The organism is Methylocella sp. CPCC 101449, from assembly GCF_031921685.1.
In the GTDB taxonomy this organism is placed as follows: domain Bacteria; phylum Pseudomonadota; class Alphaproteobacteria; order Rhizobiales; family Beijerinckiaceae; genus Terripilifer.
On the sequence record NZ_JAPDHU010000001.1, the window covers coordinates 1,939,272 to 2,052,354 of the forward strand.

At 63.0% G+C, this 113,083-nt stretch carries 105 protein-coding genes, 1 tRNA gene and 1 other RNA gene (2 of these 107 only partly in view); 57 read left to right on the forward strand and 50 right to left on the reverse strand.

From position 1 onward, the window contains the following. Positions 1-1,317, forward strand: the 3' portion of a protein-coding gene (locus tag OIM99_RS08975; protein ID WP_311849992.1) for a thiamine pyrophosphate-dependent enzyme. The gene continues 873 nt to the left of window position 1, outside the view; 1,317 of the gene's 2,190 nt are visible here — the last part of the coding sequence; the start codon falls outside the window, past its left edge; the stop codon is at positions 1,315-1,317. Further along, complete coding sequence (locus tag OIM99_RS08980; protein WP_311849993.1) at positions 1,314-2,348, forward strand: ACP S-malonyltransferase; 1,035 nt, start codon at positions 1,314-1,316, stop codon at positions 2,346-2,348. Before OIM99_RS08975 ends, OIM99_RS08980 begins: the two co-directional genes overlap by 4 nt. A 2-nt stretch (positions 2,349-2,350) precedes the next feature. Here the strand turns inward: OIM99_RS08980 and OIM99_RS08985 are convergent, their stop codons facing one another. Together OIM99_RS08985 and OIM99_RS08990 are read right to left on the reverse strand one after the other, a co-directional pair. Then, entirely contained in the window at positions 2,351-2,620 is a 270-nt protein-coding gene (locus tag OIM99_RS08985; protein WP_409371489.1) for a hypothetical protein, read from the reverse strand. A gap of 121 nt (positions 2,621-2,741) precedes the next feature. Beyond that, on the reverse strand, positions 2,742-2,948 hold the full coding sequence (locus OIM99_RS08990; RefSeq protein ID WP_311849994.1) for a hypothetical protein: 207 nt from the start codon (positions 2,946-2,948) through the stop codon (positions 2,742-2,744). 381 nt (positions 2,949-3,329) lie between these two features. Between OIM99_RS08990 and OIM99_RS08995 the strand changes: the two genes are divergently transcribed. Further along, the gene (locus OIM99_RS08995; RefSeq protein ID WP_311849995.1) at positions 3,330-5,201 is read left to right on the forward strand and encodes a DEAD/DEAH box helicase; all 1,872 of its coding nucleotides are present in this window, start codon (positions 3,330-3,332) and stop codon (positions 5,199-5,201) included. Between the two features lie 30 nt (positions 5,202-5,231). Here the strand turns inward: OIM99_RS08995 and OIM99_RS09000 are convergent. The 4 genes from OIM99_RS09000 to OIM99_RS09015 all read right to left on the reverse strand — a co-directional run bounded on the left by OIM99_RS09000 (position 5,232) and on the right by OIM99_RS09015 (position 9,972). Further along, positions 5,232-5,307, reverse strand: a tRNA-Thr gene (locus tag OIM99_RS09000). 670 nt (positions 5,308-5,977) lie between these two features. Then, positions 5,978-7,582: a heme biosynthesis HemY N-terminal domain-containing protein gene (locus OIM99_RS09005; RefSeq protein WP_311849996.1), complete on the reverse strand. Its 1,605-nt coding sequence runs from the start codon at positions 7,580-7,582 to the stop codon at positions 5,978-5,980. A 16-nt stretch (positions 7,583-7,598) separates the two neighbouring features. Then, the gene (locus OIM99_RS09010) at positions 7,599-8,960 is read right to left on the reverse strand and encodes a hypothetical protein (RefSeq protein ID WP_311849997.1); all 1,362 of its coding nucleotides are present in this window, start codon (positions 8,958-8,960) and stop codon (positions 7,599-7,601) included. Between the two features lie 85 nt (positions 8,961-9,045). After that, complete coding sequence (locus OIM99_RS09015) at positions 9,046-9,972, reverse strand: CoA ester lyase (RefSeq protein ID WP_311849998.1); 927 nt, start codon at positions 9,970-9,972, stop codon at positions 9,046-9,048. A gap of 114 nt (positions 9,973-10,086) precedes the next feature. On the opposite strand from OIM99_RS09015, the gene OIM99_RS09020 reads away from it, so the two are divergent. The 3 genes from OIM99_RS09020 to OIM99_RS09030 are packed head-to-tail and all read left to right on the forward strand — an operon-like array spanning position 10,087 to position 12,816. Further along, positions 10,087-10,797: a carbonic anhydrase gene (locus OIM99_RS09020; protein ID WP_311849999.1), complete on the forward strand. Its 711-nt coding sequence runs from the start codon at positions 10,087-10,089 to the stop codon at positions 10,795-10,797. Between the two features lie 37 nt (positions 10,798-10,834). Continuing rightward, complete coding sequence (locus OIM99_RS09025) at positions 10,835-11,875, forward strand: LLM class flavin-dependent oxidoreductase (RefSeq protein ID WP_311850000.1); 1,041 nt, start codon at positions 10,835-10,837, stop codon at positions 11,873-11,875. A gap of 56 nt (positions 11,876-11,931) precedes the next feature. Further along, on the forward strand, positions 11,932-12,816 hold the full coding sequence (locus tag OIM99_RS09030; RefSeq protein ID WP_311850001.1) for an MBL fold metallo-hydrolase: 885 nt from the start codon (positions 11,932-11,934) through the stop codon (positions 12,814-12,816). Between the two features lie 287 nt (positions 12,817-13,103). Here OIM99_RS09030 and trmD read toward each other — a convergent pair whose 3' ends face one another. Continuing rightward, positions 13,104-13,790, reverse strand: coding sequence for a tRNA (guanosine(37)-N1)-methyltransferase TrmD (trmD, locus tag OIM99_RS09035; protein ID WP_311850002.1), 687 nt, complete (start codon positions 13,788-13,790; stop codon positions 13,104-13,106). Beyond that, on the reverse strand, positions 13,787-14,677 hold the full coding sequence (locus OIM99_RS09040) for a methyltransferase domain-containing protein (RefSeq protein WP_311850003.1): 891 nt from the start codon (positions 14,675-14,677) through the stop codon (positions 13,787-13,789). Before OIM99_RS09040 ends, trmD begins: the two co-directional genes overlap by 4 nt. A 177-nt stretch (positions 14,678-14,854) precedes the next feature. Between OIM99_RS09040 and OIM99_RS09045 the strand changes: the two genes are divergently transcribed. The 6 genes from OIM99_RS09045 (at position 14,855) to OIM99_RS09070 (ending at position 18,554) form a co-directional block, all read left to right on the forward strand. Next, positions 14,855-15,598: a ComF family protein gene (locus tag OIM99_RS09045; RefSeq protein WP_311850380.1), complete on the forward strand. Its 744-nt coding sequence runs from the start codon at positions 14,855-14,857 to the stop codon at positions 15,596-15,598. A 32-nt stretch (positions 15,599-15,630) separates the two neighbouring features. Continuing rightward, positions 15,631-15,888 carry a glutaredoxin 3 gene (grxC, locus tag OIM99_RS09050; RefSeq protein ID WP_311850004.1) on the forward strand — a complete coding sequence of 86 codons (258 nt, stop codon included), beginning with the start codon at positions 15,631-15,633 and terminating at the stop codon, positions 15,886-15,888. Between the two features lie 12 nt (positions 15,889-15,900). Continuing rightward, positions 15,901-16,395, forward strand: coding sequence for a DUF1178 family protein (locus tag OIM99_RS09055; protein ID WP_311850005.1), 495 nt, complete (start codon positions 15,901-15,903; stop codon positions 16,393-16,395). A 55-nt stretch (positions 16,396-16,450) separates the two neighbouring features. Then, the gene (locus OIM99_RS09060; RefSeq protein WP_311850006.1) at positions 16,451-17,011 is read left to right on the forward strand and encodes a GNAT family N-acetyltransferase; all 561 of its coding nucleotides are present in this window, start codon (positions 16,451-16,453) and stop codon (positions 17,009-17,011) included. 106 nt (positions 17,012-17,117) lie between these two features. Then, a complete protein-coding gene (locus OIM99_RS09065; protein WP_311850007.1) occupies positions 17,118-17,453 on the forward strand; it encodes an SMR family transporter in 336 nt (111 codons plus the stop codon). A 78-nt stretch (positions 17,454-17,531) separates the two neighbouring features. Next, positions 17,532-18,554 (forward strand): metallophosphoesterase, encoded by a 1,023-nt coding sequence (locus OIM99_RS09070; RefSeq protein ID WP_311850008.1) that lies wholly within the window; start codon positions 17,532-17,534, stop codon positions 18,552-18,554. A 16-nt stretch (positions 18,555-18,570) separates the two neighbouring features. On the opposite strand, the gene ubiG is transcribed toward OIM99_RS09070, so the two are convergent. After that, positions 18,571-19,350 carry a bifunctional 2-polyprenyl-6-hydroxyphenol methylase/3-demethylubiquinol 3-O-methyltransferase UbiG gene (gene ubiG / locus OIM99_RS09075; RefSeq protein ID WP_311850009.1) on the reverse strand — a complete coding sequence of 260 codons (780 nt, stop codon included), beginning with the start codon at positions 19,348-19,350 and terminating at the stop codon, positions 18,571-18,573. 247 nt (positions 19,351-19,597) lie between these two features. Here ubiG and OIM99_RS09080 point away from each other — a divergent pair, with 247 nt between their 5' ends. Further along, entirely contained in the window at positions 19,598-20,848 is a 1,251-nt protein-coding gene (locus tag OIM99_RS09080; RefSeq protein ID WP_311850010.1) for an aspartate kinase, read from the forward strand. Positions 20,849-21,055: 207 nt separating this feature from the next. Here the strand turns inward: OIM99_RS09080 and OIM99_RS09085 are convergent, their stop codons facing one another. Together OIM99_RS09085 and OIM99_RS09090 are read right to left on the reverse strand one after the other, a co-directional pair. After that, positions 21,056-21,991, reverse strand: a complete 936-nt coding sequence (locus OIM99_RS09085) for a DMT family transporter (RefSeq protein ID WP_311850011.1) — start codon at positions 21,989-21,991, stop codon at positions 21,056-21,058. Positions 21,992-22,002: 11 nt separating this feature from the next. Then, positions 22,003-22,911, reverse strand: a complete 909-nt coding sequence (locus OIM99_RS09090; protein ID WP_311850012.1) for a DMT family transporter — start codon at positions 22,909-22,911, stop codon at positions 22,003-22,005. Between the two features lie 145 nt (positions 22,912-23,056). Between OIM99_RS09090 and OIM99_RS09095 the strand changes: the two genes are divergently transcribed. Next, positions 23,057-24,049 carry a tripartite tricarboxylate transporter substrate binding protein gene (locus OIM99_RS09095; RefSeq protein ID WP_311850013.1) on the forward strand — a complete coding sequence of 331 codons (993 nt, stop codon included), beginning with the start codon at positions 23,057-23,059 and terminating at the stop codon, positions 24,047-24,049. Positions 24,050-24,240: 191 nt separating this feature from the next. On the opposite strand, the gene OIM99_RS09100 is transcribed toward OIM99_RS09095, so the two are convergent. From OIM99_RS09100 to OIM99_RS09195, 20 genes are all read right to left on the reverse strand, one after another. Further along, positions 24,241-25,464, reverse strand: a complete 1,224-nt coding sequence (locus tag OIM99_RS09100; RefSeq protein WP_311850014.1) for a threonine ammonia-lyase — start codon at positions 25,462-25,464, stop codon at positions 24,241-24,243. Between the two features lie 21 nt (positions 25,465-25,485). Further along, positions 25,486-26,601: a cyclopropane fatty acyl phospholipid synthase gene (gene cfa / locus OIM99_RS09105; RefSeq protein WP_311850015.1), complete on the reverse strand. Its 1,116-nt coding sequence runs from the start codon at positions 26,599-26,601 to the stop codon at positions 25,486-25,488. Positions 26,602-26,706: 105 nt separating this feature from the next. Further along, the gene (locus OIM99_RS09110; protein WP_311850016.1) at positions 26,707-28,446 is read right to left on the reverse strand and encodes a mucoidy inhibitor MuiA family protein; all 1,740 of its coding nucleotides are present in this window, start codon (positions 28,444-28,446) and stop codon (positions 26,707-26,709) included. Positions 28,447-28,613: 167 nt separating this feature from the next. Continuing rightward, complete coding sequence (gene ybgC / locus OIM99_RS09115) at positions 28,614-29,021, reverse strand: tol-pal system-associated acyl-CoA thioesterase (protein ID WP_311850017.1); 408 nt, start codon at positions 29,019-29,021, stop codon at positions 28,614-28,616. Then, positions 29,018-29,947: a metallophosphoesterase gene (locus OIM99_RS09120; RefSeq protein ID WP_311850018.1), complete on the reverse strand. Its 930-nt coding sequence runs from the start codon at positions 29,945-29,947 to the stop codon at positions 29,018-29,020. Before OIM99_RS09120 ends, ybgC begins: the two co-directional genes overlap by 4 nt. Positions 29,948-29,983: 36 nt before the next feature. Next, on the reverse strand, positions 29,984-31,027 hold the full coding sequence (gene ruvB, locus OIM99_RS09125) for a Holliday junction branch migration DNA helicase RuvB (RefSeq protein WP_311850381.1): 1,044 nt from the start codon (positions 31,025-31,027) through the stop codon (positions 29,984-29,986). A gap of 28 nt (positions 31,028-31,055) precedes the next feature. Next, positions 31,056-31,673 carry a Holliday junction branch migration protein RuvA gene (gene ruvA / locus OIM99_RS09130; protein ID WP_311850019.1) on the reverse strand — a complete coding sequence of 206 codons (618 nt, stop codon included), beginning with the start codon at positions 31,671-31,673 and terminating at the stop codon, positions 31,056-31,058. A 128-nt stretch (positions 31,674-31,801) separates the two neighbouring features. Then, complete coding sequence (gene serA, locus OIM99_RS09135; RefSeq protein WP_311850020.1) at positions 31,802-33,388, reverse strand: phosphoglycerate dehydrogenase; 1,587 nt, start codon at positions 33,386-33,388, stop codon at positions 31,802-31,804. Positions 33,389-33,479: 91 nt separating this feature from the next. Beyond that, positions 33,480-34,652 carry a phosphoserine transaminase gene (locus tag OIM99_RS09140; RefSeq protein ID WP_311850021.1) on the reverse strand — a complete coding sequence of 391 codons (1,173 nt, stop codon included), beginning with the start codon at positions 34,650-34,652 and terminating at the stop codon, positions 33,480-33,482. 151 nt (positions 34,653-34,803) lie between these two features. Next, positions 34,804-35,193 carry a VOC family protein gene (locus OIM99_RS09145; RefSeq protein WP_311850022.1) on the reverse strand — a complete coding sequence of 130 codons (390 nt, stop codon included), beginning with the start codon at positions 35,191-35,193 and terminating at the stop codon, positions 34,804-34,806. A gap of 69 nt (positions 35,194-35,262) precedes the next feature. After that, on the reverse strand, positions 35,263-35,721 hold the full coding sequence (locus OIM99_RS09150; RefSeq protein ID WP_311850023.1) for a DUF3237 domain-containing protein: 459 nt from the start codon (positions 35,719-35,721) through the stop codon (positions 35,263-35,265). 9 nt (positions 35,722-35,730) lie between these two features. Further along, positions 35,731-37,029, reverse strand: coding sequence for a TRAP transporter permease (locus OIM99_RS09155; RefSeq protein ID WP_311850025.1), 1,299 nt, complete (start codon positions 37,027-37,029; stop codon positions 35,731-35,733). A gap of 4 nt (positions 37,030-37,033) precedes the next feature. Continuing rightward, positions 37,034-37,531 carry a TRAP transporter small permease gene (locus OIM99_RS09160; RefSeq protein WP_311850382.1) on the reverse strand — a complete coding sequence of 166 codons (498 nt, stop codon included), beginning with the start codon at positions 37,529-37,531 and terminating at the stop codon, positions 37,034-37,036. 76 nt (positions 37,532-37,607) lie between these two features. Further along, entirely contained in the window at positions 37,608-38,621 is a 1,014-nt protein-coding gene (locus tag OIM99_RS09165) for a TRAP transporter substrate-binding protein (protein WP_311850026.1), read from the reverse strand. Between the two features lie 209 nt (positions 38,622-38,830). Further along, positions 38,831-40,450, reverse strand: a complete 1,620-nt coding sequence (locus OIM99_RS09170; RefSeq protein ID WP_311850027.1) for a choline dehydrogenase — start codon at positions 40,448-40,450, stop codon at positions 38,831-38,833. 97 nt (positions 40,451-40,547) lie between these two features. Further along, positions 40,548-41,618 (reverse strand): LacI family DNA-binding transcriptional regulator, encoded by a 1,071-nt coding sequence (locus OIM99_RS09175; protein ID WP_311850028.1) that lies wholly within the window; start codon positions 41,616-41,618, stop codon positions 40,548-40,550. A gap of 19 nt (positions 41,619-41,637) precedes the next feature. Beyond that, positions 41,638-42,615, reverse strand: coding sequence for a 2-oxoglutarate and iron-dependent oxygenase domain-containing protein (locus tag OIM99_RS09180; protein WP_311850029.1), 978 nt, complete (start codon positions 42,613-42,615; stop codon positions 41,638-41,640). Between the two features lie 29 nt (positions 42,616-42,644). Continuing rightward, complete coding sequence (locus OIM99_RS09185; RefSeq protein WP_311850030.1) at positions 42,645-43,445, reverse strand: ABC transporter permease; 801 nt, start codon at positions 43,443-43,445, stop codon at positions 42,645-42,647. Then, positions 43,445-44,305, reverse strand: a complete 861-nt coding sequence (locus OIM99_RS09190; RefSeq protein WP_311850032.1) for an ABC transporter ATP-binding protein — start codon at positions 44,303-44,305, stop codon at positions 43,445-43,447. The genes OIM99_RS09185 and OIM99_RS09190 overlap by 1 nt, the downstream gene beginning before the upstream one ends. 8 nt (positions 44,306-44,313) lie before the next feature. Further along, complete coding sequence (locus OIM99_RS09195; RefSeq protein WP_311850033.1) at positions 44,314-45,363, reverse strand: ABC transporter substrate-binding protein; 1,050 nt, start codon at positions 45,361-45,363, stop codon at positions 44,314-44,316. Between the two features lie 318 nt (positions 45,364-45,681). On the opposite strand from OIM99_RS09195, the gene OIM99_RS09200 reads away from it, so the two are divergent. Continuing rightward, the gene (locus OIM99_RS09200; RefSeq protein ID WP_311850034.1) at positions 45,682-46,707 is read left to right on the forward strand and encodes an adenosine deaminase; all 1,026 of its coding nucleotides are present in this window, start codon (positions 45,682-45,684) and stop codon (positions 46,705-46,707) included. 19 nt (positions 46,708-46,726) lie between these two features. Here OIM99_RS09200 and OIM99_RS09205 read toward each other — a convergent pair whose 3' ends face one another. The 3 genes from OIM99_RS09205 to OIM99_RS09215 all read right to left on the reverse strand — a co-directional run bounded on the left by OIM99_RS09205 (position 46,727) and on the right by OIM99_RS09215 (position 50,292). After that, positions 46,727-48,346 (reverse strand): choline dehydrogenase, encoded by a 1,620-nt coding sequence (locus OIM99_RS09205; protein ID WP_311850035.1) that lies wholly within the window; start codon positions 48,344-48,346, stop codon positions 46,727-46,729. Between the two features lie 62 nt (positions 48,347-48,408). Then, complete coding sequence (locus tag OIM99_RS09210; protein WP_311850036.1) at positions 48,409-49,389, reverse strand: D-2-hydroxyacid dehydrogenase; 981 nt, start codon at positions 49,387-49,389, stop codon at positions 48,409-48,411. A gap of 117 nt (positions 49,390-49,506) precedes the next feature. Beyond that, positions 49,507-50,292, reverse strand: a complete 786-nt coding sequence (locus OIM99_RS09215) for an FTR1 family protein (protein ID WP_311850037.1) — start codon at positions 50,290-50,292, stop codon at positions 49,507-49,509. A gap of 396 nt (positions 50,293-50,688) precedes the next feature. Here OIM99_RS09215 and pal point away from each other — a divergent pair, with 396 nt between their 5' ends. From pal to OIM99_RS09240, 5 genes are all read left to right on the forward strand, one after another. Next, positions 50,689-51,189 carry a peptidoglycan-associated lipoprotein Pal gene (gene pal / locus OIM99_RS09220; RefSeq protein ID WP_311850038.1) on the forward strand — a complete coding sequence of 167 codons (501 nt, stop codon included), beginning with the start codon at positions 50,689-50,691 and terminating at the stop codon, positions 51,187-51,189. Between the two features lie 265 nt (positions 51,190-51,454). After that, on the forward strand, positions 51,455-52,558 hold the full coding sequence (ybgF, locus tag OIM99_RS09225; protein WP_311850039.1) for a tol-pal system protein YbgF: 1,104 nt from the start codon (positions 51,455-51,457) through the stop codon (positions 52,556-52,558). Then, positions 52,545-53,573 (forward strand): tRNA lysidine(34) synthetase TilS, encoded by a 1,029-nt coding sequence (gene tilS / locus OIM99_RS09230; protein WP_311850040.1) that lies wholly within the window; start codon positions 52,545-52,547, stop codon positions 53,571-53,573. Before ybgF ends, tilS begins: the two co-directional genes overlap by 14 nt. A gap of 177 nt (positions 53,574-53,750) precedes the next feature. Beyond that, positions 53,751-55,670 (forward strand): ATP-dependent zinc metalloprotease FtsH, encoded by a 1,920-nt coding sequence (gene ftsH, locus OIM99_RS09235; protein WP_311850041.1) that lies wholly within the window; start codon positions 53,751-53,753, stop codon positions 55,668-55,670. A 124-nt stretch (positions 55,671-55,794) separates the two neighbouring features. Next, positions 55,795-56,772: a tripartite tricarboxylate transporter substrate binding protein gene (locus OIM99_RS09240; RefSeq protein ID WP_311850042.1), complete on the forward strand. Its 978-nt coding sequence runs from the start codon at positions 55,795-55,797 to the stop codon at positions 56,770-56,772. 3 nt (positions 56,773-56,775) lie between these two features. Here the strand turns inward: OIM99_RS09240 and OIM99_RS09245 are convergent, their stop codons facing one another. Genes OIM99_RS09245 through arsC form a run of 3 tightly spaced genes read right to left on the reverse strand, consistent with a single transcriptional unit; the run spans position 56,776 to position 59,401 of the window. Further along, positions 56,776-57,396, reverse strand: coding sequence for a 2-hydroxychromene-2-carboxylate isomerase (locus tag OIM99_RS09245; RefSeq protein WP_311850043.1), 621 nt, complete (start codon positions 57,394-57,396; stop codon positions 56,776-56,778). Between the two features lie 2 nt (positions 57,397-57,398). Beyond that, positions 57,399-58,991: an AMP-binding protein gene (locus OIM99_RS09250; RefSeq protein ID WP_311850044.1), complete on the reverse strand. Its 1,593-nt coding sequence runs from the start codon at positions 58,989-58,991 to the stop codon at positions 57,399-57,401. Between the two features lie 59 nt (positions 58,992-59,050). Beyond that, positions 59,051-59,401: an arsenate reductase (glutaredoxin) gene (arsC, locus tag OIM99_RS09255; RefSeq protein WP_311850045.1), complete on the reverse strand. Its 351-nt coding sequence runs from the start codon at positions 59,399-59,401 to the stop codon at positions 59,051-59,053. Positions 59,402-59,574: 173 nt separating this feature from the next. Between arsC and glmM the strand changes: the two genes are divergently transcribed. From glmM to OIM99_RS09280, 5 genes are all read left to right on the forward strand, one after another. After that, a complete protein-coding gene (gene glmM / locus OIM99_RS09260; protein WP_311850046.1) occupies positions 59,575-60,939 on the forward strand; it encodes a phosphoglucosamine mutase in 1,365 nt (454 codons plus the stop codon). 176 nt (positions 60,940-61,115) lie between these two features. Next, entirely contained in the window at positions 61,116-62,030 is a 915-nt protein-coding gene (locus OIM99_RS09265; protein WP_311850047.1) for an outer membrane beta-barrel protein, read from the forward strand. A gap of 191 nt (positions 62,031-62,221) precedes the next feature. Next, positions 62,222-63,154 (forward strand): outer membrane beta-barrel protein, encoded by a 933-nt coding sequence (locus OIM99_RS09270; protein WP_311850048.1) that lies wholly within the window; start codon positions 62,222-62,224, stop codon positions 63,152-63,154. 67 nt (positions 63,155-63,221) lie between these two features. Continuing rightward, positions 63,222-63,743, forward strand: a complete 522-nt coding sequence (locus OIM99_RS09275; RefSeq protein ID WP_311850049.1) for a carboxypeptidase regulatory-like domain-containing protein — start codon at positions 63,222-63,224, stop codon at positions 63,741-63,743. After that, positions 63,740-64,141 carry a (deoxy)nucleoside triphosphate pyrophosphohydrolase gene (locus OIM99_RS09280; protein WP_311850050.1) on the forward strand — a complete coding sequence of 134 codons (402 nt, stop codon included), beginning with the start codon at positions 63,740-63,742 and terminating at the stop codon, positions 64,139-64,141. The genes OIM99_RS09275 and OIM99_RS09280 overlap by 4 nt, the downstream gene beginning before the upstream one ends. Here the strand turns inward: OIM99_RS09280 and OIM99_RS09285 are convergent. The 4 genes from OIM99_RS09285 to tsaD form a co-directional block, all read right to left on the reverse strand. Beyond that, entirely contained in the window at positions 64,138-64,551 is a 414-nt protein-coding gene (locus OIM99_RS09285; RefSeq protein ID WP_311850052.1) for an EVE domain-containing protein, read from the reverse strand. The genes OIM99_RS09280 and OIM99_RS09285 overlap by 4 nt on opposite strands. A gap of 87 nt (positions 64,552-64,638) precedes the next feature. Continuing rightward, entirely contained in the window at positions 64,639-65,652 is a 1,014-nt protein-coding gene (locus tag OIM99_RS09290; RefSeq protein WP_311850053.1) for an NAD(P)H-dependent glycerol-3-phosphate dehydrogenase, read from the reverse strand. Next, entirely contained in the window at positions 65,649-66,272 is a 624-nt protein-coding gene (locus OIM99_RS09295; protein WP_311850054.1) for a phospholipase D-like domain-containing protein, read from the reverse strand. Before OIM99_RS09295 ends, OIM99_RS09290 begins: the two co-directional genes overlap by 4 nt. Position 66,273: 1 nt before the next feature. Beyond that, the gene (gene tsaD / locus OIM99_RS09300; protein WP_311850055.1) at positions 66,274-67,332 is read right to left on the reverse strand and encodes a tRNA (adenosine(37)-N6)-threonylcarbamoyltransferase complex transferase subunit TsaD; all 1,059 of its coding nucleotides are present in this window, start codon (positions 67,330-67,332) and stop codon (positions 66,274-66,276) included. Positions 67,333-67,412: 80 nt separating this feature from the next. Here tsaD and hemC point away from each other — a divergent pair, with 80 nt between their 5' ends. The 6 genes from hemC (at position 67,413) to OIM99_RS09330 (ending at position 75,132) form a co-directional block, all read left to right on the forward strand. Further along, positions 67,413-68,327, forward strand: coding sequence for a hydroxymethylbilane synthase (gene hemC, locus OIM99_RS09305; RefSeq protein ID WP_311850056.1), 915 nt, complete (start codon positions 67,413-67,415; stop codon positions 68,325-68,327). Between the two features lie 3 nt (positions 68,328-68,330). After that, the gene (locus OIM99_RS09310; RefSeq protein WP_311850057.1) at positions 68,331-69,041 is read left to right on the forward strand and encodes a uroporphyrinogen-III synthase; all 711 of its coding nucleotides are present in this window, start codon (positions 68,331-68,333) and stop codon (positions 69,039-69,041) included. A 513-nt stretch (positions 69,042-69,554) separates the two neighbouring features. Then, entirely contained in the window at positions 69,555-70,697 is a 1,143-nt protein-coding gene (locus OIM99_RS09315) for an ABC transporter substrate-binding protein (RefSeq protein ID WP_311850058.1), read from the forward strand. A 44-nt stretch (positions 70,698-70,741) separates the two neighbouring features. Continuing rightward, positions 70,742-71,836 carry an NAD/NADP octopine/nopaline dehydrogenase family protein gene (locus OIM99_RS09320; RefSeq protein ID WP_311850059.1) on the forward strand — a complete coding sequence of 365 codons (1,095 nt, stop codon included), beginning with the start codon at positions 70,742-70,744 and terminating at the stop codon, positions 71,834-71,836. Beyond that, positions 71,833-72,819: a 3-hydroxybutyryl-CoA dehydrogenase gene (locus OIM99_RS09325; RefSeq protein WP_311850060.1), complete on the forward strand. Its 987-nt coding sequence runs from the start codon at positions 71,833-71,835 to the stop codon at positions 72,817-72,819. The genes OIM99_RS09320 and OIM99_RS09325 overlap by 4 nt, the downstream gene beginning before the upstream one ends. Before the next feature lie 48 nt (positions 72,820-72,867). Then, complete coding sequence (locus OIM99_RS09330) at positions 72,868-75,132, forward strand: primosomal protein N' (protein ID WP_311850061.1); 2,265 nt, start codon at positions 72,868-72,870, stop codon at positions 75,130-75,132. A gap of 22 nt (positions 75,133-75,154) precedes the next feature. Here OIM99_RS09330 and OIM99_RS09335 read toward each other — a convergent pair whose 3' ends face one another. Next, positions 75,155-75,829 (reverse strand): hypothetical protein, encoded by a 675-nt coding sequence (locus OIM99_RS09335; protein WP_311850062.1) that lies wholly within the window; start codon positions 75,827-75,829, stop codon positions 75,155-75,157. A gap of 420 nt (positions 75,830-76,249) precedes the next feature. Continuing rightward, positions 76,250-77,713 (reverse strand): aldehyde dehydrogenase family protein, encoded by a 1,464-nt coding sequence (locus OIM99_RS09340; RefSeq protein WP_311850063.1) that lies wholly within the window; start codon positions 77,711-77,713, stop codon positions 76,250-76,252. A gap of 487 nt (positions 77,714-78,200) precedes the next feature. Between OIM99_RS09340 and OIM99_RS09345 the strand changes: the two genes are divergently transcribed. The 5 genes from OIM99_RS09345 (at position 78,201) to OIM99_RS09365 (ending at position 83,193) form a co-directional block, all read left to right on the forward strand. Beyond that, positions 78,201-78,764 carry a F0F1 ATP synthase subunit delta gene (locus OIM99_RS09345; RefSeq protein WP_311850064.1) on the forward strand — a complete coding sequence of 188 codons (564 nt, stop codon included), beginning with the start codon at positions 78,201-78,203 and terminating at the stop codon, positions 78,762-78,764. Continuing rightward, positions 78,764-80,293 (forward strand): F0F1 ATP synthase subunit alpha, encoded by a 1,530-nt coding sequence (gene atpA, locus OIM99_RS09350; protein WP_311850065.1) that lies wholly within the window; start codon positions 78,764-78,766, stop codon positions 80,291-80,293. The genes OIM99_RS09345 and atpA overlap by 1 nt, the downstream gene beginning before the upstream one ends. A 78-nt stretch (positions 80,294-80,371) precedes the next feature. Further along, entirely contained in the window at positions 80,372-81,256 is an 885-nt protein-coding gene (locus OIM99_RS09355) for a F0F1 ATP synthase subunit gamma (RefSeq protein ID WP_311850066.1), read from the forward strand. Between the two features lie 24 nt (positions 81,257-81,280). Next, a complete protein-coding gene (gene atpD, locus OIM99_RS09360) occupies positions 81,281-82,711 on the forward strand; it encodes a F0F1 ATP synthase subunit beta (RefSeq protein WP_311850067.1) in 1,431 nt (476 codons plus the stop codon). Between the two features lie 80 nt (positions 82,712-82,791). Then, positions 82,792-83,193 carry a F0F1 ATP synthase subunit epsilon gene (locus OIM99_RS09365; protein ID WP_311850068.1) on the forward strand — a complete coding sequence of 134 codons (402 nt, stop codon included), beginning with the start codon at positions 82,792-82,794 and terminating at the stop codon, positions 83,191-83,193. Between the two features lie 51 nt (positions 83,194-83,244). Here the strand turns inward: OIM99_RS09365 and OIM99_RS09370 are convergent, their stop codons facing one another. Continuing rightward, a complete protein-coding gene (locus tag OIM99_RS09370) occupies positions 83,245-83,649 on the reverse strand; it encodes a hypothetical protein (RefSeq protein WP_311850069.1) in 405 nt (134 codons plus the stop codon). Between the two features lie 226 nt (positions 83,650-83,875). Between OIM99_RS09370 and OIM99_RS09375 the strand changes: the two genes are divergently transcribed. Beyond that, on the forward strand, positions 83,876-85,171 hold the full coding sequence (locus tag OIM99_RS09375) for an adenylosuccinate synthase (RefSeq protein WP_311850070.1): 1,296 nt from the start codon (positions 83,876-83,878) through the stop codon (positions 85,169-85,171). A 101-nt stretch (positions 85,172-85,272) separates the two neighbouring features. Then, the gene (locus OIM99_RS09380; RefSeq protein ID WP_311850071.1) at positions 85,273-86,679 is read left to right on the forward strand and encodes a hypothetical protein; all 1,407 of its coding nucleotides are present in this window, start codon (positions 85,273-85,275) and stop codon (positions 86,677-86,679) included. Between the two features lie 150 nt (positions 86,680-86,829). On the opposite strand, the gene rpoH is transcribed toward OIM99_RS09380, so the two are convergent. Further along, on the reverse strand, positions 86,830-87,747 hold the full coding sequence (gene rpoH, locus OIM99_RS09385) for an RNA polymerase sigma factor RpoH (protein WP_311850072.1): 918 nt from the start codon (positions 87,745-87,747) through the stop codon (positions 86,830-86,832). Positions 87,748-88,103: 356 nt separating this feature from the next. Here rpoH and ssrS point away from each other — a divergent pair. The 7 genes from ssrS (at position 88,104) to OIM99_RS09420 (ending at position 94,709) form a co-directional block, all read left to right on the forward strand. After that, positions 88,104-88,258: non-coding RNA, 6S RNA (ssrS, locus tag OIM99_RS09390), on the forward strand. Positions 88,259-88,420: 162 nt separating this feature from the next. After that, positions 88,421-89,020, forward strand: coding sequence for a 5-formyltetrahydrofolate cyclo-ligase (locus OIM99_RS09395; protein ID WP_311850073.1), 600 nt, complete (start codon positions 88,421-88,423; stop codon positions 89,018-89,020). Between the two features lie 10 nt (positions 89,021-89,030). Next, positions 89,031-89,846, forward strand: coding sequence for a TIGR00282 family metallophosphoesterase (locus tag OIM99_RS09400; protein WP_311850075.1), 816 nt, complete (start codon positions 89,031-89,033; stop codon positions 89,844-89,846). A 78-nt stretch (positions 89,847-89,924) separates the two neighbouring features. Further along, complete coding sequence (locus OIM99_RS09405; RefSeq protein WP_311850076.1) at positions 89,925-90,908, forward strand: EamA family transporter; 984 nt, start codon at positions 89,925-89,927, stop codon at positions 90,906-90,908. 143 nt (positions 90,909-91,051) lie between these two features. After that, complete coding sequence (locus tag OIM99_RS09410) at positions 91,052-91,798, forward strand: YebC/PmpR family DNA-binding transcriptional regulator (protein WP_311850077.1); 747 nt, start codon at positions 91,052-91,054, stop codon at positions 91,796-91,798. A gap of 129 nt (positions 91,799-91,927) precedes the next feature. Continuing rightward, positions 91,928-93,808 carry an ABC transporter ATP-binding protein gene (locus OIM99_RS09415; protein ID WP_311850078.1) on the forward strand — a complete coding sequence of 627 codons (1,881 nt, stop codon included), beginning with the start codon at positions 91,928-91,930 and terminating at the stop codon, positions 93,806-93,808. Positions 93,809-94,019: 211 nt separating this feature from the next. Then, complete coding sequence (locus OIM99_RS09420) at positions 94,020-94,709, forward strand: DUF4336 domain-containing protein (protein ID WP_311850079.1); 690 nt, start codon at positions 94,020-94,022, stop codon at positions 94,707-94,709. A gap of 8 nt (positions 94,710-94,717) precedes the next feature. Here OIM99_RS09420 and OIM99_RS09425 read toward each other — a convergent pair whose 3' ends face one another. Then, on the reverse strand, positions 94,718-95,092 hold the full coding sequence (locus OIM99_RS09425) for a cell division protein ZapA (protein ID WP_311850080.1): 375 nt from the start codon (positions 95,090-95,092) through the stop codon (positions 94,718-94,720). 2 nt (positions 95,093-95,094) lie between these two features. Continuing rightward, positions 95,095-95,400, reverse strand: coding sequence for a DUF4164 domain-containing protein (locus OIM99_RS09430; RefSeq protein WP_311850081.1), 306 nt, complete (start codon positions 95,398-95,400; stop codon positions 95,095-95,097). A 265-nt stretch (positions 95,401-95,665) separates the two neighbouring features. On the opposite strand from OIM99_RS09430, the gene tkt reads away from it, so the two are divergent. The 11 genes from tkt (at position 95,666) to OIM99_RS09485 (ending at position 107,733) form a co-directional block, all read left to right on the forward strand. Then, on the forward strand, positions 95,666-97,645 hold the full coding sequence (gene tkt, locus OIM99_RS09435) for a transketolase (RefSeq protein WP_311850082.1): 1,980 nt from the start codon (positions 95,666-95,668) through the stop codon (positions 97,643-97,645). Positions 97,646-97,693: 48 nt separating this feature from the next. Further along, positions 97,694-98,701, forward strand: coding sequence for a type I glyceraldehyde-3-phosphate dehydrogenase (gene gap, locus OIM99_RS09440; RefSeq protein WP_311850083.1), 1,008 nt, complete (start codon positions 97,694-97,696; stop codon positions 98,699-98,701). 55 nt (positions 98,702-98,756) lie between these two features. Beyond that, entirely contained in the window at positions 98,757-99,956 is a 1,200-nt protein-coding gene (locus tag OIM99_RS09445; protein ID WP_311850084.1) for a phosphoglycerate kinase, read from the forward strand. A 55-nt stretch (positions 99,957-100,011) separates the two neighbouring features. After that, positions 100,012-101,076: a class II fructose-bisphosphate aldolase gene (fba, locus tag OIM99_RS09450; RefSeq protein ID WP_311850085.1), complete on the forward strand. Its 1,065-nt coding sequence runs from the start codon at positions 100,012-100,014 to the stop codon at positions 101,074-101,076. 126 nt (positions 101,077-101,202) lie between these two features. Next, positions 101,203-101,646, forward strand: a complete 444-nt coding sequence (locus tag OIM99_RS09455) for a MarR family transcriptional regulator (protein WP_311850086.1) — start codon at positions 101,203-101,205, stop codon at positions 101,644-101,646. A 231-nt stretch (positions 101,647-101,877) separates the two neighbouring features. After that, on the forward strand, positions 101,878-102,534 hold the full coding sequence (locus OIM99_RS09460) for a thiamine phosphate synthase (protein WP_311850087.1): 657 nt from the start codon (positions 101,878-101,880) through the stop codon (positions 102,532-102,534). Then, positions 102,531-103,550 (forward strand): tetratricopeptide repeat protein, encoded by a 1,020-nt coding sequence (locus OIM99_RS09465; RefSeq protein ID WP_311850088.1) that lies wholly within the window; start codon positions 102,531-102,533, stop codon positions 103,548-103,550. The genes OIM99_RS09460 and OIM99_RS09465 overlap by 4 nt, the downstream gene beginning before the upstream one ends. Positions 103,551-103,688: 138 nt before the next feature. Then, positions 103,689-104,480 (forward strand): inositol monophosphatase family protein, encoded by a 792-nt coding sequence (locus OIM99_RS09470; protein WP_311850089.1) that lies wholly within the window; start codon positions 103,689-103,691, stop codon positions 104,478-104,480. Between the two features lie 179 nt (positions 104,481-104,659). Next, on the forward strand, positions 104,660-105,604 hold the full coding sequence (locus OIM99_RS09475; protein ID WP_311850090.1) for a flagellar motor protein MotA: 945 nt from the start codon (positions 104,660-104,662) through the stop codon (positions 105,602-105,604). Then, positions 105,604-106,629, forward strand: coding sequence for a peptidoglycan -binding protein (locus OIM99_RS09480; RefSeq protein WP_311850091.1), 1,026 nt, complete (start codon positions 105,604-105,606; stop codon positions 106,627-106,629). The genes OIM99_RS09475 and OIM99_RS09480 overlap by 1 nt, the downstream gene beginning before the upstream one ends. A 93-nt stretch (positions 106,630-106,722) precedes the next feature. Next, the gene (locus OIM99_RS09485) at positions 106,723-107,733 is read left to right on the forward strand and encodes a tripartite tricarboxylate transporter substrate-binding protein (protein ID WP_311850092.1); all 1,011 of its coding nucleotides are present in this window, start codon (positions 106,723-106,725) and stop codon (positions 107,731-107,733) included. A 213-nt stretch (positions 107,734-107,946) separates the two neighbouring features. On the opposite strand, the gene OIM99_RS09490 is transcribed toward OIM99_RS09485, so the two are convergent. Together OIM99_RS09490 and OIM99_RS09495 are read right to left on the reverse strand one after the other, a co-directional pair. Next, complete coding sequence (locus tag OIM99_RS09490; RefSeq protein WP_311850093.1) at positions 107,947-109,875, reverse strand: L,D-transpeptidase family protein; 1,929 nt, start codon at positions 109,873-109,875, stop codon at positions 107,947-107,949. A 163-nt stretch (positions 109,876-110,038) separates the two neighbouring features. Then, positions 110,039-111,523: a sigma-54 dependent transcriptional regulator gene (locus OIM99_RS09495; protein ID WP_311850094.1), complete on the reverse strand. Its 1,485-nt coding sequence runs from the start codon at positions 111,521-111,523 to the stop codon at positions 110,039-110,041. Positions 111,524-111,723: 200 nt separating this feature from the next. On the opposite strand from OIM99_RS09495, the gene OIM99_RS09500 reads away from it, so the two are divergent. Further along, on the forward strand, positions 111,724-112,854 hold the full coding sequence (locus OIM99_RS09500) for a DUF2252 family protein (RefSeq protein WP_311850095.1): 1,131 nt from the start codon (positions 111,724-111,726) through the stop codon (positions 112,852-112,854). Here OIM99_RS09500 and OIM99_RS09505 read toward each other — a convergent pair. Next, positions 112,840-113,083, reverse strand: the 3' portion of a protein-coding gene (locus OIM99_RS09505) for an AarF/ABC1/UbiB kinase family protein (protein ID WP_311850096.1). It continues 1,130 nt past the right edge of the window; 244 of the gene's 1,374 nt are visible here — the last part of the coding sequence; its start codon lies beyond the right edge, outside the window — the gene reads right to left on this strand; the stop codon is at positions 112,840-112,842. The two genes, OIM99_RS09500 and OIM99_RS09505, sit on opposite strands and share 15 nt — an antisense overlap.

Genomic DNA, 113,083 nt, shown 5'->3' on the forward strand with positions numbered 1-113,083 from the left:
ACCACTTACATGAGCAAGGACGAAGTGGAGGCCGAAGAGGCGAACGATCCGTTGCTGCATTCGGTGCGGCTGCTGCATGAAGCGGGTGCTCTATCGCCGCCGGAAGCTCTGGCCATCTATCAGGAGACCTGCGCCCGCACCGATCGGGTGGCCGCCGAGGCGATCCAGCGGCCAAAGCTCACAGATGCCGCCGGCGTCATGGCGAGCCTCATTCCTGACTCACGGCCTTGCCGCCCGAGCAATGGCCCGACCGAGGACGAGCGCGGCGCCGTGTTCGGTTCGGACCTGAACGCGATGAATACGCCGCAGCCGATGAGCCGCATCATCAATTGGGCGCTCGCCGATCTGATGCTGGAACATCCGGAAATCCTGCTGGCGGGTGAGGATGTCGGCCGCAAGGGCGGCGTCTACGGCGTGACGCAGAAGTTGCAGGCGCGCTTCGGCGCCGACCGGGTGATCGACACTTTGCTCGACGAGCAATCGATCCTCGGGCTTGCCATCGGCGCCAGCCACAATGGCTTCGTGCCGATCCCGGAGATTCAATTTCTGGCTTATCTGCACAATGCGGAAGATCAATTGCGCGGCGAAGCGGCAACCCTGTCGTTCTTCTCCGATCGGCAATACACCAATCCGATGATCGTGCGCATCGCCGGGCTCGGCTATCAGAAGGGCTTCGGCGGTCATTTCCATAACGACAATTCCATCGCCGTTTTGCGCGACATTCCAGGATTGGTCATCGCCTGCCCGTCGAATGGCGCGGATGCGGCGCGCATGCTGCGCGAATGCGTCCGGCTGGCGCGCGAGGAACAGCGGGTGATCGTGTTTCTCGAACCGATCGCGCTCTATCCCATGCGCGACCTTCATGCCGACAAGGATGGCCAGTGGATGTCGCTTTATCCGCCGCGCCAGGAGCGTATCGCTTTGGGTGAGGTGGGCGTGCATGGCACCGGCAAGGATTTGGCCATCGTCACGTTTGCCAATGGTTTCTACCTGGCCCGGCAGGCCGAGAAGGCCTTGCGCGAACGTGGCATCAATCTGCGCATCATCGATCTGAGATGGCTGGCGCCTCTGCCGGAGGCTTCGCTTCTGTCGGCGGTCGAGGGCTGCCGCAATATTCTGGTGGTCGACGAGTGCCGCCGCACCGGCGGTCAATCGGAAGCGCTGATCACCTTGTTCAATGCGCGCAAGACAGCGCCGGTGACGCGGATCGCGGCGCATGATTCCTTCATCGCGACAGGGCCTGCCTATGCGGCGACCTTGCCGTCGGCCGACGACATCGTCGCGGCGGCGCTGCGCATGATGGAGGTTCATGCGTGAAGACGGCTGTTGTCATCTGCCCAGGGCGCGGCACCTATAACAAGGCCGAACTCGGTTATCTCTCTCAACATCACGCGGACAAGCGCGATGTGTTTGCAGGGTTCGATGCGGTTCGCCGCGCCGGCGGGCAGGAGACCTTGCAGGAGCTCGATGGCGCGGCCTCCTATTCTGCGTCGCGTCATACGCGCGGCGACAATGCTTCGGCTTTGATCTACACCTGCACCACGGCCGATTTCGTGGCGATCGATCGTAAAGCCATCGAGATCGTCGCCGTCACCGGCAATTCCATGGGCTGGTATTCGGCACTGGCCTGTGCCGGTGCTCTGTCGCCGCAGGAGGGTTTCGCTCTCGCCAATGTGATGGGCACATTGATGCAGCAGCATCTCATCGGCGGCCAGTTGATCTACCCGTTCGCCGACGAAGCCTGGCGGATGGATTTGGCGCGTCGGGCCGAACTGCTGGCGCTCGTCCGCTCGATCGCCGACAAGCCAGAACATGATCTGGTGCTGTCGATCGATCTCGGCGGCATGCTGGTGATTGCCGGCAATGATGCGGGGCTCAAAGCCTTCGAGCGTCTGGTGCCGCGCGTGCAGGACCGCTTTCCCTTGCGGCTCGCCAATCATGCGGCCTTTCATACGCATTTGCAGGCGCCGGTGGCCGCAGCCGGTCGCGAGAAATGGCCGCGCGGTTCCTTCCTCCAGCCGTCGCTGCCCTTGGTCGATGGCCGGGGCGCGATCTGGTGGCCGGGCGCGAGCGATCTATCGGCGCTTTATGATTATACGCTCGGTCATCAGGTGACTGAAACTTACGATTTCACGCAAGCGATCACGGCTGCCGCGCGAGAATTCGCGCCCGATCTTTTCATCATCACCGGGCCTGGCACGACGATGGGTGGTGCCGTGGCGCAGTCGCTGATCCGCGCGCAGTGGAAGGCCATGGCATCGAAAGCGGATTTCGAAGCGGCGCAAAAGGCGAGGCCGGTCATCGCCGCCATGGGCATGGCCGATCAGCGCGCCACGGTCGTTTCTTAGGATTAGCGCCGGCTGCGCAGGTGGCAGACTTTCACTTTACCGCCTCGCCCATCGGCCCGCCACACGCAGCCGGGATTGCGCGGCGTGCGGTCGTAGAGGTGGATGACGGCGCGGCGCTTGCGATTGAACGTCTGGTTGGAAAAATCATGGCCACCGATGCGCACGTTTTTGCCAAAACGCACTTCGGCGGAGGCGGGCGCGCTGGCCGAGGCTGAAAGCGTTGCGGCAGCCGCCAGCAGCGTGGCGACGAGGAGGCGGCGCAAAGAGGTCATCGGCTTGCAGTCTCCTCGCTCATCTTGTCGAGACAAAACCATGACGGGCCTCCGTTCGTCGAAGAGGCCCGTCGTGAAGCGTGAATATGAAGGCCGAGACCGGCCAGCTTAAATCGGCTGGTTAAATCGGTTTGGCGCCGGGCGTGCCGCACTTGGCGAATTTGCCCTTGGCGTCCTTGCAGCGGTTGGAGGTGGCCGCCGCCGGCGCCGGGCACTTCATGAACTTGCCCTTGTCGTCCCGGCACCGCTCGGGCGCCTGCGCATAGGACGATGTGGGAACGGCGAACATCGCGGCGACGGCGATGGTGAGCGCGAGGATATTCTTCATCGATAACTCCTCTCCATGCGACCCGGGCCGAGTCGTCGGCGCGATCGTACACGCGCGAGTTGGCGGGTGCCACTCGGGGTATACATTGATGTTAACAGTGAAGTGGCGCCGCAAGAGGGACGCGGTCTGTCGCCGTCCTGATCATTGATTCTATTGGTTTTTATTTCCTTGTCGAAGCTGATGTGTGCTCGTGGAGCCGCGAGGCCATCGGACAATATCGAAGCGCTTCATGTCCGACGCGCGCATGCGCTGTCAAAGCGCGCCTCGCGGCTGTGGCGTCCCGGCCTCCATCCTATTAGTAAGGCATTCCAGAAACCTTCCGATGGCTGCCCTTCGACGCCGGACGACAATGCGAGACAGGCGGAACCAGCCGTGACCTTCATGACGACAAATCCGGCGCTTGCCCGGTCCCTGGCAGAGCGCGACTACACCAATGCGACGCCGGTGCAGCTTGCCGTGCTGGCGCCGGAGGCGGCGACGCGCGACCTCCTGGTGTCCGCGCAGACCGGCTCCGGCAAGACCGTCGCCTATGGCCTTGCCATGGCCGAGACGCTGCTGGGCACCGAGGAGCGATTTGCGCCTGCAACCGTGCCGCAAGCTTTGGTTGTGGCGCCCACGCGGGAATTGGCGCTGCAGGTGCAGCGGGAATTCGCCTGGCTCTATGGGGCGACCGGCGCGCGCATCATTTCCTGCGTCGGCGGCATGGATCCGCGCATGGAGCAACGCCTGCTGAACCAGGGCGCCCATATTGTCGTCGGCACGCCGGGGCGCCTGCGTGATCATCTGGAGCGTGGCAGCCTCGACATTTCCGCGTTGCGTGTCGTCGTGCTCGACGAGGCCGACGAGATGCTGAATCTTGGGTTTCGCGAGGATCTCGAATTCATTCTCGATGCCACGCCGCCTGAGCGGCGCAGCCTCTTGTTCTCCGCCACCATGCCGCGCGGCATCGTCACCTTGGCCAAGCGGTATCAGCACGATGCCTTGCGCATCGAAGTGGCGAGCGGGCAAGGCGGTCATGCCGATATCGAATATCGCGCGATCCGCGTCGCGCCGACCGAGATCGACCACGTGGTCGTCAACGTGCTGCGCTACTATGATACGCCCGGTGCGCTCGTGTTCTGCAACACGCGCGAAGCCGTCGGGCGTCTGCTGGCCATGCTTCAGGAGCGGCAATTTTCCGCCGTGGCTTTATCGGGCGAATTGAGCCAGAGGGATCGCAATCACGCCCTGCAAGCTCTGCGGGACGGGCGCGCCAAAGTCTGCGTCGCCACCGATGTCGCGGCGCGCGGCATCGATCTGCCAAACCTCGGCCTGGTCATTCACGCCGATCTGCCGAACGATGTCGAAAGCCTGCAGCACCGCAGCGGCCGCACCGGGCGGGCGGGCCGCAAGGGCGTGAGCGTGCTGCTGGTGCCACCGTTCCGTCGTCGTCGGATCGACGACACGCTGCGGGGCCTCAGCATCAAGCCGGTATGGTCCGGTCCACCGACCTCGGAAGACATTCGCAAGCTCGATCATGAACGCATGCTGGGCGACGCGGCGATCACCGACGAACCGAGTGAAGAGGATGCCAGTGCCGGCTTGGCGCTGCTCGCCGCGCATGCGCCCGAGCATCTGGCCGCCGCATTGGTGCGCCTCTATCGGGCGGGCTTGCCGGCGCCCGAGGAGGTCACCGATCCGGGCGAGGAGCGCATCGCGCGCACCCAGCGCGACCGTGCAGCCGAACGGGACCTCGGTGGCGGTGGGTTTGATGTCGGAGGCACCTGGTTCCGTCTCAATGTCGGCCGCCGCAACAATGCCGATCCGAAATGGCTGCTGCCGATGATCTGCCGACGCGGAAACCTGACGCGAAAGGATATCGGCGTGATCCGCATCCTCGACGAGGAGACGCATTTCGAGGTCGCGCCGGTCGCGGTCGCCCGCTTCAGCAAAGCGCTCCGCAAGGCCGATCGCGGTGACCCGATCATCGAGCCGTTGCCCGGCGGCCGGCCGGCTGGCGATGCGGAACGTCCGCGCGGCAAGCCGCATCAGGGCAAGCCGCCGTATGAGAAACCCTTCCACGGCAAGAAATTCCATAAAGAGCCTGGGCAAGGGAAATCCGCCGACGGCAAAGCGAAAGGCGGCAAGGCCGCGTTCGAGAAGCCGCGCGAGGGCAAGCCGTTGGGGCCTGGCAAAGGCGAGCGTCCGTCGAAGGGCGAGCGTCCGGACGCGGGCAAGAGCGGGCCAAAAGGAAAGCGGTCGCGGCGCCCCTGATGGAGGGAACGGATCGAGCAAATTTGAAAGTGGTGCCGCAAGAGGGATTCGAACCCCCGACCCCATCATTACGAATGATGTGCTCTACCAGCTGAGCTATTGCGGCGATTGGCTGCGCGCGGCGCGCCGAGAAGTGGCGCTTCCATAGCTAACCGGACTTGGCATTGCAACCTGTTTGGCAGCCTGTTCGGCCTTTCTCAACGCCCTCCCGTATGCTCCTGGATGGGCTGCGCCTCTCGCACCGCAATGACGGTGTGGTGTTAGCGATTCCCGCGTGACAGCGTTTTTGAGCGACCTGAGTACCTGTTCGCGTGAAGAAAACGCGTCAAAGCGGGAGCCCATCTCGCCGCCGCCTCGCACAGAGTGTCGGAAAGAACAAATCAGGAACATAAATCCGCCCGCCTTTCTTCCTATTTTGAGCCGGATTCGGTGCGGCGCGCGCAGCGCACAGGGGGAGAGCGGCTTTTGAACGGCGGAACATGGCATCAGGGCGGAAGAATCACCGTCGAACTTTGCGATCAACACCTGGCTCAATTTGCTTATCGACAACCGTCGCGCCGTCGCGCGTGCCGCTGGGGAACGGATTCCGCCGGCACGTCGTTCATCTCTCCTTATGGGGGAGGAAGCGAATTCTGAGGAACAACCCCATGCAAGGGTCATTACAGGGCCCCATTCCCGCGATCACTTCCTTGGCTTTGGCGCGCGAATCGTGGGCCGTCCCGTGTCCGCCATGGAGTGCCACGCCAACCGTCAAAACGGTGCTAGCTTCTCCCGAATCAGGAAAACCAGCCCTTCTTTTTCGGCTTGTCGGCCTCGGGTTCCGGGCCTGGATCGTCGGGGGCGGCGATGAAGGAGAGCGGTTTGGTCTCCGCCTTGGTTTTTTCAGGCTCGGGGGTTTCGGGCTTGGTGTCCAGTTTGGTCGGTTCGACCAGCACGACGGGCGCGGCTGCTTCGGTCACGGGCGCCGGGGTGTCGCTCTCGGCCAGGACGGCCTCGGCGTCGGAGGCGGCGTGTTCGATCAGTTTCGCATCCGAACCCGGCAGGTCGAGCGGCGCGACGAGGGGTTCGAGCGGTTCTTCTTCGGGGGCATGCAGGCGCTCGGCCGGGGTTTCCCAGCGGAAGGCGTCGATGCGGCCGGTGACGGGCGAGGCGGGCGCCCAGGTGTCGCTGATGACGCCGTCGGCGACCCAGGCGGGATCGCGCGGCGCGCGGGCGGCGCGGGCGAGCCATTCGCGCATGCGGCCGGACTGGCCGTATTCGGTCTCTTCGAGATCGGCCATCAGCAGGCAGATGCGCGCGGTGGGGCGGCTGGCATTGCCATCGAGCAGCGGTGCCATGGTCTCGCGCGCCAGCGCGAAGTCACGCGCGTCGATGGCGGCGCGGGCGACGGTGAGGCGGCTTTCGCGATGATCGGGGGCGAGGCGGGCGAGCGCTTGCGCGCGCACCAGGCGATCGGTGGAGGAATCGCCGGGTCGCAGATCCAGATAAGCGGCGGCGATGTCGGGATGGGGCAGAACGCGCCAGCCCGATTCCAGGACTTTGGCGGCGCGGCGAATGTCGTTCTTGCGTGCCAGCATGCGGCCGGCGAGCACGTAAGCCGGCAACAGATCGGGTGCGAGCTTGATCGCCTCGCGCGCCATTTGCAGCGCTTCGTCGGGCGCGCGGTCGGTGAGCGTCATGCCGATGCCGGTTTTCAGCACGGCGCGTTGCCGTTCGGCGGTGCGCCGGTCGATGGTCTTGCGGGCGAAATTGCGTTCGACGATATCGAGCGCGCCGCGCCAGTCGTCGCTCATGGCGCGATGTTCGATAATGGCTTGGCCGGCCCACGGCAGAGCGGCATCGGCGTGCGCCTGTTCGGCGATGGCGAAAGCGGTGGCATCGTCGCCGCGTCGGCGCGCTTCCGCATAAAGGCCGCGCAGACCGAACAGGCGTGTCGCCGGCAGTTCGGCCATGCGCTTGAAGGTTTCTTCCGCCGTGGCGCTGTCGCCGCTGATCTGCGCGGTCTGCGCTTTCAACAGCAAGGCCAGCGGTTCGTTGCCGAGCGTCTTCTCGGCGATGCGCGCCGCTTTGTTGGCGGCGGTGACGTCGCCGGCACCGGCAGCGATCATGCCTTGCGAGAGCGCCGTATAGCCCTTGTCGCGCTTGCGCATGCGCATGGCGATGGAGGCCAGGGTCGGCACGCGCAGCGCGAAGCGCAGCAGGCTCCACAGCACCATCAAGATGAAGGTGGCGACAAGGATAATGCCGAGGCCGACGACGGGAGACATTTCATAGCGCAGGCCGCCCCACACGACCGAGACCGTGCCCGGCTGGTCGGCGAACCAGGCGAGCGCGAAGGCGATGAGGGCCAGCAGCGCGATATAGATCAGAGTGCGGATCATGCGGTCCCCGCGCCGGTCAGGATTTGCGGCCGAGCGCGGCGAGCGCATCGGCGACGAGAGCGCGGGCCGCCGTGTCGGCAGCGAGGCGAGCCTTGGCCTGCGTTGCCCAATCGGCGGAGACAGCCTTGGCGGCGGCGGGCAGCAAATCCCAGGCGGTCATCGCGCCTGAAATATTGCCGGCGGTGAGCGCGGCTTCGATGCGGGCGACGAGATCGGTCGGCGTCGAGCCGGTGTTGTCGCCGGCCGGGCGCACGCGCACGAGCCGTTGCGCGGCTTGCGACAGCCGATCCATCAGGCCGGCATCGGCGGCGGGCTTTTCCAAAGCGATGAGTTTGTCTTCGAGCGCGATGAACGAACTGGCGAGCGCCTTGGCCGAGGGCGCGCCCGTGGCGGCGAAGGCATTCAGCGCCGCAAGACGATCAGGCGCGACACCGAGGCGGGCCAAGGTATCGATTTCGCTTTTCAGCGGCGCGCCGCGTTCGAGCGCTTGCTGCAAGGACTGCGCGGCGATGGCTTGTGCGGTGGCGCGGCTGCGCGCAGCTTCCTCATCCACCTTCGCGGTGGCGGCTTTCGCCGCTTCGCTGCTGCCGGTGATGGAGGATTGCAGCGGTTGCAACCGTTGCTCGACGGCGGCGATGCGCGCTTCGAGCGGCTTGATGTCGACGGGTGGCGCGGCGGGCGCAGCCGGTGTTGGTTCGATGCGCGATTCCGTGGCGCGCTCCGAAGCCTTTGGCGCGGCAGCCGCCGCTTCCAAAGCGGCGAGACGCTTGGTGACATCGGCGGACAGGCTGTCGGTTGATACAGGCGCGGCTGGTTGTGGTTTTTCCAGAGCCGCGAGGCGCTGTTCGAGCGGCGCGAGGTTGAGCGGCGCGGGTGCGGCTGGCGTCGCCGTCGCGGTTTTGATCTGGGCCTCGGCGGCGGCGATGCGTTTATCCAATGTCGCGAGCGCATTGGTCGAGGGTGCGGCGGCCAGGCGCGTTTCCACCGTAGCGACCCGCTTTTCGAGTGCGGCGACGGCCGGGTTGGCGCTGGGCGGTGTCGCGGTGAACTGTTGCCAGCCGGCGGCGCCGATCAGCGCGACCACCGCGCCGACGAGGCCGGCGACGGCTGCGGGCACGTAGGAGGTCGAGGCCGGCGGTGGCGATGGCATGTGCGGGGCCGAATCGGCGGACGTTGCTGTCGTGTCCGTCGGCGTCTCGGTCGCAGGTTCGCTGATTGGTTCTTGGATCGGTTCTTGAGCCGTTTCTTGAACCGGCTCTTGAGCCGGTGGCGTCATGTCCTCGGCTCGGGCGTCGATGGTGGCGGGCTCGCGGCGGGAGCTGCGGCTGGCTCTATCGGAGGCCGGCGAAGCGCTTGCGTCGCGTTTGTCGTCACTCATGGTCAATTACCCACTCATACGCGAAATGATCAGCCTTCAAGGTATAGGCCATGGCGGCGGCTGGCGGAACCACCGATGCTCGTTGTTAAGGTCGCAACCGGTCGATCGCTGCGGCCAAAGCCAGGGTGCGGGCGGCGATTTCGGCATGCAAACGTTCCACCATCCGTCCCTTGATCGAGACGGCGCCCAAATTCGCCGCTTCGGGCGCGGCGAAAGCTTCGACGATGGTGCGGGCCTCAGCGATGTCGTCGGCGCTCGGCGCGAAAATTTCGTTGGCGAGTGCGATCTGATTGGGATGGATCAAGGTTTTGCCATCGTAGCCGAGTGTACGCGCGGCTTCGCATTCGCTGCGCAGACCATCCGTATCGGAGAAGTCGTTCATGACGCTGTCGAGAATCGCCAGGTCATAGGCGCGTGCGGCGAGCAGGCACCGCACGAGTACGGGCTGCCAATGGTCGCGGTTGCTGGTGAGGCGCGCGCCGGTGTCTTTGGCCAGATCATTGAGGCCGAGGACGAAAGCCGAGAGCCGTGCCGAGGGATCGACCGAGGTCGCCGCGATATTGCGGATGTCGAGCACGCCGAGCGGCGTCTCGATCATGATCCACAGCCGGGTGCTCTCGGGAAAACCCATTTGCGAAAGCGTGTGCCCGGCGCGGATCACCTGGCCGGGGGCGATGATTTTCGGCACCAGAATGGCGTCGGGCGGCCGGCTGGCGCGCGCCAGAGCGGCGAGGTCGTCCTGAGCGAGCGGCGTATCGAAGCTGTTGATGCGCACGATCAATTCGCGCCGGCCGTAGGTCCCGCTCGCCAGGGCGGTCAGGATGTTTTGGCGGGCCAGGTCCTTCTGATTGGGCGCGACCGCGTCCTCAAGGTCGAAAATCAGGGCATCTGCTTGTAAATCGCGGGCTTTTTCCAATGCCCGAGCATTGGAGCCGGGCATATAAAGGACGCTGCGGCGCGGGCGCGGCGGGGCAGGCGAAGCGGCCAAATCGGCGGTTTGGGCTGGCGTCATGGGCGGCTTATCGCACAAATCCTCGCACAATGCTGCCTTGCAAAAAGGGGGTTCGCGCCATCGCCTGGCGGGAGTATGAAGCCTCGCAAGTGGTTCTCGGAATTAGGAGGTTTTATGTCCTCGCGCCCTCCCGTCGCGCCCGGCTTTCCCGAGCAGCTCGAACAGGGGTATCGCTCCTTCCTATCCGGGCGTTTCCGAGCCGAGCAGGAGCGTTTCGCAGAACTCGCCAGCGGCCAGAGCCCGCGCGTTCTGTTGATCGGCTGTTGCGATTCGCGTGTTTCGCCGGAAACCATTTTCGATGCCCGGCCCGGCGAAATCTTCGTTCTGCGCAACGTTGCCAATCTGGTGCCGCCCTATGCGCCCAACGACGATTATCACGGTACGTCGGCGGCGCTGGAATTCGCGGTGATGGGCCTGCGGGTCGAGCATGTGGTCGTCATGGGCCACGCTCGCTGCGGCGGCATCAAGGCGTTTGTTGAAAACGAGGTCGATCCCTATTCGCGGCCGCTGTCGCCGGGCGATTTCATCGGCAAATGGATCCGGCTGGTGCAGCCGGCCTTCGAGGCGCTGGGCGCGCCGCCGGAGGACGGGCCGCTCGATGGCTTCATCGCCAAGCTGGAATTGGAGGCGATTCGCCAGTCGCTGGCCAATCTGCGGACTTTTCCGTGTATTTCGACCTTGGAACAGCGAGGTCTGCTGCAATTGCATGGCGCCTATTTCGGCGTGATGGACGGCAAGCTCCTTGCCTATGATGAGGCGAGTGGCCAATTCAATCCGGTTGCCGCCGAAGCCCATGCCCTGGCGTTACAGGAGCCGCGCTTTTAGCGAGGTTCCGGCGGGCCCGTTGAAGAGGTTTTTGCCGATGTCGTCACCGACGCCGCTGTCCGCGCTCGATCTGTCTTTCGTCACCACGCAGACGCCGCCCTCCAAGGCTCTGGCGCAGACGATCGAATTGGCGAAACATCTCGATGGTCTGGGCTACAAGCGGCTTTGGCTTGCCGAACATCATAGCCTCGCTTCGATTGCGTCGAGCGCGCCGGAAATCATGATCGGCCAGGTCGCGGCGGTGACGCAGAATATCCGCGTCGGTTCCGGCGGCGTGATGTTGACCAATCACGCGCCGTTGATGGTGGCGGAACGGTTCAAACTGTTGGAAGCTCTGTTCCCCGGCCGTATCGATCTTGGCCTCGGGCGTGCGCCGGGCACCGATCAGGTGACGGCTTTCGCGCTGCGCCGAAAGATGGAAGAGCGCCAGGGCGACGACTTTCTTGAGCGGCTGCAAGAGCTGATGCTGTGGGAGACGGGCGAATTTCCCGAAGGTCATCCGTTCAACAAAGTTTTCGCCATGCCGACCGACGCGCCGCTGCCGCCGATCTGGCTGCTCGGCTCCAGCGACTACAGCGCCCAGCTCGCGGCGCAGATCGGCGTCGGCTATTCCTTCGCCTCGCATTTCTCCGATTTCGATGCGGTGGCGCCGATGCGCGCTTATCGCGAACTCTTCCGGCCTTCCGAAGGGCTGGAGAAGCCCTATTCGATCATCGCACTCGCCGCCGTCGTCGCCGAGACGGATGAGGAAGCCGATCATCTGGCCAAGACCTATGATCTGAACTGGATCCGCCGGGCGCGCGGCGAGATGAAGCCGCTGGCGAGCCCGGAAGAGGCGGATGCGCATCCGTGGACCGAGGCGGAGCGCGCTTATGTGGCGCGCAAACGCGTCCGGCTGTTTGCCGGTTCGCCGCGCACCGTCGTCACGCGCCTGCGCCGTTTCGTCGAGGAGACGGAAGCCGATGAGGTCATGGTCACGTCATCGGTCTTCGATCATGGCAAGCGGATGCGGTCTTATGAACTGCTGATGCGCGAATGGGTTGCCTCAGTGGGCGCGCCTGCGACGTTAGAAGCCTGATTTTTACACAATCGTTGTGCTATATAGGTGTCGTCCAAAACCTAGAAGGATGACACGTGAGCGACGCAGCTTTGCAGATCGAGGCTTTCTTTGATGAGCCGACCAATACGGTCAGCTATCTCGTCTTCGATGGGTTGAGCCGGCATGGCGCGGTCATCGATCCTGTACTCGATTACGATCACAAGTCCGGCGAGGTCGACAATCGCTCGGTCGATACCGTTCTGGCGCGGGCGAAAACGCTCGGTCTGACCATCGACTGGGTGCTGGAAACTCATGCCCATGCCGATCATCTGTCGGGCGCGCCCTATATTCGCGCCAAGACGGGTGCCAAGGTCGGCATTGGCGAACATATCCGCGACGTGCAGCGCATCTTCCGGCCGATCTTCAACATGCCGGATTTGAAAACCGATGGCAGCGATTTCGATCGCCTGTTCGTTGATGGCGAGCGCTTTTCCATCGGCGGTCTCACCGTCGAAGTGATTCACACGCCGGGCCACACGCCGGCTTGCGTCGCCTACAGGATCGGCGATGCGGTGTTCGTCGGCGACACCTTGTTCATGCCCGATTACGGCACGGCGCGCGCCGATTTTCCCGGTGGCGATGCGCGCCAGCTCTATCGCTCAATCCACAAACTGCTGACCTTGCCGCCGCAGACGCGCCTGTTCATGTGCCACGACTACAAGGCGCCGGGTCGCGACGTCTATGCGTGGGAAACGACAGTGGCGGCCGAGCGCAACAACGTGCATGTGCGCGCTGGGATCAGCGAGGACGATTTCGCCGCGATGCGCGAGAAGCGCGACAGCACGCTCTCGGCGCCGACGCTGTTGCTGCCGTCGATCCAGGTCAACATCCGCGCCGGCAAGTTTCCGCCGGCGGAGAGCAACGGCGTGCGATATCTGCTGATCCCGGTGGTGGCGAAACATTCGGATGTGATTGCTTAAGACGCATGGAAGCGTTGCTCTGGATTCCCGCTCGCGGCTTCGCCACGTCGGGAATGACACCTAGGCTTCGGTCCATTCTTTCAGCAGCGATGTCATGGGCGAAGGCCCGCATCTTCGTGTCATCCCCGACAGCCGCGTAGCGGCTGAGCGGGGATCCAGGGGCGTGCGGTAGAGTGCTTGCTTCATAAGAGAACGTTGCGCTGAAAGACTGAAGCGTTTGCCCCTGGATACCGGATCACGCTGCGCGTGTCCGGTATGACACCGAGATGTCGCGCATTATTGAAGCTCTAAGGCTTCTTCAACAAATCCGGCCGCCGCTCCCGCGTAATCCGCTCCGCTTCCTCGCGCCGCCATTTGGCGATCTTGGCGTGATCGCCGTTGAGCAGCACGTCAGGAATGTCGCGGCCTTCCCAGGTGCGCGGGCGGGTGTAGTGGGGATATTCGAGCAGGTCGTTTTCGAAACTTTCCTCGCTGCCGGACGTGAGCTTGCCCATGACGCCGGGGATGAGGCGTACGCAGGCATCGATCAGCACCATCGCTGCGATCTCGCCGCCGGACAGCACGTAATCGCCGATCGACACTTCCTCGAGGCGGCGTGCTTCGATCACCCGTTCGTCGACGCCTTCGAACCGGCCGCAGACGATGATGGCGCCTTCGCCTTCGACAAGCGCGCGCACCCGTGTTTGCGTCAGCGGCCGGCCGCGTGGCGACATCAACAGGCGCGGGCGATGGTCGGTGCTGCCAAGCGTCGTATCGAGGGAGGCGGCCAGCACGTCGGTGCGGATCACCATGCCGGGGCCGCCGCCGGCTGGCGTGTCGTCGACAGCGCGATGGCGGCCGAGGCCCTGGTCGCGGATGTTGTGGATTTCGAGCGCCCACAGACCGCGCTTCAACGCTTCGCCCGACAGCGACAGGCCGAGGGGGCCGGGAAACATGTCGGGCATCAAAGTGAAAATGCTGGCGCGGAAGGTCATAGCTTGCCTTCCTTCACGCCGAGCGCATCGGCAAGGCGCATTTTTGCGCTGCCCGGCTGCAAGGGCTTCTGCTGGCTTTCATGCGGCACCCAGCCCGACAGCCAGATGAATTCGAACGTGGCGCGCAGGCGCCCGTCCGCGTCGGCATGGCGTTCCGCATAAATTTCGGCGGCGCGCAGGAAGAGGGCGCGGCGGGTCGGCCGGCGCAGTCGCTGGGTCAGCACATTGGTGGCGCCCATGGCGCGGAGGTCAGCCATCAGGCTGAAGAGATTGGCGTAGCGCACGGTGATGGTTTCGCTGTCGGTGACGGGCAGCGCGAAGCCCGCCCGTTGAAGCAAAGCGCCGAGGTCGCGGATATCGGCGAAGGGAGCAACGCGCGGGCTGGCGCCGCCCAGAATTTCCTCCTCGGCGGCGGCGAGCGCGCCGCGCAATTCGGTGAGCGTCTGGCCGCCGGCCATACAGGCCAGGAACAATCCGTCCGGGGCAAGGGCACGGCGGATCTGGATCAGGGTGCCCGGCAGGTCGTTGACCCATTGCAGGGCAAGCGCCGAGACCGCGAGATCGAAACTCGCTGGAGCGAAGGGCAGGGTTTCGGCGTCGCAGACCAGGGTTTCGATTGGGGGCACGGCCGGTTCGGGCCGCGGCGCGGCGCGGGTGACATGGCGGTCGGGCCTGACGGCGAGGGCCTGGGCCAGGAGCGGCGTTGGCGTGGCGAGATCGAGCACGCGCGGGAAGGGGCGCAGGATCGTCTCGAGCCGGCTGGTGAGGTCGTCGACGGCGCGTTCGAGCAGGAAAGTGGCCGGCGGTTTCTGGGCGGCGCGCGCCAGCCGCCGCGCCAGGAGGGCGCGGTCGAAAATCTGCGGCGGTGCGGCTGATGTCGTGGTCATGGCGGCATATTGCGCGGCGGGGCTTCAGCGTAAAGCGCTGTTTCAACGGTGCTGGCGCCGGTTCCGGCACCGCGATAGGCTCATCTCATGTGGGCTCAGGAGAACCTTCCGCAAGCGCCAGATCCATCGCCCGAGCCGCTTTTGCTGCAGCCGAAGCGCTCTTGGCGGTCGTTTGCTTTGCTGCAGGGCCTCTTTCGCCATGCTGCGCAGCAAGCCATTGATATTGTTTATCCGCCCTCTTGTATGGTCTGTCTTGCTGCAACGCAGCAAAGCGCAGCATTGTGCGCAACATGCTGGATCAAGATGCCCTTCGTCGAACGGCCGTTCTGCGAGCGCCTGGGCACGCCTTTTACCCACGATCTGGGCCAAGGCCTGATCTCGCCGGAAGCAATGGCCAATCCGCCGGTTTATGGCCGCGCCCGCGTGGTGGCGCGCTACGAAGAGGGGCCGGCGCGCCAGCTCGTCCACCGGCTGAAATATGGCGATCGGGTCGAATTGGCCGAGGCGATGGGCCGCTGGATGGCCCGATCCGGCGCCGATCTGCTTGAAGATGCCGATCTTCTGGTGCCGGTGCCGTTGCATCGCCGCCGGCTGTTCAGCCGGAGGTTCAATCAGGCGGCGGAACTGGCGCGGGTGGTGGGGGAGGTCGGCGGTGTTGCGGCCGATCCACTGGCTTTGCGGCGCATCAAGCCGACCAGGCCGCAGGTCGGGCTGACACGGGCGCAGCGCGCCGAGAACGTGCAGGGCGTTTTTCGGGTGGATGACGTGGCGAAAGCCAGAATTGCCGGGCGCAACATCGTTCTGGTCGATGATGTGATGACCTCGGGCGCTACGGCCAATGCGGCGGCGCGCGTGCTCCTGCGGGCGGGGGCCGCGCGTGTCGACGCGCTCGTCTTCGCCAGGGTTGTGACAACCCGATGAAGCGCCATATATAGGGGGTGAAAGGTACGCCAATGCCCGAGATTACGATCTATACGAAGTCGACCTGTGGTTACTGTCACGCGGCAAAGCACTTGCTGCGTTCGAAGAATGCCGCGTTCAACGAAATCTCGGTCGATGGCGACAGCGCCGCCCAGGAAAAGATGGCCGAGCGCGCCGGCGGCAGCTGGACTGTGCCGCAGATTTTCATCGGCGCGACTCATGTCGGCGGCTGCGACGATCTGCACGCGCTGGAGCGTGCCGGCAAGCTCGACGCATTGCTGGCGGGCTGATCAGGCACGATCATGATCAAGTATGCGCTGGTCTGCGATAAAGGGCACGACTTCGAGAGCTGGTTCCCCAATTCCGATGCTTACGACAAGCAGGTGAAACGGGGGCTGGTCGAGTGTCCGCAGTGCGGTTCGCTGAAGGTCTCGAAGGCACTGATGGCGCCTTCCGTTTCGACCTCGAAGCGCCGTGCCCGCAACAGCGTCGTCGAACATGCGCCGCAGGCCCAAGTGCCTGCTTCGGTGCCGGCGCCCGCCGCGCCGCAGCCGATGACCCTGCTCGACGAGCAGCAGCGGCAGGTGCGCGAAGCGATCCGCGAACTGCATCAGAAGATCGCCGAGAATACGGTCGATGTCGGCAAGGCCTTTTCGACCGAGGCGCGCAAGATGCATGACGGCGAGATTCCGCAGCAGGCGATCCGTGGCGAGGCGACCTTCGCCGAAGCGCAGGAATTGTGGGAGGAAGGCATTCCGGTTCTGCCGGTGCCGAGCCTGCCCGACGATCGTAATTGACGATCGCGCATAGCCTTTGATCTGATGGCGCTCGCCACACGACAGGCGAGCGACCATGCCAAAGCAGGCTATCCCGCATCCGATCCTCACGACCCCCCGGCTGCGGTTGCGGCAGTTTCGCGCCGACGATACGGAAGCGATGCACGACTGTTTCGCCCATCCCGAGGCGATGCGTTTCTGGAACACGCCGGTCCACACCAAAGCCATTGAAACCGAGCGCGTCGTGCAACGCTTGATCGACTGCACGCCATCTTATTATCGGTTTTGGGCGGTGGCCGATGCAGCAAGCGATCGTTCCCTGGGGCTGGTCAACTATCACGATGGCCATATCCGCAGTAAGCGCGTGGCGATCGGTTACATCATCGATCCGGCGCATCAGCGGCAGGGCCTTGCCACCGAAGCAGTGACGGCGATGCTCGACTTCTGCTTTGGCGAACTCAACCTGCATCGTGCGCAAGCCTTCATCCATCCCGACAACACGGCATCGCGCAAATTGATCGAAAAGCTCGGATTCCGTTGTGAAGGCCTGCTGCGTGACAATTTGCGGGTCGGCGAGGATTGGCGTGACGATCTGCTTTATGCACGCCTCGCCACCGACCGGCCCGGCGCGGCCTGACCTCAGATTGCCCCGTTTCGCTCGAAAATGCCGCGTTCCTGTCATGGCGCCGACATGGCACGCCCGTAAGCCCCTCATTTGAGGGATCGAATCGCGGCGGAGCCTGATGAGCTTCAGCTATGTCTATCTGGCGCTCGCCATTGTCAGCGAAGTGATGGCGACAACGTCCTTGGCGGCCTCGCAGGGGCTGACGCGGCCGTGGCCGGTCGTTGCCATGGCGTGCGGCTATGCGGTGGCCTTCATCTTCCTCGCCTTGAGCCTGAAATCCATTCCTGTCGGCATTGCCTATGCCATCTGGTCGGGCGCCGGCATCGTTCTCGTCGCCAGCATCGGCTGGGCGCTGTTTCGCCAGCCGCTCGATATGCCCGCCGTCGTCGGCCTCGGGCTGATCATCGCCGGCATTTCGATCATGCAGATTTTTTCACGCTCGGCGCTGCATTAGACGCTTCCAGGCGCATTCACATCGCTGTTGTAGAAGCCCCTTAATTTCCAACGGTATTCGTGCCGATGGAGAACAGCCGTGAAAATCACGCGAACGGAATTTCTGAATGGATTGTTCGCCAGCGCGGTTGTTTTGCCTTCGGCGGCTCAGGCGGCGGAAACAGATTCCAATGACGTTGCGCGGCAACTGACCGACGGCACGTTTCCTTGGACGATGAAGCCGGACCTGAGCAACCGTCCTCTCGGCTTTACCATCATCGGTGACAATACGGCCTTCGCGCGCCCGGGCGTCTTTGATCGCGCCATGGTTCAGGTGAGTTGGCTGAGGCCGGATTTCGTCATGTCGGTCGGCGACGTGATCGAGGGCTACCATGAGGACCAGGCGGTTATCGACCAGCAATGGAACGAGGCCGAACGTTCAATCGCGAAACTGGGGTGTCCCTTCGTCTGCTGCTGTGGAAACCATGATGTGAACAATGAGGCGACGGCGCGGGCGTGGCGCGATCGTCGCGGTCCGACCTACTTCAGCTTCACTCATAAGAAGGCCCTCTTCCTGGTGCTGAGCACGGAAGATCCTTTCATCCGGATTCCGCAAAACGTGATCGCTCCCTATTTCGCGATGGTCGATGTGATGAACAAGGATCCGGAAAAGGCGATGAAAGACATGGACGGCTTCATCGCTTTGCCGGAAATCGCCGCCGCCAAGGATTCGGGCAACCAGGTCAATATCAGTGATCGGCAGGTCGCGTGGGTCGAGGCCACATTGGCGCAGCATCCCAATCCGCAATGGATTTTCGTGGTGTTGCATAAGCCCGCCTGGAAGAGCGCGGACAAGCAGTTCGCCCGCATTCAGGGCATGCTGGCTGGGCGCAACCATACGGTGATCGCGGGGCACACCCATTATTTCAGTCACGAAGTCATCGATGGCCACGATTACATCAATATGGCGACCTGTGGCGGCATCCGCCAGCGTCCCGGACCCGGCAATATCGATCACGTCATCAACGTGACGATGACCGAACGCGGTCCGCTTTACGTCAATCTGCGGTTGAACGGATTGCTCGATCTCGATGGCACGAGCGGTCAAACATTGGCCTATTGAACGGGCGCGGGCTGGATCAGACCGGGCGTTCCGCCATCAGCATGTAATTGACGTCCATGTCGCGGCTTTCGCTCCAGGTGTCGCGCAGCGGATTGTAGACGACGCCGGTGCGGGCGGTGACGTCGAGGCCGGCGTCATAGAGCCAGTCTTCCAGCTCCACCGGCTTGATGAACTTTTCCCATTGATGGGTGCCGGGTTCGACCCAGCGCAGCACATATTCGGCACCGACGATGGCGAGCGCGAAGCTTTTCAGGGTGCGGTTGAGGGTGGCGGCGAAGAGCAGGCCGCCGGGGCGCACCAGTTTTGCGGCGACGCCGATGAAGGCGGCTGGGTCGACCACGTGTTCGATCACTTCCATGGCGCAGACCACGTCGAATTCGGCGCCGCTCGCCGCCAGGTCCTCGGCGGTGACGGCGCGGTAGTCGATCGCGATGCCGCCGCTTTCGGCATGATGGCGGGCGATGTCGACATTGCCGGGGGCGGGATCGATGCCGGTGACCTGAGCGCCGAGCCGGGCGAGGGGTTCGCTCAACAGGCCGCCGCCGCAGCCAATGTCGAGCAGGCGGATATTGGCCAGAACGCGGATCGGCTCGCCCTCGGGCTTGCCGAAATGCTCGGTCATGCGGTCGCGCAGCCAGCGGATGCGGGTCGGGTTGAATTTGTGCAGGGCGGCCATGGGGCCATCGGCCCGCCACCAATCGGCGCCCAAACGCTCGAATTGGTCAAGTTCACGCTGATCGATGGAAGCGGCGCGGGGCGCCACGCCTGAAGATCCGGCTTTTTGCCCGGAAACCATGGTTTTCCCTCAAAACTGGCCGGCGTTGACACGTCCGGACCGCGCGTTAGATATACGCGCCCTTTCAAACCCGGGCGAGCGGTCAATCTGCCGCGCGCCGGCATCCTGGGCGACATCTGGGCTCAACGCCCGCGTCCCAGAGCAAATAGCGTTTCGCCAGAAACGCAATTTGCTTTTGGAATATTTAGTTCGGCGCGTCTTTGTGCGTTTGACGAAGTCAAACTGCAAAACGCTAATGCAGGCAATCATGGCCCGTCTGGTAATGAAATTCGGCGGCACGTCCGTCGCTAATATCGAACGTATCCGCAACGTCGCAAAGCATGTGCAGCGTGAGGTGGAGGCCGGCTACCAGGTGGCCGTCGTCGTCTCGGCCATGTCCGGCAAGACCAACGAACTGGTGGGCTGGTGCCGCGAGGCGGCCGAATCGGTCTCCAACGACCCGGTCTACGATCAGGCCGAATATGACGCGGTGGTCGCTTCCGGCGAGCAGGTGACATCCGGCCTGCTGGCGCTGACGCTCAGCAAAATGGGCATCAAGGCGCGCTCCTGGCAGGGCTGGCAGATCCCGATCGAAACGTCGGATGCCCATGCCTCGGCCCGCATTACCAATGTTTCGTCAGTGGCGCTCGATGCCGGCTTCGCCAAGGGCGAGGTCGCCGTCATCGCCGGCTTCCAGGGCGTCAATCCGGACAGCGGCCGCATCACCACTTTGGGGCGCGGCGGTTCCGACACGTCGGCGGTGGCGATCGCCGCCGCGATCAAGGCGGAGCGCTGCGACATCTATACGGATGTCGATGGCGTCTACACCACCGACCCGCGCGTCGTGCCGAAGGCGCGCAAGCTCGACAAGGTGTCGTTCGAAGAAATGCTCGAAATGGCGTCCCTGGGATCGAAGGTCCTGCAGGTGCGCTCGGTTGAAATCGCCATGGTGCACGGCGTGCGCACCTTCGTGCGTTCGTCTTTCGATGATCCGGCCGCGCCGCGTCCGGGCACGCTGATTTGTGACGAGGAGGAAATCGTGGAACAGCAGGTTGTCACCGGCATCGCCTTCTCGCGGGACGAGGCCCAGATCACCCTGCGCCGCGTCGCCGACAAGCCCGGCGTGGCCGCAGCGATCTTCGGTCCGCTCGCCGATGCCAATATCAATGTCGACATGATCATCCAGGTCGTCTCGGAAGATTCGACGACAGACATGACGTTCACCGTGCCGGCGGCCGACTATGAGCGGGCGCAGACGGTGCTGGAACAGGCCAAGAGCACCATCGGTTTCGCCAGCGTTCAGGGCGCCACCGACGTGGTGAAGATTTCGGCCATCGGTGTCGGCATGCGCTCCCATGCCGGCGTCGCCGCCAAGGCGTTCCGGGCGCTCTCCGAGAAGGGCATCAACATCCGCGCCATCACCACCAGCGAGATCAAGTTCTCGGTGCTGATCGACAAGGATTATACGGAACTGGCGGTGCGCACCCTGCACTCGCTCTACGGCCTCGATCAAGCTTAGGACTTGCTAGTCACTTGGTGTCATCCCGGACACGCGAAGCGTGATCCGGGAACCAGGGGCGTGTGGTAGAAAGTTTCGTCTTCGCGACGCCAGTGTTCCCATCGAACGATTGAAGCGTTTGCCCCTGGCTCCCGGATCGCGCCGTTGGCGCGTCCGGGATGACACGGAGGCTGTGGGTTCGACAAAGGGTGGCGTCAGAGCGGTCGCTCATTCCCCAGCCGCAGCCTTCCTGCGGTTGGCGCGGATCGCCGAGGATTCGGCGATGTAAATGCCGGCGATGACCATCACCATCGCCAGCATGTGATAGGGCCGCAGCGCCTCGCCCAGCACCAGCACCGACAAGGTGGCGCCGATCACCGGCGTCAGATTGTGGAACATGGCGGCGCGGCTTGGCCCGAGCATTTCGGCGGCGCGCATGAAGAAGATATGACCGCCCATCGAGACGAAGATGGCGATGTAGAGCAGGGCCGCGAGACCGGTCCAGGTCATCGGATAGGAATTGCCGGTCAACACTTCGATCGTCATCAGCGGAATCGAGATGATGAAGGACACGACGGCGATGACGGTGAAGACGGCCAGCGCCGAGACTGCCGGTCGGTTGCGCAGGGCGACCACGTAAGCCGCATAGATCGCCGCCGACAGCAACTGATAGATGTCGCCGCGATTGAATTGCAATTCGAGAAGGGTCAGCGGCTCGCCCTTCGTCGCCACCAGGATCACGCCAAGAATGGTGATCAGCACGCCGGTGCCTTGGATGAGAGAGACACGGGCGCGATAGGCCAGAAAGGCGCCGGCGATGACCAGCGCCGGGGTGATGCCTTGCAGGATCGCCAGATTGATGCCGGTCGTATATTTCGCGCCGATGAAGACGAGCGAGTTGGAGGCCGTCATCGCCAGGCCCATCAGCATGAGAAAGCGCCAGCGCGAACGCAGCGAATAGACCTCGGCCCAGACCTTTTCCGGCGCGAAGATCCACAGCAGGGTGAGCGCGATGGCCCAGCGGGCGCAGACGATGGTCATCGGCGACACTTCGCCCACCGCCAGCCGCGACACCGGCACGCCGCCGCCCCAGAACAGCATGGTGAGCAGCAGCAGGATCCAGGCGGACTGACCGGCTTTGGTGAAGGGGCGCGTCGGCAGCACGGTGGTGGCTTTCAGGTTTTGGCGCGGAAGGTTTCGGCGATGGCGATGCCGCCGAGCACCAGCACCAGAGCCGCACCATGATAGGCGACGAAGGGCTCACCGAGCACGACCACCGACATCAGCGCGCCGAAGACCGGAACGAGATTGTAGAACAGGCCGGTGCGCTGCGGTCCTATCAATTCGACGCTGCGAATATAGAAAACCTGCGACAGAATGGTGGGAAAGGCGATGGAATAGATAAAGATCATCCAGCCTTTCGTGGTCGGCCAGAAGAAATGACCGAGATGCCATTCGGCATAGAGCAAGACGAGGCCGACCAAAGTGCCGGAGATGCAGAGCGCGATGAAAAAGGCCAGCGGGTGCATGGGCGGGCGTGCGCGCAAGGCCACCGTGAACGAGGCATAGATGAAACAGGCGGACAGCACGATCAGGTCGCCGCGATTGAACTGCAAGTCCTTGAGGCTGGCGAGATTGCCGTGGGTGGCGATGAGGAGCGCGCCGAGCAGGGTCATCGCCAGGCCGAGCAGGAAGATGAGCGGCATGCGCGCGCGATAGGCGATCCAGGCGATGGTGACGGTGAGGACCGGGTTGGTCGCCAGCAGGATGGAGAAATTGACGCCCGTGGTATAAGCGCCCGCCACATAGAAGAGCGCGCTAAAGACCGTAAAGCCCAGGCCGCCCATCAGCAGCAGATACAGCCAGCGCTGCCGCATAATCGGCAAAGCACTGGTGAAGGGACGCCAGACGAACGGCAGCACCAGAGCGGCGGCGATCGGCCAACGCATGCCGGCGAAGAACATGGGTGAGAGTTCGCCGACCGCCAGGCGTGAAAGGATGACATTGCTTGCCCACGCCAGGGTGGTGAGCACCATCAACAGCCAGGGATTGGACCAACAGCCGGCGAGCAGACCTTTCGACATGGGAGGGCGGGTTTCCTCGTCGGCGTTCTTGAACCTAGGCGAGGTTCTTGGCACAGTTTAGCTGCAAACCAAACTGCGTTTAGCGCACGTCTGCCCCGCTGAGACGGTGGACGGAGCGACGAGAACGCCAAAACGGGAGGGAAGAATGGACATCACGCGTCGGCATTTCGGCCAAGGTGCGGGCTTGGCCTTATTGGGATCAGCCGCTTCGTCCACCACTTGGCCAGCCATGGCGCAACAGGACTATCCCAACCGCGCCATTCGCTCCCTGTGTAATTTCGGGCCGGGCTCCGGCGCCGATATCGTCGTACGCTTTTACAGTGATCGTCTGTCGAAATTGTTGGGCCAGCCGGTGGTGGTCGACAACAAGCCCGGCGCGGCCGGCAATATCGCGACGCAGATCGCTGCCACCTCCAAGCCGGACGGCTATACGATCCTGATCACGCCGGGCAATGCCACCCTGGCTTCGGCACCGCATCTGTTCAAGGACGTGGCCTTCGATCCGATCAAGAGTTTCGAGCCGGTGGCGCGCCTCGCCCGCGTGCCCTTCGTCATGATCGTCAAGCCGGATTCGCCGATCAATAACATCGCCGATCTGACCGCTTTGCTGAAGTCGAAGGGGCCGAAGGCGCGCTATGGCGCCAGCACCAATACGGCCGTCATCACCGCCGAACTCTATGCGCAGATGGCCGGATTGCAGATCGAGCGGATCAATTACAACGCGGTGGCTGACGCGATGCGGGGGCTGTTGGCCGACGAATTCGACTTCGCTGCCTATGATGCCACCTGGGTGGCGGGCATGGCGCAGGCCGGGCGCGTGAAACCCATTGGCGTGACGTCGACGGAACGCTCCTCGGCGCTGCCCAAAGTACCGACTTTGGCCGAGTCGGGTTTCCCGTCGTTCAATCTGACGCCATGGTGGGGCGCGGTGGTGCCGGCTGGCACGCCCAAGCCCATCGTCGACAAACTGTCGGGCTGGTTCGCTGAGATCACCAACAGCCAGGACACGAAGGAGTTCATGGGCAAGCTCGCCACCGAGACCTGGGCCGGCGGCCCCGACGATCTGCGCCAGCTCATCGCTTCTGAACTCGAGGCCTGGGGCAAATATATCGCGCTGGCGAAGATCGAGAAGCAGTAGGGGCCTGTCTCTCGGTGTCATGCCCGACACGCCGAAGGCGTGAGCGGGCATCCAGGGGCGTGTGGTAGAATCTTTCAACTCGCATGCGAGTTGTTGAACGCTGTCGGAAAGACCGAAGCATTGGCTCTGGATTCCCGCTCGCGCTTCGCGCGTCGGGAATGACACAAAGACTTCGGCGCTATGTCCACGGCTCACGCCGGGTTGTGCCGCCAGACCACGCCCATGCCGTGGGCGCGCAGATCGGCTTCGATCAACTGGCGCGCCTGCGGGCTTTGCAGTTCGAACTCAATGTCGATCGCCGTGGTCTTGGCCAGCGGCGAGCCGAACGTGCGGTCGTGCCAGACTTCGACGATATTGCCGCCGTGGCGGGCGATGATCGCGGCGATGTCGGCGAGTTGCCCGGCCGCATCCAAGGTCGTCACGGTGAGGCGGACGAGGCGGCCGCGCCGCACGAGCGAGCGGTGCAGGATGATCGACAGCAATTGCAGGTCGATGTTGCCGCCGCATAGCACCGTGCCGACCTTCTTGCCCTTGAAGCGATCCGGATAGGCGCTGATCGCGGCGACACCGGCGGCACCGGCGCCTTCCGTCAAGGTCTTTTCCACTTCGAGCAGCATGACCACCGCGTCCTCGATCTTCGGCTCCGGCACGACGAGCATGTCGTCGACATGGCGGCGGACGATCTCGCGCGTCAGCAGGCCAGGTTCCTTCACCGCGATGCCCTCGGCCAAGGACGGGCCGCCGGCGCTGGCGGTCCGCGCCGCATCGAGCACCTGCGCCATGCCGGAATAGAGTTCGGTCTGAACACCGATGACCTTGATACCGGGTTGCAGGGCTTTCGCGGCGGTGGCGATGCCGCCGATGAGGCCGCCGCCGCCGACGGGGATGACGAGGAGATCGAGGGGCGGCGCCTGAGCCAACATCTCCAGGCCGACCGTCCCCTGACCGGCGATGACGGCGGCATCATCGAAAGGATGAACCAGCACAAGACCGCGCTCGGCGATCAAATCGGGCAGACGCTCGGCCGCATCGGCGAAGGTCTTGCCGGCAAGGATCACTTCGGCGCCGCAGTCGCGCACGCCCATCACTTTCACGGCCGGTGTCGTCTCGGGCATGACGATCACCGCTTTCACGCCGATGCGGCGCGCATGATAGGCAAGCCCCAGGGCATGATTGCCGGCTGAGACGGCGACGGCGCCGCGTGTGCGTTCCTGCGGCGTCAATTGCAGGAGTTTGTTCAAGGCGCCGCGTTCCTTGAACGATGCGGTGAAGTTGAGATTCTCGAACTTCAGCCACAGTTCGCAACCGAGAATTTCGGACAAAGTGCGCGAATGCAAAAACGGGGTCGGCGGCAGAGCCGGCCGAATACGCGCCTCTGCGGCACGTATGTCGTCTAAGCTTGGAACGTCATTCATCCATGAGGCCCTTAGCGCGTATCAGCGCACCGCCGTGTAACCCTCACGCACGCCGCGGGGCGACAGCACGAACTGGCCGACGCTGATCTCGCGCGAGCGGAAGCCGCCGGCGCAGCAGAGCAGGTAATATTCCCACATGCGGCAGAAACGTTCGCCATGCTTGCGTGCCATCTCGGCGCGGTTGCTCTGGAACTTCTCGTTCCAGGCCATCAAGGTCAAGTCGTAATAGGGGCCGAAATTGTGCACGTCCTCGACGACGAAGAGTTGGTGTACGGCGCTCGTCACCTGGCCGACGGTCGGCAGCACCCCGTTGGGGAAGATGTATTTGTCGATCCACGGATCGATCGCGGGCTCTGGTTCGTTGCCCCAGATCGTGTGCAGGCAGAACAGGCCGTCTTCCTTGATCAGGCGGCGCGCGGTCTCGAAATAGGTGCGATAGTTTTTCGAGCCGACATGTTCGAACATGCCCATCGAGACGAGATGGTCGTAAGGGCCGCCCGTCGCATTGCGATAATCCATTAGGGTCGATTTGACGGGCAGATTGGCATAGCGGTTCATCGCATAGGCCACCTGCTCCTTCGATACGGTGACGCCTTCGCACTGCGCGCCATATTTTTCTGCTGCGAAGCCCATGAAAGCGCCCCAGCCGCAGCCGATGTCGAAGACGCGTTGGCCTGGTTTGAGGCCGATCTTGCGGCAGATCAGATCGAGTTTGGCGTCCTGGCAGGCGTCGAGGTCCTTGGCGTCTTTCCAATAGCCGCAACTGCCGGTGAGGCGCCGGTCGAAGGTCGCCTCGAAAATGTCGACCGGCAGATCGTAGTGCACGTCGGCGGCGATGAAGGCGCGTTTCATGTTCTGCCGGTTCTGGATCTTGGAGATCAGAACCAGCCAGGCCGTTTTGAAATTAAAGGGGATCTTCTCGGACAGGCGGGAGCCGACGAGGCGATCGAACAGTTGGTCGAGCTTTTCGCAGTCCCACCAGCCGTCCATGTAGGATTCGCCGAAACCGAGCGATCCTTGCGCGACGGCCCGGGCATAGAGCCGGTCGTCCTTAACCTTGATGTCCCAGGGTTTGTTGCCATTGACGTCGATGCCGGCGATCGCGAGCAGATTCTTGACGGTGGTCTCGGCACTCATTCAGCAGTGTCCTCATCCCCACAATGAAACCGGCGGAAATCTACGGACAAAAAGCCGGGGCCTGCAAGGCCCCGGCTTTCATCGCTGTTCCTATGTGGAATGCGATTAACGCATGGATTTGGATGGGTCCGGCGTGTTGGGCACGGTGTCGAAGGCCACGGCGCGGTCGGCTGGCCATTTCATGCGATAGGCCAGTTTGATCTCCTTACTGGCGGCGGGCGCCAGATCGAAGGTCCAGCCCATCACGCCGCGCCGGTCCTCGACGATCTTGTCGGTGGGCGGTGTGGTCGCTGGCAGTTGGTCGATGACGATGGCCGAATTCTCCGAAATCGGGATCTGGTCGATGACGCTGACCTTGATGGGGAAGTCATGCAGGTTCTTCACCACGGTGCGGAATTCTAGGGTCTCCACCTTGGTCGAACCGAGCCAGGTCGGTTCGTTCTCGCGCCGGCGCACGGGCACGCGCGAGACCTTGACCCGGTCGTCGATGCCGAAGCCGAGGCGTGTCGTTTCCCCTTGAGCGATCAAACCGAACTGGCCGCGTCCGACGAAGGCGCCATCGCGTTGCAAGGCCACTTCGCCGGGCAGCAGCGGCGCTTCGTCCTCGTTGACGAAACTGACATCGAGATAGGCGCTTTGGTCGAGCGCCGGGGTCGTGCGGATCAGCACGTCGGCGGCGACGGACTTGCTGGCGATGCGCAGCGAACGCTGGCTGCCGTCGCCTTGAATATCGATACGTCCCGGCACGCGGAAGGCCGCTTCAAAAGCGCCCGTATCGAGATTGGACTCCACTTCCTCGGCCTTTTTTCTGAGGCGCGACTCGTCCGTCGACTGCTGCAAAGCCTCGGCCTGGAGTGGCGCATTGGCTCGTGGCGCCGGTGCGGGGCGCGACATGATCACCGGCGGCTCCCAAAAAGCGAGGCGCTGGGTCTGCATGTCGGGCGCGCGCGTGCCGCGGTTGACCCGCGCGGTCGAGACCGAGAGGGTAACGCCCTTCCAATCCTCGCCGGTGCGTTGCGAGATCAGCGCGCGGCGTACGAGATCGAGGCTCGCTTTGCCGCCCTTCGCATCGGTGGTGAGCTGGGCGTCATAGAGCGGGCGCCAGCTTGCGCCGTTGACGCGATAGCTGAGGATCATCTTGCCTTTCAACGCGCTGCCGGCTTCGAGTTCGACGGTGACTTCACGCAGCGGCCGGGTGCGGGCGTCAGGGGCGCGCGTCGAATTTTCGACCGCCTTGATCTTGTCGTCGAGGTCGCGCAGATCGTTGCGCGCAACGCGCAATTCCTCGTTGATCTTGCCCATGGCGCTGCCGACCGCATCCCAGGCGGCATTCCATTTGTCGATTTCCAACGGCGCGCTGTCGCCGCCCAGTTTCTCCGGCGAGGCCTGCGCATAGCGGCTGATCATGTCGCGCTTGGCGCCGAGCGTATCGATCATCGTCTGTTTGATGTCGCGATCATTACGCAGCTTGCGCAATTGCTCGGCGATGGCCGAATCGGCCTGCGCATTGTCGGCGGGGGCGACCCGCGATTCGACCGAGCCGATCGACAACTTGCCATCGGATTCACCCTCGATGCGCAGCGATGCGGGATCGAGATTCATCGGCAGGCCGCGAAACACCAGGGTGTGCGTGCCGGCCGGCAGTTCGATGCTGGCGTGGCGAATGATGCTGGCGGCGTCGGGATAAACAGTGACGGCGTCGATCTTAGATGTTGCGTCAAAAGAAGCCGCGAAGGCCGGTGCGGCGGCGAGCAAAGCGGGTAATGAAACAATTGAGAGAATGGTGCTTTTGCGAAAGGGCGTGGGGGCAGAGGCGAGGGCGATGATCTGCGGTCGCGACGGCATGGACGTCTCCCAATGGGGCGTGAAGGTGAGCGGCCGGCCCCGGCGGCGGTGGGATTTCTGCCAAGAATTACGTTGAATTCACGGCGGTAAAACGACGTGATTGGGCGGTCATCGCATTGCAGTGCGAAGGATAAGCCCGTTCGCGCCGTGCTGTGCGTCAACGCACGCTACGCGAGGCGTTCACGCACCCAGGCTGGCAGGCGTGCCGCACGGCCGTTGATCACGCAGGCGACGCGGACATCGGCGGTGGCGAGCACTTCGCCGCCGCGCAGCACCTGCTGGAAGAGATCGATCGCGGCGCCACGGATTTCGCGCGCCGTCGTCTCGATCGTCAAAAGGTCGTCCATGCGTGCCGGCCGGCGGAATTCGATGTTCATGCGATGGACGACGAAGCCGAAGGCTTCGCCATGCTGGCCGGCAAAGACTTCATGCTGATGAATGCCGGCCTGGCGCAGATATTCGGTGCGGCCGCGCTCCATGAACCGCAGATAGTTGGCGTGATAGACGGCACCGGAAAAATCGGTGTCTTCATAATAGACGCGCACCGGGAGAAGATGGGGCGAACGTTCGCTCATGCTTTCGACGCGGTGAGAGGTTGCTTGGGCTGACCGAGATCGACGACGACGATTTCAGGCGGCGCGCCGATGCGCACGGGAAAGACCGAACAGCCCAGGCCGCCGGAAATGATGAGGTCGCGGCCGCCTTCGTTGACGTGACCGTAGACGAAGCGCCGGCCATAATGCGACGGGACGACCGGCGCATAACCGAAGATGCGCACCTGGCCGCCGTGAGTATGACCCGAGAGTGTCAGGGATACGCGGTCCGGCACGTCTGGGAATATATCCGGTTCATGCGCCATCAGGATGATCGGTGCGTCGTCGGTGACTTGAGCCAAAGTGGCAGGCAGATTGTCGATGCCGTGATGGGGATCGCGCCAGCCGCGCTGCGGCACGAAGGCGATTTGATCGCCGAGGCCGGCGAGCCAGAACGGCTTGCCGTCTTTCTCGAAGCGAGCGACTTCGTTTTCGAAGATCTTGATGCCGACATCTTCGAGACCTTTGCCGGCGATCGTCGGTCCCTTGCCGCGGCGCATCGCCTGCCGGTCCTGCCACCAGTCATGATTGCCGAGCACCGCATGCACGCCTAAGGGCGCCGACAAAGCTTGCAGGGCCTGCGCCCATTCCTGTGTCGGAATCGCCATCTGGTATTTGTGGCCGGCGATATAGTCGCCAAGCAGCAGGATCATATCGGCATTCATCGCATTGGTGCGCGCGACGATGCTGGCGATGCGTTCGCCGGTCATCCAGGGCGAGCAGGCATGGATGTCGGCGATGATGGCGAGACGCAGATTGAGATCGGCCGGCCAATTCCTCGGCTTCAGCGCATAGCGCGTCACCTGCAGCCGATACAGCGGTTCGATGACGATGCCGTAAGCGGATGTCGCGGCACCGGCCGCGACGAGGCCGGACAGGAGACGAAGAAAGGCGCGGCGAGTGACCATCAAGCTCCGAAGCCGGCGGCAGGGTGGAAAAGCGGTTCAGTCTTCTTCATCGTCAAACAGGCCAAATTGCGGCACCTCCCGCTTCGGCTCGGCAAGTCCCAAATGTTTGAAGGCATTAGCGGTGAGCAGGCGGCCGCGCGGCGTGCGTTGCAGGAAGCCCTGCTGCAGCAAATAGGGCTCGATAATGTCTTCGATGGCATCGCGCGGCTCCGACAAGGCGGCCGCTATTGTTTCGACCCCCACCGGCCCGCCGCCGAAATTTTCGGCAATGAGCGTCAGATAGCGCCGGTCCATCTGGTCGAGGCCAATGGCATCGACATCGAGCAGGCTGAGAGCCCGGTCGGCGACGGCACGGTTAACCACGGCTTCATTGTCGACGATGGCGAAGTCGCGCACCCGGCGCAGCAGGCGCCCGGCGATGCGTGGCGTGCCCCGCGCGCGTCGCGCAATCTCATTGGCGCCGTCCTCGCTCATATTCATGCCGAGTACGCGGGCGCCGCGCCGCACGATGCTTTCAAGCTCCGGCACCGTGTAGAAATTGAGCCGCACCGGAATGCCGAAGCGATCGCGCAGCGGCGTGGTTAATAGGCCGGCGCGGGTGGTGGCGCCGACAAGGGTGAATTTCGACAGGTCGATTTTGACCGAACGCGCCGCCGGCCCCTCGCCGATGATGAGATCGAGCTGAAAATCCTCCATCGCCGGATAAAGAATTTCCTCGACCGCCGGATTGAGCCGATGAATCTCGTCGATAAACAGCACGTCGCGTTCTTCGAGATTGGTGAGCTGCGCGGCGAGGTCGCCGGCCTTGGCGATCACCGGGCCGGAGGTCGAGCGGAAGTTGACGCCGAGTTCGCGGGCAACGATCTGCGCGAGTGTCGTCTTGCCGAGGCCGGGGGGGCCCACGAACAGCACATGGTCGAGCGCTTCGCCGCGCGCCTTGGCCGCTTCGATGAAAACGCGCAGATTCTTGCGGGCCGCTTCCTGGCCGGTGAAGTCGTCAAGCGACAGGGGCCGGATCGAGGCATCCGTGTCGTCGTCGCGCTTTTCCGGCGAGATGAGGCGGCGGGGCGGGGTGGTCAGCGTGCTGTTCCTTCAAAACAATAGAGCGTTACTGCGCCAGTTCCTTCAAGCCCCGGCGGATCAGGGCGCTGGTTTCAGCCCCTTCGCCCAAGGCCTTGACGCTGGCGGCGACAGCGACGGCCGCCTGGGGGCGGCCATAGCCGAGATTGACGAGAGCGGAAATGGCATCCTGGATCGGTTTGGGCGTGTTCGCTGCCTCGTCGGTGCCTGAGAGCCTGGCCACCGCCGGGTCGACATGGCCGAAGACCGGGGCTTTGTCCTTCAATTCGGCGACGATGCGGGCGGCGAGTTTCGGGCCGACGCCGGGGGCGCGGGCGACCATGGCTTTGTCCTGGGTGCCGAGCGCGGTCGCCAGTTCGCCGGGGCTTAGAATGCCGAGGATGGCGAGTGCCACCTTGGCGCCGACGCCCTGGACGGTTTGCAGGAGGCGAAACCAGTCGCGCTCGCCGTCGGAGGTGAAGCCAAACAGGCGGATCGCGTCCTCGCGCACCTGGGTTTCGATGGCGAGCGCGGCCGCCTCGCCGACCCGGGGCAAGTTTTGCAGGGTCCGGCTCGAACACTGCACCACATAGCCGACGCCATTGACGTCGAGGATGACGAAATCCTCGCCGTAACTGTCGATGAGACCCTTGAGCTTGCCGATCATGCCCGTTGCCCGATTCGTTCGGGCCTTAGCCTATAGGGTTTTGGGGCGAAAAACGCCTCGTCTCCAAATCAAAAGGCCCCGGCTCTGCTAAGAGCCGGGGCCTGAAAGCCTTGGATATGCCCTGCAGATCAGAACCGGATGGTCTTGGCCTGCTTCACGCCCGGCAGGGCCTGGATCTTGTCGAGGGTCGCCGGCGGCACGTCGCCGTCCACCTCGACCAAAGCGATGGCCGACCCGCCCGGCTTGTCGCGGCCGAGCGCGAAGGTCGCGATATTGACCTTGGCGTCGCCCAGTTCGCCGGCGAAGCGGCCGATGAAGCCCGGCTTATCCTCGTTGGTGATGTAGATCATCGTCGGTGCGAATTCGGCGTCGACCTTGATCCCCTTGATCGACAGGATGCGCGGCTTGCCGTCCTGGAAGACGGTGCCGGCGACGGCGCGTTCCTGCTTGTCGGTGGTCACTGAGAAGGTGATCAGCGATTCGTAATCGCCTTCGGCGGCGCGGGTCACTTCGTCGATGACGATGCCGCGCTCCTTGGCGACGATCGGCGCCGAGACGACGTTCACGTCCGACAGCATCGGCCGCAGGAAGCCGGCGATGGCGGCGGCGGTGAGCGCCTTGGTCTTCAGTTCGGCGACATTGCCTTCGTAGGTGATGGTGATCTTGCGCACTTCACTGTCGGTGAGCTGGCCGGCGAAGGAGCCGAGCTTTTCGGCGAGCGCCACGAAGGGCGTCAGCTTCGGCGCTTCGGCGGCGGTGATCGACGGGAAGTTCAGCGCATTGGTGATGGCGCCGCGCATCAGATAGTCGGACATCTGTTCGGCCACCTGCAGCGCGACGTTTTCCTGCGCTTCCGTGGTCGAGGCGCCGAGATGCGGCGTGCAGACGACGTTGGGCAGGCCGAACAGCACGTTCTTGGTCGCCGGCTCTTCCGCGAACACGTCGAAGGCGCCGCCCGCGATCTGGCCGGATTCGAGCGCCGCGCGCACGGCGTTCTCGTCGATGAGTTCGCCACGGGCGCAGTTGATGATGCGCACGCCCTTCTTGGTCTTGGCGAGGTTTTCAGCCGAGATGATGCCCTTGGTCTGCGGCGTCAGCGGCGTGTGCAGGGTGATGAAGTCGGCGCGGGCGAGCAGGTCGTCGAGTTCGACCTTCTCGACGCCCAGTTCCTTGGCGCGTTCAGGCGTCAGGAACGGATCGAATGCGATGACGCGCATCTGCAGGCCATTGGCGCGCGTGGCGACGATCGAGCCGATGTTGCCGCAGCCGATGATGCCGAGCGTCTTGGCGGTGATTTCAACGCCCATGAAGCGGTTCTTTTCCCACTTGCCGGCCTGGGTCGAGGCGTCGGCGGCGGGAATTTCGCGGGCGATGGCGAACATCATGGCGATGGCATGTTCGGCCGTGGTGATCGAATTGCCGAAGGGCGTGTTCATCACGATGATGCCCTTGGCGGTGGCGGCGGGAATGTCGACATTGTCGACGCCGATGCCGGCGCGGCCGATCACCTTCAGGCGGGTCGCCTTTTCCAGCAGTTTGGCGGTGACCTTGGTGTTGGAGCGGATGGCGAGGCCATCGTAGTTGCCGATGATCTCGGCCAGCTTGTCTTTGTCCTTGCCGAGGTTCGGCTGGAAATCGGTCTCGACGCCCTGATCCTTGAAGATCTGGACGGCGGCGGGGGAAAGCGCATCGGAAATCAGGACGCGTGGAGCCATGGTGAAGTCCTCACGATGAAGGGGGAAATGCGCGGCCGCTTTGCGGCCGGCGCGAAAGGTATCCGGATGGGCCTGCCCATCCGGAACGGAATCAAACCGGGTTGGCGACCTTGGCGTGCGCCTGGGCGAAGGCCCAGTCGAGCCATTCGGTGAGCACCGCCACGTCGGCGGATTCGACTGTCGCGCCACACCACACGCGCAGGCCCGGAGGCGCATCGCGGTAGCCGTCGATGTCGTAAGCCGCCTTTTCCTTCTCGATGAGGGCGACCATTTCCTTGACGAACGCCGCCTGCGCCTCAGGGGCGAGAGCGGTCACCGCCGGATCGACGACCTTGAGGCAGACGCTGGTGTTGGAGCGGATGTCCGCCGACTTGGCGAGGAAATCCACCCACGGCGTCTTGGCCACCCAATCGGCCAGCACCTTCACGTTCGAATCGGCGCGGCCGACCAGAGCGTCGAGACCGCCGAGCAGCTTCGACCATTGCAGCGCGTCGATATAGTCCTCGACGCAGAGCATGGACGGCGTGTTGATGGTGTCGCCGACGAAAATGCCTTCGATCAGCTTGCCGCCATTGGTCATGCGGAAGATCTTCGGCAGCGGCCAGGCCGGCGCATAGGTCGTCAGCCGTTCGACGGCGCGCGGCGACAGGATGATCATGCCGTGCGCGGCTTCGCCGCCGAGCACCTTCTGCCAGGAGAAGGTGACGACATCGAGCTTCGAATAATCCAGGCGCTGGGCGAAACAGGCCGAGGTGGCGTCGCAGATGGTCAGGCCCTTGCGGTCGGCCGGAATCCAATCGGCATTGGGGACGCGCACGCCGGAAGTGGTGCCGTTCCAGGTGAAGACCACGTCATTGTCGAAATTGACGGTCTTCAGGTCGGGCAGTTCGCCATAGGGGGCTTTCAGGATGCGGGCATCCTTGAGCTTCAACTGCTTGACGACGTCGGTCACCCAGCCTTCGCCGAAGCTTTCCCAGGCCAGCATGTCGACGCCACGGGCGCCGAGCAGCGACCACAGGGCCATTTCGACGGCGCCGGTGTCGGAGGCGGGCACGATGCCGATGCGATAATCGGCCGGAACCTGCAGAATTTCACGGGTGAGATCGATCGCAAGCTTAAGCTTGGTCTTACCGACCTTGGCGCGGTGCGAACGGCCGAGCGGCGCGTCGATCAGATTTTCGAGAGCCCATCCGGGGCGCTTGGCGCACGGGCCGGAGGAAAAATTGGGGTTCGCCGGCTTACGGCCGGGGATGCTTATGCTCATCTTTGATCTCCATCCTTACAGATGGGCGCCTCCCGTTGGGGGGAGGTGTCCCGCCGCGGGAGGTACGCCTCGATCGTGACGGCGTCAAGACGGGAGCGATTTTCTTATTGGCTTTGGCGGATCACAGTTCCCCCTTGGCGGATGCAAAGCATCAGCCGTGCGGGGCGTGGCAGACAGCTTCAATGTTGTTGCCGTCCGCGTCGAGGACGAAAGCGCCATAATAATGAGGGTGATAGTGGGGGCGCAGGTCCGGCCGGCCATTGTCGCGGCCGCCCGCTGCCAGCGCTGCGGCATAAAAGGCGTCAACCTGCTGACGTGTTCCGGCGCTGAAAGCGACATGGACGCCGCCCTTGGCCTTGTTGCCCGTGCCGATCCAGAAGAAGGGCTTGTTCTCGCGGCCGAAACCGGCGTGTTCGTCGGCGCCGGTCTGCTCTTTCGTCACTTCCATCAGCAGCGCGAGGCCGAGTGGCGCCAGGGCCTTGGCGTAGAAGGTTTTTGCAGCGGCGAAATCGCTGACGGTGAAGCCGATGTGGTCGAGCATGGCAGGCTCCGGAGGTTGTGGGACGAACCGTAAGCGGCCGATCGGGCGCCGTCGACTTCGAAGATCGTCTCACGCCACCCGATACACACTCAATTCCACCGTCTTGGGCGTGCGCACGCCCGAGCAGACGAAGATCGAGTGCATCAGCCAGGCGTGGGCGGGGCTTGCCGTCTCGAAGCGCGGCACCGAGCGAAAGTAAATCAGCGCCGGATCGACCGGCTCGCCGCGCTTGATCTTGTCGAGCGCGGCTTTCGGGCCGAAGCGTAGCCCATCGTTCTCAATATAGATGAGCGCGCCGTCCTCGGCCTCGATGACATAGCGGGCGTGCAGCACGGTGAGGCCATTCGGCCGGATGATCTGGAAGTCGGCGCCGGGCCGCACGCGGCCGTTGAGGCGGGGGCCCGTGATGCGCCCACCCGTGATGTCGATAATGCGTCGTTCGCCGAGGCCGGTGTCGCCGATCTCAAGCGGCTTGGCGACGTCGACACTGATGTCGCAGACATGTTCGAGGCTGATGTCGATCGTCATTACTCTTGCTCACATGCGCGACGGCAGGAAGGTCGCCATCTGCGGGAAGGCGACGATGACGATCAGCGTGAAGATTAAGGCGAGCAGGAAGGGCAGGACGCCCTTGAAGATGGTGGTGAAATCGAGTTCCGGCACCATGCTCTTGATGACGAAGACGTTCATGCCGACGGGAGGATGGATGAGGCCGATCTCCACCGTCATGACGATGATGACGCCGAACCAGATCGGATCGAAGCCGAGCTGGATGATCACCGGGAAGACGATCGGTACGGTGAGGATGATCATCGCCATGGCGTCCATCAGGCAGCCGAGTACGAGATACATCAGGAGGATCAACACCAGCACGCCGTAGCTGCCGAGGCCCAGGCTGGTGAGGAATTCGGTGACCTTCTGCGGCGTCTGGGTGATGGTGAGGAAATAGCCGAACAGCAAGGCGCCGATCAGGATGGTGAAGACGGCGGCGGAGGTGCGCGTCGCCTCGAGCAGCGATTTCTTGATCTCGGCCCGGCCCAAACGGCCGCGTAGGAAGCCGATGATGAAGGCGCCGCCAGCGCCCATGCCGCCGGCTTCCGTCGCCGTGAACAGACCGCCATAGAGGCCGCCGATGACGAAGATGAACAACAGCAAGGGCGCCCAGACATCGCGCAGCGCCGCCATTTTCTCCTTCCAGTCGGTCTGTCGCACGACGGGGAGAAAACCCGGCTTGAGATAGCCGATCAGCACGACGGTGGCGATCAAGACGAAGACTTCGAAAATGCCGGGAAGGATGCCGGCGATGAACAGTTTGCCGATGTCCTGCTGGGTGATGATGCCATAGACCGCGAGCACCGTGGACGGCGGGATCATGATGCCGAGCGTGCCGCCCGCAGCGATGACGCCGGCGGCGAAGCTCTTGGGATAATTGTGCCGGCGCATTTCCGGATAGGCGACGGCCGAGAAGGTGGCCGCGGTGGCGACCGACGAGCCGCAGATGGCCGAGAAGCCGCCGCAGGCGGCGATGGTGGCGACGCCGAGGCCGCCGCGCCAATGGCCGACGAAGGCATTGGCGGCGCGGAACAGCTCGCGGCTGATGCCGGCATGGGAGACGAAGGATCCCATCAGCAGGAACATCGGAATGATGCCGAAGGAATAGTCGGTCACCGTGCGCATCGACGTCTGGCCGATGAGTTTCAGGGCCGTCTCGTAATTGGTGAGATAGCCGAAGCCGGCGACGCCGACGAGGCCCATGGCCATGCCGACGGGCACGCGCAGCAACATGAGGATGAAAAGGGAGACAAAGCCGATGACGGCGACGGCGTCGGTGCTCATGCGATCAGTCCGCCACTTTCAGTTCGGTTTCATCGTGGATTTCATCGGGATGGAAGATCAGCCGATAGGTGCGGATGGCGATCAGCAGCACGGCACTGACATCGCCGATCCAAGCAAGCGCGAAAAACGGCCATGTTGGCAGATTGAGATCGAAGGTCAGGACATTGGAGCGATAGGTGTCGACCACTTTGTCGAACAAAGTGTAGGTCTGCACGGTGACGACGAAGAGCAGGACGAGTGTGGCGAAAATATCGATATAGCGCTTCCAGTTTTTGTTGGCGGCGCTCCAGACGAGATCGACCGTGATATGGGTGCCGCGATAGCTGGTGGCGGCGATGCCCCAGAAGATCAGGATGCCGAGCAGCATGCGGCCGAGGTCGTAGCCATCGGGGATCGAGGTGGCGAAGAAATAGCGCAGCAGGACGCCGACAAAAATCAGAGTGACGACACAGGCGACGAAAATGGCCGCGATCCATTCAATCGTGTCGATGAACCCATCCATGAATTTACGCACAGGCGTACCTCGCCAAAAGTCGTGAAAACGGCGGCCGTTGTCGGCCGCCGTTCAGAAGGCTGGTTCAGAGACCGGCGTTGTTGCGGGCGATGGAGTCTTTCAGCTCCTTCATCGCCACATCCGGATCGACGCCGGCTTTTTTCACGCCGTCGGCCCATTTCTGGGTCAGCGGTTCGACGGTCTTGCGCCATTCGGCGAGCTGGGCGTCGGTGAGCTTATAGACTTCGTGATCGGGCAAGGCCTTCATCTTGGCGATGCCGTCATGTTCGAACTTGCCCCAGGCTTCGGCGAATTTCACCGCCCATTCGGTGGTGCAATGATCGTCGATCACCTTCTTTTGCGCCGCCGACATATTGTCATAGGTGCGACGGTTGATGTTGTAGGTGAACATGGTGGTGTAGAGCGGCGCGTCGATCGAGTATTTGATGTGCTTCTCGACGCCGAAGAGGAACATCGATCCCCACGGGAAGAAGATGCCGTCGGCAACGCCGCGCTCAAGCATGTCGCGCGCTTCCGGTGCGGAAGCCTGCACATTGGTGCCGCCGAGCATGGTCACCAGTTCGGCGGTGGTGCTATGCGACGGGCGGATCTTCATGCCCTTGATGTCGCCGGGCACCGTCACCTTCTTGCGGCTGTGCAAGGAACCTGGATCGTGCATGAAGGCAAAGCAGAACTTCGTGTCCTTCATCTCGGCCGGCGCATATTTGCGATACCATTGGTCGAGCGCCGCCGTGCCCTTGCCGGCGTTGGCGAAGGTGAACGGAATCTGGCCAACGGCGATGACCGGGAAGCGGCCGGGCTGGTAACCAGGATTGATGTAGGTCACGTCGGCGATACCATCACGCGCCATGTCGTAATGGTCGAAGGCCTTGCCGAGCTGTTCGGCCGGAAAGAGCGTGGCCTTGATTGTGCCGTTGGAGGCTTTCTCCATCGATTCCGTCCAGGCCTTGGTCGACGGATAGAGCGGATGCGCGGTCGGCACCCACAACGACACTTTCAAATTGACTTGTTTGTCCTGAGCCATAGCCGGCGCGATGGCGCAGCCTGCCACCGCCAATGCGAGCGCAATGCGTCTCATTCATCCCTCCTCATGCGCGCCCGATCCGGTCAAACCCCTCCAACCGAATGGCCATTGCATGGCCTGGCGCCGTGGGAGCAAGTCTAGCCAGGCATGAGGCGGGGTCAATCACCGTCTCACACGTGGCTTTGCAATTTGGAGAATACGTCTTTCGTCGTGTCACACCTTACATAGGTGCGACCCGCCTGATGCATCATCGATTGAAGTGATCAGGCGGTTTTCAACATATAGTCCGCCGTCTTCTCGGCGATCATGATGGTCGGCGCATTGGTGTTGGCGCTGACCAGGGTCGGCATGATCGAGGCGTCGGAGACGCGCAGGCCCTCGACACCGCGCACGCGCAATTGCTCGTCGACCACCGAGGCCGCATCGATCCCCATGCGGCAGGTGCCGACCGGATGATAGACGGTGCCGGCATTGGCGACGACGAAAGCATCGATCTCCGCGTCGCTCTTGATCGCGGGACCCGGCGCGATTTCGCGGCTGTTCATCTTGGCGAAGGCTCTTTGCGCCAACACGTCGCGCAGGATCTTGACGCCAGCGCGCATCGTCTCGCGATCGGCGGCGGTGGCGAGGTAATTGGCGCGGATGACCGGCGGCGCGAACGGATCGGCGCTGCGCAGCGCGATGTCGCCACGGCTTTCGGGGCGCAGTTGGCAGATCGTGCCGGTGAAGCCATAGCCGTCATGCGCGCCGGGTGCTGGCTTGCGGAAGGGAATGCGCGGACCCGTCGTCACCGGAATGCCGGGGAAGAAATGCACCTGCAGATCGGGCTCGGAAACATCAGGCCGCGATTTCAAAAAGGCGCCGCCTTCGAGCGGCCACGCCGAGGCCGGCCCCTTGCCGGTAAGGATATTGCGCAGCACGGCGAAGCCGGCGCGATCGATGCGACGCAGATCGTAGAGGGAGTCCGGCTCCTCGCAGGCATGCGACACGCGCACGGTGAGGTGATCCTGCAAATTTTTGCCGACGGCGGGCAGATCTACTACGGCCTTGATGCCGTGTTGGCGCAGCTCATCGGCGGCGCCGATGCCCGACTGCATCAGCACGGTCGGCGAGGTGATGGCGCCACACGACAAAACGATCTCGCGTGCTGCGCCGATTGTGTAGATCTGGCGGCCGACCTTCACCTCGATGCCGGTGGCGCGACCTTTGGCGACGATGACGCGCAGGATATGCGCATGGGTCAGCACGGTGAGATTGGGGCGCGCGAGGATCGGCGTGATGAAGGAGCGCGCCGTGCTCATGCGCTTGCCGTCGCGGATGGTGAAGTGATAGCGGCCGAAGCCTTCCTGCTGTTCGCCGTTGAAATCGGGATTGCGCTTGAAGCCAGCTTGCACGCCGGCTTCGACGAAAGCGTCGTAGAGGACATAGGGGATCTGCGATCGCGTCACCGGCAATTCGCCGCCGCTACCGTGATAGTCATTGGCACCGTCGGCGAAATTTTCCGACCGTTTGAAGAAAGGCAGCACGCGCTCATAGGACCAGTCGCGTAGACCAAGCTGTGCCCAATGATCGTAATCGCCGCGATTGCCACGGGTGTAGACCATGCCGTTGATCGAAGACGAGCCGCCGAGCACGCGGCCGCGCGGCCAGGCGATGCGGCGTCCGCCGAGGCCTGGCTCCGGTTCGGTCTGATAGGCCCAGTTGTGAAAACGCGACTGCATGAAATAGGCGGTCATCAGCGGCACGTGAATGAGCGGGTTCCAATCGCGGCTGCCTGCTTCGATCAAGAGAACCTGCGCTGCCGGATCGGCCGACAGACGATTGGCCAGGACGCAGCCGGCCGAACCGCCGCCCACGACGATATAGTCGTATCCCTTGGTCATCTCCCCTCCCGCAATGGTTCTGACCTGCATGCGCGCGAAACCATCGGCTCCGGTGCTTGCCGATTTCAGAATCATAATTCATCGGAGATGTACAGCGTTAGGCTTGTTTGGCGCGCGGGCGTTTCATTTTCACTGGCGCCGTCACCGACTGCCTGACGACGAGCTCATAAGGCAGGACGGTGAGCTTGGGCGGCCGTTCGCCGGAGATCAGCGCGAGCAGATGCTGCGCGGCGGTTCTGCCCATGTCGACGAAAGGCATGCGCACCGTCGTCAAAGGTGGGTCGACATATTCGCCCATATTGGTGTCGCCGCAGCCGATGATCGACAGGTCGTGTGGGACGTTGAGGCCGTGGGCACGGCATTCGGTGGTGAGGCCGAGGCCGAGGATGTCGCCGGTCAGGGCGACGGCGGTGGGGCGTTCATCACAGTCGAGCAGCCGGCGCGCGGCCGTGCGGGTGGCATGATTGCTGTAATCCTCGGTCACCACGCGCCAGGCTTCGGGGCAGGGCAGGCCGTGATGCTTGATGCGCGCGATGGCGCTGACAAAGCGGTCCTTCACGGTCGGGGTGTCGTGGATCGGGCCGGAGAAGACGGCGATGCGGCGATGGCCGAGGGCATGGAGATGATCGATGGCGGCGTTGAGAGCGCCGACGCTGTCGAGCGCGATGCTGGGCCCCATGGGAGTATCCAACGCGATGTCCTGGGTGACATAGGGCATGCGATGGCGCGCCAGCAGCGCTGGCAGTTCAGGCAGATGGTCCGAGCCGGTGATGAGCAGGCCATCCATGCCGCGCTCGATGAACATGCGGGCCTGTGCCACCTCGCGCGCCGGATCGCGCTCGTGGCAATTGATCATCAGGGCATAGCCGGCGCGATCCAGCTCCTGCTCGATGGCTGCGATCGACGGCACGAAGAGCGGATTGGCGAGGGTCGGCACGATCAGGCCGATGGCGCGGGAGCGCTGCGAGACCATCGCGCGTGCCGTGCGATTGGGAATGTAGTCGTGGCGGCTCAGTGCCCGTTGCACGGCGCGGCGCTTGTCGGCGGCGACGAGGTCGGGATTGTTGAGGACGCGCGAGACCGTGGCGATGGAGACGCCGGCGGTGCGCGCGATGTCCTTGACGGTGGCTTTGGGGGCCGTCGTGCGCCGTGGTTTTACATCGGCCATCGTCGTGTCTCTTGGACGATCAGGCGGCCTGAACCTTGTATTTCTGCACGTCGCGGAAACGGCTCAACAGATAGTCGCCCGATTTGATCGGCTGATGTTTCGGCGGATTGGTCGCCGATTGGCAGGAGGGCAGGCAGGTGACCAGGCTGTTGTAATCGAGGTTGAAGAACATCGGGATCGAATAGCGTTCCTTGCCGGTGCGGTTGATGACGCGATGTGGATTGGAGACGTAGATGTCGTTGGTCCAGCGCTGGAAGAGATCGCCGATGTTGATTACCAACGTGCCGGGCACATAAGGCGCGCTGACCCATTCGCCGTTGCGCATCATCAGTTCCAGGCCGCCGATCGGGTCCTGCAGCAGGAGCGTGATCATGCCGTAATCGGTGTGCGGGGCGACGCCGAAAGCCTTGTCGTCGCTGACGGGCTCCTGCGGCGGATAATGGAACAGGCGCATCTGCACCATGGGCTTGGTGCAGAATTGCAGGAAGTGATCCTCCGGCATGGCGAGGCTGACGGCGCAGACCTTCAAAAGCCGTTTCCCGAGCTCCTGTGCCTGTTCGAAATAGGCCTCAGACGCGGTGCGCAGCCAGGGGCAATCGGCGGGCCAGCGGTTTGGGCCATGCAGCGGCAGGCCGGCGACGACATCGGGATCGCTTTCGGGCAGGTCGACGCCGATCTCATAGCTTTCTTTCAGGTCCGGCGCGAAGCCCGGATGCTGGTTGATGCCTTGGGGCATGAAGCCGCGCCGGTATTTTTCATCCATGCGATGGGGCAGGCGTTGTTCGAGCGGCAAATCGAAATAGCGCTTGGTGGTGGCGAACAGATCGTCGATCACCGGTTCGGGAATGCCGTGATTGGCGACATAGAAAAAGCCGGTGGTGAGGCAGGCATAGCGCAATTGCGCGGCGATCGGGGCGATGTCGCCGCCGTCGTTCAAGGCGCTCAAATCGAGTATCGGCATTTCATCGGCAGCCGCGGCACGGACAGTGGATTGCACAGTTTCCTCCTAGGAGACGAGGTTTGAAATCAGGCGCCCATCACGCGATCGCCGGCGGTATCTATCCAGAAGACGATGCGGCGCTGCGCCCAACTGACGATGGCATGCAGGCCGACGCCAATCAGCGACAGGATGATGAGGATGGCGAAGGTGCCGGCCATATCGAGATTGAAGTTCTTTTGCAGGATCAGATAGCCGAGCCCGGCCTTGGCGCCGACGAACTCGCCGACGATGGCGCCGATCACCGACAGCACGATGGCGACGTCGAGGCCGACGAAAATGTAAGGCAGGGCCTGTTTCAGCCGCACCATGGTGAACACCTGCCAGCGCGAGGCGGTGTAGGAAACCAGCATTTCGATCTGATCGTGCGGTGTCGCGCGCAGGCCCATGATGGTGTTGGCGAGCAGCGGGAAGAAGGCGATGGTGGCGGTGATGACGATCTTCGAGGTGACGCCATAGCCGAACCAAATGACCATGATCGGCGCGATCGCCACTTTCGGCACGGTCTGAAAGGCGACGATATAGGGATAGAGGATGCGTTCGGCGAGCGGCACGAGCGCGATGAGGAAGCCCAGCACCAGGCCGGCGGCGGCACCTAGAATGAAGCCGGCCAGCACTTCATACATGGTGACCGCCAGATGCCAGGTGAAATCGCCGCTCAGCAGGCCGTCGCTGAAGGCGAATGCGATGGCCGACGGGGAGGGGAGGACGATCTGGCTGATGTCCAAGCCACGCACGAGCGCTTCCCAGCCGCCGATGAAGAGGCAGAGCGTCGCCAGCGGCAGCAGCACGGCCTGGGTGAAGCGGTGCAGGCGGTCATCAACTTTCATCAGTCGAGGCTCCCGGTAGAATTGAAATGGGCCCGGATGCGCGCGACGAAACGGCCGAATTCCGGCGTATTGTGCATCGCCAGCGTGCGCGGGCGCGGCAGATCGACGGGGATGATGTCGACGATGCGGCCGGGACGCGGCGTCATCACCACGACGCGATCGGCGAGATAGACGGCTTCGGGAATGCTGTGGGTGACGAGCAGCACGGTTTTGCGGCTCTCGGTCCAAATGCGTTGCAATTCCTCGTTCATCTGTTCGCGCGTCATGGCGTCGAGCGCGCCGAACGGCTCATCCATCAAGAGGAAAGAGGGGTCATGGACGAGAGCGCGGCAGATACCGACGCGCTGCTGCATGCCGCCGGACAGTTCGGTCGGATATTTGTTCTCGAAGCCGGTGAGGCCGACCATGGCGAGCAATTGCCGGGCGCGCTGTTCAAAGCTGGCGCGCTCGCGTTTCTGCACCTCGACCGGCACCATGACGTTCTGCAAGACTGTACGCCAGGGCAGCAGAACCGGCGCCTGGAAGACGACGCCCAGCTCGCGGCTCGGCCCGTTGAGATCGCGCCCCTGCATGGCAATGTCGCCGGAGGAGCGCCTGAGAATGCCGGCCAGAATCTTCAGCAGCGTGGTCTTGCCACAGCCGCTGGGGCCGACGATGCTGATGAACTCGCCTTTGCCGATGTCGAGATTGACGTCCTTCAACGCATGGATGGCCTGGCCATCCTTGGTCGCATAGGTTTTTTCGACATGGGCGATGCGCAGCAGCGTTTCGCGCACGGCGTCCGCAATAAGAGGAGCGTGGCGCGTCGTGGATGGCGGCGACGCGGTGGTGACATGAGGCAGGGTCATGGTGTCACCCATCGGGGACCTCAAACCTTGCAGGCTTTGGCATCGGCTTCGATCGCTTTCGGATCGAAGGCGTTGACCTTTTCAAAGAAGTCCGGCGTCTTGACGATAAGCGAGGGCGCGGGCACCGGCTTGTCGATCTGCTTGGCCTCGATCATCAGTTTGATCAGGCGCTCGAAGGCTGCGGGATCGGCCGCGCCCCACAATTTACCGCCATTCAGCTTGAAACCTTCGGCCAAGGAGTCGAGCTGCGCCTGCTGGGCGTTGAGGTCCCATTTGACCAAGGTCGCTTCGTCGGCGCCGGATGGCTTGGTCGAGGGGTAATGCTGCCAGTGCAGTTTGACGGCGCATTCGGGATTGGCCAGCGCATAGATCGTCGCCTTGGCGACACCGCGCGCAATGCCGATGGCAAGTTCAGGGTCCTTGTCGAGCGTTCCCTGCATGGCGGCAAGCGAATAGTCGGGATAGCTGCGCCAATCGTCGCCGACGAGCTTGCGCAGTTTCAGGCCGTTGTTCTCGAACACCGCCTGTGCCGCCGCCCAATAGAGCAGGCCGTCGACCTTCTTCGACTTCATCGCTTCGACTGGTGGTGCACCGAGACCGAGCGGCACGAGGTCGACGTCCTTGGTCGGGTCAAGACCGTTGGCGCGCAGAAAATTGTTGAAATAAGCGATGCCGCCGGTGGCGAGGCTGAACACGCCGATCGTCTTGCCTTTCAGATCCTTGACCGATTTGATCGGACCATCGGCATCGACGGCGATCGACCAGTCGATGATGCCATTGCCCATGATGACGCGCACCGGCAGGTTGTTCTTGGAATTGGCTTGCACGACGACGCTGGCATTCACCTGGGCGAAGTCGGCATTGTTGGCGACCATCTGCTGCAGCGCCTGAAGCGAGGCGCCGACCGGCATCAGCTCGACGTCATAGCCTTCCGCTTTCCAATAGCCCAAGGTGATGGGCAGCGTCAGCATCGGATAGCCGACGTTGAGTACGGAGGTGCCGACCGCGACGCGCACCTTCTTCAAGGGCTTCGCCTGTTGCGCCCAGGCAGGGGTCGTGGCGAGCGCCATAAGCGTTGTCAGAACGACGGCAGGTTTTCGTATTGCACGGGCAAGCAGCATGCTGGTCCTCTTATTGCAATGGCCGGATCGGAATCGGAGACGGAGATGTTCGAAATGCCTGAAAACGTTTTCAGCAAACCGCGTGCCAAGCCTTTCGGATGCCTGGTGAGCCGTGCGCGAGTGCCTGATTGGCTTGGGAAAACGGCTTTCGGTGGATCGCGTTAGGAGGATTGCGGCGGCGCGTCTGGACGCGCCTATCCATGTTCAAGAATTAGGCGCGGGCGCACAGGAATGCGTCAGCACGCCCCAGCAAGCGAAGGACTGTTCATGACCGGTATCGAGATTTCGCCCTTTATCGCCAAGCTGCCGAAGGCCGAATTGCATATGCATCTGGAAGGCTCGCTCGAGCCTGAAACCTTGATCAAGCTTGCCGAGCACAATGGCATCAGACTGCCCTATGCCGATGCGAACGCAGTGCGGCAGGCCTATCGTTTCGACAGCCTGCAATCCTTCCTCGATCTCTTCTATCTGGGGCTTACCGTTCTGCAGAAGGGCAGTGATTTCTATGAAATGACATCGGCTTATTTCGCCCGCGCGGCACGTGAGAACGTGCGCCATGCGGAAGTGTTCATCAGCCCGCAGGCGCATCTGCGGCGCGGCATTCCCATCGCCGAGGTGATGGACAATATTCTGGCGGCGATCGACGACGCCAAGAGCCGCCACGGGATGACCGGCGGTTTGATCGTCGGCATTCAGCGCCAATTCGATGAAAGCGATGCGCTCGATATGATCAAAGCCGTGCGGCCGTGGCGCGATCGCATCGTCGGATTGGGCATGGGCGGTCCGGAGCTTGGCAATCCGCCGTCAAAATTCACCCGCGCCTATGATATCGCGCGCTGCGATTGCGGCTGGCACACCATGGCGCATGCGGGCGAGGAGGGCGGCGCCGATTATGTGCGCGATGCGCTCCATACTTTGAAATGCGAGCGCATCGATCATGGCGTGCGCGCCGAGAGCGATCCGGACCTGATGCGCGAACTCGCCGAACGCGGCATCCCCCTCACGGTCTGTCCGATGTCGAACTGCATGCTCAATGTCTTTCCCGACATGGCCTCGCACAACATTCGTCGCCTGCACGAAGCGGGTTTGTGCATCACCGTGAATTCCGACGATCCGCCCTATTTCGGCGCCTATATCAACGCCAATTTCGCCGCGATCCAGGCTGCGCTCGGGTTCAGCGATACGGACATCTGGCAGATGGCGCGCAATGGCTTCACCAGCGCCTTCATCTCGGACGCGCAACGCCAGCGCTATCTCGACGAGATCGATGCGCATCGGCCGGCAACGGCGTGAACGGCCGCCGGTCTCTGTTTCAATGGGTGCCGCGAATGTAGTCGGCGCCCTTTTCGGCGATCATGATGGTCGGCGCATTGGTGTTGGCGCTGACCAGATTGGGCATGATCGAGGCATCGATCACCCGCAGGCCGTCGACGCCGCGCACGCGCAAATGTTCGTCGACGACCGACTCGGGGTCGACGCCCATGCGGCAGGTGCCGACGGGATGATAGATCGAACCGCTGTTCTTGCGGATGTAGGTGTCGATGTCGCCGTCGGTTTCCACCGTCGTCCCGGGCAGCACTTCATCGCCGCGAATCTCGTCGAAGGCCTTTTGCTGGAAGAGCGCGCGCAGCCGCTTGAAGCCTTCGCGGATGGCGAGGCGATCGCCCTCGGCGGCGAGATAATTGGCCTGGATCGCCGGCCGGTCGAGGGGATCGCTGTTCTTCAGCTTGATGCTACCACGGCTCTCTGGGCGCAGATGGCAGACATTGGCCGAGAAGCCATAGCCCTCATAGATGCCGTTGGCGGGCCTCTTCTGAAGGGGATGACGCAGATTGGCGGTCGAGAGGCCGGGCGTGAAGTGAATTTGCAGATCCGGCGCCGCCACATCCGGCCGTGATTTGATGAAAGCGCCGCCCTCGAGCGGAAACTTCGTTGCCGGGCCGCTCTTGAACAGAATGGCGCGCGCCATGGCAAAGCCAGCCCGATCGAAGCGGCGCAGGCCGAACAGCGCGTCTTCCTTCTTGGCCGCGTATTGCATGCGCACGTTCAGGTGATCTTGCAGATTGCGCCCGACATTCTTCGAGGCCACCTTGACGCCGACACCTGCCGCCTTGAGGTCGTCGGCATCGCCGATGCCCGAATGCATCAGAACGGTGGGTGAGGAAATCGCACCGCAGGAAACGATCACTTCGCGATCCGCGTGGATATGGGCCGAAAGACCGTTGGCGACGAGGTCGACGCCGGTGGCACGGGTGCCCTCAAGTGTCACCTTCAGAACCGAGGCACCGGTGACGATGTCGAGATTGCGACGTTCGCGCACGGGATCGATGAAGGCGCGCGCCGTGCTCCAGCGTTCGCCTTTGCCGATGGAGGAATGGTAGCGACCGACGCCTTCTTGCTGTTCGCCGTTGAAGTCGGGATTATAGGGTACGCCGCTGTCGAGCGCCGCCTGATGGAAGATGTCGTAGAAGCGATGCTGCGTCTGCGGCTGGGTGACGGGCAATTCGCCGCCGGCACCGTGATAGTCGTTGGCACCGCCCTCGAAATCCTCGAACTTGCGGAAATAGGGCAGGCATTTCTCATAAGACCAGTCGCGCAGGCCGAGCTGTGCCCATTGGTCGTAGTCGTAGCGATTGCCGCGCGTATAAACCATGCCGTTGATGGCGGAAGAGCCGCCGAGCACGCGGCCGCGCGGCCATTCGATGCGGCGATTGTCGAGATGCGGTTCGGGCTCGGTGAGATATTGCCAGTTGTGCAGGCTGCGACGATAGAACTGGCCGGCCATCAGGGGTACGCGGATCAGCGGATCCCAATCGCGTGGGCCGGCTTCCACCAGAAGCACGCGGCACGCGGGATCGGCGGACAGTCGATTGGCCAGAACGCAACCGGCGGAACCGCCGCCGAGAATAATGTAATCGTACCCCTTCCTCATCCATCCCTCACCTGATCAGAGCTGCTTTCGAAACGCGGCCGGCCGACTATGTCGCTCGCTTCCTAAGTTGCTCTCTTGCCGTCTGTTTCCATGACGATGTTGCGCAGGCGCTGGCCGGTGCGCCAACGCTGGAGATTGTCGATGAAGAGGGAAGCCGCCGTGATGATGCCGGCATCGCCGGCACCCGCGACATGGGGGGTCAACAGCACATTCTCCATCGACCAGAGCGGATGCCCCGGCGGCAACGGTTCGGTCTCCATCACGTCGAGGCCGGCACCGGCGATGCGGCCGGCCTGCAAGGCCTCGATCAGCGCCGGCTCTTCGACAAGCGAACCGCGTGCGATGTTGATCAGGAAAGCGGTGGGGCGCAGCGCGTCGATGACGGCACGTGAAATCATGCCGTCGGTCTGCGGGCCGGCGAGCGCCGCCACCATCAGATAGTCGGCTTCGCGTGCGGTCTCGACGAGGGCCTCGCGCGGGCGGATGTCGTCGAAATTCTCGAGCGGCGTCGTCGAGCGGCTGATGCCGGTGACGTGCATGTTGAAGGCCTTGGCGAGACGGGCGATCTCCTGGCCGATGGCGCCGGTGCCGACGATGACCAGATGCCGGCGCGCCAGATTGGTGATGGGTGGCGTGATGTCGTCGCGCACCCAAGTTTCTTTGAGACGTGCGATTTCGGATGCGCGCACATATCGGGCAAGGCCGAGCATCAGCGCGAAGCCATGTTCGGCGACGGCGAAAGCGCGCACGCCCGCGACATTGGTGACGACCACATTGGGCGGCAGGCCGCTGTTGACCGCCTTGTCGATGCCCGAGGTGACGAAGTTGAGCCAACGCAAGGCGCGCCCGTGCTGGCGAATCAACGCGGCGGGTTCGGGCAGATAGAAACGGTTGCCGGTGATCAGGATCTCAGCGCCGTCCACGGCGCCGGCAATGTCCTCATCGCGTTCGGCGACCATCAGGCGCACATCGGGATCGGCACGCAGGCGTTCAATGAATTCCGTCGGATCGACCAACGGATTGTACAAAGCGATTTTTAGCATCTGGGTCCGGGCGTTGCTCCGGCGGCACAGTAGCCCTGATCGGCGAACCGCGTCTACACGGTGCGTTATTAGCGCGCGTTAAAGGCGTTATTACGAAACCGCATATGGCGATGGGCGTCAGCCCGTGGTTGCGGGCTGTGCCTTGCCGCGCAATGCAAACAAGCTGACGAGTGCGATCAGCGCGATGACGAGTTGCGCGCCAAGCGCCTCCCATGTCGGATTGCCAGTGATCGACACCAGCCAATCGGGTTCTGGCGACAGATCGTAGGAAATGAGCGTCTGCTCCTGCAGTTCCTGGATCGCCGCGCCGACGAAACGCAGGCCCATGATGAACAGGAAGGCGGAGGTGATGATGAAGAGCGGGCGGACGGGAATCTGCATGGCGAGCCACTGCATCGCGATATAGATGGCGGCGAGCGCCACGGCGGCCACCACCAGGCCGAGCAACAGGTCCGCCGACCAGCCGCCGCTCGTCGAGGCCAGGGCATAAAGAAAGAGGACCGTTTCGGCGCCTTCGCGGAAAACGGCGAGAAAGGAAATCAGGCCGAGCGAAAAGCCGGTGCCGGCGGTCAGCGCATCGCCGCTGAGCCGCGCCATTTCCGCTTTCCACTTTTTCGGATCCTGGCGCAGGAACAGCCATCCGCTCATGTAGAGCATTAAGGCGGCGGCGATGATGAGGACGACGGCTTCGATGCGGTCGTCATGGGTGCCGTCGAAATAAATCTGGAAAATCCAGGCGGCGATCAGGCTGGCGATGATGGCAAGGACGGCGCCGATATAAAGCGGACGCAGACGTTCATGGGCGCCCGCGCGCCGCATGGCGGCGGCCAGAGCGGTGACGATGAGCAGGGCTTCGAGGCCTTCGCGAAGCAGAATGAGGCCGGCTTCCAGTGCCAATTTCATAGGCAGGCATCCCACGGGAGGTCTTATGGGTGCCGACCATGCGCTGGCGGACGGCCAAGTGCAATGGAAAAGTCATTGATATTGTTTGGAATAATTCCATCCTCGATGGTTTGGTCGTGACACTTGGCGGGCTTTCGTTACAGGCTTTATTGCTTTGTGATCGCGGCTTTGGCGCAAATCGCCGATGGCACTGATCTGGCCGCATTGCCGCCACGAACCTCCGGCTAAAGGTCACTTTCTGTTAACCACGACGGCGATTGGCTAAAATGCAACGCAGTTTAACAACCTGTCGGCAAGGTTGACGGAACCTTCGCTTAACCAAATGAGCCTTACGACATTGGTGAGCTGACGGTGGCGCGGATGGGGCCGTTCGCGCATCTGTTGAGGAGTTTCGGTATGTCTTTTTTCTCTGGCGTTCGTCTGTTGCGCGTTGCCGCTGCATTGACTGTGGCGCTGGCGATTTCCGCCTGTTCCAAAAGTGAAGATCCGAACGCCGCTGGCCTCGGCGCGGGCGCGGGTGCCGCGACGCCCGGCAGCCAGCAGGATTTCGTCGTCAACGTCGGCGATCGCGTGTTCTTCGATACGGATTCGATCGAATTGAACGCGTCCGCGCAGGCGACGCTCGACAAACAAGCGCAATGGCTCAACCAGTATTCGCGCTATAATTTCACCATCGAAGGCCATGCCGATGAGCGCGGCACGCGCGAATACAACTTTGCGCTCGGCGCGCAGCGCGCCGAAGCGGCGAAGAACTATCTGATCGCCCGTGGCGTTCAGGCCGGCCGCATGCGCACCATCAGCTATGGCAAGGAACGGCCGGTGGCCGTCTGCAACGATATCTCCTGCTGGTCGCAGAACCGGCGCGCCGTCACCGTTTTGGGTGGTCCCGGCGCTTGATCGAAATTCAGCGTGACGGGCGCCGTTCGCCTCCAGGCGGCGTCCCGATCCGATGAAGAGGTGAAAACCTTGCCGGCGTTCCTCTGACGCCGGCATTTTTCTGTCTGCTCAGGTGGATGGCGATCTCGTCTTGCGATGCAATCTTGGAGGTGTCTGATCTTGGCCGCAATTTCGCCAAAGCGCCCCTTATGCTAATCGGTGGGTTCCGCGGCGCGCCTACGGTGCTTGGCGTCTGCGAATTCGTGATTACGGCCCGGATTCATCGATGACTTTGAAGAGATTTTCAGCAGCCACTGCCCTTCTCGGGCTGGCGATTTTCCCCATGGATGTCGGGGCGCAGACGTTTCGTCCGCCCGGTCAAGTTCCTGGTCAACCGCCCGATGGCGGCGGCTATTATCAGCAGGCCCAGGGCGCCGACCCCGCCGGCCTGTTGCTGCGCATCGAGCGGTTGGAAGGCCAGTTGCGGTCGATGACCGGCCAGATCGAGCAATTGCAGTATCAAAACCGCCAGTTGCAGGAGCAGATGCAGCGCATGGGCGGAGCGCCCGCGGGCGGCGGCGAAAGCCGTCCACCGCCGCAGCGGCGCAGCGAAGCCGGCACGGCGCCGGCCCCCGTGGCGCCTCCGTCGCGCGGTGGGCGCAACGATGCCTATGATCCCGATGCCGATCCCAATGCGCCAGGCGCGCCGCGTGTCATTGGCTCCCTGCCGGAAACGCGCGGCGGGCGTCTGCCGCAGGGGCCGATCGATCCGATGGGTCCGCCGATCATCGATGAAGGTGATGACGATGGTGGCGGCCCGATCGATCTGACCAATCCGAACGGCCGCATTCCGCGCTCCGGCGGTTCGATGCGCCAGGGCTCGATCAGCAGTTCGCCATTGCCGGCTCCGGCGCCCGGATCGCAACCGGTTCAGCCACAGCCGCAGCAGCAAGTTCAATCGCCGCCCTCAGGCGCGGGCGATCAGGTGGCGTCGCTGCCGCCGGTGGCCGGTCCGCGCGGGGAATTCGACCAGGCGGTCGCGACCTTCAAAAAGGGCCAGTATGAATCGGCGGAAGGCGAGTTCCGCAATTTCGTCAGTCGTTATCCGACGGGCCGTTTGACGCCGGAAGCGACCTATTATCTTGGCGAGACGTTCTCGCGCCGCAATCGCCATCGCGAGGCGGCCGAGCAGTTCCTGAAGGTTTCGACTGATTATCCGAAGTCGGGCAGCGTGCCGCAGTCGCTTTACCGGCTCGGCCAGTCGCTCGATAAGCTCGGTGCCAAGGAACAGGCGTGCGCGGCCTGGGGCGAGATCGGCCGCAAATATCCAACGGCTTCTGCCAGCCTGCGCAATGCCGCCGACCGCGAATACAAACGTGCGCAGTGTTGAAGGGCCGGCTGACGCGCCCGATCCGCAGCAGGTTTTTGCGCCTTTCGCCGCCCATGGGCGGCTGCTGATCGCCGTTTCCGGCGGACCGGATTCCATGGCCCTGCTGTGGCTGGCGCGGCAGTGGTCGCAGGCCGGCGGCAGTTCCATCGTGGCGGCGACGGTCGATCACGGCTTGCGGCCGGAGGCCGCCGATGAGGCGGCCATGGTTGCCGCCTGGTGCCAGAAAGCCGGCATCGAACATGAGATTGCGCGCTGGGGCGGGCCTTATCCGAAGACCCGCATCCAGGAACGGGCCCGTGAGGCCCGTTATCGGCTGCTCACCGAGGTGGCGCGACGCCATGACGCTGCGGCACTCGTGACCGCCCATCATGCCGACGACCAGGCCGAAACGATTCTGTTCCGCCTGCTCGGTGGCAGCGGCGTGGCCGGCCTGCGGGGCATGCAGGCGGTTACCATCGACGGATTGACTGGTGATCTGCCGTTGCTGCGCCCGCTGCTGGATTGGGACAAGCGGACCCTCGAAAAGGTCTGTCTTTACAACACCATCCCTTTCATCCGCGATCCTTCCAACGACGATCCGCACTATGCCCGCACGCGGCTGCGCCGGTTGGCTGGTCTGTTGACGGCGGAAGGGCTTGGGACGGCGGAACTGACCCGTCTCGGCCGGCGCATGGCCGGCGCCCAGGCGGTGATCGACTGGGCGATTGCCGCGCAGCAGGCCAGGCTTGTTCGCACGCCGTTGCCTGACGATTCCGGCCATGAGCTTGATTTCGCGCCGTTCGCCGGTTTGCCGGACGCACTCATCGCAGCCATGCTGAAGGCGGAGATCGCTGCCGTCACCGGCGAGGCGCAAGCGCCGCGTCTTGACCGGCTCGAAGGTGTAGCCCAGGCAATTGCGGCGGGGTTATTACAGGGGCAGGCGTGGCGCGGCACGCTCAGCGGCGCGGTTCTGAAGCTTAACAAGAATGGCCGGCTCGAAATTCGCCGTGAAGGCCCGCGCCAGCGTGGCCGCTAGGGACTGATTCACCCTTTAGCGTCAGACTTGTTTCACGTTGCCGCCCGAATTGGCCGTTCATATTGCTGTTCGCACAGCAGCTTCCCTTGGCAAGGGGCAGGGGGCGGCTTACATAGGACCATGATCTGGACGGCTGCGCTCCAGCGCGCCGAAGCCAGAAGCCATTGGCAGGATCGAATGAACCCCAACGTCCGGAATTTTGCTCTCTGGGTCATCATCTTTTTGCTCGTCGTTGCACTGGTGATGTTGTTCAACAACCCCGGTCAGCGTGAGCCATCGCAGCAGATCGCTTTCAGCCAGTTGCTGAGCGATGTCGACCAAGGTCGCGTGCGCGAGGTGACGATCGCCGGCCATGAGATCACAGGCCATTACACGGACAACCGCTCGTTCTCGACTTATGCGCCGAGCGATCCGAGCCTGGTGCAGCGCCTCTATAACAAGAACGTCTCGATCTCGGCGCGTCCGCCGAGCGATGGCAACAATTGGCTGGTGACCTTGCTGGTCAACGGTCTGCCCGTCATCGCCTTCCTGGGACTTTGGATATTCCTCTCGCGACAGATGCAGGGGGCCGGCGGGAAAGCCATGGGCTTCGGCAAGTCGAAAGCCAAGCTTCTCACCGAAGCGCATGGCCGCGTCACTTTCGAGGACGTGGCCGGCATCGACGAAGCCAAGGAAGACTTGCAGGAGATCGTCGAGTTCTTGCGCGATCCGCAGAAGTTCCAGCGGCTCGGCGGGCGAATACCGCGCGGCGTCCTGCTCGTCGGTCCGCCCGGCACCGGTAAGACGTTGACGGCGCGTGCGGTCGCCGGCGAAGCCAACGTGCCCTTCTTCACCATCTCCGGTTCCGACTTCGTCGAAATGTTCGTCGGCGTCGGCGCCAGCCGCGTGCGCGACATGTTCGAGCAGGCGAAGAAGAACGCGCCGTGCATCATCTTCATCGACGAAATCGATGCGGTCGGCCGTCATCGTGGCGCCGGTCTTGGCGGCGGCAACGACGAGCGCGAACAGACGCTCAACCAGTTGCTGGTCGAGATGGACGGTTTCGAAGCCAATGAAGGCGTGATCATCATCGCCGCGACCAACCGGCCCGACGTGCTCGATCCGGCGCTGCTGCGCCCGGGCCGTTTCGACCGGCAGATCGTGGTGCCGAACCCGGACGTTTCGGGCCGCGAGAAGATCCTGCGCGTGCATGTGCGCAAGGTGCCGCTCGCCCCCGATGTCGATCTCAAGGTCATCGCGCGCGGCACGCCCGGTTTCTCCGGCGCCGATCTGATGAACCTCGTCAACGAAGCAGCCCTGCTGGCGGCGCGGCGCAACAAGCGCATCGTCACCCATCAGGAATTCGAAGACGCCAAGGACAAAGTCATGATGGGCGCCGAGCGCAAATCCATGGCCATGTCCGAGGAGGAGAAGAAGCTCACCGCCTATCACGAAGCGGGCCACGCCATCGTCGGCCTGTTCGTGCCGGCCGGCATCCCCGTGCATAAGGCAACGATCATTCCGCGTGGTCGCGCGCTGGGCATGGTGAAATTCCTGCCGGAAGGTGATCGCTATTCGATGAAGTACAAGGAGTTCACCTCGCAGCTTGCGGTCGCCATGGGCGGGCGCATGGCCGAAGAGCTGACCTTCGGCAAGGAGAATATCACCTCCGGTGCTTCCGGCGATATCGAACAGGCGACGAAGATGGCGCGCGCCATGGTGACGCGTCTCGGCTTCTCCGAAGAACTGGGCACCGTCGCTTATGGCGAAAACCAGGAAGAAGTGTTCCTTGGCATGTCGGTTGGCCGGCAGCAGAACATTTCCGAAGCGACGGCGCAGAAGATCGATGCGGAAGTGCGCAAGCTCGTCGATACCGCGACGGAAGCGGCACGCACGATCCTCACCGAGAAGCACGACGAGTTCGTCAATCTCGCCGAGGCGCTGCTCGAATACGAAACGCTGACCGGCGACGAGATCAAGGATCTTCTCAACGGCAAGCGGCCGACCCGTCAGCCGACGGACGAGCCGCCGGCGCCGCGCTCCTCGCCGGTGCCGACCACCACCAACAAGCCGCGCCCACGGCCGGAAGGTGGCATGGAACCGCAGCCGACGGCGTAAGCCTTCGCCTTGGATGGATATCAATGCCCGGCCTCGTGCCGGGTATTTTGTTTTGCGGATGACTTGTCAGCGCGCCGCCGTTCCCGTTATCAGTTGGGCTGATAATAATATGGAGGGAACGAAAATGGGCAGATTGCGAACTTTGGTCGCCGTGTTGGCATTGGGTGTCCTGTCTTCGGCGATGCCCCTGGCGGCGCAAGAATTTCCAAACCGAACGATCCGCCTCATCACGCTGACCACGCCAGGTGGCGCGCTGGATGTGCTCGCCCGCATGATCGCCGATGATGTCTCCAAGCAGTTGGGTCAGCAGGTCATCGTCGAGAATCGCGTGGGCGCCGGCGGCAATGTGGGTGCCGAAGCGACCGTTCGCTCCGATCCGGATGGCTACACGATCGGTATGGTCACCGTTTCCACGCACGGCATCAACAAGGCGCTTTATGGCGAGCGCATGAAGTGGGATCCGGTCAAGGACAGTGCGCCGATCATTCTGGCGGCGGAATTGAAAAATGTCGTCGTCGTGCATCCATCCGTGCCGGCCAAGACCGTGCCTGAACTCGTCGCCTATGCGCAAGCGAACCCAGACAAGATATCGTTCGGTTCAGCCGGGACGGGAACGACCCAGCATCTCTCTGGCGAAATTCTGAAGATGAAGACGGGCATCAAGATGCAGCATGTGCCTTATCGTGGCGCCGCGGCTGCGGTTCCCGATCTCCTGGCTGGCCGCATTCAGCTCATGTTCGTTAGCATTCCCGATGTCATTGCGCATATCCAGGCGGGAACGCTGCGACCGATCGGCGTGACGTCGAAAGAGCGCTCGCGCGCCTTGCCCGATGTGTTGCCGATGGCCGAGCAGGGTTACGCGGATTTCGACGTGCGCGGTTGGTTTGGTGTCGTGGCTCCGGCGGGTACCCCGAAGGCCATTGTTGATCGCTACAATGGCATTCTACGCGCCATGCTGGCGCGTGAAGACACCCGCCAGCGCATGACGCAAATCGGACTCGATCCGCTGTCGAGTACGCCGGAGGAATTCGCAACGTTCATTGCCAGCGAAGTGGCGCGCTGGGCTCCGGTGGTCAAAGCTTCGGGTGCGACGGTCGAGTAACCGTTACGCTGTTTTCCATCTGCCGTGTTCGAGCCAATGTTCGAGCATCGGCAGGTGGTCACAACCAAAGAACGGCTCGTCGTCGGCGATGAAAAAAGGCACGCCGAAAACGCCCTTATTGATCGCGCCTTCGACGTCGTGCTTGAGCGCGTTCTTGATCGCATCGGATGTGATGGCGGCGCGCAGTTCGGTCGTATCGATGCCGAGCTTCGCAGCTACGACCATGACGTCTTCTGGCTGCGTGATGTCTTGGTTGTCGACCCAAAGGTGACGATACATCGCCTGGGCGAAACGTTTGGCAAGAGCCGGGTCGCTCTGCTTCAGCCATACATAAGCACGCATGGCATTGAGGGAATGATGCCCTTTCAAGCCATGAAACTGAAAGGGCACGTTCCACATCTGCGCCAACCGCTCGGCATCGCGCCGCAGATATGGGCCTTTCAAGGGATAGGTCATCAATGGTTTCATGCCCATCACCTTGAGAACGGTGATGCCGACGAGAACCGGGCGCCAATCGGTGGTGCGCCCATATCGCGTGGCGATGGCATCGATGCGGTGTGAGGCAAGATAAGCGAACGGCGAGAAAATATCGAAATAGAAGGCAATCGGATCTTTGTCAGCCATGGTCATGCCCGCTCGCCGGTGCGCGCGGCATTGAGCTGTTCGCGCATCTTCACTTTCGCGACCTTGCCAAAGCCGATGCGCGGGAAGTCTTCAACGATATGGATCTCGCGCGGCACCTTGAATTTCGCCAGGCACGCACGGCAATGCGCGAGGATGCGAGCGCGGGTTGCCTCGGCCTCCGCTCCCGCCGTCAAGATCACAAAGGCGACGACAACCTCGCCCATGGTTTCATCCGACCGGCCGACGACAGCCACTTCGCGGACGCCTTCGACCGCGCCGATGGCGACTTCAACCTCACCGCCAGAAACGCCTTCGCCACCGACCTTAATGACATCCTTGGTGCGATCGCCGAATTCGATCAGGCCGTTTTCCAGGAGGACGACCCGATCGCCGGTGATGAAGCGGCCGTGTCGATCGAAGGCCGCGTCATTGGCCTGAGCATTGTTGTCATACTCGCGGAAAATCGAGAGGCCGCGAACACCTCCGACAAAGAGATGTCCGGTTTCGCCCGGCCCCACGGCGCGGCCATCATCGTCCTCGATGAAAATGCGATAGCCGAGCGACGGACGGCCGATGGAGCGGCTAGGGAAATCAGACCAGGGGTCGCCGACGATGCCTTCGGCAACCATTTCGGTCATGCCCCATCCGCCGATTTCGCGAACGCCGAAGTGTCGCGCCACTTTCGGGGTGTGAGAGGCGGTGATGAATTGGCGCAGGCGATGGGCGGGCGTTGGCTGCTGTGCCAGCACATTGGTGGTGAACTTCACCTGCGATGAAACGGTTGCGCCATGTTCGAGGGCCGTTGCCCAGAAGCGGCTACCGGAGAACCGAGGCTGCAGAACAATCGTGGCGCCGGCATAGAGCGTTGGCAGGAACGACCATGAAAAGCCGACCACGTGAAAGAGCGGCAGGAAAATGTGATAGACGTCGTCAGCGCGCAGTCCGTTCTGCAAAGCGCCGAGCTTGCCACCCCACAAGACATTGGCATGGGTCCACACCACGCCTTTGGCGCGCGACGTCGTGCCGGTGGTGAAGAGCATCAGGGCGTCGGCGGTCGGGTCGGGTGTTTGGGCTGGTGCGGGCGCGTCCATCAGGGCAGTGAAGCTCTCCGCCTTCGCCGGCCGGCTTGCACTGGTCGGCGTTTCGCCCGCATCCGTTTCGGAAATCGCGATCCATTCGAGATGCGGGCAATGCTCGGCGAGTAGCCCGGCAAATTTCGGTTGCGTGATCGCAGCGCGCACGCCGGCGGCCTCGACCACATCGCGCAGTTCCGGCCCGGCCAGAGCGGCATTGCTCAACACGGCAATGGCACCGATCCACATACAGGCGAAACGGGCAATGAGCGTTTCCGGACAGTTCTCGAAATGAACGAGGATGCGATCTTTCGGCCGAATGCCGCGTTTCAGAAGGCCGCCGGCGACGCAGGCCACATCATGCGCGAACTCCGCATAGCTCCATGTCCGAACCGGTGCGTCGAACGGTGCCCAGATCAGCAGAGGATGAGGACCACGGGCCGCGGCGCGGGCGCGCAGCAATTCTCCAGCATCCTGGCCGCTGAACGGATGGACGAAGGGCAAAGCCTCATAGGAGGTCATGGGCGTGTTTCCTTGGGTGCTTCCATTCTTTTTCTTCTACATTCAGCTTCTTGCCGGGGCTATGCCGGAAAGATCTCGTCCAGCCGTTCGGCCGGGCGGCAGACACGGGCGCCCTTGGCGGTGACGACGACGGGGCGTTCCATCAGGATGGGATGGGCGCCGAGCGCATCGAGAAGCTGAGCGTCGGTGAGCGCCGGGTTATCGAGGTTGAGTTCCTCATAAGGCGTGCCCTTGCGGCGCAAGATGTCGCGCGGCGCCATGCCGAGATTTTTGAGGAGGGCCTGCATTTCGGCGCGGCTCGGCGGCGTCACCAGATATTCGATCACCCGTGGCTCGACACCCGCTTCCCGGATACGGGCCAGAACGGTACGGGATGTGCCGCATTTCGGATTGTGATAGATAGTAGTCATTGATTTTCCTGGATTCCCTGGTCGGACGGTAAGCTCTTGTTGGTATAAGTGATTGCGACGAATCGTTAAATACGTTGATTTTTAAGGAAAGACTCAGACAGTGCGCGACGTTACAGTGACGTTGCCTTCTTTTCCGGCGCGTCCGGTTTTGACATCCGAAGCGGAAATTCTTGATGGCAGTTGCACGCAAATATTTCGGTACTGACGGCATTCGCGGTCGCGCCAATCGCGCGATCACGCCCGATCTCGCCTTGCGCGTCGGGCAGGCCGTCGGTCTGGTGTTCCAGCGTGGAGAGCATCGCCATCGGGTGGTGATCGGCAAGGATACGCGCCTATCGGGCTATATGATCGAATATGCATTGGTGGCGGGGTTTACATCCGTAGGCATGGACGTGTTGCTGCTCGGCCCGATGCCGACGCCGGCGGTTGCCATGCTGACGCGTTCGATGCGTGCCGATATAGGCGTGATGATTTCAGCCTCGCACAATCCGTTCGAGGACAATGGCATCAAGCTGTTCGGACCGGACGGCTACAAACTGTCCGATGACGTCGAGCGTCAGCTCGAAGCGCTGATCGACAGCGACATGTCGGCGAAACTGTCGAAGTCGCTCGATCTCGGCCGTGCCAAGCGCGTCGATGACGTGCGCGCCCGTTATATCGAAGCCGCGAAACTGACTTTGCCGCGTCATCTTTCGCTCGATGGTCTGCGCATCGTTCTCGATTGCGCCCATGGCGCCGCCTATCGCGTGGCGCCGGAAGCGCTTTGGGAATTGGGCGCGGAAGTGATTCCGATCGGCGTCGATCCCGATGGCATGAACATTAACCGCGAAGTCGGTTCGACCGCGCCGGAAGCCTTGATCCGCAAGGTGCGCGAAGTGCGCGCCGATCTCGGCATCGCGCTCGATGGCGATGCGGACCGCGTGTTGATCGTCGACGAACACGGTCATCCGGTGAATGGTGATCAGTTGATGGCGGTCGTGGCGCAGAGCTGGAAGGATGACGGCCGGCTGAGCAAGCCCGGCATCGTCGCCACCGTCATGTCTAATCTGGCGCTCGAGCGCTATCTGGGATCGATCGGCCTGTCGATGGCGCGCACGGCGGTTGGCGATCGCTACGTGCTCGAACATATGCGCGAGCATGGGTTCAACCTGGGCGGCGAACAGTCGGGCCATATCATCCTGTCGGATTATTCGACGACCGGCGATGGCCTCGTCTCGGCCCTACAGGTTCTGGCGGTGGTGCAGCGGCGCCAACGGCCGGTGAGCGAGGTCTGCCACCTGTTCGATCCGTTGCCGCAAGTCCTCAAGAACGTTCGCACGACCATGCGCGATCCGTTGGGCGAGGATCGGGTGGTTCGGGCCATCGCCGCTGGCGAAGGCAAGCTCGGCAAGAATGGGCGGTTGCTGATCCGCCCCTCGGGCACCGAGCCGGTGATCCGGGTGATGGGCGAGGGCGACGACCAGGCCATGGTGGAATCCGTCGTTGATTCCATCTGTGCGGCGATCGAGAGCAAGGGCGACAAGGTCGCCGCGGAATAACCCTTTCCTGCCGTTTTTTAGCCATTGATTTGGCTGTTGATTTTCTTGGCTTTTCCATCGGCATTAACGTTAAGTCTTAGGGTTAAGTCCCCATTAACCGGAATCGCCGATGATCCGCTCGTTGAACTTTGCGTGCACGCCACGGCGCTGCGCGGCGAAACGAGAGGATTTGAGTCATGGCCGTCTCTAAGGCCCTTTGTGTTGCCGCAGCTTCGTTTGCTTGCCTGTCGACCGCAGCCGGCGCCGCCGACCTGCTGCCGCCGCCCCCGATGATCAGCAGCCCCGCGGTTGCCGCCGTTCAGGATTTCTCCGGCTGGTATCTGCGCGGCGATATCGGCATCGGCCTCAACAGCAAGATCAACGCTCAGAACGTGCCGAACCCGCTCAGTCAGGGTGGCCCGGGCTTCATCCCGACGGCCTATTCGCTTAACCCGGCGCAGTTCAGCAATTCGACCTTCATCAAGTTCGGTGTCGGTTATCAGATCAATAGCTGGTTCCGCACCGACATCACCGCCGAATATCGCGGCAGCAGCTTCTCGACCCAGGACGAGCTGTCGTGGAACAACGGCGCGCAATTCTATGTGCTGCGCAACTTCTACCGCGGCAACATGGCGAGCTTCGTCGGCCTGTTGAACGGCTACGTCGATCTCGGCACCTGGTATGGCATCACGCCTTACGTCGGCGCCGGTGTCGGCTTCGCCAGCAACACGCTGCATGGCGTGACCGACAATGGCTACAGCAACCTCTACGCGGGTCCGGGCTCCTTCGCCTCCTCGACGACGGGTGGTTACTACGGCTCGAAGACGACCAGCAGCTTTGCCTGGGCGCTGATGGCCGGTCTCAGCTACAACGTCACCTCGAACCTGAAGCTCGATTTCGGCTATCGCTATCTGAACTACGGCAAGTCCTCGGCCGGCGCCCCCAATTGCTACAACGGTGGCCCGGGCGTCAGCGCCTGCAACAACGTGCTGCAGTTCTCGCGCGCTGGCTCGCATGACTTCTCGATCGGTCTGCGCTGGATGCTTGCCGATTACGCGCCGGCGATCATGGCTCCGCCGCCGCCCCCGCCGCCGCTGGTTCGCAAATACTGAGCCGCAACGCGACATCACTCTCTTGCAACGGCGCGGGTCTCTCGCGCCGTTTTGCTTTTGACGCTTCAGTATTTTTTACACTGTCAAGTCGAAAGCCGCTTTATACTTAAGAGGAGATTAAGCAATCGCTGCGAAGCTTTCCGCATCAAGGTTCGGCGTTTCATCGACCGGACAGCGGAAGGAATGTTCGAATGGTGCGCTTGGGGGCATTGGCGGCGACGGCTCTGATCGGCATGAGCGCGACCGCTTTCGCGGCGGATATGGGCATCCCCACCGCCTATCCATCATATCCGGCGCTGCAACAGGAAGTGCCGGTGGAATTGGGCACGGGTTGGTATCTGCGTGGTGATGCGACCTTCGCACGTGAAATGACACCGCAGGTTTTTGGTGCACCTGGTGCCGTGGCGACATCCGCGCCGGCAGGCTCGCAGTTGCTCAATACGGGCGGCACCAAGAATGGCTGGGCGCTCGGCCTTGGTTTCGGCTACCAATTTAACAATTGGGTTCGTGCCGACCTGACTTACGAATACCGTAACGCGATCAACGCAAATGCATCATCGGCGCAGTTCGATTGTCAAAGCGACGTGGCTGGTATCAATGACATATCGAGCGGCGATCCGATTGGGATAGCGGTCATCTACAACAAATGTACTGCGGGGCAGAAAGCGAGCTTGAAGCGTCATGTTGGTCTCGCCAATGTCTATTTCGATCTCGGAACCTGGTCCGGTTTGACGCCATATGTCGGTGCGGGTGTCGGCGTTTCCTATAGCGCGACGACAGCCTCTTACAACTGGTACAACGCAGCAGATGGCAGCATGTATGGGCCGACTTTCGTACGCCCGGCTGGATATCCATTGATCTATAGCCATATCAACAATATGGGGCAGAGCATTCCAGGGCAGCCCGTGAACTATGGCGCGCAGAGTAAGTACCAAGCCATCAGCTCGAACTCTGTTGCCTTCGCCTGGGCTTTGATGGCCGGCTTCGCCTATCAGCTCACGGATCGCGCCAAGATCGATATCGGCTATCGCTATCTCAATATGGGCAATCCCTCGAAGGCGTCCGGTTCGAAGGCGTTGACCTCCAATGAGGTGCGCGTCGGCTTCCGCTACGCGATCGACTAGTTCGTCTCCTCTGACTTGATTTGCCGCATACGATCCGCCACGCTCCATGTTCCAATGGAGCGTGGCGATGCGTTTGAGCGGCGTGATTCTAGCTTGCGTCATGACGGCGGGATGTCAGTCGACGTCGTCGATGGCGCCGCCTGTTCCCTTCGATGCGCAAGCCGCCCGCTTCATCCGCGAAAAAGGCGTCCATCGCATCGAAGGCCAGGCGTTATTCGTCACGCGCGACGGCATTGCGCATGAATTGGCCGGCGCGACGGTTCGGCTCGTGCCGGCAACGCCCTATAGCGTGGCGCGTTTCCAGGCGCTGTATCGCGGCCGCCGTTCCATTCCGCCGATGTGGGCGCCGCCGGCCGATGCGGGGCCGACCTATAGCTCCTATACGCGCACGACCCGTGCCTCCGCTCAAGGGATGTTTGCTTTCGATCGCGTGGCGCCGGGCACTTATTTCGTCGCCACGTCGAAAATCTATTCGGCCAGGGGCTCCTTTACGCCAGAGGGCGCGGCGATGTACGAGACGGTGAGGGTCGGTCCGGATCAGCCGGCTGTCTCGATTACGCTCGTTGGACGTCAGGAAGGCCGGTTTTGAACATTCTGCTCGTCGTTGCCGTTGCCCTGATCGATGCGGATGACCGCATTCTCATCGCGCAACGTCCGGAAGGAAAGAAACTCGCCGGCCTGTGGGAATTCCCCGGCGGCAAGATCGATCCGGGCGAGCGGCCGGAGGCGGCCTTGATCCGCGAATTGCGCGAAGAGCTCGACATCACCGTCAAGGAAGATTGCCTGGCGCCGCTGACCTTCGCCAGCCACGCCTATGACGATTTCCATCTGCTGATGCCGCTCTATATTTGCCGGCGTTGGGAGGGCTTCGTGCGGCCGCGCGAAGGCCAGGCGATCAAATGGGTTAAAGCCGCGCAGATGCGCGATTATCCGATGCCGCCGGCCGATGCGCCGCTCATTCCGCCGCTGATCGATCTGTTGGGCTAAACGCCACCCATCTTGCAGACGAGTTTCCACTCGGCGTCGGTCACCGGCTGCACCGAGAGGCGAAAGGACGTGACGAGCGACATTTTGGCGAGCGTCGGCGTCGCCTTCACCTGTTCCAAGGTCACCGGCGTCTTCAATGGCTTCACCGCCTTGAAGTCGACCATGCCGAACTTGCCGGTCTTGTCGGTCGGGTCGGGGTAATAGAGCTTCGACACCTCGACGATGCCGACGATCTCCTTGCCCTCGTTGGAGTGATAGAAGAACACCTGCTCGCCGAGCTTCATCGCCATGAGATTGAGTTTGGCGGTATGGTTGCGCACGCCGTTCCATGACGTGCCCTTGGCGCCGGCTTCGACCTGCTGATCCCAGGACCAGGACGACGGTTCGCTCTTGACCAGCCAATGTGCCATGACGTGTGCCTCTTCGGAAAATCGCGGCAGAACCCTACATCCAACATTCACAGGAAGAAACCGCCAGGCGGCGCCTGTCCACCTCCGTTAGGAGGCTTCGCCGCGCAACGGCCGTGCCATCAGCGCATCGACGGCGCCGTCGATGCTGAGCTTGCCTGACAGGACCGCATCGACCGCCTGAGCGATCGGCATGTCGATCTGCTGGCGCTGGGCGAGTTCCAAAATGCCGCTGGCGGTGAAGGCGCCCTCGGCCAGTTTGCCGGCGCGCGCGTCGGCCAATGTCGCGCCTTTGCCGAGCGCGACGCCGAGCGCGAAATTGCGCGACTGGGTGCTGCCGCAGGTCAACACCAGATCGCCGAGCCCTGAGAGGCCCATCAAGGTTTCGCTGCGTGCGCCGAAGGCTCGGCCGAATCGCGACAGTTCGGCGAAGCCGCGTGCCACCAGAGCGGCGCCAGCGCTGGCGCCGAGACCCCGGCCGGCGGCGATACCGCAGGCGATGGCGAGCACATTCTTGGCGGCGCCGCCAATCTCGACGCCTCTGAGATCGTCGGTGTGGTAGAGGCGGAAGGTTGGCGTCGCCAGGGCCGCGCCGATACGCTCGGCCAGGCGGCCGTCGGTGGCGGCGATGGTGACGGCCGTGGGCAGGCCGCGCGCCACGTCATGGGCGAAGCTCGGTCCCGACAGCACGGCGACCGGCTGTTGCGGAATGATCTTGCGGGCGATCTCGCTGACGAACAGGCCGCTGCCGATTTCGATGCCCTTGGCACAGATGACGAGCGGCGCGGTGTTTTTCAACATCGGCGCGAAGACGCGCAGCACGTTGCGTAGGCTCTGCGTCGGCACGACGGCGAGCACCAGATCGGCCTGATGGATCGTGTGCATGTCGTGGGTCGGCGCAACCGCTTGTTCGAGGCGGATGTCGGGCAGGTGCTGCGTGTTGACGCGCTCCTTGCAGAGCGCCTCGATCTGCTTGGTGTCACGTCCCCATAGATCGACCGGATGGCCCGCACGAGCGGCCACGTTGGCGAGCGCGGTGCCCCAGGCGCCAGCGCCGATGACGCCGACACGGGTAAAGCCCCGCGGTTGCCTGTTCTCATTCATGGCCGGTCATCTCCCAGGAAGCGGCGTGCGGCTGGGGGCATATCACGGTTCAGTGGCGTATTGCCGGGGCGGTCCCACAAATATTCGAATTGACGCACGAAACTGCCGACGGCATCGCGGCCTTCGATCAGCAGGAGGTCGTTGTCCTGATATTGGCCGCCGCTGACGGAAAAATTGGCCGAGCCTGAGCGCAGGATACGCGTGTCCACCTGATAGGCTTTGAGGTGCATCAAGTCATTGCCGCCGGTTTTGATGCGCGCTTCGACGCCTTTCTGGCCGACAAGCGACCAGAAGGCCGGATTGGCATCGGGCCGGCGCACGGCGGGCTGGTCGGGATCGAGATAGAGGCGGACTTTGACGCCGCGCCGCGCCGCATCCGACAAAGCTTCGACGATGCTGCGATCGGTCAGCACATAGCCGGTGAAATCGATCGTCTGGCGCGCGCCGCTGATGACGGCGCGGTCGATCTCGCGCAGATTGTCGCGTGGCGCGTAAAAAATGCGCACGCTCGCGGTCATGCGGTCGGCATCGAGGGGCCCGCGCGCGCCGCCTGGCGTCAGGAAGAAGATGGCGACGGCATAAAGAACGGTTTTGATGCCTGAATGCAGCGGGCGCCGCATGTCACGCCTTTCCGTTGTGAACCCGTTGTGCGTCCGGATCGAGAGGCCAGCGCGGCTTTGGCGCGAAATCCATGCCGTCCTGGAAGCCGGCGCGCAGGCGCTCGATGCCGGTCCAGGCGATCATTGCGCCGTTGTCGGTGCACAGATCCGGTGGCGGCATGACGAGTGGCAGGCCGGTTTCGGAACCCAGGCGCGCCAGCGCCCGGCGGATGGCGCCATTGGCGGCAACGCCACCGGCGATGACGAGAGCGGTCGGGTAGCCATGGGTGGCGCGGAAGATGCGCAGGCCAGCGCGTACGCGATCGATTACCATGTCGACGATTGCTGCCTGGAAGCTGGCGCAAATGTCGGCGGCATCATCTTCGGTGATGGCACCGAGGCGATCGGCCTGCAGCCGCACGGCGGTCTTGAGACCCGAGAGCGAGAAGTCGGCTTCGGCGCGGCCGAGCATGGGGCGGGGAAAATCGAAACGGCGCGGGTCGCCGCGATCGGCCATGCGCTCCACCTGCGGTCCGCCGGGATAGGGCAGGCCGAGCATTTTGGCGACCTTGTCGAAGGCTTCGCCGATGGCATCGTCGACGGTGGTGCCGATGCGGCTATAGGTGCCGACTGCGGTAACGGCGATCAATTGCGTGTGGCCGCCGGAGGCGAGCAGCAGCAGATAAGGAAATTCGAGCTTGTCGGTCAGCCGAGCGGTCAGCGCGTGGGCTTCGAGATGATTGACGGCGATGAAGGGCTTGCCGGTGGCGAGCGCCAAGGCCTTGCCGGTGGTCAGGCCGACAATGACGCCGCCAACGAGCCCGGGGCCAGCGGCGGCGGCCACCGCGTCGATATTGTCCATGGTGGTGCCGGCCCGCTCCAGAGCGCGGCGGATGATGCGGTCGATCAGATCGACATGGGCACGCGCGGCGATTTCAGGCACGACACCGCCATAGGCGGCATGTTCGGCAATCTGGCTCATCACCTCGTTGGAGAGGATTTCGCCGCTGCCGTCGGGGCGGGTGGAGACCACCGCCGCCGCCGTTTCATCGCAGGTTGTTTCGATTCCCAGGACACGCATGCGACACTTGTAGACTGTCCGGGAGGCGCGTGAAACCCTATAGTCCGGCCAGTTTTAAGCTCAGTTTAGCGAAGAGAAGAATGAATCTGATCCGAATCGGGACGCGCGGCAGCCAATTGGCGCTGGCTCAGGCCCATGAGACGCGCCGCCGCCTGATGGCGGCCCATGGTCTGGCCGAGGCGGCGATCGAGATCGTGCCGATCCGCACGACGGGTGACATGATCCAGGATCGCGCCTTGGCAGAGGCTGGCGGCAAGGGGCTGTTCACGCGCGAACTCGATGCGGCTTTGGTCGAGAACCGGGTCGATCTGACCGTGCATTCGTCGAAGGATCTGCCGACGATCCTGCCCGATGAGATCGAGGTCTCGGTCTATTTGCCGCGCGAGGACGTACGCGACGTGCTGATTGCCCGCGATGCCAAAAGCATCGCTGATCTGAAGCCTGGCGCGCGTGTCGGCTCGGCCTCGCTGCGCCGCGGCGCTTTGCTGAAGCGTTTGCGGCCGGATGTGCAAATCGGCCTGCTGCGCGGCAATGTGGAGACGCGTCTGCGCCGCATCGCCGATGGCGATTTCGATGCGACCTTGCTGGCGCTCGCCGGTCTCAAGCGCCTGGGGCTTGAAGATCGCGCCGCCGCCATTCTCAGCACCGATGAATTTCCGCCGGCCGTGGGGCAGGGGGCGATCGGCATCACCGCGCGCAAGAACGACGCGGCGACCCGCGCGCTCTTGCAGCCGATCGGCGATATCCCGACAGGCCAGGCGCTGACGGCGGAACGGGCTTTCCTGCGTGTGCTCGATGGTTCGTGCCGCACGCCGATCGCCGGGCTTGCGACGGTCAAGGGCGATCGCCTGACTTTCTCCGGCATGATCCTGCGCACCGACGGCAGCGAGTGGTTCGAGATCGCCGATGAAGGGCCGGCTAGCGAAGCGCTGGCCATCGGCGAACGGGCCGGACAGGCGCTGCTGGCGCGTGCGCCCACAGACATTCTGGGGTGAGTCATGCGTGTCCTCGTCACGCGGCCGCAATGGGATGCCGAGGGCACGGCGACGCGACTGGTTCAGGCTGGCTATGAACCGATCATCGCGCCGCTCATGGGCATCGTCGCCACGGGCGCCGATGTGCCGGGCACGGATTATGCAAACACTTATGAAGGCGTGATCGTCACCAGCGTCCATGTTTTCGATGCGGTGATTCCGGATGCGCGATTTGCGGTTTTCTTCGACAAGCCGTTGCATTGCGTCGGTACGCGCAGCCGCGACATGGCGCATCGGGCCAATATTTTCGAGGATGGTTTCAACGGACGCGATGCGGCGGAACTTGCCACGCTGCTTCTGCGCGAAATGAAGCGGGGCACGCGCCTGCTTTATCTGGCTGGGCGCGATCGCAAGCCCGATCTCGAACTGGCGTTGTCGGCGGGCGGTCTGCACGTCGATACGGTGGTTGTCTATGAGGCGCGCGCGGTCGAAACTTTGCCGAAACCGGCCGTGACGGCACTGCAAGGCGGTATGCTCGACGCGGTCCTGCATTATTCGCGACGCAGCGCCTCGATCTTCGCCGATCTCGTCGTCGATGCCGGCCTCGAAGATCGTGCCGCGCGCCCACGTCACATCTGCATTTCAGCTGATTGCGCTAACGGCCTCGCACGCTTGAATGTTACGGCCGAGATTGCTGACGCCCCGACCGAAGCGGCGATGATCGATCTTCTCTAGCCGGCCGCAAATCCTCCGGCGTCCAAAAGCATTGCCGCCAATCTCATCGGGTTGCCGCTCTTTTCCATGGGCGACGATGATTGTTTGGCCATCTTGCCTCAAATAAACCCTAGACACTTCATGCATGAAGTAATAGCGTGACGTTCATCCTGGTCATGCCGGGCTGAAAACATAAAAATGAACCTCGAACAGGTCGAAGATAGCGATTACGGAGGTTTTATGGGCCTTTCTGGAGGGAGCTAGCAAACTTCTGCTGTCGTGCCTAAGGCGCGGGCTTCCGATATTTCATTGATGTCTAAAATATCTAGTCTCTCTTCGTGAGGGAGTGCAGTTGCTTGTGTTCAAGTGGCTTAACGATGGATCAGAGCGTGCCGCGCCAGCCGCTTTCTCGTCGCCCTGCATTGCGGGTGAGACGCTGCTTTCTTCCCGTCCAATCTCTGATGTCGCCGCGCGTTTCGCGCGGTGGTCGGCGGATTTTTGCTTGTAACGGTTCATACAAATGGAGAGGTCGTTATGCGCACGCTTATATCGGCAACCATTCTCGCGGGGAGCTTCGTCGTCGCCACAGGGGCGCAGGCGGAGATCAAGGTTGGCTTCGTCACATCGTTGAGTGGCGGCGCGGCGGCGATCGGCATTCCCTACGGCAAGGGGATGAAAGCGGCGCAAGCCTATAAGCCTCAGGTCGGTTCGGAGAACATCAAAGTCATCGAGCTTGACGATGCGTCCGATCCGTCGGCAGCCACGCGCAACGCGCGCAAACTCGTCGAGGAAGAGAATGTCGACATTCTCATCGGCACGGGAACGGTACCTTCCAGCATTGCGATGACGGCCGTCGCGAAAGAGCTGAAAGTGCCGATGATCGCGATCTCGCCGATCAGCTCGGCCGACGCGGACCAGTGGAGCGTGACGATCCCGCAATCGCCGGCCCTGATGGGGAAGGTGGTCGCGCAGCGCATGAAGCGCGATGGCAAAACCAACATCGGCTATATTGGCTTTTCCGATTCCTGGGGCGATCTCGTCTATGACGGCGCCAAGCGGGCGGAGGCGGACGGGCTCATCAAGGTTCTGACCAACGAACGCTATGCGCGCACCGATACCTCGGTTACCGGCCAGATCCTCAAGATTTTGGCGACGCAGCCCGATGGTGTTTTGATCGGCGGATCTTCAACGCAAGCCGCGCTGCCGCTGATCGAACTGGCGAAACGCAGCTACAAAGGCGGGCTCTACGGCTTGGCGCCGCTCGTCAACGCGGATTTCGTGCGCGTCGGCGGCAAATCCGCCGAGGGGGTCAAGGTGACCATCGGCCCCGTCGTCGTGGCGGAACAATTGCCGGACGGTCATTTCGCCAAAGCGCTCTCCATGTCTTTCCGCGAGGCCTATCAGAAGGCGAATGGCGAAGCGACGACCGATGGCTTCTCCGCCTACAGTTTCGATGCGTGGCTGGTCTTCATCAACGCGGCGGAGCGGGCCTTGCGCAGCGCCAAGCCCGGGACGGCTGAATTCCGCACGCGGCTCAAGGACGAGATTTTGCAAACGAAAGAACTGGCCGGCGTTCATGGCGTTTACAACTTCGCCAAAGGTTCCAGCTACGGCGTCGACGAACGCTCGCTCGTGATCGTGCGGCTCGTCAATGGAGCCTGGAAATACGAGCCGTGACTCCCTCTGGGAGCTGCATGCAATTCATCTGAGGAGGTCATGGAATGCGCATTGCCGTTATCGGTGGAGGGAACGGTTCTCTCGCGGGTGCCGCGGATTTTGCTCTCGCCGGTCATGAAGTCGTCTTGTGGCGGCGCGGGGAAAAGGAGGTCGCGCAACATCGCGCGCTCGGCAACAAGCTCAAGGTGCGCGATTATTCCGGGACGCGCGAGGTCACTCTGAGCGACGTCACCAGCGATATCGCCGCGGCGCTCAAGGGTGCGGACCTGATCTTCTGCCCGGTGCCGGCGACGGCACACGAAGATCTGGCGCAGGTGATCGCGCCGCATCTGCGTGCGGGACAGGTCGTCTTCCTGCCGCCGGGAACCTTGGGCTCTCTTATTTTCGCCAAGGCGGCGAAGGCGGCGGGCACTGCGCGCGGGGTGGCTTTCGCAGAAACCGGCACGTTGCCCTGGCTGGTGCGCAAGCACGGTTTCGCGGAAATCCTCATCACCACACGCGCGACGCGTCTGCCGACCGGCGTCTTTCCGCTGAAGGCGCATGATCACGCGATCGCCGTGATCAGCCAGGCGTTCCCGGGGGCCATCGAAACCTGTGGCGACGTTTTGTCGGCGGCTTTGATGAATGCCGGGCCGGTCATCCATCCGCCGCTGATCATCATGAATGCGGCGCCGCTGGAACATTTTCCGCAATGGGACATTCATAACGAGGGCACGCAGCCGTCGGTACGGCGGGTGACCGATCAGCTCGATGCCGAACGGGTGAAGGTTCGTGAAGCCATGGGATATGGCGCGCCGCATTTTCCGCTGGCCGACCATTATCGCAAGGATGGCGATGAATGGATGTATGGGCGCAATTCGCACAAGCAGCTCACCGACTCGGGCGATTGGCGCGAACACATCGTGCTGACCGAACACCGCTATATGATGGAAGACGTGCGTCTCGGCCTTTCGCTGCTCACATCCGTGGCGCAGTTGGCGGGTGTCGAGGTTCCGGTGGCGCGGGCGATGATGTCCGTCGGCGCGGCGATCTGCGCCGACGACTTCGAGAAGGAAGGAAGGCCGCTGTCCAAGGTCGGTTTTCCCTCGCTCGATCGCGCCGCCATCACCCAGTTCCTGCAAAATGGATATGATGCATGAGCATGCCGGAAAATATTGTCGCCGTCGGTGCCGGGCGCATGGGGCGCGGCATCGCGATCGTCTTTGCTTATGCCGGCCATCCCGTCACGCTGCTGGACTACAAGGAACGTCCTGCAGCGGAATTTGCGGCGTTGGAACGCGATGCGCGGCAGGAAATCGTCGAAACGCTGACCTTGCTTGCGGAAATCGGTTTGTTCGACGGCGGCGCCTCTATCGAACAGATCGCCAATCGCGTTCGCGTGGTGGCCAAGCAGGATGCGGCTGCCCCGCTGGCGGCGGCGGATATCGTCTTTGAAGGTTTCCCTGAGGTTCTCGACCTCAAGCGCGAAGCGCTGCGGGAGGTCTCCAAACAATGTGGTCCCTCGACGATCATCGCCTCGACGACGTCGACCATCCTGGTCGAGGATCTGGCACCGGCGGTCGAACATCCAATGCGCTTTCTCAACGCCCATTGGCTGAACCCGGCTTTCATCGTGCCCCTGGTGGAACTTTCGCCGGGCAAGGAAACGAGTGCCGAGACATTGCAGCGTTTGAAGGACGTGCTGGAACGGATCGGCAAGGTGCCCGTGGTCTGCGCCTCGAGCCCTGGTTATATCGTGCCGCGCATTCAGGGCATCGCCATGAACGAAGCGGCTCGCCTGGTGGAACAAGGGGTGGCGAGCGCCGAGGATATCGAGAAGGCGGTGAAATATGGCTTCGGCTTCCGCTTCTCGGTGCTGGGCTTGCTCGAATTCATAGATTGGGGCGGCGGCGATATTCTCTATCACACGAGCAAATATCTTTCGGGTGCCTTGAACGACCGGCGCTATGCCGCGCCGCCGATCATCGAACAGAATATGGCGGCAGGCCGGATCGGCCTGAAAACACAGCAGGGTTTCCTCAACTATGAGGCGATGGATGTGGCCGCCTATCGCAAGGAACGTCTGGCCGCTTTCGTCGATCGTCTGCGCCATCTGGGGCTGACGCGGACGCCCGTCGTTTAGGCTGCTGAACTGCCTTGCTGCCGCCGCCGGCCTGTGATGGATGGCGGCATGGGCTTGCTCGCGGACGAATCAGAACCGGCTACCGCCGTCAGCCACGTCGTCGACGTGCTGGTGCCGGTCGCGGTCGAGACGGCCTATTCCTATAAAGTTCCTGCTGGCATGGACCTGCGGCCGGGCGATTTCGTCGAAGTGCCGCTCGGCACCCGCGAGGCGACCGGCATCGTCTGGAACGTGCGGGCCGCACCGGGCGGCAATCTTAAGGCGGTGATCGCCAAGCGCGATCTGCCCTCCGTCCGCGAGCCCTTGCGGGCGCTGATCGACTGGATCGCCAAATGGACCCTGGCGCCGCGCGGCATGGTGCTGCGCATGGGCGTGCGGGCGCCCGATCATGCGGGGCCGGAGCCGGCGCGCGTCGGCGTGCGGCTGGCTGGCGATCCGGCGGCGCCGCAATTGCCGCGCCGCATGACGCCGGCACGCGCGCGGGTGATCAAGGCGGCGGAAGGCGGTCTTTTGATCGGCAAGTCGGCGCTGGCGGAAGCGGCCGCCTGTTCGGCCGGTGTCGTCGACACCTTGATCGACGAGGGCACGCTGGAAACCGTGGCGCTGCCGCCGGAACCCGTGGCCTTGCCGCCCGATCTTAATTTCGCGGTGCCGAGCTTCGAGCCGGGGCAGCAGGTGGCGGCACAGGCTTTGGCCGAAGCGGTGGCGGCGAAGACATTTTCGACCACTTTGCTCGAAGGCGTCACCGGCTCGGGCAAGACGGAGGTCTATTTCGAGGCGGTGGCGGCGGCGGTGCGCGCCGGGCGCCAGGCCTTGATCATGATGCCGGAAATCGCGCTGACAGGGCAGTTTCTCGACCGTTTCGCCAAGCGCTTCGGGGTGCGGCCGGCGGAATGGCATTCGGGCGTTTCGGCACGCAAGCGGGCGCGTATCTGGGCCGGAGTGGCCTCGGGCGAGGTGCAGGTGGTGGCGGGTGCCCGCTCGGCTCTGTTCCTGCCCTATGCCGACCTCGGCGCCGTCATCGTCGATGAGGAGCATGAACAGGCTTATAAACAAGAGGATGGCGTCGCCTATCACGCCCGCGACATGGCGGTGGTGCGGGCGCGGCTGGAAAATGCCGCCGCGGTTCTGGCGTCGGCGACACCGGCGCTCGAAACCAGGGTCAATGCCGAGCAGGGGCGTTATCGCTACCTGAAGCTGGAAGCGCGGTTTGGCGGCCGCAGCCTGCCGCAGCTCCAGGCCATCGACATGAAGTCGGGCGGGCCGCCGCGTGGCAAATGGATTTCGCCCCGTCTCGCCGCCACGATGGATCAAGTGCTGGAGCGCGGCGAACAGGTGCTGCTGTTCCTCAACCGGCGCGGCTATGCGCCATTGACTCTGTGCAATGCCTGCGGCCACCGCTTCCAATGTCCGCATTGCACCGCCTGGCTGGTGGAACATCGTTTTAGGCGGGCGCTGGTGTGCCATCACTGCGGCCATATCGAGCGCCGGCCGGACGAATGTCCGGAATGCCACACCACCGACAGCCTGATGGCCTGCGGTCCCGGCGTCGAGCGGCTTGCCGACGAGGTGGCCGAACGCTTTCCGGGCAAGCGCGTCCTGGTTCTGTCCTCTGACTTTCCCGGCGGCACGGAGCGGCTGCGGCGCGAGATCGAAGAGATCGCCAATGGCGCTTTCGACATCGTCATCGGCACCCAGCTCGTCGCCAAAGGACACAATTTTCCAGGGCTCACCCTCGTCGGGGTGATCGACGCGGACGTCGGTCTCTCCAGCGGCGATCCGAGAGCGGCCGAGCGCACCTTCCAGATGCTGCAGCAGGTGACGGGCCGCGCCGGCCGTGGCGAAAAGCCCGGCATGGGCCTGGTGCAAACCTGGCAGCCGGACCATCCGGTGATCAAAGCCATTCTGTCGGGAGATGCGGAACGGTTTTACGCCGAGGAGATCGAGCAGCGCCGCCGTGCCGGTCTGCCGCCGTTCGGGCGGCTGGCCGCCCTCATCGTTTCTGGCAACGACCGGGCTTCGGCGGAGGGCCATGCCCGCGCCCTGGTGCGCGCCGCCCATGCGGTGCCCGACACGGAGCGCTGGCGGTTCGCCCGCCATGGGGCCTTGCCGGAAGAAGATGACATGGTGCTGCTGGGGCCAGCCGAGGCGCCGATCGCCGTTGTGCGCGGGCGCCATCGTTTCCGGCTGCTGCTCAAGGCGCCCCGGTCGGCGGATCTGCAAGGATTTCTGCGCGCCATGCTGGCGGCGGCGCCGCCCGAGCGGGGCGGCGTACGCGTTCAGATCGACGTCGATCCGATGAATTTTATGTAGGCGCCGTCCGTCAGCGAACCGCTTATGGCGCCCGTGTCAGGGTCAGGCCCGGCTTCGGCGGCCCCAATTGCTCGATCACCGATTTTTCCTCGGTCGGATCGGTCTTGGCCTGGAATTCCGCTGACCGGTTGCCGCGCGAATGGATGACCAACGGCGACATCGGTTCGCCGGTGGCGATAATGGTGTCGAGGCGGCGCAGCGCAAAGGCGCGCTGCAATTGGGCGAGATCGGAGCGGTTGCGCAGCTTTGACTCGGCGAGCGGACGGAACGGATTGGCTTTGCGCGAGCCGGCCTCATAAACCGTCAGGCCAGAGGCAGTGACGACGATGTCGCCTGAGCGCAGGGTCGGATCTTGCAGCAGCGCGGCCGCGATGCCTTGGGTCTGCGCCACTTCGGCGAGATGGCGAACGGTTTTCAGATCGCGCGCGACCGTCGGGTTCGGTCCGTCGGCCGTCGCCGACATGGCCTTGCCGCGCTTGGCTTCTTTCTTGTTCTTGGTGCGGGTGCGGTCCTGGGCGCGCGGCTGAGCGCTGGGCTGCGGTGCGTAAACCGGCCGCTGTTGCTGGGAATTGCCAAACAGGAAATCGAAAAGTCCGGCCTGGGCCGGAACGGTGGTGGTGAACTGGAGCATACCCGCAAGGATTACGCAGGCAGGCCAGGAACGTTTCACCGAACGCACGAACATTGTCGGTTTCATCGTCGCTTCCCCAAAAGCGGGCCACCAACCCGGTAATGCATATAGGAATGTATACACATAGACCAGCCACTCTAACCTCAACAGCCATGCTTTTGTCTATGGCCGAATGTCGTCAGAGGGCACCAATCACTGTCTTCGACCCAAGATGGTTACCGCAGGCGGTCCCATCTAGGGCTCAATTCCAGCAAATATAAAAAGTTTCCCCGCCATGCAGTTGCTTGCGCACATCCATGGGTCAGGCGAATGAAGATTTCATAACAGACAGAGGTTGCCTGTGCGATTGCGCACACTGAAATGTGAGCAAGGTTCACAAATTCAGAACGAACGCTTCGCGTCCGTTGTCATACCGGATGCAAGCCGATGCGGGAAGCGTGATTCCCCGCACCGGTCTCTCATGTTGTGATTCTACGATATTAACCCTTACGCCTGCGGGACGTTGATGATCTGCGGCTCCATATAGGACTGCACCCCCATCACGCCGTGCTCGCGGCCCATGCCCGATTCCTTGAAACCGCCAAAGGGAATGTCGGCTTCGGAGCCAACATGGTGGTTGATCCACACCGTGCCGGCCTCGATCCGCGCCGCCACTTCGGCACCCTTCTTCATGTCCTTGGTCCAGACCGAAGCGCCGAGACCCATGCGGGTGTCGTTGGCGCGGGCGATGGCGTCATCGAGATTGGAATATTTCAGCACCGGCAAAACCGGGCCGAACTGTTCCTCGGTGACCAGACGCGTATCGTCCTTCAGGCCGGCGATAATCGTCGGTTCGAGGAAGTAGCCGGGGCGGTTGAGCTTATGGCCGCCGGCGACGACGCGCACGCCGGGCTGGCGCTTGGCGTCTTCCAGCACGTCGACGACTTTGTCGAACTGCATCTTGTTTTGCAGGGGCCCCATCTGCACGTCCGGCTCGAAGCCTTCGCCGACGCGATGGTTCTTCGCCAAAGTGGCGAAAGCTTCCAGCACCGGCTCATACATCTGCTCGGGCACATAGACGCGCTTCACCGCCATGCAAATCTGGCCGCAATTGCCGAAAGCACCGTTGAAGATTTTCTGTGTCGTGGTGGCGATGTCGGCATCGTCGAGAATGATCGCGGGATCGTTGCCGCCGAGTTCGAGGGTGACGCGCTTGAGCGTGCTGGACGAACTGTTCATGACGTGCTTGCCGGTGGCGACCGATCCGGTGAAGGAGATGCGGTCGATGCCCGGATGTTCGGTCATCCACTTGCCGAGGTCATTGCCGCCGGCCACGACATTGAAGACGCCGGGCGGAAGAATGTCGCGCGACAGTTCACCGATCAGCAGGGTCGAGAGCGGCGTATAAGGCGACGGCTTCAGCACCATCGTATTGCCGGCGATAAGGGCCTGGGCGATCTTGTGTGAGGCAAGGCCGACCGGCACGTTCCACGGCGTGATGGCGCCGACGACGCCCATCGGGCGGAAGTGCAGGCTGATCTTGTTCTTGCCGTCGTCGCGCAGCACCTCGTCCTTGACCTCGATGTTCGACATCGCTTCGAGCGAATGGGCGGTGCCGGCCATTTCGCGCAGCGCGTTCGACAGTGGCTTGCCCTGTTCGCGGGTGATGAGGGCGGCGATCGTCTCGGCGTTGTCGCGCACCGCTTTGGCGAGCTTGTGCAGGTAGGCGCGGCGCTCGCCGAAGGAGAGGCGGCTCCAGGCCGGGAAAGCTTTGCGGGCGGCGGTGACGGCCTGTTCGAATTGCTCGCGGGAAGCGTCCGGGCACTGGGCGAAGATCTGTTCGGTGGCGGGGTTGATGACGCCGAACGTGGCAGTGGCTGGGACGGCCTTGCCGTCAATCGTGTGGGTGAAGGCGTATTTTACTTCACCTTGGCTATTTGGCTGGGTCTGAGAGGCCATATCTTGAGCCATCTGTTCCTCCTCGGGGGTGTTATTCGCTATATTCAAACGGATATTACGATGCAAGGAGCCGGGTGTTCGTTCGGGCCAGGGTTCGGACTAAGTTCAGGGCAGCGCCTTGGCGGGTCATCAAGACCAGCGCCGGCTGATAAAAGCAACGCGGCGACGTTGCCGAATTGCGAAATCTCCGGCTCAAGTTTCTTCGGTCGGTCTGCGATAAAACCCTAGCGCGGCGTCTCCGTAGATTCACGGGGGCATCTATAAATGTGTCAGGGAGACTGCGGCGTCTCGCCTCACTCTCGACAAACTCTTCCACAACGGCCGGTGTTGCGCGGCCAAACCCCATATGTTACCCCCTGCGCGCCTTGTGGCGGGGTCGCGCGGGCTGCGCGATCCGGCCCATTTCCAGCCAGCATGCAACCGGGTTTTTCCAGCGCCGATCACGCCGGGAAATGCTCGGGGAATGTGTGCAGGCACATCAGCAGAGGCCAGATTTCACGTGGCGCAAGAGGTTTCCATCGTTTCCGGCATGGCAGGGCGATATGCTCTTGCTCTGTTCGAACTCGCCAAGGAACAGAAATCGCTCGATAAGGTCGCCGGCGACCTCAAATCCTTCGCCGATCTTGTTGCGGCCAGTCCTGATCTTGAGCGGCTGGTGCGCAGCCCGGTCTTCTCGGCCGAAGAGCAGGTCAAGGCGCTCGGCGCCGTTCTCGCCAAGGTTGGCGTTTCCGGCATTGCCGGCAACTTCCTGAAACTCGTGGCGTCCAAGCGCCGCCTATTCGCGGTGGGCGACATGATCCGCGACTTCGGCAAGCTGGTCGACCGCGAACGCGGTGTGACGCGCGCCCAGGTCACCGTGGCCGAACCGCTGAGCGACAGCCAGCTGAGCGCCCTCAAGGATGCGCTCGTTGGCGTTTCCGGCGGCAAGACGGTCAATGTGGATGTGAAGATTGATCCGGCGATCATCGGCGGGCTTGTCGTCAAGCTCGGCTCGCGCATGGTCGACGGTTCGCTCAAGACAAAACTCAACTCAATTCGCACTCGTATGAAAGAGGTCGGCTGATGGATATCCGCGCCGCTGAGATTTCGGCGATTCTCAAGAATGAGATCGCCAATTTCGGTAACGAAGCTGAAGTTACCGAAGTCGGTCAGGTGTTGTCGGTCGGCGACGGTATCGCGCGCGTCTACGGCCTCGACAATGTTCAGGCCGGTGAGATGGTCGAATTCGAGAACGGCATCCGCGGGATGGCGCTGAACCTCGAAAGCGACAACGTCGGTATCGTTATTTTCGGTTCCGACCGCGACATTAAGGAAGGCCAGACCGTCAAGCGGACCGGCGCCATCGTCGACGTGCCGGTTGGCAAGGAGTTGCTCGGCCGCGTCGTCGACGCGCTCGGCAATCCGATCGACGGCAAGGGCCCGATCAAGGCCGCCAAGCGCGCCCGCGTCGACGTCAAGGCGCCCGGCATCATTCCCCGCAAGTCGGTGCACGAGCCGATGGCCACCGGCCTCAAGGCCATCGACGCGCTGATCCCGATCGGCCGTGGCCAGCGCGAGCTGATCATCGGCGACCGCCAGACCGGCAAGACCGCCGTGGCGCTCGACGCCATCCTCAACCAGAAGCCGCTGAACCAGTCGACCGACGAACACGTCAAGCTCTACTGCGTTTACGTCGCCATCGGCCAGAAGCGCTCCACCGTCGCGCAGTTCGTGAAGGTGCTCGAAGAACAGGGCGCGCTGGAATATTCGATCGTCGTCGCGGCTACCGCGTCCGATCCGGCGCCGATGCAGTTCCTCGCCCCGTTCGCCGGCTGCGCCATGGGCGAATATTTCCGCGACAACGGCATGCACGGCCTGATCATCTATGACGATCTGTCGAAGCAGGCCGTCGCCTACCGCCAGATGTCGCTTTTGCTGCGCCGTCCGCCGGGCCGCGAAGCTTATCCGGGCGACGTGTTCTATCTGCACTCCCGCCTGCTCGAGCGCGCCGCCAAGCTCAACGACGAGAATGGCAAGGGTTCGCTCACCGCTCTGCCGGTCATCGAAACCCAGGCGAACGACGTGTCGGCCTACATTCCGACGAACGTCATTTCGATCACCGACGGTCAGATCTTCCTTGAAACCGACCTGTTCTATCAGGGCATTCGTCCGGCCGTGAACGTCGGTCTGTCGGTGTCGCGCGTCGGCTCCTCGGCGCAGACCAAGGCGACCAAGAAGGTCGCCGGCAAGATCAAGGGCGAGCTGGCGCAGTACCGTGAAATGGCGGCCTTCGCGCAGTTCGGTTCCGATCTCGATGCGGTGACGCAGCGTCTGCTCAACCGCGGTGCGCGTCTCACCGAACTCCTGAAGCAGCCGCAGTTCTCGCCGCTGAAGATGGAAGAGCAGGTCTGCGTGATCTACGCCGGCGTCAACGGCTATCTCGACAACCTGCCGGTCAACCGCGTGCGGGCGTTCGAAGACAATCTGCTGACCTTGCTGCGTTCGAGCCACGGCGCGCTGCTCAACAGCATCCGCGACTCGCGCGATCTGTCGTCGGCCGACGAGGCGACGCTGAAGGGCGTCGTCGAGACGTTCGCGAAGAATTTCGCCTGATTACTCGCGGCGGCGGCTTCGGTCGCCGCTCCGTCTGTCCAACCGGACCTTCCACGCGGAAGGGGATGAGAGACACAAATGCCTTCGTTGAAGGACCTGCGAACCCGGATTTCGAGCGTCAAGGCGACGCAGAAAATCACCAAGGCGATGCAGATGGTCGCCGCTGCGAAACTGCGCCGCGCGCAGAGCGCGGCGGAAGCGGCGCGGCCCTATGCGGAACGCATGGAAGCCGTGCTCGCCAATGTCGCCGCCGGCCAGACCGGCAACGGTCCGGCGTTGCTTGCCGGCACCGGTAAGGACAATGTGCACCTGCTCGTCGTCTGCACGGCCGAGCGTGGCCTGTGCGGCGCGTTCAACTCGTCGATCGCGCGTCTGGCACGTGAGCGCGCCAATTCGCTCATCGCCCAGGGCAAGACCGTCAAGATCATCTGCGTCGGCAAGAAGGGCTACGACCAGCTTCGCCGCCAGTTCGACAAGAACATCATCGAACTGATCGAACTGCGTTCGGTGCGCCAGATCGGCTTCACCAATGCCGACGACATCGCCCGCAACGTGCTCGCCCGCTACGAAGCCGGTGAGTTCGACGTCGCGACGCTGTTCTTCTCGCGCTTCCGTTCGGTGATCGCGCAGATCCCGACGGCGCAGCAGATCATTCCGGCGCAGATTACCGCGACCGAGGGCGCCAAACCCGCGGCCGGCAAGGAACAGCCGGTCTACGAATACGAGCCCGAGGAAGACGAGATTCTGGCGACCTTGCTGCCGCGCAACATCGCCGTCCAGATCTTCCGTGCGCTGCTCGAAAACGCCGCTTCCGAACAGGGTGCGCGCATGAGCTCCATGGACAACGCCACGCGCAATGCAGGTGAGATGATCAAGAAACAGACGATCATCTACAACCGCTCGCGTCAGGCGATGATCACCAAGGAACTGATTGAAATCATCTCGGGCGCCGAAGCGCTCTGACCGGAATAGAAGCGAGGATTTATCATGGCATCCGATAACAAGGCCACCGGCCGCATCACGCAGGTCATCGGCGCGGTCGTCGACGTGAAGTTCGACGGGCACCTGCCGGAAATTCTCAACGCGCTCGAAACGCAGAACCAGGGCAACCGTCTGGTGCTCGAAGTGGCGCAGCATTTGGGCGAAAACTCCGTCCGCTGCATTTCCATGGACACGTCCGAAGGTCTGGTGCGTGGCCAGGAAGTCGTCGACACGGGCGCCCCGATCATGGTGCCGGTGGGCGATGGCACTCTGGGCCGCATCATCAACGTCATCGGCGAGCCGGTCGACCAGGCTGGTCCGGTGAAGTCTTCCGGCTTGCGCGCCATCCATCAGCCGGCCCCGAGCTATGCCGAGCAGGCGACGGACGCGCAGATTCTCGAAACCGGCATCAAGGTCGTGGACCTGCTGGCGCCTTACGCCAAGGGCGGTAAGATCGGCCTGTTCGGTGGCGCCGGCGTCGGCAAGACCGTGTTGATCATGGAACTGATCAACAACGTCGCCAAGGCGCATGGTGGTTACTCGGTGTTCGCCGGCGTCGGCGAGCGTACCCGCGAAGGCAACGACCTCTATCACGAAATGATCGAAGGCGGTGTCAACAAGGCGGGCGGCGGCGAGGGTTCGAAGTGCGCCCTCGTGTACGGCCAGATGAACGAGCCGCCGGGCGCCCGCGCCCGCGTCGCGCTGACGGGCCTCACGGTCGCCGAAGACTTCCGCGACAAGGGCCAGGACGTGCTGTTCTTCGTCGACAACATCTTCCGCTTCACCCAGGCGGGTTCGGAAGTGTCGGCGCTTCTCGGCCGTATTCCTTCGGCGGTGGGTTATCAGCCGACGCTCGCCACCGACATGGGCGCGCTGCAGGAACGCATCACCACCACCAACAAGGGCTCGATCACTTCGGTGCAGGCGATTTACGTCCCGGCCGACGACTTGACCGACCCGGCGCCCGCCACCTCCTTCGCGCATCTTGATGCGACGACCGTGTTGTCGCGCTCGATCGCCGAAAAAGGCATCTATCCGGCGGTCGATCCGCTCGACTCGACCTCGCGCATGCTGTCGCCGCTGGTTGTCGGCGAAGAGCATTACGACGTCGCCCGTCGCGTGCAGTCGACCCTGCAGCGCTACAAGTCGCTGCAGGACATCATCGCCATTCTCGGCATGGACGAACTGTCGGAAGAGGACAAGCTGACCGTCGGCCGCGCCCGTAAGATCGAGCGCTTCCTGTCGCAGCCGTTCCACGTCGCCGAAGTGTTCACCGGCGCGCCGGGCAAGCTCGTCGCGCTCGCCGACACGATCAAGGGCTTCAAAGGCCTGGTCGAAGGCAAGTACGATCACCTGCCGGAAGCCGCTTTCTACATGGTCGGCACCATCGAGGAAGCCGTCGAGAAGGCACAGCGTCTGGCGGCGGAAGCGGCTTGATCGTTTTCGCGTAACGACCAGGATACCGACCAGAATGCGTTTCCTCGGAAACGCATTCTGATCTGAAACAAGGTAGGGCCATGGCCAATTTCCATTTCGAACTCGTCTCGCCGGAGCGCCTTGTGTATTCGGGCGAGGTCGAGTCTGTTCTCGTGCCGAGCGTCGAAGGCGAGATGGTCGTGTTGCGCGACCATGCGCCGGTGATGGCGATGCTGAAGCCGGGTGTCGTCAGCTACAAGGACGGCACCGGCGGCAAGCACGATCTGTTCGTGCGCGGCGGCTTCGCCGATATGGCCAACAATACGCTGACGATCCTGGCCGAACAGGCTGTTGCTCTGGCTGAAGTCGATGCCAAGCTGCTCGATGCCGAGATCAAGGATGCCGAGGAAGACCTCGCCGACGCCAAGGTCGAGCACACGCGCCAGCGTGCCGCCGAGCGGCTGGAGCAGATGCGCGAATTGAAAGCGTCGCTGAGCCTTTGAAAACGATAAACCCGCCGGTGACGGCGGGTTTTTTGATTCTCTTTTTCAATTCTACCGGTCGGCGTTGCCGATGATGCGGCAGACGTCGCCGCGAAAATTGCCGGCCGGCAACTGGTCTGGCTGGAACGCATAGGAAATGTCGACCCGTGCCCCCTTGCCTTGCTTGCGCACGGCAATCTTGACCTCTTGAGTGCGGCCGCTGCGCGCGCCATCGTTTTGAGCGGTGATCAGGCCAAGCCGCCGATCCACACGGATGCTGAGCCAACCTTCCTGCACCTGCGCGGCGCGAGCCAAATTGTCGATGGCCTTGGCGGTGCTGACGCCGGGAAAGACATCATAGGTCGTGATGAAGGGGGCAGGGCCGCCGGAATTGGTGAAATTTTCAACGCAGTTCTGGGCCTGAGCCACGGAGGCGCCAAGCGCGGCAAACGCTATACCGGCAATGACTGATTTCATGGGAATAGTCTCTGGTGGGAAAGGCACACCGGTTTGTAACCCAGCGCCAAGGACGAGCCAACACGGCCTGCGACTTCCTGCACCTTTACTCCGCTGTCTTGTTCCTGTAATGCATGACCGCAATGAGCCCCGGAGCAGCCATTGCGGCAGTTCCGGGGTTTTTTGCTTGTCGAGGTCTACGCGGCGGGTCGCCATGACTTGGCCGCGCGAATGAGGCTTATGCGATATGGCGAATGTGGTCGTCGTCGGCGCTCAATGGGGCGATGAAGGCAAAGGCAAGATTGTCGATTGGTTGTCGCTCGAGGCCGATGTGGTCGTGCGCTTCCAAGGCGGACACAATGCCGGCCATACGCTCGTCATCGACGGCGTCACCTACAAGCTGTCGCTGTTGCCGTCGGGCATCGTGCGCCCGGGCAAGCTGTCGGTCATCGGCAATGGCGTCGTCATCGACCCGACGCATCTGATCAAGGAAATCGCCGCTCTGCGCGCGCAAGGTGTCGTCATCTCGCGGGACAATCTGCGCATTGCCGAGAACGCGCCGCTGATCTTGTCGCTGCATCGCGAACTTGATGCGCTGCGCGAGAACAATGCGACCGCCGGCACCAAGATCGGAACGACCATGCGCGGTATCGGTCCGTCCTATGAAGACAAGGTGGGTCGTCGCGCCATCCGCGTGATGGATCTGGCCGACTTCTCGACGATCGACATGAAGATCGCGCGCCTGCTCACCCATCACAACGCGATCCGTCGTGGCCTCGGCATTGCCGAGATCAGCGCGGCCGCGATTCGTGACGAATTGGCCGCGGTGAAAGACGACGTGCTGGCCTATATGGATCGCACGTGGATGCTGCTTGAAGAGCTGCGTCGCGACGGCAAGCGCATTCTGTTCGAAGGCGCGCAAGGCGCGCTGCTCGATATCGATCACGGCACCTATCCCTACGTTACTTCGTCGAACACGGTGGCGGCCAATGCAGCCACTGGCACGGGTCTGGGTCCGAAGGCCGTGCAATATGTGCTGGGCATCGCCAAGGCCTATACGACGCGTGTCGGCGAAGGGCCGTTCCCGTCTGAGTTGAAGGACGCGACCGGCCAGTTGATCGGCGAACGCGGCCGCGAGTTCGGCACGGTGACCGGCCGGCCGCGGCGCTGCGGCTGGTTCGACGCGGTGCTGGTGCGCCAGACGGTGTGCACGTCGGGGATCGATGGCATTGCGCTGACCAAGCTCGACATCCTCGACGGCTTCAAGGAAATCAAAGTGTGCACCGCCTATCGTCTGGACGGTGAGACCATCGATTATCTGCCGGCGAGCCAGGCGGCGCAGGCGCGGGTCGAACCGATTTACGAGACGATCGAGGGCTGGGAAGGCACCACCCAGGGCGCCCGCAGCTGGGCCGATCTGCCGGCGGCGGCGATCAAATATGTCCGCCGCGTGGAGGAGCTGATCGGCGCGCCCGTGGCTTTGTTGTCGACGAGCCCCGAGCGAGCGGATACGATTCTTGTCCATAACCCGTATCGGGACTAGGCAAAGGGGTTCCCGACGGTGCCTGAAAGCGCCATCTTGACAGTATGATGGCTCTAGCTTTTAGGATTGACGCATAAGCGCAAGGGTGGTCTGAACGCGTTATGGCCGATTATTATCCGCTACTTGCGCGAGCCGTCTCGGGGCTCAGCCCAGAGGCGAAAGAACAGCGCCGGGGGATTTATGAGCGCGCTCGCAAGGCGCTGCTCGGACAGTTGCGTGGTATCACGCCACCGGTGCCGGATGAGGATATCGAGCGCGAGAGCCAGGCGCTCGACGCTGCCATCGCCCGTCTCGAATCTGAGATCGACGCCAAAGGCGGTGCGCCGGCGGAGGCGAAGCCTGCCGCGCCGCCGCCACCTCCCCCAATCCCGCCCGCCGTGCCGCCGAAGCCGCCGGCCAGTGCGCCCTCGATCGGCATTCCCCGCGACAAGCCGTTGGGCGAGGGGGCGTCAGCCGCGCCCTCCATCAATATCAAGCCGGAAGCGAATTTAGGCCCGGCGCCGTCGATCGAACCCGAGATCGGCGATGCGCCGCGGGTGCCGATCAAGGTGCGTGCGCCCGATGCCGCTGGGCGGGCCGAGGCACGCGAAGCCGGCAATGGCGACGGCATGGGCCGGTCGGAGGCCGTGCGCCCGGCGGCGCCGCGTCCGCAAGAGACGTCGCGCGGCTTTGGCCGCGTCGCTCTGATCATCGGCGCCATTGCGGTGGTGTTCGGCGGCGTCGGTTTCGCCGCCTGGAAACTACGCGATCGGCCGGAAGATATTTCGCGTTCGCGCTCGCCCATCGTCGAGCCACAGGCGCCGCAAGCTTCCTCTGGCCCCAAGGTCAACGAGCGGATCGGTTCGGGTGCCGCGCCGACGCGGGCACCGGAGCTGCAGCCGGAACCGCAGAACCGGACGCAGGCGCCGCAGAATAACGCTCAGGCGCCGGCCACGGCGCCGAGCACCGCGCAACCGCCGGCTGCGGGTGTGGCTGTGGCCCAGCGCGTCGGCCTGCTGCTGCAGTCGGATGCGCCGCAGGGCTTCGATACCCAGGTCGGCACGGTGGTGTGGCGGACGGATTCGATCAATCGCGGCGGTGCCCTGTCGCAGGCGATCCGCGCCGATTTCGACGTGCCTGACGCCAAGCTCAAGGGCTTCGTCACCATCGAGAAGAACAACGATCCGACTTTGCGGGCCTCGCATACGCTCACCGTGCGCTTCCTGCCGTCGGAGGACAGCCCGCTCGCCAAGATCACCGAGATCGGTCTGCCGGTGATGCGCAATGAATCGGCTGCCAATGTCGATGCCTTGGCTGGCGTGCAGGCGAAGATCACCGACAATATTTTCATCGTCGCTTTGACCAGCGATCCGCAATTCGCTGTGCGCAATATCGAAACGCTCAAGACGCGCGGCTGGCTGGATATTCCGATGAAACTGGCCGATGGCCGCGCCGCGAAGATCACCTTGGAGAAGGGCAATCCGGGCGAGCGCGTCGTCAACGAAGTCTTCGACTCCTGGACGCGTTAAGACAGCGCCGAATCCTTCAACGATGCGAATAAAAAGAAGCCGCCGAATTTCTCCGGCGGCTTCCTACGCAACGCGTAACTCTGTTTGACGACGCCCTGTACGCTTTACGCGACGCCTTGCCGCGAGGTGTGTCCCTCGTCGGCAAACCTTTTAGCGATGCGCTGCCAGGGCCGGCTTGCTGGCCGCTGCCGGGACGGCCTCGATCTTGGCGAGACCGTCACGAACCGCAGCCTGGACCTTCTCAAACGCGCGCACCTCGATCTGGCGGACACGTTCACGCGAGACGCCGAACTCTTCCGACAATTCCTCGAGGGTCGCCGGATCGTCCTGCAGACGGCGCGCCTCGAAGATGCGCCGCTCGCGGTCGTTCAAAACGGCCAGCGCGCCACGCAGCGCGGTCAGCCGGTTGTCCTTCTCTTCGCTGTCGGCGAGCACCGTCTCCTGACTGGCGCTATCGTCGACGAGCCAATCCTGCCATTCGCCGCCTTCGCTGTCCTGGCGCATCGGCGCATTGAGCGAAGTGTCGCCGCCGAGGCGGCGGTTCATGTCGACGACGTCCTGTTCGGTGACGCCGAGACGGGTGGCGATGGTCTTCACCTGTTCCGGATTCATGTCGCCGCTTTCCAGCGCCTGAATCTGGCTCTTGGCCTTACGCAGATTGAAGAACAGTTTCTTCTGATTTGCAGTCGTGCCCATCTTAACGAGCGACCATGACCGCAAGATGTACTCTTGAATGGACGCGCGGATCCACCACATAGCGTAAGTCGCTAGGCGGAAACCCTTCTCCGGTTCGAAGCGCTTGACGGCCTGCATCAGGCCGATATTGCCCTCCGACACGACTTCGCCGATCGGCAGGCCGTAGCCGCGATAGCCCATGGCGATCTTGGCGACGAGGCGCAGATGCGAAGTGATGAGCTGTTGTGCCGCGTCGCGGTCACCATGCTCGCGCCAACGCTTGGCGAGCATATATTCCTGCTCCGGCTCCAGCATCGGGAACCGGCGGATTTCTGCGAGGTAACGGCTCAGTCCCGTATCAGCGGACAGCACCGGAAGCGCAGTAGTAGCCATGTTCATACCTCCTGGGACCCCCCTCGGGCATCCCTTCGCGGCCGCAAACGCCGGCCGCTCACGTGAGGATATAGGGATGGCGGACCGTGGCTTAAAGAGGGCGGGAACACGGCGCCAGCGCGCTTGCAGCATTAAGGTTTGGCAAGTTTTATCGCCCGACTATATTCTAATTATCTGAAAAGACTAGGATTATTTTTTGCTCGTTCACCGATCTTCACGACCCCGTGTGCAGCGCCCCTAAATCAAGGGCTATCGTCGGAGGCAATCGCCGCCATCGTCCAGACCGATGCTAGGTCGGTGGGAATTGTTTTTTGCCCCGTCTGGCGCCGGGGGCACTTTACTCCTACATTGCGACAGCGGGGCTGCGGAGTACGTGCGGATATGTATTCCCGGGGCCTTATCGATCTCTAAGGGAGCTGTTCCTGGCCTCGTCCGTGGACTTGGTCACACGGCGCCCACCTACGTTGTAGGTTCCCGGGATCGATGATCCCACGGCTCAGGCGGCTCCGCGCTTCTCCTTCCGCCCCTCTCTCCCGGAAATTCGCTCGCGAATTCCCTTGCGGCTGATCTGATTGGGCCTTCGGCCCATCTCTTGATCGGGCTTTCCGGTCCTTTCCTGTTGTCAGGGGCGGCTGGGCGGCCTAGGGATTCGTGATCCCGCAGGCGCAGAAGAATGTCTGGACTCGAAACCACCCCCCTCAGCAAAGCCGAATTGCGGCGCGAAGCGCTGGCCCGCCGCGCGGCCATCCCGGCGGATGTCCGTCAGGCCTTCGCCGAGCGGCTGGTGATCGAGGGGGTGGCCATCGCCCGGCGCGCCATGGCGCGGACCGTCTCCCTGTTCTGGCCGATCGGCGACGAGGCCGATCCGCGCCTGCTGCTGCAGGCGCTGAGCTATCATGAATTCGTCACCGCCCTGCCGGTGACGGTGGGGCGAGGGCATCCGCTTATCTTCCGCCGCTGGGCCTGGGGCCAGCCGATGGTCGAAGGCCAGATGCGCATCCCTGAGCCCTCGCCGCGGCTGCCTGATGTGCAGCCGGATCTGTTATTCGTGCCGCTCGCGGTGTTCGACCGGCGCGGTTTCCGCATCGGCTATGGCGCCGGCCACTATGATCTGACGCTGGAGCGCTTGCGCGCCAGCCGGTCGGTGCCGGCCATCGGCATTGCTTATGACTGCCAGGAGGTCGCGCGCGTTCCGGAGGAGGCGCATGACCAACCGCTCGATCTGATCATCACCGAGCGGGACGTGATCGATTGTTCATTGGCTTGGATTTAAAGGAACCGGCATGCGTCTGCTTTTCATCGGTGACATTGTGGGACGCACGGGGCGCTCGGCGCTCGTAAACACTTTGCCGGATCTGAGAAGGCGCTGGAATCTCGATTTCGTCGTGGTGAATGGCGAGAATGCCGCCGGCGGTTTCGGCATCACCGAATCGATCTGTGACGAATTTCTGGCCGCTGGCGCCGATTGCGTGACGCTGGGCAATCATGCCTGGGATCAGCGCGAAGCCTTGGTCTTCATCGAACGGCAGCCGCGCATGATCCGCCCGGCCAATTATCCCGCCGGCACGCCGGGGCGCGGCGCCAATCTGTTCGAAGCCAAGAATGGTGCGCGCGTGCTGGTGATGAATGTCATGGGCCGCATTTTCATGGATCCGCTCGACGATCCTTTCGCCGCCGTCGAACGGGAACTGGAAGCCTGTCCTATGGGGCAGATGTGCGATGCGGTGATCGTCGACGTGCATGCGGAGACGACCAGCGAGAAATACGCGATGGGCCATTTCTGCGATGGCCGCGCCACTTTGGTGATCGGCACGCACACCCATGCGCCGACCGCCGATGCGCAAATCCTGCCGGGCGGCACCGCCTATCAGAGCGATGCCGGCATGACCGGCGATTACGACAGTGTCATCGGCATGAACAAGACCGAGCCGTTGCAGCGCTTCACCCGGCGCATCTCGTCGGGCCGGTTCGAGCCAGCCGAGGGCGCGGCGACCTTATGCGGCATCGCGGTCGAAGCCGATGCGACCGGTCGCGCCATCAAAGTGGCGCCGGTGCGGCTGGGTGGGCGGCTGGCCGAGGCCGTGCCGTCGTTCTGGTAAGGTGGGTAAGAGCTATGCGTGAGGGGCTGTTGTCCAGCGCCGTCGCCGTGCCTTAGGAACAGGCAGGGAGGCGAATACATGCTGGGGGCCTTGTTGGCGCTGCTGTCGGCAGCGACTTTCGCATTCAACAATGCGGCCGCGCGGCGCGGTGTTTTGTCGGGCAGCGTCTTGCAGGCCATGGCGGTCTCGGTGCCGTTCGGCGTGCCCTTCTTTCTGGTCTGCCTGCCGATCTTCGGGTCCTTCGACGATCTGTGGAGCTTCTCCTGGCTCGATACGACTTGGCTGGCCCTGGCCGGCATCGTTCACTTCGTGGTCGGCCGCTACGCCAATTATCGATCGCAGAAGGCCATCGGCGCCAATCTCACCGGGCCGATCCAGGACACGAATATCCTGGTTGCCCTGGCCTTGGCCGTCTGGTTCCTCGGCGAAATCCTGACGGGTCCCATGGTGGTCGGCATCGTGCTGGTGGTGCTGGGGCCGGTTCTGGCTTTCGAGCGGCCTAAGCCCGTCTCCGCCGCCTCGTCCCGTGCGGTCGCGTTCACGCCGGCCTATGGCGAAGGCTTCTTCTATTCGGCGGTTTCGGCAATTTGCTACGGGGTGAGCCCGATCCTGGTGCGTTTCAGCCTCGAAAGCGGCGGCCTTACCCTGGGGCGCGCGGTGGCCGCCGGGCTCATCTCCTATGCCGCGGCGACTGCCGTGGTCTTTGCTGCTTTCGTCAATCCGAACGCCTGGCGCGATCTGCGGACGATGCGTAGGGGCGATTTCGGCTGGTTCGCCCTGGCTAGTGTCTTCGTCGGGATCGCGCAGATGACCCGCTATATGGCGCTGGCCCTGGCGCCGGTCACCATCGTCGCGCCGATGATGCGGTTGACCGCGATTTTCCGCTATTATTTCTCGTGGATTCTCAATCGCGAATACGAGTCCTTTTCGCGCGGGGTGTTCGTCGGCACGATCGTGTCGCTGATCGGTGCGCTGATCCTGGCGATCGGGCTCGAGACCTGGGTTACCGTTCTGCCGGCTTCCGACTGGCTGACCCGTTTCCTGGGCTGGCGGTTCCCGTGATCGGAGCCCCGATCAGGCCCTCGGTGGACCCGAAAATGCGCCGGCTTCCTTTGCAACAGCCCGATGACGGCGTATAACGCCGCCGATTTTTTCCGGGGCGTGCACGCACCTTTGCTGCGCCGCCCCCGCCCGTGGGGACCCTTATGGCAGGCCATAGTCAGTTCAAGAATATCATGCACAAGAAGGGCAAGCAGGATGCGATCCGCTCCAAGCTCTTCTCCAAACTGGCGCGCGAAATCACCGTCGCCGCCAAGATGGGCATGCCCGACCCGAACATGAATCCGCGTTTGCGGCTCGCCGTCCAGGCGGCGCGCGCCGAAAACATGCCCAAGGACAATATCGAGCGCGCCATCAAGAAGGCGGCCGGCGGCGACAGCGAGAATTACGACGAAGTGCGCTACGAGGGCTATGCGCCCGGCGGTGTCGCGGTCATCATCGAAGCCCTGACCGACAATCGCAACCGCACCGCCGGCGAAGTGCGTTCCTATTTCACCAAGGCTGGTGGCGCGCTGGCGGAAACCGGCGCGGTGTCCTTCATGTTCGACCGGGTCGGCGAAATCGAATTCGACACCAAGGTCGCTTCCGAGGATGCGGTGATGGAAGCCGCCATCGAGGCCGGCGCCGATGATGCGGTCACCTCGGAAGACGGCCATCTGATCACCACGACGATGGAAGCCTTTGCCGAAGTCGCCAAGGCGCTGGAAGGCAAGTTCGGCGAGCCGCGCCGCTCGAAACTGGTGTGGCGGCCGCAGAACTCGATCGCGGTCGACGACGAAGCGGGCGAGAAGATTCTGAAGCTGATCAATGCGCTCGAAGACAACGACGACGTGCAGAACGTCTTCGCCAATTTTGAAGTGTCGGACACGCTCGTCGCTAAAATGGGCGGCTGATCGGCGGCTTTTTTACGCTGCGCACGGCTGCTGACGGTAATTTGCCGTCATTGGGGTGAATGTCACACCTCCCGAACGACCTGGAGCGTCCGGCCGACGCTCCAGGTGTTTTGTTTTTAAGGATGTGCCGTGCCGCCGCCCCTTGTCCGCGCCAGTCGAGCCAGCCGCGCCGAACGCCTGTCGCAGGCTGGCCTGAGCCTCGAAACCTGGAAACATCTGCCGCGTCTGGTCGGTACGCTCTGGGCGGTCAGTCCCGGCCTGTTGTCGACGATCATCGGGCTGCGTCTGCTGCGGGCGCTGCAGGTGCCGGCCATGCTCTATGTCGGCAAGCTCATCATCGATGAAGTGGTGTTGCAGGCGCATCAGCCGGCGCCCGGGCCGACGTTTCAGGACTGGTGGGAGTCGGGCCGGCTGACGCTGCTGTTCACCTGGCTGGCGCTCGAACTGGCGCTGACCGCCGCCGGCAATGTCATGGGCCGGCTCACCACCCTGGCTGAAAATCTCATCGCCGAGCGCCACAGCAACCTGATGGCCGGCCGCCTGATCGAACATGTCGCGCGGCTCGATCTCAAAGACATCGAAGACAGCGAGTTTCAGGACAAGCTGCAACGGGCCAGGGCGCAGACCTTCATCGGCAACGGTCTGCTCGGCATGATGCTCAATCAGGTGCAGGACACGGTGACGGTGGTGGCTTTGGTCATCGGCCTCATCGTCTTCGTGCCGGTGCTGGTCTTCCTGCTGCTGCTGGCGCTCATTCCCTCGACGGTGAGCGAAGCCTATTTCAACGGCCAGCGTTATGGCCTCAACACGCAGATCACGCCGGAGCGGCGGCGCATCGAATATCTGCGCTGGATCGGCTCCAATGCGGAAGCCGCCAAGGAAGTGAAGCTGTTCGGCCTTGGCCCTTATCTGGTCGAAAGCTTCACCAAACTGGCCTCGATCATTCAAGCGTCCAACCGGGATCTGGCGATCCGCCGCACGATCTGGGGCAGTGTGCTCGGCCTGATCAGCTCGCTGTCCTACTACGCCGCCTATGCCTATGTTGCCTGGCGCGCCGTCAACGGCACCATCAGCATCGGCGACCTGACGTTTCTGTCAGGCTCGCTGTTGCGGTTGAACGGTCTGTTCGAGCGCCTGACCATGGGGCTGACGCAGATCGCCGCGCAGACGGCCTATCTCGACGATCTGTTCTCTTTCTTCGATACGAAGCCGACATTGGCCAGCCCCGCCGCGCCAAAACCGTTCCCGGCGCCGATCCGCCACGGCATCGCTTTCGAGAATGTCGGCTTCCGTTATCCAGGCAAGGAGAGCTGGGCACTGCGCCATCTCAGCTTCACCCTGAAGGCCGGTGAAACCCTGGCGCTCGTCGGCGAGAATGGCGCCGGCAAGACGACGATCGTCAAATTGCTGACCCGGCTTTACGACCCCAATGAAGGCCGCATCACCATCGACGGCATCGATCTCAAAGATTTCGATGTCGATGATCTGCGTGCCCATGTCGGCGCCATCTTCCAGGATTTCATGCGCTTCAATTTCACCGCCGGCCAGAATATCGGCGTCGGTCTCGTCGAGGAGATCGATAATGAAGCGCGTGTCGCGGCGGCGGCGAAGGACAGTCTGGCCGATCAGCTCATCGCCCGCATGCCGGAGGGCTATGGGCAGATGTTGGGGCGCGGCTTCGCTTCCGGCTTCGATCTGTCAGGCGGCGAATGGCAGAAGATTGCCATTGCAAGGGCCTATTTTCGCGATGCGGAAGTGTTGATCCTCGACGAGCCGACGGCAGCGCTCGATGCGCGCGCCGAAGCGGGCGTTTTCGACCGCTTTCGCAATCTCAGCGCGAGCAAGTCGACCCTGTTGATCTCGCATCGTTTCACCACCGTGCGCATGGCCGACCGCATTCTCGTTCTGGAGAATGGCGGCATTGTCGAGAGCGGCAATCATGCCGAGCTGATCGCGCTGGGCGGGCGCTATGCGGAACTGTTCGAATTGCAGGCGGAGGGGTATCGCTAGAATTCTGCGCGTGTTGCCATCGGTTGCAGGGCCTTGGTGTCATCCCCGACGCCTGCGCAGCAGGCGAGCGGGGATCCAGAGCGCGTGGTAGAGTGATCAATGCCAAGCGGTTGCTCTGGATTCCCGCTCGCGCCTACGGCGCGTCGGGAATGACACTGAAATTGCGGGCCACCGCATTCCCTCTGTCATCCTCATCGACTATCCTCAACGCATGCTGAACGAATTTGGCCCGAATATCTGGATCGCTGATGGCACCGACGTGGTTGCGGCGATGGGGTTTCGTTATCCGACACGCATGGCCGTCATCAGATTGGCGAATGGCGATCTCTTCATCTGGTCGCCGACGGCTTTGACGGCCACTCTCTGCGCGGCGGTGGATCGGCTGGGGCCGGTTCGGCATCTGGTCGCGCCCAATTCATTGCACCATGTCTTCTTGCCCGATTGGAAGCTCGCCTATCCCGAGGCGCTCGTTTATGCGGCGCCGGGATTACGCCAGAAGCGCAAGGATATCGTCTTCGATCGCGATCTGAGCGAAACGCCCGAAGCCAGTTGGACCGGCGAGATTGATCAGGCTGTTATGAACGGCAATGCCATCACGACCGAGGTGGTGTTTTTCCATCTCCCGAGCGGCACGGTGCTGTTCACCGATCTGCTGCAACGGTTTCCCGCCGATTGGTTCACCGGCTGGCGCGGTATCGTGGCGAAGTTGGATTTGATGGTGGCGCCGGAACCGACCGTGCCACGCAAATTCCGCGTCGCTTTCACCCAGCGCAAAGCGGCGCGTGTCGCGCTGAGCCGGATTCTGTCTTGGCCGGCGCAGAAGGTGCTGATGGCGCATGGTACGCCGGTCACTGAAGGCGGGCAGGCATTCTTGCGGCGGGCCTTCGCCTGGCTAAGCTGAGCGGCTAATTATTGCGGGCTCTTGCCGGCGTTGTTCATCACCTGCGCCAGGCGTTCGATGCGCGCGGCGATGTTTTCCAGCCGGTCGGCGGCGCTTTCGGCGGCTGACGCGTTGGCGTCCTGCGCTTCTTCCTGCGCCTTGTTGAGGTCGTCGATCTCACCATTGAGGCGCGTCACCTTGCGCGTGCTTTCCGACAATTCGTCAGCGATGGAAATTGCCGCCATCACGGTGAGGCGCTGATCGCCGATCTCGCCGAAGGACGAGCGCAATTCGCCGATGCGGTCATCGACCAGGCGCGCCAGGCTTTCGAGATGTTCTTCCTCGCCATCGGCGCAGGCCATGCGGTAGGGGCGTCCACCCACGGTTACGGTGATCTGCGCCATGGCTAGTTGCTCCCTTCACTGGGACCGCCGGGGTGCGTTTCGCCGACGATGGCGCGCAAGGCTTCGCTCGCCTGTTCCAGACGCTCGCGCACTTCGCTGTTGGCGAGCGACAGGGTGCGGGCACGTGCCAGGGCGCCGTCGAGCTCCGCGGCGAGGCGGGCACGGTCGTCCTGCATCACCATCAGTTCTTCCTCGAGATTGCCGCGCGTGCCTTCGGCAGCAATGCGGCGTTCGCCGGCAGCTTCCAGGTGGGACAGGGCGGCTTCGAGGCGCTTCATGGCGGCGTCTAGGCGGGGCGGCAAGGTCATGACAGACTCGCAGCACGGCACGGCTGGATGCGCATGACCCATTTGTGACCGTTCGGGCCTGAGCGTCAACGTAAACGGCGATTTTGCCCACAGGACAATCAGTTTCCTTCGGATTTTCAGGCATTTTCTGAGCAAATTAGGCGGCCTGCCTTTGACAGGCCCCATCGAGGTGCTATCAGGGGCGCAATTTTCGTCAGCCACAAAACTCCGTCGTCAGGGGTGCGCCGTTGGCGCCCGCTCGCGGCCATTGCACGGATCAATCCCCATGACTGTTTCAAATGGCGCTATGGCCAATGCGATCCGCGCTTTGGCCATGGATGCGGTCGAAAAAGCCAAGTCGGGTCATCCAGGGCTGCCCATGGGGGCGGCGGATATTGCCACCGTCCTGTTCACTAAGGTGTTGAAATATGACGCATCCGCGCCGCGCTGGCCGGATCGCGACCGCTTTGTGCTGTCAGCCGGCCATGGCTCGATGCTGCTCTATTCGCTGCTCTTCCTCACCGGCTATCCCGGTATGTCTCTGGAACAGCTTCAGAATTTCCGCCAGCTCGATTCGCTGACGCCAGGCCACCCGGAATATGGCCACACGGTCGGCGTCGAGACGACGACCGGGCCGCTCGGCCAGGGCATCGCCACCGCCGTTGGCATGGCGCTGGCGGAACGGATGCTGAATGCCGAATTCGGCGACGTGGTCGATCACCACACCTATGTGCTGGCGTCCGACGGCGACCTGATGGAAGGCCTTTCCCAGGAAGCCATCGCCATCGCCGGCCATCTCAAGCTGAACCGTATGATCGTGCTGTTCGACGACAACGGCATTTCCATCGACGGGCCGTTGTCGGTCGCCGACTCGGTCGATCAGATCAAGCGTTTCGAAGCCTGCGGCTGGGCCGCGGAGCGGATCGACGGTCACGATCAGGCGGCGATCCTGGCGGCCGTGGAGCGGGCGCAGAAGTCCGACAAGCCGAGCCTGATCGCCTGCAAGACCACCATCGGCTATGGCGCGCCGACCCGCGCCGGTACGGCCAAGGCCCATGGCGAGGCGCTTGGCGCCAGCGAGATCGAAGGCGCCCGCAAGGCGCTCGGCTGGAATTATCCGCCGTTCGAAATTCCCGACGATCTGCTGGCCGCCTGGCGCCAGGCCGGCAGTCGGGGCGCCGCACAGCGCGGTGCCTGGGAGAAGCGCCTGGCGGCGCTCGATCCGGCCAAGCGGGCCGAATTCGAGCGGCGGATCGCCGGCAAACTGCCGGCGGCGCTGGCGCCGGCGATCGAGGCTTTCAAGCAGAAGGCGGCCGCCGACGCGACGCCGATCGCCACCCGCAAGGCGGGTGAAGCGGTGGTGGCGGCGCTGGCGCCGGTCGTGCCCGAACTGATCACCGGTTCGGCGGATCTCACCGGCTCCAACAACACCAAGGTGGCGGCGACGCCGGCGATCAGCCCCGGCCATTATGCCGGCCGCTATATCCATTGGGGCATCCGCGAACACGGCATGGCGGCGGCCCTCAACGGCATGGCGCTGCATGGCGGCTTCATTCCGTCGGGCGCGACCTTCCTGGTCTTCACCGATTATTGCCGTCCGGCGCTGCGTCTGGCGGCGCTGATGGGCCTGCGCCATATCGAAGTGATGACGCATGACTCGATCGGCCTGGGCGAGGACGGCCCGACCCATCAGCCGGTCGAGCATCTGGCCGCCTTGCGCGCCATTCCCAATTTGAACGTGTTCCGCCCGGCCGATCTGACCGAAACGCTCGAATGCTGGCAGGTGGCGCTGGAAAGCGCCCATACGCCTTCCATCCTGGCGTTGACGCGCCAGAACCTGCCGCAGGTGCGCACCAGTTTCATGCGCGAGAACTTGTGCGCCCGGGGTGCTTATGAGCTGGCCGCCGCCGAAGGCGCCGCGCAGGTCACGATCTTCGCTTCGGGGTCCGAGGTCGAAATCGCCCTGGACGGTCGTAAGCTGTTGGCTGAAAAGGGTATTTCGGCTCGTGTCGTGTCGGTTCCCTGCCTTGATCTATTCTTGGCTCAAGACGCAGACTATATAAAGCGGACTATCGGCGATGCGCCGGTCAAGGTCGCGGTGGAAGCAGCGATCCGCATGGGTTGGGACGCTCTCATCGGGCCCGATGGCGTATTCATCGGAATGTCAACCTTTGGTGCCAGTGCGCCCTATAAGAAACTTTACGAACATTTCGGTATTACCGCTCAAGCCGTCGCGGCAGCCGCGATCGCCCGCCACAACGGGTAAAGCCGGAACCGGGGTTTGGGTCATAGCAGAGGATTGGAGAACAACTTCATGGCAGTCAGGGTTTCGATCAACGGGTTCGGTCGCATCGGCCGTCTCGCCCTTCGCGCGATCATCGAAGCCGATCGGAAGGATATCGAAGTCGTCGCCATCAACGGCACTGCCCCGGTCGAGACCCTCGTTCATCTGCTGAAATACGACAGCGTGCACGGCCGCTTCCCCGGCCCGATCACCTATACCAAGGATACGATCGACGCCGGCCACGGGCCGATGAAGCTGACGATGGAGCGCGATCCCTCGAAACTGCCGCACAAGGACATGGGTATCGACATCGTCCTCGAATGCACCGGCAAGTTCACCAAGAAATCGACAGCCATCGCCCATATCGAATCCGGCGCCAAGCGCGTGCTGGTTTCCTCGCCGTGCGAAGATGCCGATCTCACCGTGGTCTATGGCGTCAACCACGACAAGCTGACGAAGAACGACATCATCGTCTCGAACGCCTCGTGCACGACGAACTGCCTGGTGCCGGTGGCGAAGGTGCTGAACGATACGGTCGGCATCCAGCATGGCTTCATGACGACGATCCATGCCTATACCGGCGATCAGCCGACCCATGACTCGACCCACAAGGATCTCTATCGCGCCCGCGCCGCCGCGCTGTCGCTGATCCCGACCAAAACCGGCGCGGCCAAGGCCGTCGGCCTGGTGCTGCCGGAGCTCGCCGGCAAGCTCGACGGCGCCTCGATCCGCGTGCCGACGCCGAATGTCTCGGCGGTCGACTTGAAATTCACCGCCAAGCGGGCGACGACCAAGGACGAGATCAACGACATCGTCCGCCGCGCCGCTTCCCAACAGTTGAAGGGCATTCTGGGCTATACGGACGATCCGAACGTCTCCATCGACTTCAATCACGATAGCCATTCGTCGGTCTTCCACACCATGGAGACGAAGGTCATCGACGGAACATTCGTTCGCGTGCTGAGTTGGTACGACAACGAATGGGGCTTCTCGTGCCGTCTGATTGATACCGCCGTCGCCATGGGTAAGCTGGTCTGATCCGATGCAAAGCGCCGCGCTGAAATCCGATCACGCAACCGGCCAGGGTTTGACGATGGCGAAATTCCGCACTTTGGATGATGTCGATGTGGCCGGTAAACGCGTGCTGCTGCGCGTCGACCTCAACCTGCCTGTCGAGAGCGGTCGCGTCACCGACACGACCCGTCTCGAGCGCATCATCCCGACGATGAAGGACATCATCGGGCGCGGCGGCCGGCTCATTCTCCTGTCGCATTTCGGCCGGCCGAAGAACGGTCCCGATGAGGATTGTTCGTTGAAGCCGCTGGCGGCAGCCGTATCCGAACATCTCGATTGGCCTGTTTCCTTCGCCTTCGATTGCATCGGCCCGGAGGCGCAGGAAGCCGTGGCGCAGATGAAGGACGGCGACGTCCTGCTCCTGGAGAACACCCGCTTCCATAAGGGCGAGGAAAAGAACGATCCGGTTTTCGTCGCCGAACTGGCGCGGCTGGGCGACATCTATGTCAACGACGGTTTCTCGGTGGCGCATCGCGCGCATGCCTCGACCGAAGGGCTGGCGCATGTGCTGCCGGCCGTGGCCGGACGCTCCATGCAGGCCGAGCTTGGCGCGCTGACCCATGCGCTGGAGGAGCCGGAGCGGCCGCTCGCCGCCATCGTTGGCGGCGCCAAGGTGTCGACCAAGCTGGAGCTGCTCGGCAGCCTGATGAAGAAGGTCGAATATCTGATCATCGGCGGCGCCATGGCCAATACGTTCTTTGCCGCGCAGGGCAAGAAGGTCGGCAAGTCGCTGCTTGAGCGCAACATGATCGAGACCGCCTCGCAAATTCTCGCCAAGGCGCGTGAAGCCAATTGCACGATCGTGCTGCCGCAGGACGTGGTTCTGGCACACGAGTTCAAGGCGCATGCGCCCTCGCGCGTGGCCACCGTCGACGACGTGCATGACGATGAGATGATCCTCGACATCGGCCCGGCCTCGATCGATGCGATCGACAAGCTGTTGTCCGACGTCAAGACGCTGGTGTGGAACGGCCCGTTCGGCGCGTTCGAGATCACGCCGTTCGATACCGGCACCAATGCGGTGGCGCAGTTCGCCGGCGAGCGGACAGCGGCCGGCCAATTGCTGACGGTGGCGGGTGGTGGCGATACGGTCGCCGCGTTGAACCAGGCCGGCGTCGGCGATAAGTTCAGCTATATTTCCACGGCGGGCGGCGCGTTCCTCGAATGGCTGGAAGGCAAGAGCCTGCCCGGCGTCGAAGTCCTGCGCGTCCGCAGCTAATCGCAGCTTGTTCTCGGCGCGTCGTGGGACGCGCCTTCGTCACTTGGAGCGTTCCATGGCCCGCATCACCCTCAGGCAGCTTCTCGATCACGCCGCCGAACATGACTATGGCGTGCCGGCGTTCAACATCAACAATATGGAGCAGGCGCTGGCGATCATGACGGCGGCCGATAAGGTCGATGCGCCGGTGATCATTCAGGCGTCGCGCGGCGCGCGCGCCTATGCCAACGACATCATGCTGCGCCATATGATGGACGCGGTCGTCGAAATGTATCCGCATATTCCGGTGTGCGTGCATCTCGATCACGGCAACGAGCCGGCGACCTGCGTCACCGCCATTCAGGCGGGCTTCACTTCGGTGATGATGGACGGCTCGCTGAAGGCTGACGGCAAGACGCCGGCCGATTGGGATTACAATGTCGGCGTCACCAACAAGGTCGTCGAGATGGCGCATCTCGGCGGCATTTCGGTGGAAGGCGAATTGGGCGTGCTCGGCTCGCTCGAAACCGGCATGGGCGAAAAGGAAGACGGCCATGGGGCGGAAGGCCAGCTGTCGCATGACCAGCTTCTGACCAATCCGGACGAAGCGGTGAAATTCGTCAAGGAGACGAAGGTCGATGCGCTCGCCATTGCCATGGGTACGTCACACGGCGCCTATAAATTCTCGCGCAAGCCCGACGGTGCGGTGTTGGCGATGAATGTCATTGAGGAAATCCATCGTAGGATGCCGCATGTGCATATGGTCATGCATGGCTCCTCGTCGGTGCCGCAGGACCTGCAGGACATCATCAACCAGTACGGCGGAAAGATGCCGCAGACCTGGGGCGTGCCGGTGGAAGAGATTCAGCGCGGCATCAAGAACGGCGTGCGCAAGATCAATATCGACACCGACAATCGCATGGCGATCACCGGACAGATCCGCAAGATTCTCGCCGAGCATCCGGGCGAATTCGATCCGCGCAAATATTTGAAGCCGGCGCTCGATGCGATGACCAAACTTTGCAAGGATCGGCTGGAACAGTTCAACACCGCGGGCAAGGCTGCCAAGCTAAAGCCGCTTCCCGTGTCGGTGATGGCGAAGCGTTATGCTTCGGGTGAATTGAACCCAAAATTTACCTGACACCAAACTGACAAACCGCTGTTTTTAGTGCCGTATTTTTGATGTTGGCGCGGAAATTTACTGCGGTATAATTTAGTGGTTCGAGCAAGACTCGATCGGACGGATTGTTTGGTGAGGGTTAGGCATATGGATGCTTCGAATACGCCAGCGCTCAGCCGCGAGGACTATGAGAAACTGGCCCGCTTCCGCCATGCGCTGCGCCAATTCACGGCGTTCAGCGATGCGATGCTGGAGCGCTCCAATCTGGGGCCGCGTCGGTATCAGGCGATGCTAGCGATCAAAGCCCGTCGCGAGGAAGAGCCGATCAGCGTCGGCGAATTGGCACGCTTGCTGCTGATCCGTCCCAACACCGCTGCCGAATTGGTGAACCGGTTGGAAAACGCCAAGCTGATCGAGCGTGTGAAAGATCCGAAGGATCGTCGTCGGGCGCTGCTGGCGCTGACCGATCACGGCGCGCGCAAATTGGCTGAAGTGGCGCATTTCCATTTCGAGAAGCTCGAGGAAAGCCGGGCGGCTTTCGTTGGTCTGTTCGATGGCGCTGCCGATCTCGAAGCGACCGCCGCGGAATAATCCGTCCAGCTTTCGCTTCAGCCGGGTTCCAGATGCATTGCTGGTTCGATGCAGGGCCTTGGCGTGAATCCGTGCCTGTTTCCTTTGCCAAAACTACCGAGCAAATTGCGTTCGATCGAAACGCAATTTTGCCATCTGTCTCTGTTTTGACGTGTCTTTAGGGCCGCTTGACCTTGTCAGACGGCAAAATGCTATGGCTCGTCCTGCGCAGTGTGATATCCGGTAGTTCTTATGTCCGAGCCAAGCGAGCCGACTGGGCTTTATCTGTTGACGCCGCGGCAGCCTGCCGCCGGCACGCTCAATCCGCTTCTCGCCGCCGCGCTCGCCGGCGGCGGCATTGCCTGCGTCTGCGTCGATGCAGGCGGCGAATCCCAAAATCTCAAGCAGGCCATTGCCACCTGCCAGGCAGCGGGCGCCGCGGCGCTGTTGCGCGATCCGGCGGCCGCCGGTGACCAGGAGGCCGATGGCGTTCATCTCGACCATCCAGACGATGACGACGATCAGGCCTTGTTCGATCAAGTGCGCCAGGCACGCGTCGCGCAAGGTCGCGCCGGCGGCATTGTCGGGGTCGGTGGCCTGCGCACGCGCCATCAGGCGATGAGCGCCGGGGAACTCGACGTCGACTATGTGATGTTCGGCGAGCCGGACGCCGCCGACACGCTGCCCTCCGCCGATGCGGTTTTGGAGCGGGTGCGCTGGTGGGCGGAAATCTTCACCGTGCCTTGCGTTGCCTATGCGCGATCGCTTGAGGATGTGGGCCCACTCGTCGAAGCGGGCGCCGATTTCATTGCGCTGCGCGAAGCCGTTTGGAACGATCCGCGTGGATCGCGCGCGGCCATCGACGATGTTCTGGCGATGATGACGGCGCGCGCCGCGGAGGTGTCGTGACCGTGCGCATTTTGCCGATCTTTCTTCTCCTGAGCGTTCTTCCGGCGCTGGCCGTGGCGCAGGACAAACCCGCGCCACAGAAGCCTTTCGATCCGCCGTTCGACAATTCGGCACGCAAGGTCACGATGCCGGATCCGACGAAATTGCCGACCTCGGGGCCGACCCCGGCCGAGCCTTATATCAAAGTGCCGGTCGATCTGGCTTTCGGCGCCTATCAGCGTGGTCTGTACGTGACGGCCATGCAGGAGGCGATGAAGCGGCTGCAAACCAATGCCAACGATGCGCCGGCCATGGCGCTGGTCGGCGAACTTTATCGCGACGGCCTGTCGGTGAAACAGAGCCAGGAAGAGGCCAACAAATGGTATCGCCTGGCGGCTGACCGTGGTGACGCGGCGGCGCAATATTCGCTGGGGCTCGCCTATCTCGAGGGCCGCGGCGTCAAGGCCGATCCGAAGGAGGCGCGCGCCTTGTTCGAGAAGGCCGCGGAAAAGAACCAGCCGTCGGCTCTCTACAATCTCGCCGTCATGGAAATTCAAGGCGACATCCAGGATTTCCGCAAGGCGGCGGATCTGTTCCGCCGCTCGATGGACGCGGGCAATGTCGAGGCGACCTATGCGCTCGCCATGCTCTACAAGGACGGGTCCGGTGTGCCGCAGGATCGCGCCATGGCGACGCAATTGATGCATAAGGCGGCCGACGAAAAGCTCGTTCCGGCCATGGTCGACTATGCCATTGCCCGGTTCAATGGCACCGGCACCGAGAAAAATGAGGAAGAGGCGGCCAAATATTTCATCCGGGCCGCTTCGCTCAACAATCCGATCGCCCAGAACCGGCTGGCCCGGCTCTATGTGGTGGGGCGCGGCGTCAAGGCCGATCTGGTCGAGGCGATGAAATGGCACGTGCTCGCCCGGGCCAACGGTCTCCCCGACGAATGGCTCGAGGAAAAGCTCCGCACCCTGTCCCAGGGCCAGAAAACGGCGGTCGAAGAGGCGATTCAGCGATTTCTCGGCAAATGACTTGACCCAAATGACTTGACCTGCCCGCATCGGGCGGGCAGACATCCCGGTTCCAGCCCTCTGGTTCCTGCCTTTGGGCCGGGCGTGGCCACTGGCCCAAATTCCCTGCAACTCCCTCCTGACCGGCATTTTCTCGCTATGATCCGCTCCGCCCTGATGAATGTGATGACCGCCGCTGCCGTGAAAGCCGGCCGTGGCCTCAAGCGCGATTTCGGCGAGGTTGAGAACCTGCAGGTGTCGATCAAGGGACCGGGCGATTTCGTCTCTGCCGCCGACCGCAAGGCCGAACGGGTGCTGCGCGACGAACTGGCCAAGGCGCGGCCGGGCTATAGTTTCCTGATGGAGGAATCCGGCGAGATCGTCGGCAGTGACACCACCCATCGCTGGATCATCGATCCGCTCGACGGCACCACCAATTTCCTGCACGGCCTGCCGGTTTTCGCCATTTCCCTGGCGCTGGAGCGCGAGGGCCAATTGGTGGCGGGCCTCGTCTACAATCCGATCAGCGACGATATGTTCGTCGCCGAAAAAGGCCAGGGGTCCTGGCACAACAACCGCCGCCTGCGGGTCGCTGCCCGGTCCGACATTTCCGAGGCGCTGATGGGCACCGGCGTGCCGCATCTCGGCAAGGCGTCGGCGCATCCGAAGTTCAAGGCGGAACTGTCGTCGGTCATGGCGCGGGTGCACAATATCCGCCGGATGGGCGCCGCGGCGCTCGATCTCGCCTTCGTCGCCGCCGGCCGGCTCGACGGCTTCTGGGAGCGCAGTCTGCAACCGTGGGACACGGCGGCCGGCATCGTTCTGGTGCGCGAAGCGGGCGGCTTTGTCTCCGATGCGGACGGCGGCAACGACATGCTGGACAAGGGGTCGGTCTGCGCCGGCAATGAAACCATGCAGCGGCAGCTTCTCGCCCTGATCAATCGCGCCTGAACTGCCTGAAATTCGGTCGCAATTTCGCCATTACGACACAAACTGATGTTCTATCGCTGTCCCGGGCTTGATCGGGCGCGGTTTCTGACGTTTTCTGACATGTCTGTCGAGGCGCCGCGCGATTCTTCGTCGCAATCCCCCTAAGCGCCCGCAACGCTTCGTCCGGAGGATGGAGATTTATGGCGAGCGAGAACGACACGCGTAAACTGTCCGCACCCGGCATCTATCTGCTGCGCATGATCGTTTTCCTGGCGCTGGTCGGCTTCGTCGTCCTCATTCTCTATCGCCAGATCCAAACGGCCTTCATGGCTAATCCGGGCCTCAACGCTTTGATTCTCGGCGTGCTGGCCATCGGCATCATCCTGGCGATCCGGCAGGCTTGGCGGCTGCGGCGCGAAGTGCGCTGGGTCAATGCCTATCAGGCCGGCCAGGCGGCGCAGGCGCGTCCGCCCGTGTTGCTCGCGCCGATGGCGAAAATGATCGGCGACAAGGATCACGCCACGCCGATCACCACGCAGATGCTGCGCGTCATTCTCGATTCCGTCGGCGCACGTCTCGATGAATCGCGTGAGATCGCTCGTTATCTGACCGGCCTCTTGGTGTTCCTTGGCCTGCTCGGCACGTTCTGGGGCCTGCTCGAAACCGTCGGTTCCATCGGCAATGTCATCAAGTCGATGCAGGGCGGCAGTGACGCGACATTGATGTTCGACGAATTGAAGAATGGTCTGTCGGCGCCGATCGCCGGCATGTCGATCTCCTTCACCTCGTCGCTGTTCGGCCTCGCCGGCTCGCTCATCCTGGGCTTTCTCGATCTGCAAGCGGGACAGGCGCAAAACCGCTTCTACACGGAGCTGGAAGATTTTCTGTCGACTGGCGCCGGCGATGTGGCCCTGGCGGGCCTGCCGCCGGATTTGGCGGCGGCGCTCGCCAAGATCGGTGATCCTGCGGGCTCACGCGCGGCTACTGCCGCCATGGCCAATCTGGCCGAAGGCATTCAGGGGCTCGTCAAACATATGCGCGGCGAGCAGCAGATGATCCGCGATTGGGTCGAGGCGCAAGCCGAACAGCAGCGCGAAGTCAAGAAACTGCTTGAACGGCTGACATCGGAGCCGGAGCGACACTGATGGCTTATATCCGCTCGCGCCGTCGCGGCGGCTTCGATTACTGGCCGGGCTTCGTCGATGCGTTGTCGACCATGCTGCTGGCCATCATCTTTCTTCTGTCCGTCTTCATGCTCGGCCAATACTTCCTGTCGCGCGAGGTGACGGGCAAGGACAATGCGCTCGTCAAGTTGAACCGGCAGATCGAGGAACTGACATCGCTCTTGGCGCTGGAACGGTCCGGGCGCGCCGATGCCCAGGCCAATCTCTCCAGCTTGATGGCGACTCTCGATGCGGCGCAGCGCGATCGCGATCGCCTGCAAGGGCTGCTCGATTCCGGCACCGCCAATGCGGCTGCGGGCGGCAATGCTGCGGCGGCCGCGCAACAGGCTCTTGATGCCGAGCGGCAGATTTCGGCGCGTGCGGCGGCGCAAGTCGACATTCTCAATCAGCAGATCGCGGCGCTGCGCCGGCAGCTCTCGGCCCTGGAAGAGGCGCTCAATGCGTCGGAACAGCGCGACCGCGACTCGCAGGCGCGCATTGCCGATCTCGGCTCGCGCCTCAATGTGGCGCTGGCGCAGAAGGTGCAGGAACTGGCGCGCTATCGCTCCGACTTCTTCGGCCGCCTGAAGGAAATTCTCGGCAATCGTCCTGGCATCCGCACCGTGGGCGATCGCTTCGTCTTCGAGTCGGAAGTGCTTTTCGATACCGGCAAAGCCGACATCAGTTCGCAGGGCCATGCCGAGCTCGACAAACTGGCGACGGCGATGGCCGATCTCGAACGCGAAATTCCGCCGGAACTGCCGTGGGTGATGCGCGTCGATGGCCACACGGACAAGCGGCCGATCACCGGCGGCACTTACAAGTCGAATTGGGATCTGTCAGCGAGCCGCGCCATCGCCGTCGTGCAGTATCTCGTCAGTAAGGGCGTGTCGCCGCAGCGATTGGCGGCGGCGGGCTTCGGCGAGTTCCAACCGATCGATCCAGGCGACAGTGACGAAGCGCTGCGCCGCAATCGACGGATCGAGCTGAAGCTCACCGACCGATAAGCATAGAGTTTCTGCGTTTGATGGACACATCAAACGCTAAGACGACGCTCAATAACATCCAGGCGCGGAATAAGCGCCAGCAGGGAGGATCAGATGAGCGCGCGAGCGTGCGTGAAAGCCGTCATGACAGCGACCGCGCTGCTGCTGTCGCCATTGGCGCAGGCACAGGATTTTTATGCCGGCAAGACCATCGTGCTCTATGCCGGCCAGCCGCCGGGCGGCGGCATCGACAATGAGATGCGCCTGGTGGCGCAGTTCCTCAGCCGCTTCATTCCGGGCGAACCGCAAATCCAGCCGCGCAACATGCCGGGTGCCGGCGGAGTCACTCTGGGCAATTATCTTTATGCCTCGGCGACGGTCGATGGGCTGACGCTGGGCATGCCGGGGCGTGCCGGCTTCGTGCTGGCGCCGATCGGCGATGACAAGACGGCGCGTTACGACGTGCGCCGCTTCACCTGGATGGGCAGCGCCGCCAGCACCAATTTCATTTTCTGGGCGCGCAATTCGTCCGGCCTCAAATCGATCGCCGATCTGAAAGCCTTGAAGCGCGAACTCAATGTCGCGGGTTCCGGCGCCACCACGTCCAATTCGATCGTGCCGGAAATTCTGGCGCGTTACGAAAAGTTCCCGTTCAAAGTGGTGCGTGGCTATCCTGGCATGGCGCCAGCGGTGCTGTCGCTGGAGCGCGGCGAGACGGAAGCGATCTTCTCCGATCGGGCCAGCATCCGCCCCGATATGATCGCGTCCGGCCTGGTGACACCGCTGTTCCAGACCTTCCCGATGGAACCCAATCTGCCGGTCATCGATACGCTGCTTACCGATGCGCGCGAGCGTGAGTTGATCGGTCTCTTGGCGACGCCGATGCGGCTGGGGCTGGCCTTGATCGGACCGCCCGGCATGCCGGAAGCGCAGACGAAGATTTTGCGCGACGCCTATGGCCGGATGGTCAGAGATGCAGCCTATCAAGAGGAAGCGCGGCGGCGCAATTTCGATGTCGGCACGCCCAACGACGGTGAAGCGATCACCGCCTATCTGTCGAAGGTGATCTCGGGTCTGTCGCCGGAAGTGATCGCCGAATACAAATCTTTCGTCGAGCGCAATTAGAGCGATACCTTGGTGCGTGATGACGTTTGGCCGCGATCTTTGTGTCATCCCGGACACGCGCAGCGTGATCCGGGATCCAGGGGCATGCGGTAGAGCCATTCATTCATCGCTGCGACACAGCGGCTTCTTAAACCTGCAAACGTTTCACCACGTGCCCCTGGTTCCCGGATCGCACCTGCGGTGCGTCCGAGATGACACCCAAGGTGCGGAGGACTACAGCCCGAGCGCGGTCTGCACTTTGCGTGAATAGCCGTAGATGTCTTCGCGCAATTGCACCTTGCCCTCGTCGTCGACGAAGGCGGTGAAATATTCGATGTGGATCGGAATGGTTTCCGGCAGTTTCACGAGGCGTTCGCCGCCGCCGACCATGGAGCGCACCTTCTGCTCACTCCAGCCGTTCTCCTTGCCCAGTACCACCTCGGCGAGGCGGAAGGGCTGATCGACGCGCACGCAGCCGTGGCTGTAGGCGCGCCGCGCATTGGCGAACAGGCCGCGCGACGGCGTGTCGTGCAGATAGACCGCATGTTCGTTGGGGAACATGAATTTGATGTGGCCGAGCGCGTTGCGTTCGCCCGGCGGCTGACGCACCACGAGCTGGCCGTTGCGCGTCTTCGCCACTTCATAGCCGCGCCGCTGGAAATAGCTCGGGTCCTTGGCATAGGCCGGCATCATCTCTTTCTGAATGATGGATGTCGGCACGTTCCAATAGGGATTGACGATGAGATGCTGCATCCGATCGGAGAACACCGGGGTGGGCGTCTGCGGCTTGCCGACGACGACGCGGGCGCTGTGGATCAGCTCGCTGCCACGCATCACATTCACCCGGTAGTCGGGAATGTTGACCTCGATGCGCGTCTCGCCCATGTCGCGCGGCATCCAGCGCCAGCGTTCCATGTTCGACAGCAATTCGGCTTCCAGCCGCAGCGGTTCGCCGCCGGACAATTTGGCTATTGTCCGCGCCGTCAGCGTGTTGACGGCAGGCAGGCCGTTGGCGCGGTTGAAATCGGCGACGGCGCTGGCGACGCGCACATCATAGAGCATTGGGTCGGTCTCGCTCTCGGCATCGACGCCGAGGCGGGCGCGCAACAGCGGCACGCGCTGGTCCTTCATGCCGACGCGCAGAACCGGGCCCGGGCCGATGCGCTGATTGGCGATGGCTGGATGTTCGCGGCGCAGTTCCGCCAGCTTCTCGCGCAGCGCGCGATAGCCGGGCTGCGGCGGATTGAAGGCGGCGAGGCGATCGCCGACGCTGTCGCCCGCGTCAGCGAGGGCGGCGAGGATCGTCGCGACATCGGGGATTTCCGGCTTGGCGGTGATCAGGCCGATGGTGCGCGGATCGATGCGGGCGCCGCGCGCCTGCAACGCATAAGTGATGGCCGCATTGGTCAAGGCGAGTTCCGTGATCGCCGCCTGTTCGTCATTGCCGATGCTCGGAACGCTGCGGAAGTCGCCGAGGACGAGGCCGTCTTCGCCGGCTCGGTCGAGACGGGCGACGAGGGCCGTGCCGGCCTTGGTCAGCGCCTTGCCGTCGCTCCACAGCGGGGCATTGTCGCGGGTGGCGTAGAAAGCGGCGACGGCTTCGCGCTCGCGGCGCTGGGTCTGCGCCTTGGTGGTGCGGGCCGGTTCCGCCTCGACCGCAGCGGCCAAAGCCTGGCGGATGCGGTCGCGCAAGGCGGACTGATTGCCGGACTGGTCGGCGGTCTGCTCACTGGCCGGAGCGGCCGGCGGTGTTTCGGCCTGCTGCACCTGTGACGGCTGCGGGGCGGGTTGCGCCTCGGCCGCCGCGGGGGCTGGCGTGGCGATCGTCGCCGTCGGATGAGAATCGAGCGGGTGAGAATCGAGATTGAGGGGCGCTTCCGGCGGCAGTTCGACGATGACTGTGGGGTCGCTCGGTGGCTCGGTCGCGGGCTTGGCGTCCGCTTCCGTTTGGGCGGCGGCTGGCGCAGCGGTGTCGGCGGCGGGCGCTTGGACATCGGCGCTCAGCGCGGCGTCCGGCGGCATCGGCACGGTGACGGCTATATCGGGCGTCGGCGCGCTGTCTTGTGCTTGGCCTTGGGCGACGCCCAGGGTCACGCCGAAAGCAAGACTGACGGCCAGCAGGGCCGTGCCATGCAGCAATCTGTTATTTATGGATACCAGCATCGCCCCCGCCCATGATCACGGCTCTGCCGCCGGCAGGCGGGCCGAAACCGTGTAAAATTTACGTCACGAACCACGCTACGCCTAGGCATGCGGCCGGGTCCGTGCGTGATCACACACAGGCGTTGCAAAAATCCCACGCTGGCGCTGATTGCTTGCCGCCATTTTAGGCGACTTCGTCGGTTTCCATGCCTTCGTTCGGATCGTTCAACCCGTAATCCTTCATTTTGCGATAAAGGGTCGAGCGACCGATGCCGAGGCGGCGGGCCATTTCCGACATTTGCCCGCGATAATGGGCGAGGGCGAAGCGAATCGATTCGGCTTCCATGTCCTCGAGACGGCGGACATTGCCGTTCTCGTCGAGCAGGCGCAGCACGTTGGGATCGCGCACTTCGATGCGGACGATTTCCTTCTGCGTCACCGGCGGGGCGGCGGCCGGAGCCGGCGGGATACGGACATCGAAGCCATCGACCTGAGCCGCGATCTGCGGGAACTCCGCCACGGTCAGTTCGTCGCCTTCCGCCAAAACCACCGCGCGGAAGACTGCGTTTTCGAGCTGGCGGACATTGCCCGGCCAGTCGTAGCGGGTCAGCAAGGACACGGCCTCCGACGACATGCCGCGCAGCTTGCGGCCTTCCTCGGCGGCGAAGCGCGCGGTGAAGCGGCGGGCGAGATCGGGGATGTCGTCGCGGCGCGAACGCAGCGGCGGAATGGAAATCGGGAAGACGTTGAGACGATAATAGAGGTCTTCGCGGAAGGCGCCGCGCTTCACCAGTTCGATCAGATTCTGATTGGTGGCGGAAATCAGCCGGATATCCACCTTGATCGAGCGCTTGCCGCCGACCGGATCGATCTCGCCTTCTTGCAAAGCGCGCAGCAGCTTCACCTGGGTCTCGAGCGGCAGTTCGCCGACCTCGTCCAGGAACAGCGTGCCGCCATTGGCTTCGAGGAACTTGCCGGTGTGCTTTTCGGTGGCGCCGGTGAAGGCGCCCTTCTCGTGACCGAAAAGAATGGACTCGACTAGGTTCTCCGGCAGGGCGCCGCAGTTGACGGTGACGAAGGGTTTGCCGCGACGATCGGAGGCGCCCTGGATGGCGCGGGCGATCAGTTCCTTGCCGACGCCGGACTCGCCCTCAATGAGGACGGGAATGGTCGACTTGGCGGCGCGCTCACCCAGGCGAATGATGCGTTCCATCTCCGGCGACCGGGTGGCGATGTCTTTCAGGCCGAGCGTGCCGCTGGCCTTGCGGTTCATGCGCCGGATTTCGTCTTCCAGCGCATCGGCCCGCAAAGCGTTCTTGATCGAAATCTGCAAGCGTTCGGCGCCGACCGGCTTGACGACGAAGTCGACCGCGCCGGCGCGCATGGCCGAGATCACCGTCTCGATGGAACCGTGAGCGGTTTGCACGATCACCGGTGTGGTGAGCTTGCGCTCGCGCAATTTGCCGAGCACGCCCATGCCGTCGAGGTCGGGCATGACGAGGTCCAGAATGACCATGGCGATGGCAGGCTTGTCCGCCGCTTCGAGGCGCGTCAGGACGGCTTCGCCGCCATCGACCGACTCAACCTCGTATCCAAATCGCCGCACCATCGCTTCGAGGAGGCGGCGCTGCACCGGATCATCGTCTGCAATCAGTATAATAGAACTCATTTCGCCCCTATGCACTGGCCACGGCCGCCAGCGTTGGCCTCAGAGAGTCTGTTATCAGGGTAAAGAGGCGGTTAAAGGGCGTCCAAGAACGGGACGACTGCCTCGCCTCACGATAGGCTTCTACCCCGGTGATGACAAGGTGGAAGCTCGCTCGGTAGGTGCTAGGTTGCAAGGGCGGCAGGACTGCTGGGGGAGCTGATATGGCTGACACGCGCACGAAGTCCGTTGAAATTCCGTCATTCAAGCAATCGGTCAAAGCCTATGACGGCTGGCTGCGCCAACAGGCGGGCAAGACCTTTGTCGCAGCCGACATGAAGTGGAAGAACCAGAAGATCAGCGAGAATGCCTTCTCGTTCCTGCGCGGAACTTACTGGCGGTTCGCCGAAACCATTTTGAAGGATGCGCCCGAGACCGCCGCCTGTCCGCCTATTCTCGCGGTGGGTGATATTCATCTGGAGAATTTTGGGCTGTGGCGCGATGCCGACAGCCGCATGACCTGGGGCGTCAACGACTTCGATGAAGCGGCGACCATGCCCTATGCGTTGGATCTCGTTCGCTTGGGGCTGAGCGCCATCCTGGCGCGCAAGGGCACCAAGCCGACCGAGAAGGAAATTTGTGCGCGCATTCTGCGCGGCTACCGCAAGGGTATAGCGCAACCGCAGCCGACGATCCTGGAACAGGAGCATGATCGGTTGCGCGAGGCCATGAACCTGCCGCCTGCGGACCGCAGCAAATATTGGGCGAAGATGCAGCTTGCCTGTTTCGACAAGCCGGTTCCATCAAGCGCCGTGCCGGCGCCGCATGCCAAGGCGCTGCGCGCGGCGATGCCCGATCCGAAGATCAAGCTGCAATTCGCCCGTCGGGTCGCAGGCACCGGCAGTCTTGGCCGTCCGCGTTTCGTCGCCTGGGGCCATTGGCGTGGCGGCATCGTGCTGCGCGAATCGAAAATGCTTTGTGCTTCCGCCTGGCGTTTCAGCGGCGCGGAAGACGTGGCCATTCAAAGCGGCAAGATCGCCGGTGGCGCGCATCGCGCGCCCGATCCGAATTATCGGGTTGCCGAGGGCATCGTCGTGCGCCGTCTGGGGCCGACCTATCGCAAGATCGAGGCGAAGCGCGATCCTGCCGAACTGCTCAATCTCGATCTTTTGGAAATGATGGGCTTCGAGCTTGGCGCCTGTCATGCCGGCGATGCGGCCCATGTCGCTGCGGTGCGCAAGGATGTCAAAAAGCGCACGGCCCGTTGGCTGCGCAAACAGGTCAATCTGGCGGGCAAACGTTTGAATGCCGATTTCAAATCGATGCGAAAGGCCCGTTCCTCACGTGGGCGCTGACAGGCCGGCCTTTTGCAAGACGGCGGCCTGTCGCTGCGCCAACGTGTCGACGTCGAAATCGACCAGCGCTTCGTTGAACATGGCGTAGAAATTCAGCCGTGCGTCGAGATGCAGGAAAGCGCCGCCGAGGCCGATGGCGGCGCGATCCATGAAGACGAATTCGCGCGGCACGGTGACGGGGCCGTGCTGCTTGAGCCCTTCATGGATGCGACCCGCTTGCGTGCGGCCA

Bases quoted from the DNA above. Each gene is read 5' to 3' on its own strand.
- OIM99_RS09215 (WP_311850037.1), bottom strand. From the start codon at position 50,292: ATGAAATTGGCACTGGAAGCCGGCCTCATTCTGCTTCGCGAAGGCCTC.
- OIM99_RS09170 (WP_311850027.1), bottom strand. From the start codon at position 40,450: ATGACCAAGGGATACGACTATATCGTCGTGGGCGGCGGTTCGGCCGGC.
- OIM99_RS09240 (WP_311850042.1), top strand. From the start codon at position 55,795: ATGGGCAGATTGCGAACTTTGGTCGCCGTGTTGGCATTGGGTGTCCTG.
- glmM (WP_311850046.1), top strand. From the start codon at position 59,575: ATGGCAGTTGCACGCAAATATTTCGGTACTGACGGCATTCGCGGTCGC.
- OIM99_RS09250 (WP_311850044.1), bottom strand. From the start codon at position 58,991: ATGACCTCCTATGAGGCTTTGCCCTTCGTCCATCCGTTCAGCGGCCAG.
- OIM99_RS09315 (WP_311850058.1), top strand. From the start codon at position 69,555: ATGCGCACGCTTATATCGGCAACCATTCTCGCGGGGAGCTTCGTCGTC.
- atpD (WP_311850067.1), top strand. From the start codon at position 81,281: ATGGCATCCGATAACAAGGCCACCGGCCGCATCACGCAGGTCATCGGC.
- OIM99_RS09200 (WP_311850034.1), top strand. From the start codon at position 45,682: ATGACCGGTATCGAGATTTCGCCCTTTATCGCCAAGCTGCCGAAGGCC.
- OIM99_RS09090 (WP_311850012.1), bottom strand. From the start codon at position 22,911: ATGTCGAAAGGTCTGCTCGCCGGCTGTTGGTCCAATCCCTGGCTGTTG.
- OIM99_RS09015 (WP_311849998.1), bottom strand. From the start codon at position 9,972: ATGACGCCAGCCCAAACCGCCGATTTGGCCGCTTCGCCTGCCCCGCCG.
- OIM99_RS09410 (WP_311850077.1), top strand. From the start codon at position 91,052: ATGGCAGGCCATAGTCAGTTCAAGAATATCATGCACAAGAAGGGCAAG.
- ftsH (WP_311850041.1), top strand. From the start codon at position 53,751: ATGAACCCCAACGTCCGGAATTTTGCTCTCTGGGTCATCATCTTTTTG.
- ruvA (WP_311850019.1), bottom strand. From the start codon at position 31,673: ATGATCGGCAAGCTCAAGGGTCTCATCGACAGTTACGGCGAGGATTTC.
- OIM99_RS09165 (WP_311850026.1), bottom strand. From the start codon at position 38,621: ATGAGACGCATTGCGCTCGCATTGGCGGTGGCAGGCTGCGCCATCGCG.
- OIM99_RS08990 (WP_311849994.1), bottom strand. From the start codon at position 2,948: ATGAAGAATATCCTCGCGCTCACCATCGCCGTCGCCGCGATGTTCGCC.
- OIM99_RS09365 (WP_311850068.1), top strand. From the start codon at position 82,792: ATGGCCAATTTCCATTTCGAACTCGTCTCGCCGGAGCGCCTTGTGTAT.
- OIM99_RS09380 (WP_311850071.1), top strand. From the start codon at position 85,273: ATGGCCGATTATTATCCGCTACTTGCGCGAGCCGTCTCGGGGCTCAGC.
- pal (WP_311850038.1), top strand. From the start codon at position 50,689: ATGTCTTTTTTCTCTGGCGTTCGTCTGTTGCGCGTTGCCGCTGCATTG.
- OIM99_RS09065 (WP_311850007.1), top strand. From the start codon at position 17,118: ATGAGCTTCAGCTATGTCTATCTGGCGCTCGCCATTGTCAGCGAAGTG.
- OIM99_RS09425 (WP_311850080.1), bottom strand. From the start codon at position 95,092: ATGGCGCAGATCACCGTAACCGTGGGTGGACGCCCCTACCGCATGGCC.
- OIM99_RS09310 (WP_311850057.1), top strand. From the start codon at position 68,331: ATGCGTGTCCTCGTCACGCGGCCGCAATGGGATGCCGAGGGCACGGCG.
- OIM99_RS09175 (WP_311850028.1), bottom strand. From the start codon at position 41,618: ATGGCCGATGTAAAACCACGGCGCACGACGGCCCCCAAAGCCACCGTC.
- hemC (WP_311850056.1), top strand. From the start codon at position 67,413: ATGAATCTGATCCGAATCGGGACGCGCGGCAGCCAATTGGCGCTGGCT.
- atpA (WP_311850065.1), top strand. From the start codon at position 78,764: ATGGATATCCGCGCCGCTGAGATTTCGGCGATTCTCAAGAATGAGATC.
- OIM99_RS09100 (WP_311850014.1), bottom strand. From the start codon at position 25,464: ATGAATGACGTTCCAAGCTTAGACGACATACGTGCCGCAGAGGCGCGT.
- OIM99_RS09495 (WP_311850094.1), bottom strand. From the start codon at position 111,523: ATGAGTTCTATTATACTGATTGCAGACGATGATCCGGTGCAGCGCCGC.
- OIM99_RS09060 (WP_311850006.1), top strand. From the start codon at position 16,451: ATGCCAAAGCAGGCTATCCCGCATCCGATCCTCACGACCCCCCGGCTG.
- OIM99_RS09020 (WP_311849999.1), top strand. From the start codon at position 10,087: ATGTCCTCGCGCCCTCCCGTCGCGCCCGGCTTTCCCGAGCAGCTCGAA.
- OIM99_RS09285 (WP_311850052.1), bottom strand. From the start codon at position 64,551: ATGGCACATTGGCTGGTCAAGAGCGAACCGTCGTCCTGGTCCTGGGAT.
- OIM99_RS09500 (WP_311850095.1), top strand. From the start codon at position 111,724: ATGGCTGACACGCGCACGAAGTCCGTTGAAATTCCGTCATTCAAGCAA.
- OIM99_RS09190 (WP_311850032.1), bottom strand. From the start codon at position 44,305: ATGGGTGACACCATGACCCTGCCTCATGTCACCACCGCGTCGCCGCCA.
- cfa (WP_311850015.1), bottom strand. From the start codon at position 26,601: ATGAGTGCCGAGACCACCGTCAAGAATCTGCTCGCGATCGCCGGCATC.
- OIM99_RS09375 (WP_311850070.1), top strand. From the start codon at position 83,876: ATGGCGAATGTGGTCGTCGTCGGCGCTCAATGGGGCGATGAAGGCAAA.
- OIM99_RS09150 (WP_311850023.1), bottom strand. From the start codon at position 35,721: ATGACGATCGACATCAGCCTCGAACATGTCTGCGACATCAGTGTCGAC.
- ybgF (WP_311850039.1), top strand. From the start codon at position 51,455: ATGACTTTGAAGAGATTTTCAGCAGCCACTGCCCTTCTCGGGCTGGCG.
- OIM99_RS09025 (WP_311850000.1), top strand. From the start codon at position 10,835: ATGTCGTCACCGACGCCGCTGTCCGCGCTCGATCTGTCTTTCGTCACC.
- OIM99_RS09400 (WP_311850075.1), top strand. From the start codon at position 89,031: ATGCGTCTGCTTTTCATCGGTGACATTGTGGGACGCACGGGGCGCTCG.
- ybgC (WP_311850017.1), bottom strand. From the start codon at position 29,021: ATGAGCGAACGTTCGCCCCATCTTCTCCCGGTGCGCGTCTATTATGAA.
- OIM99_RS09420 (WP_311850079.1), top strand. From the start codon at position 94,020: ATGCTGAACGAATTTGGCCCGAATATCTGGATCGCTGATGGCACCGAC.
- OIM99_RS09185 (WP_311850030.1), bottom strand. From the start codon at position 43,445: ATGAAAGTTGATGACCGCCTGCACCGCTTCACCCAGGCCGTGCTGCTG.
- OIM99_RS09485 (WP_311850092.1), top strand. From the start codon at position 106,723: ATGAGCGCGCGAGCGTGCGTGAAAGCCGTCATGACAGCGACCGCGCTG.
- OIM99_RS09320 (WP_311850059.1), top strand. From the start codon at position 70,742: ATGCGCATTGCCGTTATCGGTGGAGGGAACGGTTCTCTCGCGGGTGCC.
- OIM99_RS09335 (WP_311850062.1), bottom strand. From the start codon at position 75,829: ATGAAACCGACAATGTTCGTGCGTTCGGTGAAACGTTCCTGGCCTGCC.
- OIM99_RS09290 (WP_311850053.1), bottom strand. From the start codon at position 65,652: ATGAATGAGAACAGGCAACCGCGGGGCTTTACCCGTGTCGGCGTCATC.
- OIM99_RS09005 (WP_311849996.1), bottom strand. From the start codon at position 7,582: ATGATCCGCACTCTGATCTATATCGCGCTGCTGGCCCTCATCGCCTTC.
- fba (WP_311850085.1), top strand. From the start codon at position 100,012: ATGGCCCGCATCACCCTCAGGCAGCTTCTCGATCACGCCGCCGAACAT.
- OIM99_RS09095 (WP_311850013.1), top strand. From the start codon at position 23,057: ATGGACATCACGCGTCGGCATTTCGGCCAAGGTGCGGGCTTGGCCTTA.
- ubiG (WP_311850009.1), bottom strand. From the start codon at position 19,350: ATGGTTTCCGGGCAAAAAGCCGGATCTTCAGGCGTGGCGCCCCGCGCC.
- OIM99_RS09475 (WP_311850090.1), top strand. From the start codon at position 104,660: ATGGCGAGCGAGAACGACACGCGTAAACTGTCCGCACCCGGCATCTAT.
- OIM99_RS09010 (WP_311849997.1), bottom strand. From the start codon at position 8,960: ATGAGTGACGACAAACGCGACGCAAGCGCTTCGCCGGCCTCCGATAGA.
- OIM99_RS09270 (WP_311850048.1), top strand. From the start codon at position 62,222: ATGGTGCGCTTGGGGGCATTGGCGGCGACGGCTCTGATCGGCATGAGC.
- OIM99_RS08995 (WP_311849995.1), top strand. From the start codon at position 3,330: ATGACGACAAATCCGGCGCTTGCCCGGTCCCTGGCAGAGCGCGACTAC.
- OIM99_RS09120 (WP_311850018.1), bottom strand. From the start codon at position 29,947: ATGGTCACTCGCCGCGCCTTTCTTCGTCTCCTGTCCGGCCTCGTCGCG.
- arsC (WP_311850045.1), bottom strand. From the start codon at position 59,401: ATGACTACTATCTATCACAATCCGAAATGCGGCACATCCCGTACCGTT.
- OIM99_RS09355 (WP_311850066.1), top strand. From the start codon at position 80,372: ATGCCTTCGTTGAAGGACCTGCGAACCCGGATTTCGAGCGTCAAGGCG.
- OIM99_RS09055 (WP_311850005.1), top strand. From the start codon at position 15,901: ATGATCAAGTATGCGCTGGTCTGCGATAAAGGGCACGACTTCGAGAGC.
- OIM99_RS09430 (WP_311850081.1), bottom strand. From the start codon at position 95,400: ATGACCTTGCCGCCCCGCCTAGACGCCGCCATGAAGCGCCTCGAAGCC.
- OIM99_RS09195 (WP_311850033.1), bottom strand. From the start codon at position 45,363: ATGGCGCTCGCCACGACCCCTGCCTGGGCGCAACAGGCGAAGCCCTTG.
- OIM99_RS09330 (WP_311850061.1), top strand. From the start codon at position 72,868: ATGGGCTTGCTCGCGGACGAATCAGAACCGGCTACCGCCGTCAGCCAC.
- OIM99_RS09080 (WP_311850010.1), top strand. From the start codon at position 19,598: ATGGCCCGTCTGGTAATGAAATTCGGCGGCACGTCCGTCGCTAATATC.
- OIM99_RS09245 (WP_311850043.1), bottom strand. From the start codon at position 57,396: ATGGCTGACAAAGATCCGATTGCCTTCTATTTCGATATTTTCTCGCCG.
- OIM99_RS09370 (WP_311850069.1), bottom strand. From the start codon at position 83,649: ATGAAATCAGTCATTGCCGGTATAGCGTTTGCCGCGCTTGGCGCCTCC.
- OIM99_RS09405 (WP_311850076.1), top strand. From the start codon at position 89,925: ATGCTGGGGGCCTTGTTGGCGCTGCTGTCGGCAGCGACTTTCGCATTC.
- OIM99_RS09160 (WP_311850382.1), bottom strand. From the start codon at position 37,531: ATGGATGGGTTCATCGACACGATTGAATGGATCGCGGCCATTTTCGTC.
- OIM99_RS09040 (WP_311850003.1), bottom strand. From the start codon at position 14,677: ATGACCACGACATCAGCCGCACCGCCGCAGATTTTCGACCGCGCCCTC.
- tkt (WP_311850082.1), top strand. From the start codon at position 95,666: ATGACTGTTTCAAATGGCGCTATGGCCAATGCGATCCGCGCTTTGGCC.
- tsaD (WP_311850055.1), bottom strand. From the start codon at position 67,332: ATGCGTGTCCTGGGAATCGAAACAACCTGCGATGAAACGGCGGCGGCG.
- OIM99_RS09460 (WP_311850087.1), top strand. From the start codon at position 101,878: ATGTCCGAGCCAAGCGAGCCGACTGGGCTTTATCTGTTGACGCCGCGG.
- OIM99_RS09455 (WP_311850086.1), top strand. From the start codon at position 101,203: ATGGATGCTTCGAATACGCCAGCGCTCAGCCGCGAGGACTATGAGAAA.
- OIM99_RS09490 (WP_311850093.1), bottom strand. From the start codon at position 109,875: ATGCTGGTATCCATAAATAACAGATTGCTGCATGGCACGGCCCTGCTG.
- OIM99_RS09210 (WP_311850036.1), bottom strand. From the start codon at position 49,389: ATGCTAAAAATCGCTTTGTACAATCCGTTGGTCGATCCGACGGAATTC.
- OIM99_RS09265 (WP_311850047.1), top strand. From the start codon at position 61,116: ATGGCCGTCTCTAAGGCCCTTTGTGTTGCCGCAGCTTCGTTTGCTTGC.
- OIM99_RS09470 (WP_311850089.1), top strand. From the start codon at position 103,689: ATGATCCGCTCCGCCCTGATGAATGTGATGACCGCCGCTGCCGTGAAA.
- trmD (WP_311850002.1), bottom strand. From the start codon at position 13,790: ATGACCTTCCGCGCCAGCATTTTCACTTTGATGCCCGACATGTTTCCC.
- OIM99_RS09140 (WP_311850021.1), bottom strand. From the start codon at position 34,652: ATGAGCATAAGCATCCCCGGCCGTAAGCCGGCGAACCCCAATTTTTCC.
- rpoH (WP_311850072.1), bottom strand. From the start codon at position 87,747: ATGGCTACTACTGCGCTTCCGGTGCTGTCCGCTGATACGGGACTGAGC.
- OIM99_RS09145 (WP_311850022.1), bottom strand. From the start codon at position 35,193: ATGCTCGACCACATCGGCTTCACCGTCAGCGATTTCGCCGCTGCAAAA.
- OIM99_RS09395 (WP_311850073.1), top strand. From the start codon at position 88,421: ATGTCTGGACTCGAAACCACCCCCCTCAGCAAAGCCGAATTGCGGCGC.
- OIM99_RS09155 (WP_311850025.1), bottom strand. From the start codon at position 37,029: ATGAGCACCGACGCCGTCGCCGTCATCGGCTTTGTCTCCCTTTTCATC.
- serA (WP_311850020.1), bottom strand. From the start codon at position 33,388: ATGGCTCCACGCGTCCTGATTTCCGATGCGCTTTCCCCCGCCGCCGTC.
- OIM99_RS09340 (WP_311850063.1), bottom strand. From the start codon at position 77,713: ATGGCTCAAGATATGGCCTCTCAGACCCAGCCAAATAGCCAAGGTGAA.
- OIM99_RS08985 (WP_409371489.1), bottom strand. From the start codon at position 2,620: ATGACCTCTTTGCGCCGCCTCCTCGTCGCCACGCTGCTGGCGGCTGCC.
- OIM99_RS09110 (WP_311850016.1), bottom strand. From the start codon at position 28,446: ATGCCGTCGCGACCGCAGATCATCGCCCTCGCCTCTGCCCCCACGCCC.
- OIM99_RS09295 (WP_311850054.1), bottom strand. From the start codon at position 66,272: ATGCGGCGCCCGCTGCATTCAGGCATCAAAACCGTTCTTTATGCCGTC.
- grxC (WP_311850004.1), top strand. From the start codon at position 15,631: ATGCCCGAGATTACGATCTATACGAAGTCGACCTGTGGTTACTGTCAC.
- OIM99_RS09445 (WP_311850084.1), top strand. From the start codon at position 98,757: ATGGCGAAATTCCGCACTTTGGATGATGTCGATGTGGCCGGTAAACGC.
- OIM99_RS09325 (WP_311850060.1), top strand. From the start codon at position 71,833: ATGAGCATGCCGGAAAATATTGTCGCCGTCGGTGCCGGGCGCATGGGG.
- OIM99_RS09480 (WP_311850091.1), top strand. From the start codon at position 105,604: ATGGCTTATATCCGCTCGCGCCGTCGCGGCGGCTTCGATTACTGGCCG.
- gap (WP_311850083.1), top strand. From the start codon at position 97,694: ATGGCAGTCAGGGTTTCGATCAACGGGTTCGGTCGCATCGGCCGTCTC.
- OIM99_RS09275 (WP_311850049.1), top strand. From the start codon at position 63,222: ATGCGTTTGAGCGGCGTGATTCTAGCTTGCGTCATGACGGCGGGATGT.
- OIM99_RS09205 (WP_311850035.1), bottom strand. From the start codon at position 48,346: ATGAGGAAGGGGTACGATTACATTATTCTCGGCGGCGGTTCCGCCGGT.